The organism is Rheinheimera pleomorphica, assembly GCF_011634895.1.
Classification (GTDB): Bacteria; Pseudomonadota; Gammaproteobacteria; order Enterobacterales; family Alteromonadaceae; genus Alishewanella; species Alishewanella pleomorphica.
Genome location: NZ_SIRR01000007.1, coordinates 173,015 through 288,357, shown reverse-complemented (window position 1 = coordinate 288,357; position 115,343 = coordinate 173,015). Strand labels below are relative to the sequence as shown.

Genomic DNA, 115,343 nt, shown 5'->3' with positions numbered 1-115,343 from the left:
TGCGCTTATATTCACACTCGGCGCTGCGGCGCAGGTTGCCGATTAAGTCAGTCGCGTTAATTTCAACACAGCTGTAGTCACGCCATTTATCCGGGTAGCCAATTTTGGTGTTAAATTTGGCCAGCTTAATTTGTGCCTGCTTTTTCGTGACCGGGCTCATCCACTCCAGCTCATCAATCGACTGGCGAAACGCGCCGCGCAGGTTTTCAATCATCTGATCCATCCGCGCCTTGGCTTCAGGTTTAAAGTATTGTTCAACAAACTTTTTACCGACCATAAAGCCGAGGTTATTATCCACCAGGCTGACCGCGCGTTTCTCGCGGCTGCGCTGCTCCTGCAAGCCATTTAGCGTTTTGCCGTAAAAGTCGAAGCTGGCATCGACAAAGGCTTTATTCAGGTTATTGGCATTGCTGCGCAATAAATGAAACTTCAAATATTGCTGCCACTGCTTAACCGGCGTTTGTGCCTGCAGCTTAGCAAAAGCGGTAAAATAGGTCGGTTGACGCACCACTAACTGCTCAATGTCAGCCAGGTCTGCTGCCGCTAAAAACGCCTGCCAGTCAAAGCCCGGCGCCAGTTTATTTAACTCAGCTAATGTCAGCTTGTTGTAGGTAGCGTTACGGTCGCGGTTTTGTACCCGGCTCCAGTGCGCAGCGGCAATCTGCTTTTCCAGCGCAACGATATCGGCCGCCACCTGCTCGGCGTTGTCAAAACCGGCCAACGTCCACAGCTGGGCGATAAAGGCCTGGTATTGTTGCAGCAGCTCTTTGGAACGGGCATCGTCTTTTAAGTAATAATCACGGTCTGGCAAACCTAAGCCACTTTGCGAAGCACCGGTAATGTATTGATCAGACTGTTTCTGATCCTGACCAACATAAACCACTACCGGCGTGCCCATCCGGTAGCGCTGCCAGTTGCCCCAGAGGGTGGTTAAATCGGCATGGCTTTTCAGGTTATCAATCGCCGCCAGCTCGCCGCGCAGTGGGTTTAAACCCAGCACCTCGGCCAGTTGCTCATCCAGAAACGAGTTATACAGATCAGCAATCTTCTGGCCATCACTGCCTTTGGCATGTTGCTCTGCCGCCAGCTGCTGCACTATCGCCAGCACCTGCTTTTCGGCGTTTTCGCGCAGTTCATCAAAGCTGCCCCAGCGCGCTTTATCCGCTGGGATCTCGGTATTGTCCAGCCAGCTGCCGTTAACATAGCGGAAAAAATCCTGTTGCGGCGCTACGCTGGTATCCATATTGCCCAGTGTAATGCCTGAGCTTAAGCCCGCGCTTGCTACTGCCACGGTTTGCTTTGTGTTGTGGTCGGTATTGGCTGTGCTGTTTGAGCAGCCGGCCACCCCCAGTGCCAGCGCTATACTCAGCGCCACTGTCGTCATTTTTTTCATCATCGGTTCCTGGTTGAAAGTCATTTTGTTGTACTTTTCATGGTTAGTGTTACAGCGCCAGTGTAGGTATCAGATCACGGCTGTCCAGCGGTTAACCGTTAAGTGCGGTGCTATCTGCGATAAATAACTGCCGCACCACAGCGGATTTAACTTGAACTGAGCGCTAATTTTACGCAGGATCAGCGCCAGACGATTTAACCGAAGGATATTCCATGTTAGATACTGCCTTAACTTCATTGGCTGGCCTGCCCGCTTTTGCGGCTTATTTTGCAATGGCTATAGCCCTGTTATTGCTGTTTGTCCGGCTATATACCTGGGTAACACCGCATGATGAGTTTGGCCTGATCCGCGCCAATAACCCGGCCGCTGCCGTGGCCTTTGCCGGCGCCATTATTGGCTTCGCCTGGCCGCTGGCCAGCGCCATTACCCACTCTATGTCATTACTCGATTGCGCCATCTGGGGCGGCGTGGCCCTGCTAGTGCAGGTGCTGACTTTCCTGCTCAGCAGCGCTGCGCTAAAACAGCTGCCACAACGTATTACGCAGGGTGAGCTGGCGGCCGGTATTTTCTCTGCCGCCTGCTCCGTAACAGTAGGTATGTTAAACGCCGCCTGTATGAGCTACTAGGGAGTAAGGCATGAACAAACAATTTAAACGCAGCAAAACCGCGCGTCTGATTATGATGGTGCCTGCCGCAGGCCTGGTGCTGGCCGGTTGCGGCGAAAAACCGGTTGAAGTGCAGGTATTTAACACGCCGGACGAATGCGCCGCTTACTACAACCCACCAGCCGAATGTAAAGCCGCCTTTGCCGAAGCTAAAGCCTTGCATCCGCAAGTGGCACCGCGTTATGCCAATAAGCAGGAATGTGAAACCGATTTCGGCATCGGCCAGTGCGAAAGCGCGCCGGTTTTAGCCGCGAACAACACTGAAACAGCCCCACAACAAAGCCAGCAAAGCAGCGGCTTTTTTATGCCAATGATGATGGGCTTTATGGCCGGGCAAATGTTAAACCGCGGCGGCATGGCCAGTGCACCGCAACAGCAAACTGCCAGTGCCGCGCGCAGCCCGGTGCCAAACCAGCCGCTGTATAAATCACGCGATGATCGCAGCACTTTTCGTACCGCGACCAACACCGCTGTCGCATCGCAACCCGGCACCACCAGTATCCGCCCGTCGGCTGTGCAACCTAAAGCTGGCAGCCTGGCACGCCGTGGCGGCTTTGGTGCGCAGGCAGCAAGGCGCAGCAGCAGTAGCTTTGGTGGTTAACTTAGCATGAAGCGCATTAACTGCAATCCACGCCCCGGCTGGAAAGCCTTTGCTGAAAGTGTTGGTTTTAACTTTCATACCTTTGACGGCGAGCCGTACTGGGATGAAACAGCATATTACCAATTCAGCCTGGCGCAAATTGAACAGGATTTGGAAGACCCAACCGAACAGCTGCATCAGATGGCACTGGATCTGGTTGATGATATTGTCACCAGCGAGCAAAAGCTGACGCAGCTGGCGATCCCCGAGCCCTTCTGGGATGCAGTGCTGGCCAGTTGGCGCGCGAAAGAGCCGCATTTATACGGCAGAATGGACTTTAGCTATAACGGCAAAGGCCCGGCCAAGCTGTTAGAGCTGAATTACGACACCCCCACCTCACTGTTCGAAACCGGCTTTTTCCAATGGGTCTGGCTGGAAGATATGCTGATGCGCGGCACCCTGCCGCAGGGGGCTGATCAGTTCAACTCACTGCAGGATAAACTGCAGCAAGCCTTTAGCGAACTTAATCTGCCACAGCCATTTTACTTTGCCAGCGTGACACAAAGCATTGAGGACAAAGGCACAGTAGACTACCTGATGGATATCGCACTGCAAGCCGGTGTCAATTGCCGCTATATTCAACTGGAACAATTAGGCGATATTGACGGCCAGCTGGTCGACTTAGACGGTTTCCCCATTCAGGGGTTATTTAAGTTATACCCGTGGGAATTTATGCTGCAGGAAGACTTTGCCAGCACCATTTTAACCAGTCAGACCCAGTTTATAGAGCCGCTATGGAAATGCCTGTTATCTAACAAAGGTATACTGCCGTTGCTATGGCAAAAATACCAGGGACACCCCAACCTGTTGCCGGCGTTTTTTGATGATGGCAGCAGCTTACAACCTGGCTGGCTGCGCAAACCGCTGTTATCACGCGAAGGTGCCAATATTGAGCTGTTGACCACCGAGGGCAAACGGCTGACACAGGACGGCCCCTATAACGACAATGGTTATATCCGCCAGCAACTGGCACCATTACCTAAGTTTGACAACAACTACACGCTGATTGGCAGCTGGGTTGTAGGCGACAGCGCGGCTGGCATTGGTATCCGTGAAGATAACAGCCTGATCACCAAAGACAGTTCACGTTTTGTGCCACATATTATTCTCGACTAAAACAGCTTACCGGCGCTGACACAGCGCCGGCCCATCCGTTAACATCCTTTTCTAAAAACGCCTTTTTGGCCCGAAAATATGTAAACTTTTCTGACAGTTCACTGTAATTATTTTACATATAAATTCAAATGCTTAGCTTAAAATCAGAAAAATATCACTAAAATCCCGCTGCAAAATTTTGACAACGCTGTCATTTTTGCCATAGTCAATACCGCTTATTTTCTACACAGCTAACGGCAAAAAGCTGCCGTTCATACAAAGGAAAAAGCCATCGTCAGTGGCTGACAAACGCTGGCCGTCTGACGATTATGCCATGAAATAGCGTCATAAAAATTATAAAACCTAAGCAACACCATTGGAGGAAGTTATGTTTAAACAAGCAGTTAAAGGCAGCAGCAGTCTCTCACTACTGCTGCTGGCCGCCAGTATTCAGGCCGCCACACCCAATGCCCCGGTGATCAGCTGGATGCCCACCGATTATGCCCTGCAAAACGGCAGTGTCCAGGTACCGCTACGCTGGGATATGTGGTGGGGTAGCAACGGTAACAAGTGGTACTTACATAAAAATGACAGCGTTGTCTATGAGGCCGCACTAACACCAGACGGCCAGAATGCACAAAACGGCAGCACCAGTTTAACCTTTACCCAGCCTGGCAGTTACCAGCTGCAAGTGAGCTTGTGTGATGTCAGTGGCAGCACTGAACAATGCGCGCAAAGCGGTATTACCACTGTGACTATTACCGGCACAGGCGGCAGCGAACCGGATCCGGTAGAACCCGATCCAGTTGACCCTGACCCGGTCGACCCTGATCCTGTTGACCCCGACCCGGTAGAACCGGTTAACCCGGCTGCACCGGCTAAGCCAGCCTTTGCCTGGAGCGAAAACAGCGTTACCCTGAATGGCGGCAGCGCCAATTTAAACCTGGCCTGGAATATGTGGTGGGGTAATAACGGCAACCTGTGGCAGTTAAAACAAAACGGCACTGTCGTGCACAGCGCCAGCCTCAGTAGCGCCACACCGTCGGCACAAAGTGGCAGCACCAATGTCAGCTTTACCAGTACCGGCAGCTATAACTTTGTCGTCAGCCTGTGCCAGCAAAGCAGCGATACCTTGCTATGTACCGACAGTGATGTGAAAACCGTTAGCGTGGTTGCCGGCTCAGGTGGCGACGGCGGTGATGGTGGTGATGGCGGCGATAACGGCAGCTTTGACCCCTGGACCGATTTGGATATGACGGCCTGGCCGCACCCGCTTAAGCAAAACAATGTCGCCTTTAACAATACAACAGGCAAAAAAGTCGGTGCCTACTTTGTGGAATGGGGTATTTATGGCCGCTCCTTTCACGCTGCTGATATACCAGCACAAAACCTGACCCACATTTACTATGGCTTTATCCCGGTGTGTGGCCCCAATGAGGGCTTACGCCAGGCTAACCCGGAAGGCTATGCGGCGCTGAACAGCCAGTGTAGTGGTAAGCCGGATTACTCGGTAGTCGTGCACGATAAGTTTGCCGCACTGGAAAAAGGCTATCCGGGCGATGTTTGGGACCAACCGATCCGTGGCATTTTTGCCGAGCTGTACCGGTTAAAGCAGGCACATCCGCATATTAAAATACTGCCATCCGTCGGAGGCTGGACCCTATCCGACCCGCTATACGATGTCGGCACTAACGCCGCCGCCCGCGCGGTGTTTATCGACTCTATTATCGACTTTATCCGCACCTACGATTTCTTCGACGGTATAGATATCGACTGGGAATTCCCCGGCGGCGGTGGTGCTAACCCGGCGTTAGGTTCTGCTCAGGACGGTGCCGGCTTTGCCACCTTGATGCAGGAGCTGCGTGCTGCGCTGGACGCGCTGGAAGCGGAAACCGGTCGCGACTATGAGCTGGCCGCGGCAATGTCCGGTGGCGTAGAGAAACTTAGCGTTGTCGACTGGGAAGATGCACACCCGTACATGGATTACATCAACCTGATGACCTACGACTATTACGGTGCCTGGAATGGCGTATTAGGCCATCAAACCGGTTTGTATCCGTCACCCAATTCACCGATATCTGGCTTTAGCGCTGATGAAGCAGTGCAGTATCTGCTAAACCGTGGTGTACCGGCGGGCAAAATTGCGTTGGGCGCCGCTATGTACGGTCGCGGCTGGCAAAATGTGTCGGGCACCACTGGCGGCAATCCGTTTACTGGCACCGGCGGTGATGGCATTACCGGCGGCTGGGAGCGTGGCATTATGGACTACAAAAAAATCGAAGCCGACTTTATGGGCGGACCAGAGGCAAGCGGCGTGAACGGCTTTACTGTTGGCTGGGATGATACCGCCAAGGCCAGCTATGTCTGGAACCCGGCTACCAATACGCTGATCAGTATCGATACCAAGCGGTCGGTACGCGAGAAAGGCGCTTACATTTTGCAGCATCAGCTGGGCGGTATTTTTGCCTGGGAAATCGATGCCGACAATGGCCATATTTTAAACGCGATGCATGAAGGCTTAGGCCATACGCAGCAATAACCACTATTGCCGGCCGGTTCTCGCTATCTCGCATAAAGAGAATCGGCCAGTGTTTGCAGGAAACCCATTATGAAACTTACAACAACCTTGTCGCTGCTGGCATTAGCCAGTACAGCGGCCTTTTCGGCCCGAGCGGTCGATTGCACTAATCTGCCATTGTGGCAAAACGATGCTGCTTATGGCGGCGGCAGTCAGGTACAACAGCAACAACAGGCTTTTCAGGCTAACTGGTGGACACAAGGCAATGACCCTGTAAGCCACTCGGCACCGTATCAGGAGTGGACCCTGCTGGGCAGCTGCGATGGGGCTGAGCCGGAACCGGATCCAGAACCCGAGCCAGACCCGGAACCCGAGCCGGAACCGGAGCCTGATCCTCAACCCGATCCAGACCCGGAACCTGAGCCTGATCCCGGCGTACCCGGCGACAGCAGCTGCCGGCCCGATGGCCTGTATCAAACCCCCGGTATTAACGTGCCGTACTGCACTGTGTATGACACCGACGGGCGCGAGATTATCAGCCCGGATCATCCACGGCGTATCATTGGTTACTTTACCAGTTGGCGTCATGGCAAAAACGGCCAGCCGGCCTATTTAGCCTCAGATATCCCATGGGATAAAATTACCCATATTAACTACGCCTTTGCCCATGTAAATGCGGCAAATCAGATTTCAGTCGGTGACACCAGCGATCCAACCAATGCCTCTACCGGTATGGAATGGCCTGGCATCGCCGGTGCTGAGCTTGACCCCAACCTGCCGTACAAGGGCCACTTTAACCTGCTGCAAAAATACAAACAGCAGCACCCGCATGTGAAAACCTTGATTTCAGTCGGTGGCTGGGCTGAAACCGGCGGCTATTTTGACAGCGACGGTAATCGGGTGGCGAGCGGCGGTTTTTATACCATGACCACCAACAGCGACCTCAGCATTAACCAGCAGGGTATTAATACCTTTGCCGACTCGGCCGTAGCCTTTATCCGCCAGTATGGCTTTGATGGTGTGGATATTGACTATGAGTACCCGACCAGCATGAACGATGCCGGCAACCCGGATGACTTTGCGCTGGCCAACAGCTTGCGCGGTGGTTTAATGCGCTCTTATGTTGAGCTGATGAAAGTGCTGCGGCAAAAACTGGATGCCGCCGGCGCCGCAGACGGTAAGCATTATTTGCTGACGATTGCCTCGCCGTCCTCGGGCTACCTGCTGCGTGGCATGGAAGCGTTTCAGGTAACCCAGTATCTGGATTACGTCAACATTATGAGCTACGACCTGCACGGTGCCTGGAACCAGTTTGTCGGCCACAACGCCGCGCTGTACGACACCGGTGAAGACGCCGAGCTAAAAGCCTGGAACTACTACAACACCGCGCAATACCAGCAAATTGGTTACCTGAATACCGACTGGGCGTACCGTTATTTTCGCGGCACTATGCCAGCCGGCCGCATTAACATAGGTATCCCGTACTACAGCCGTGGCTGGAAAGATGTGCAGGGCGGCAGCTTCGGTTTATGGGGCAGCGCAGCCTTACCTAACCAGAGTGAGTGCCCACCGGGCACCGGTGGCAGCACAGTCAGCAAATGCGGCAATGGCGCTGTGGGCATTGACAACCTGTGGCACGACAAAGATGTGAACGGTAACGAGATGCCGGCCGGCTCTAACCCGCTGTGGCATACCATGAACCTGGCCGAAGGCATTAGCGCCAGCTATTTTGGCTTGTATGGCCTTAACCCGGCTAACCCTGAGCATCAGCTAACCGGCAGCTACAACCGCCATTATGATGCCACTGCCGTCGCGCCCTGGTTATGGAATGCGCAGAAACAGGTGTTTTTATCGGTCGAAACCGAGCAAAGCATTGCCGCCAAAGCCCAGTACGTGATTGATAACGGCATCGGCGGTGTAATGTTCTGGGAGCTGGCCGGCGACTACGGCTGGGATGCCACCAAAGGTGAGTATTTTATCGGCAATACGCTGACCACGCAGTTTTACAACAGCTTTAACGGCGCCACACCTTATGGTGCAGTAAAAGCTGAGCGCACTATGCCAGCGCAGGCCGTCGATGTGCGCCTGAGCATCAGTGATTTTAAACTGGGCGATCAGAACTTCCCGATCAACCCTAAGCTAACACTGACTAACCACAGCGGCAGCACTATCCCAGGTGGCAGCAGCGTCAGCTTTGATGTGCCAACAGCGATACCGGATAGCATTAGCGATCAAAGCGGCTTTGGTTTAACCGTGGTTGAAAGCGGCCGTAACGCCAGTGGTAATAATATTGGCGGCCTTGAAAATAACTTCCACCGCGTTGCCTTTACCCTGCCGGCTTATTTGAGCGTGGCCAGCGGCGACAGCGTTACCGTAACGCTGAATTATCAGCTGCCCATGCCGATGCCATCAAACTGGGTACTTACTGCTAACGGTAATGAATATGCCTTTGCTGAAGAGTATCCGCAGTTACCGGTAGTCAGTATTGGCGCCGGTGATGGCGGTGACGGTGGCGACGGTGGTGATGGTGGCGACAGCTGCGGCGGTATCAGCGCACCCATCTACCCCTACCCGCAGTGGCCGCAAACCGACTGGGCCGGTAACCCCAGCCATGCCAATGGCGGTGACCATTTGTCTTATCAGGGCGGTGTATATAAAGCCAACTGGTGGACTAACTCGGTGCCGGGCAGTGATGGCAGCTGGAGTTTTATCTGTAATTTATAACCTGCTACAGAGTGCAAGGCGGTAAGCTGCAAACTCACCGCTTTTCCTTGCGAGGGTCGATGCCTTATCAGGGCGCCACAGAGTGTCTGAGTCCGCACGCCAGTGCGGGCGAGTTGCTGTGGCGAGCCTGAGAAGGTCTTCGACCCGGAGCGCCAAGCCCGACAACCAAGAGAAACCACTATGCGAGCCAAACATTTAATCCCTGCAGTGCTGACAACCAGCCTGCTATTTATCAGCCTACAGGCCAGCAGCCATGGCTATGTCGACTACCCCAAAGCCCGGCAGCAAATATGTAAAGACGACGGCGGCTACTGGTGGCCAGCCGATGGCAGCGGTGTTCCGAATGCGGCCTGCCGGGCTGCTTACCAGGAGTCCGGCGGCTATATGCTGACCCAACACCATGAATTTTCGGCCAATGTCGCCGATTACCGCAATATGGCGGCGGTACAAAACGTCGTTAGCGACGGCAGCCTGTGCGCCGCCGGCGACAGCCGTAAAAGCGGTATCGATATCCCATCAGCACACTGGCAGCGCACCACTATCGATCTGGCACAAAGCAGTGAGTTAACGCTGCGCTTTCGCGCCACCACGCCACATAACCCCAGCTTCTGGCAAATTTATTTAAGTAAACCCGGCTTTGATATTGCCAGCGAGCCACTCAGCTGGAATCAGCTGCAGCTGATTCACCAGCAAAGCGATGTGCCGGCCGATGCCGGCTATTACACGCTGCAGGTACCGCTACCGACTGATCGCAACGGCCCGGCGGTGCTGTACACGCGCTGGCAACGGGTTGATGTGGTCGGCGAAGGCTTTTATAACTGCTCCGACATAGAGCTGGTAAATGGCAATAGCGACACCCCGCCGCCGCTATGGTTTGATAAAGGTGCTTACGTCAACCTGCAAACGCCGGCTGAAGTCGGCGGTTATGCCCAGTTAAGGCTATTCGATAGTAATGGTCAGGAGCTGATAGATGAAAGCTGGCAGATCACTACCAGTAATATTGCCAACGCACTGTGGGCGACAGAACTGGCGGCGCAGGTAAATACCCAGTACAGCAACCTGCTACAAATTGGGCGGTTAAACGGCGATAACGTGGAATTTAGCAGCGATATAGCAGCAAACCGTGCTTATGTGAGGGATAACAACCACTTTTATAACCTGGATCTGCGCCCGGCAGCAGACGATGGTGGCGGTGATGATGGTGGCCCTGATAATGGCAACAGCCCGCCGGGTAACTGCCCGGGTTATGACTTAAGCCAGATAAACACTTATCCGAACTGGCCACAGTTAGACTGGCAAGGCCAACCCAGCCACGCCGCCGCAAGCGATAAGCTGATTTATCAAAACGCGCTGTATCAGGCTAATTGGTGGACGCAGTCAATCCCTGGTAGCGACAGCAGCTGGACCGAACTCTGCAGCTGGTAATTGCTCACGTTGTAAAGCGAATAACGCAGAAACAATACAGGCCGCAACTGCGGCCTGTGCTTTTTGTAACAATTAACGCAGCAAGGCCTCAACCACTTGCTGCTTTAACGCCTCTGCCGCATCGCGGCCTATTATGCCTTCGGCCAGTACCAGCGTTTTGCCATCGGCTTTGGCTTGCAGGCAGTAATACTCGGTGCGTTCGCCTTCGCCGTTGGTAGATACCATAGTTTGTTTAATCTGCAGCTGATCCGCATTACTCAGGGCCGCCTGGCGCTGATACAGCGCAATGCCGAACATAGTACGCTGCATCCACACTTTGCCGGGCGCTACACTGGCGTTAAGGCTGCGGCCAAGCCAGAACAGACCAAACAGTAAAATCAGCACGCCTATCGGTGTAAACACCAGCGCCATTAGCCAGAGCATGCCACCCTGACTGAGGGCTTCGATAGTGAGAAATAGGCCAGAGGCGGTAAAAATACTACCGAATAACAACATCGATAAAGCGGCAACCCTGTGGCGGCCGGCTTTGCTGGTTAAATACAGTGTATTGCCCTGTACCTGCTGTTGGATCTGGCTGGCGGCAGCGTCAAAGGCTGCAACCTGGCGCTGCTGTTGCTGTAACTCACGCTCTGCGGCACTGGGCTGCCAGACACAACGCGCATGACCTGCGATCACCGGCAACGTCCATTGCCGGCTGAATTCAAGCTGCTCCGGCCCTTGCTGCAGTGTCCCCTTGCAGCTTAGCTGCCATTCTATCCGGCCTTTATAACGCGGATCTTTACCCGTTGCCGGTAGCTCAGCCGGTACATCCAGCACCAGCCAGTGTTTGCCATCTACCGTACGGGACACCATGCTCTGGCCGTGCCACATTGGCTGGCGATGGGTAGTGCGGTTTTTGCCACTGCCACTTTGATACACGTGCAAACACGTCAGCTCCGCCTGAGGCAGCTGCGCAAAACGGCCATGCTGCAGGGTAAAATAGCCCCCCACCTGGCCGCCGGCATTACCGGGGAAAGGCTGCGCAAAAAACGGCGTTTTGCCAATTTTTTGCCAGTGCTGTAACTTGCTGCGGCCCTGCCACAACAACAGCGCGCCAACCAGCGGAAACAGCAGTACCAACAATACCGCATAATTGGCTTTAGGTAGCTCTTCAGTCAGTGCCGGATAGCTAATGAGCGCACCGATAACAAAGAAAACCGCGCCGATACCCAGCATTCCCTTGTAGCCGGTTTTATTGTTGCTGGCGATCCCTTCGACCGGCGCCGAGCCTTGCAACATGGCCTGCTCTGCCCGCGACTTCTTGTGGCCTTGCAATAATAAGTACATCATCAATCCGGATATGCCGCAAAACATGCTGCTGAACATTAACCCGGCACCCATCTGGCCAGCGCTGAAAAAGGCAATGCCCCCGCCAATACCGGCCAGCATAAACACACTGAGAAAGCCCAGAGCAAACCAGGGCAGTCCCGCAGTTTTACTGCTGTTATTGTCTGGCTGCTGCATTTGATGTTCCTGTCGGGCTGTCGCACTAACCGGCGTTAAGCTGGGTGAATGGTGTTACCTTAGGCAGTTGTAAGCGTCATTTCAAGCGACAGGCGGCACACCATCAAATAAAGAATAAATATGCTTAAAAAGTAGATATAAAATCACTTTTCACCTAAAATGCCGGCTTTAACGCAGCTTAAGTTGGCATTTTGTCATACAGCTGCCATCTTTATGTCCTATATAGCTAGTGTCTTATCAGAAGGAAGCCCAACGCCCGTGCGTACTACTGAACTTGTTTCCGGTTTTCGTCAATCTGCCCCTTATGTTAATGCTCACCGCGGCAAAACCTTTGTCGTGATGCTGGGCGGCGAAGCCATTATGCAAAGCGGTTTTCGCAGCATTATCAATGACGTGGCCCTGCTTAACAGCCTGGGCATTAAAGTGGTACTGGTGTATGGTGCCCGGCCACAAATTAATGCGGCACTGCAGCAGGCGGGGTTAGAGCCGACTTATCATAACCGGGTGCGGGTAACCGATGATGATTCGTTTCAGCTAATTAAACAGGTGGCCGGTGCGCTGCAGCTGGATATTACCGCCCGGCTGTCGATGAGTTTAAGCAATACGCCAATGCAGGGCGCACAGATTAACGTGGTCAGTGGCAACTTTGTCATTGCCCAGCCGCTGGGTGTCGATGAAGGCGTCGATTACCACCACAGTGGCCGGGTGCGCCGCATTGATGCCGCCGGTATCCGCCGGCAGTTGGATAACAACGGCATCGTCCTGATGGGGCCAATCGCCGCCTCCGTAACCGGCGAGAGCTTTAATTTAACGGCTGAGGATATTGCTACTCAGGTAGCCATTAAACTAAAAGCCGACAAAATGATCGGCTTTAACGAAATTGGCGGCATTGTCGGCGAAGATGAGGAGATTATTGCTGAACTCATGCCTAACGCCGCTGAACAGATCATGCTGCAACTGGAGCAGCGGGATGATGCCTGCACTGGCACTATTGCGTTTTTACATGCCGCCATCAGCGCCTGCCGCGCCGGTGTGCCGCGTTGCCACTTAGTCAGTTATGACGAAGACGGTGCCCTGCTGCAGGAGCTGTTCTCCCGCGATGGTATCGGTACTCAGATTGTAACCGAATCGGCAGAGAAACTGCGTCAGGCCACGATATCGGATATCGGCGGCATTCTGGACTTAATCCGGCCGCTGGAGCAACAGGGGCTGCTAGTGCGGCGCTCGCGTGAGCAGCTGGAAATGGAAATTAACCAGTTCACCTTAATTGAACGCGATGGCCTGGTGATTGGCTGCGCCGCCTTGTATCCGTTTCCGGATGACAATGTCGGCGAATTTGCCTGCCTGGCCGTACACCCCGATTACCGCGACGCCGACCGCGGCAGCATCTTGCTTAAAGCCGTGATCCAACAAGCGCGGCAACGCAAATACAGCAAACTGTTTGCCTTAACCACCCGCAGTATTCACTGGTTTTTAGAGCATGGTTTTGAGCTGCTGACGGTAGAGGACTTACCGGCGCAGAAAAAGCAGCTGTATAACTACCAGCGCCGCTCAAAAATTCTTGCCATTACGTTATAAAGTAATAGCCTGTTGTCAGTCGCAGCAGGCTATTTTTTATCCCCACTTCACGCGCACTGACTAAACTTAAACCAGGTTACCACAGCAAAAACACGGCATGCGTATCTTAGGTTTAACACTATTTGCCTTACTGCTGGTGCTACTACTGCTGACACAATGCAGCAGCGCACCGGGGCAGCGCTGGCGCGAGCCTAACCCGGTACAGGGCATAGCACCAGCGCAGCCAGGCCCGCTATTACAGGTCAGCGGCCATATCCGCTATACGCCCAGGCCAAACGATCCCTACCCTTACCCCATTCCGCTGGGTAAGCCTGGCCCGCTGATGCCACTGTATAGTGGCGGCCTGCACTACCCACTGTATTGCGACTTTAGCGCCCAGGCTCTGGATGCTCCTTTGATTGACAACCAGCAAGGCTATGGCGTGGCAGTGCGGCAAAACGGCCAGCCAGCCGGCTACAGCAAAGACTGCCAGCAGCCAGCACAGCTGCAATTTTACCTGCTGCAGGCAAATGGCGACATTAGCCGTTTTAACGGCGGTAGTATAACCGCTGACCAGCAGCTACTGCGGCTGGAGCTGGGTACCATTAACCGGTTTTTTTATTACCTGTTAATGCCAATAACGCCGGCAGAATATGGCCAGCGCAACGCCGCAGCGCAGTGGAACCATAAGCTAATTTATCAGTTTCACGGCGGTGTCGGCATTGGCTATCGGCAGGGCTACCTTAAACCCGAACGCTTAATTCGCGACCGTCAGCACGAGCTGCGCCAAGGGTTCGCCGTCATTAGCGCCAGCATAAATAAAACCAGCTATGGCTATAACTTTTTACTGGCCGAAGACACGGCCAGCCGGGTAAAACGCCACTTTATCAGTTTGTTTGGTCAGCCGCATTATACCTTAGGTATTGGCGGTTCAGGCGGCGGCATCGCGCAATATCTGCTGCTGCAAAACCACCCCGACTTACTCGATGGCGGCATAGCGCTGTACAGCTACCCGGATATGCTAAGCCAGACGCTGTATGCGCTCGACTGCGATCTGCTGCATAACTATTACTATTTTACTGCTGAAGACAAAGGCCGCTGGCAATCATTGGCGCAGCGCCAGCTGCTGGAGGGCTTAAGCGTATCGCCTGAGCATAGCCTGAAATTCTCTGCGCAGGTCGCGCTGGCACAACTCACCGAAGGTATCTGGCCGACGCTGCCACAGGGTGCAACCCAATGCCACAATGCCTGGCTGGGGCTATCGTCATTAGTGCATAACCCGCGGCAGGGCAAATTAAAGCGGCTGGTCGATGATAAACTACTGGCGGAGGTAAACTGGAGTTACTGGGGCGATTTAGCCAGTATTTATGGCGTTGACGAGCAGGGCTTTGGCCACAGTTTGTGGGACAACAACGGTGTGCAGTATGGCTTGCAGGCACTAAAAGAGGGGGCGCTGAGCGCGCAAGATTTTGTCGCGCTAAATCGTGCCATCGGCAGCTGGCGGCCACAGGTGCAAATGCAGCCAGAGCATATTCGCTACCTGCCCTTTGTTGATGCGCCGCTGTGGCTAAGCGCCTTTGGCCGGCAAAACATGGCTCAGTCAGGCTCAGCGCAGCCAGCGCCGCGTTACAGCGCAAACCGCCAGGCCATTACGCAGGCTTATCGTTATGGCCAGCTGTTTTTAGGTCTGACCGATAAACCTATTTTGGACTTACGGCATTATCTGGACCCGGCACTGGATATGCATCATTTGCAGCCGTCTTTTGCCGCCCGTGAGCGCTTGCTAAAACGCCATGGCCATGCCAATAACCAGCTGATTTGGGTAAGCCACCCGCAGCATACGCCTATCGCTGCCGCCATAGCGGTCATGGATCAATGGCTAATTACAAAACAAAAGCCCACTACGGCGCAGGATCAGTGCTTTGCCGCCGATGGCACTGTGATTGCTGCCGGCAACGGCGTCTGGCAAGCGGACGGCCACTGCACTGCCAGCTACCCGCCGTACAGCAACAGCCGGCTCCGGGCCGGTGCGCCACAACACGGCTTAATGTTCAACTGTGCGCTTATAAGCGTGGCACAGGCGATAGCGCGTGGCGATTATAAGCCGGTAGAGATGCAGCCGTTTCAGGCTGCGCTGACGGCGGTTTTCCCGCACGGCGTTTGTGATTATCAGCAGCCGGATCGGGCGCTGCCGGCCGACTTAGCCTTTGCTTACTGATTGCGTCACCTGTACAGCGACATTTTTACCCAGCGCCCTGGCGGTAGTCCATTTACCGCCGGATACCGTCAGCAGCCGGCCTTGCCAATTCAGCTGATACTCGCGGCTGGCCTTACTGGCATTACTACTGCCGCCGAGTAAAGGCCGCACACCGGCAAAATCACCCAGTATACTATCGGCGGTGGCGGCAGGGTTAAAATAATGGTTATACACATCAAGCAGATAACGCCGTTCAGCATCTGAGCATTGAATGGGCTGCTGCAGTTGCTGCCGTACTTCAGTAGTGCCAAGCAGGGTGTTGCCCTGATACGGCAGCACAAACACAATGCGCGCTTCGCCCGGCACCTCCAGCATATGACCATAGCGACACAGCGGCGGTAACAACAAGTGGCTTCCGCGCACCAGATCCAGTGGCTGCGTTGGCAAGGCCGACTGCTGCAGCAATTGCTGGCTCCAGGGCCCGGCGACGTTCACCACCCGGTCAAACTGCTGCCAGCCCGAGCTTAGTAATACCCGGCCATCAGCCGTTAGCTGCTGTACCGGCGTGTGTTCCAATAGGGTGGCACCGGCTTTACGGCACTGCTGTGCCATCCACAGGCCGAGTTTCTGATCATCCATCTGGCCATCAAAAAATAAATAAGCGCCCAGCAAACCATCGGGCTTTAACCGCGGCGAACAGCGCAGCGCCTGCTGCGGCGTTAACCAGCGGTGCCGGCCAATGCCTTTGCGGCCGGCGAAGGTATCATACAGCCAGAGGCCTATTTTCAGCTGCCAGCGGGCACGGCGCGAGTGGGTGTATAGCGGATATAAAATCGGCAGGCGCCGGGTTAGCTGCGGTGCTTTTTTCAGCCACCAGCGCCGCTCCTGCAGCGCTTCACGCACCAGACGGAATTCGCCCTGTTCCAGATAACGCAGGCCGCCATGCAGCAATTTAGACGAGGCGCTACTGGTAGCCTGCATCAGCGCATCACGCTCAAACAAGGTTACCTGATGGCCGGCCAGCGCCAGTTGCCAGGCACTGCTTAAACCATTAATGCCACCGCCTACTACTGCTATTTTCATCCGCCACCTGCCGTTAGGTTGTCAGTGCGATATCATCCCGGTGTACCACTTCTTCGCTGGGGCAAAAGCCCAGTGTCTGGGCAATTTGGGTACTGTGCAAGCCTTTGATCAGGTGTAGCTCGGTGGCGCTGTACTGGCAAATACCTTTGCCCAGTTGTTTGCCGCTATCATCGCACAGCCAGATGGCGTCGCCTTTATCAAACTGGCCGCTCACGCCGACAATACCCTTTGCCAGTAACGAGGCACCTTTATGTAACAGTGCCTGCACAGCACCGCTGTCGAGGCTGATACTGCCCTGGCTTTTTAAGCTGTTAAGCAGCCAGTGCTTTTTGGCACTTAGCCTGTCCTGCTGACGGACAAATAAGGTGCCGGCCGGCTCGCCCGCTAGCAGAGCATCAAAACTGGCCGCTTTCTGGCCGTTAATAATCAGCGTATCCACGCCCAGTTTAGTCGCTTTGTCTGCTGCCTGAATTTTAGTGACCATACCGCCGGTGCCAATAGCATGGTGGCTGCCACCGGCCATGGCATAAATCTCGGCGGTTATTTTTTCCACCCGCGGAATAAAACGCGCATCCGGCACAGTGCGCGGGTTGGCGCTGTAAAGACCATCTATATCAGAGCAGATAATCAGCGCATCAGCATCGACTAAAATGGCCACCATGGCTGCCAGATTATCATTATCGCCGACCTTTAATTCGGCGGTGGCAACACTGTCGTTTTCATTAACAATAGGCAGCACCTGATTGGCCAATAACGTGCGCAGGGTATTGTCGATATTCAGATAGCGGCGCCGGTCGGCCAGATCATCATGCGTCAGTAAAATTTGCGCACAGCGAAAATCAAATAAATGGCTCCAGGTCGCCATCATCTGGGTTTGGCCCACCGCCGCCATCGCTTGTTTAATATTGATCGGTAGCGGCTGATGAGCAAAAGCAATAGCCGTGCGGCCCGCGGCAACACTGCCGGACGACACCAGCACCACCTCAATGCCTTGCTGGCGACACTCGCTGATAAAGCGGGCAATCGCCAGTAAGTAACGGGTAGAACAGCCTTTGGCATCAGGAGAGATCAGCGCACTGCCAACTTTAATTACAATGCGCCGCCAGACAGAACTTAACATAGCCACACCTTTACACTGCGTTGTTGTCAGCAGCTTAAAGTTTGGGCATCTATATGTCTATTTAATTCTTAGTGCTCGCCATGGCAATTTCACAGTTGCCGGCGGATAAATGGGTAAAACCGCCATAAGCCGCCAGCACCAGGCGGTCTTCGGTCAGCTTTTTCACCTGCCAGCTTACCTGTCCGCTACCAAAGGCCGGATGGTCGATAACAAAAGAACCGGGTGATTGGCGGATCGGATACTTAAAGGTATCCCGCCGTTGTTCCTGACTAATATGCTGCACCATCTGGCGTTCGCTAAAAATCCAGGTTTTACGCAGCGCGTTATCCTGCTGCACAGTACCGTCCGGCAGATTAGAAGTGCCAATTTCACACCAACTGCCCGAAATCAGGTTGCTGACCGCCTGCTGTGGCTGCTCGGCAAAACGGATATCCAGTTTTACTTCATCACCACCGCGGCAAGGCTCGCCCTGAAACACCACTTCATTGTTGGCATCGGTACATTTATATACTTCTGCAACAACAGCTTGCATCATGCAGATACTGCTAAGCAGTATGCAAAAGCGCACCATTCTTTTCATTATTAAATCCTTTTTATCTGCTACAGTACAACTGCTCAGCGTTTAAACCCGCCTACAATACTGAAAAAATGTACTGAAGTGAATAAACCGGATAAAAATAAACATAATTTAAACAAAACGGCAAAATTTCAGCCGTTATAGTTCAGCACAAATTCAGTTAAAAACACTAAGCTGACATCAATATATTATTGGGAGTTTATTATGCGTCGTTCTGTTTTATTAGTGTCATTGCTATCGGCCAGTCTGGTGATGGCTGGCTGTGCCTCAACAGAATATTCAAATACCACTAAAGGTGCCGCCATTGGTGCTGTCGTTGGTGCTGTTGCGGGCAAAGCCACCGGTAATCATAAAGACAAACGCCTGGTGATTGGCGCTGCTGTGGGCGCCTTAGCCGGTGCTGCCGTTGGCAGCTACATGGACAAGCAGGAAAAAGCACTGAATGAAGAGCTCAGTGGCAGTGGCGTGAAAGTGGTACGCGAAGGCGACAAACTACGCTTAGATATACCGGCGCAATTAACCTTTGAGGTGAACCGCTCTGATATCCGCGCTAACCTGTACCCGGTGTTTAATGATATTGCCAAGGTACTGCGTGACTACGAAAAAACTATGCTGGTGGTCGCTGGCCATACTGATGACACCGGTCCCTACCAATACAATATGAACCTGTCTCAGCAGCGCTCTGACAGTGTAAAGCAGTATCTGGTGGCGCAAAACGTACAGGCAATCCGGATTGAAACCCAGGGCTATGGGCCGAATTATCCGATAGTGCCAAATAACTCAGACGCTAACCGTGCGCAAAACCGCCGGGTAGAGATCCATATCGAGCCGATAGTGGAGTGATAGCTTAGGCTATAAAAAAACAGCGCCGACCGGCGCTGTTTTCGTTACTAGCTTAAATTAAAAGCGATAGCTGACTTTAGCATAAATGTACTGGCCGCGAGGATTGTGCACCTTAGATGCATAACCATAGAGATCACCATCACCATCACCGATAGCAAATGGCGGATCTTCATCCAGCGCATTATTCATACCCAGTACCAATTGCGTTTTGTCATTCAGGTTATAACGTGCCTGAATATCCAGCAGCATCTGCGCATCAATGGAGCGGGTTTTAGTACGCTCAACATCACTCGGTGCCGCATAGTCCTCAAACTGGCCAATATAGCTCAAGCTGGTAACTATACCCCAGTCGCCATGGCTCCAATCTGCCGCAGCCAGCCAGCGATGCTGTGGATAGTTATATTCACCCGCATAGTCGATACCATTTTTCTCAAATTTGCTGATATAAGACCAATCCAGGCTAAACCTTACCTGCCCCATATCCTGTAATGCCAAACGATACGACGTCGACAAATCCAGACCGGTCGCCTCTTGTGAACTTACGTTAACATAGCTATTGAACAAGCGGGATAACTCGCCCAATGTCTGGCCTGGTAATGGTGCCAAGCGCACGCACACCGTGCTGTTCTGGTTGTTACATTCGGCTGCATAGACATTTTCATAATCATTCTTGTCTATTTTATTGTCTTGCGTAATGCTCCACATATCCGCCGTTACATCAAATTCGTCGTTAACCTGCCAGACAAAACCCAGGTTATAGGTTTCAGACTCTTCTGGCTGTAAACCTTCGCCACCGACAAATACTATAGTGTAATCCGTTGACGCACAGGCAGGGTTAGCAGCATCTGGCGTTGGGCAACGGTAAGTATCGGTAAAGAACACCGATTCTTGTGACGGGCCTAAGCCAATTTGTGCTAACGACGGTGCACGGAAACCCTGGCCGAATGAAGCCCGTACAGTAAAGTTATCACGAGGGCGCCATTTCATCGTTAATTGCGGGTTTGTCGTTGAACCAAAATCGCTGTAGTGGTCATAGCGGCCTGCTACCGTGAACTCCAAGGTATCATCGATTGGAATTAACAATTCAACATAAGCGGCATATTGGTCACGCTGCGCCTGAGCCGATACCGATTCCGTGCCAAAAATCAGCCCACGCTGGAACTGATCATCCGGCTGATCGAAAGCGTCCTCTTCACGGTACTCAACACCCGCCGCTAGCGATACCATCTGATCGCCCAGCGCAAAGGCTTCACCGCTAATACTGGCGTCATAAGCAGTAATATGTGATTCACCGCGGCGCACCAGCGAGGTGGTAATGGCGTCTATCACCTCAGGTGAATTAATTGTGCCGCCAAACGGGTTGTAATTGCCTAGATTAATCTGCTCTTGCAGGAAGTCTGTACGCACCCAACCTTGCTGCTTGCTGCCGGTCTGCATTGACTCACTGCGACCTTTTTGCGCAGAGATATCCCAGTCCCAATTCTTTAGCTGCCCACGTAAACCCACTACCATACGTAATGAGTCTGACTCTATGTCCCACACCCTTGGCCCCGCATCAACAGTACGGAAACGGTTAATAGCAATGTCCTCGCCAAAAGGATTATTTGGATGAGTACCGGGCACGGTCAGGCCAGCATCACCGTCTAAAGGTGTCGCAGCACCCGACGCTTGCGAGCGGTTATGCTGGACTGACAATTCAACATAGCCTTGCATACTATCGGTGAAGTTTTGACTCGCCTGGAAAATGGCGCCCACTCGCTCTGCCGCCGGGATCACCATGCCAAAAGGGCCATAGTCAAATACACAGGTCTGGCCAAAAGCCTGATCGGCCGGACAGCCCGGATCAATGCGGGTTTCGCCATCAACAATAAAATTGCCAGGGAAGCCGCGTGATGAACGCAGATCCAAGCCGCCGTAGGGTTCCTGGTTAGCCGTGCCAAAGCGGCCCATTTCCGCACCGGTTATCACGGTATTTTTGAAATAATCCAGAATTAAGGTAGCGTTTGCATCATCTGACTCGGTACCCCAGACCAAACTGGCTGAGGTTTCATCGTAAGACGGGCCTGTAGTGCCACCATGACTGACGCTCAATTCAGCGCCATCAAAATCTTTGCGCAAAATAATATTCACTACGCCGGCTACGGCGTCTGAACCATAAACGGCTGAGGCGCCGTCTTTTAGAATTTCAACCCGTTCAATGGCAGCCACTGGGATCGAGTTAATATCAACGAATGAGTTAGCGATATTCTCAGCAAAAGCACTGACGGCAACCCGACGACCGTTGATTAACACCAGCGTGGCATCAGAACCGAAGCCACGTAAACTGATGGCAGCGCCACCGTTGGCTGTAGAGTCCTGGTTATTACCGCGGGTAGAGAAAGTACCGGTACCGGCGACTGGCGTACGCTCTAACAATTGCTGCAGGTTAGAAAAACCCGATTTAGCAATCTCATCGCGATTAATAATATCAATTGGCGCCGCGCCTTCTAAATCGTTGCGTTTAATCCGCGAGCCGGTAACTTCAATGCGCTCAACTTGTTGCGCGCCTGGCGCCTCTTCACTTTGTTGCGCTAAAGCAATATTGCCATAACACAATGAACTTACTGCCAGCGCACATAGGGAGTACTTAAATGATGTTTTCATATGCATCCTTTTTGTTATTTGTTTTGTCATCAACTGCTTACGCAGCGATAAAGGTGTAGCACAAAACACAAAAATTAACATTAGATGCCTATGTTATATTTATGATAATTCGTTACAGAACGTAACAAAACGCAGACAACAAAAAGCCCCGCGTGTAGCGAGGCCCGGTCTGTAGATAAGGTTTACTACAACTAGTTTTGCGCGTACTGCCGTTCCAGATTTACCGCTTTTGACTTCAGGCTAGCCAGGTTAGAGCGCTCAGCACTGATCTGCTCGTCATAAAGCTGCGCGGTGCGGTCAATTTTTTGCTGCAGGGTTGTCAGTTCTTCTGCCTTAGGAAAGCTGCGGCGTAACTTATACAGATCAGCTTTTAGCTCATTTAGCTTTTGCTGTTTTTCCTGCTCGAGTTTGCTGATCTGAAACTCAACAAAACGCCCCTGACGCTTAATGGCATCCACTTGTTGTTTAAATTCACTACGGGTGCCAATCATGGCAGTACCGAGCGGACGCATATCAACTTGCTCGGCTTCAGCAGCACAAGGAAACTGACTAAACTCCACCACACCATTCTGCTCACACTTGTAAACAGAGGCTTGCGCTGAAAATACGCCTAAAAACAATAAGTAACTATATTTCTTCATTTGCCACCCCACACATGAACAATAAATGTACAGAAAGCTTGCCAAATACGCAAGCAAGCTTAGCAATTTATTTTTCTGTTCAGCCTGGTTTAAGTCTGTTTGTTAATCCAGCAATGCACGCCGCATAAAGTTAGGCCAGGCTGATGCCGCTTTGTGTACCTCAACATTGTAGTATTCTGTGTTAAAGCGTGCTGCTGCCGCGTCGGCTTCACGGAAACCATCAAACGCCATGCCTTTGCGCGCCATAGTGCAGGTCCACCAACCGGACGGATACACCATTTGCGGGAACAACAACGTTTGCAAGGCCGCAAAACCGGCATCCTGCATTGCGCTACGCATGTCTTTTAACAGTGGCATATGAATAAGCGGTGATTCACTTTGCTGCACTAAAATGCCGCCATGACGCAGTGCTTTGCGACAGCTGTCGTAAAAGGCGCGGTTAAACAGCCCCTCGCCCGGGCCAATAGGATCGGTTGAATCAACAATAATGACGTCGATTGATTCTGGCTGCGCCTCGCGCATAAATTTAATACCATCATCAAATTTCAGTGTCGCACGCGGGTCATTATTTGACGCGCACAGCTCCGGAAAGTACTTTTCTGCCATCCGGGTAACCTGCTCATCGATATCAATTTGTGTGACCGATTCAACGCCCGGGTGCTTTAACACTTCACGCAGGGTGCCGCAGTCACCACCGCCGATAATCACCACGTTTTTCGGGTTGGCATGACTAAACAGCACCGGGTGGCTCAGCATTTCGTGATACAGGAAGTTATCGCGGCTGCTAAGCATAATAACGTCGTCAATCACCATTAAATTGCCAAAATGCGTTGTCTCAAACATTTCAATCTTCTGAAATGGCGACTGCACTTCGTCCAGCTTTTTTGTGACCTGCAGGCCAAAAGCGCTGCCACTGGCGGCGAATATTTCGGTGTACCAATTGTTGTTAAAACCAGACATAGTTATCCCCTTGCTGTAACAGGGCGCGTATTGTGCCTTTTAGCGCCGTTACACTCAAATTTTTTCGGTTTTTCGTGTTTTTTGCTGCAGCGTCGTCGTATAAGCCTTAAACTATAGCCAACTTAATTTTAAAGGAACGACAATGGCCGACTGGGGTACTGAAAAAGCACGCTCTATCTACAACGTAGCTGTATGGAGTGAAGGGTATTTTGATGTAAACGCTGAGGGCGATCTGGTGGCTTATCCGGATCAGGACCACAGTAAAAAAGGCATCAGTTTTCCTGAGCTTACAGCCCGCTTTAAAGAAGAAGGCTTAACGCTGCCGGTACTGGTGCGTTTTACCGATATTCTGCAGCACCGGGTAGATACGCTGATTAAATCCTTCCAGCGCGCCAAAGCGGAAAAAGACTACCAGGGCCAGTACACTGCGGTGTACCCAATTAAAGTAAACCAGCAATTCTCGGTAGTAAAACGCCTGATTAGCCACGACAGCGGCAAGGTAGGCCTGGAAGCCGGCAGTAAGCCCGAGTTAATGGCGATTTTGGGTGTTACCGAGCAACCACTGCAAATCGTCTGTAACGGCTATAAAGACAGCGAGTTTTTACGCTTAGCCACTATCGGCGACATGATGGGCCATACCGTATACGTGGTGGTAGAGAAACTGTCTGAGCTGAAGACCCTGCTGCGCGAAATTGATAACTTAGGCGCCGCGCCACGCATTGGTATCCGCATCCGGTTAAATTCGGTCGGTAAAGGCAAATGGCAAAACACCGGTGGCGAAAAAGGCAAATTCGGCTTAACCGCCACCCAGGTACTGCAGGCGATTGATATATTGCGTGATGCCGGCAAGCTGGATTTACTGCAGCTGGTGCATTTTCATATCGGCTCACAAATTGCCAATATCCGCGATATTCATAATGCTATTCGCGAATGCGCCCGCCACTATGCTGAACTGCGCACCTTAGGCGTGCCTATTACTACCGTCGACGTGGGTGGTGGTTTAGGCGTGGACTACGAAGGCTCGAAGTCGCGCTCGGCTTGCTCCATGAACTACACCATGTACGAGTATGCCCGTAACGTGGTCAACGGCTTAAAAGAAGTATGTGACGAGTACGATTTGCCGCACCCGAACATTATTACCGAGTCTGGCCGGGCGATGACCGCGCACCATGCAGTACTGGTGACCGATGCGATTGATATCGAGCGTGCACCGGGTTTGGTTAACCTGCCAGAGCCAAGTGAAGACTCGCCTACAGTGATTTTGGGGCTGTGGGAAGCCTACCAGAACGTGACACCGCGCACCGCGATAGAAGCCTACCACGATGCCGTGCACTATTTTACCGATGCCCATGCTCAGTATGTGCATGGCTTATTAACGCTGAAAGACTGGTCGCTGCTGGAGCAAATTTACTTTGCCACCATCAACCGGGTAAAAGCCAATCTGGATATGACAGCACGTTCGCACCGCGCCATTCATGATGAGCTAAACGAAAAGCTGGCTGATAAGTTATTTGTTAACTTCTCCTTGTTCCAGTCAATGCCGGATGCCTGGGGTATCGACCAGCTGTTCCCGGTAATGCCACTGGAGCGGATGAACGAGCCGCTAAACCACCGCGCTATTATTCAGGATATTACCTGTGACTCCGACGGCCAGCTAAAAAGCTATGCCGATGGCAATGGTATTGAATCCAGCCTGCCACTACCGCTATACAAAGAGGACGAGCAATATCTGCTGGGTATGTTTATGGTTGGCGCCTATCAGGAAATCCTTGGCGACTTACACAATTTGTTCGGTGATACCGACTCCGTACATGTAGAACTGAATGAAGACGGCAGCTATAAGCTAACCAATATCATCAAAGGCGATACGGTAGCCGATGTGCTGCGCTATGTGCAGTTTGATGCCAAGAAGCTGATTGCCTCATACACCAAACAACTGGCGAAGCTGGAAATGCTCGATGGTCGCAAAGATGAGTTGTTGGATGAGCTAAAAGCCGGCGTTTACGGTTACACCTACTTTGAAGATTAAGGTAAACTAGCTACTGATCCGATGTGTTAACAGCAGGCTCGCCTGCTGTTATTATTTTTAGCCGGCGCCAACTGCCGGCCATTGCTATCAGGTGCTGCTATGTTACATTTTTTACCGCGTCCTATTACCGGTACGCTATCGCTGTTGTTATACATTCTGAACACCCTGTTCTGGTTTGTACCGGTATTGCTGTTAGCGCTGCTAAAACTGCCACCGATAACCCGCTGGCAAAGCTGGATGACGTACCTGCTGGACGCCTGCGCCGTGGCCTGGATCAGCGTAAATAACTTTACTACCCGCCTGTTTACCCGTATCCGCTGGCATGTCAGCGGGTTGGAAAAGCTGTCGCGCAAAGACTGGTATCTGGTGCTGGCCAACCATCAGTCCTGGGCCGATATTCTGGTGCTGCAAAAGGTGTTTAACCGCAAGATCCCGTTTATTAAGTTTTTCCTGAAAAAAGAGCTGATTTACGTGCCCTTTTTAGGCATTTGTTGGTGGGCGCTGGATTTCCCTTTTATGAAGCGCTACAGCAAGGCTTTTTTGCAACGCAACCCGCATCTGCAGGGCAAAGACATTGAAACCACCCGTAAAGCCTGCCGTAAATTCCGCTTTAAGCCAGCTGCCATTATGAATTTTGTTGAAGGCACCCGCTTTACCCACGACAAGCATGATAAACAGCAATCGCCCTATCACAACCTGCTAAAACCCAAAGCCGGTGGTGCAGCCTTTGTATTGGGCGCTATGGGCGAGCAGCTGCATAAAATTCTCGATATCACCATTTATTACCCGAAAGGTATTCCAACGTTCTGGGATTATATCTCCGGCAAAGTTCGTGATATAACGGTGCAGATTAAAGTGTTGCCAATAACCCCTGAGCTACTGGGTGATTACAACGATAACCAATACCGCGAGCGCTTCCAGCAGTGGATTAACCAGTTATGGCAGCAAAAAGATTTGCAGCTGAGTAAGCTGAAACAAGGAGTTAAGCAGTAATGTTAAGTTTTCTACCCGGCTGGTTGTTATTGCCGTTTAGTTTTAGCGGCTTTGCGCTAAACCTGGCGTTTTGGGGTCTGGTGGTCACGCCGCTGGGGATTATTAAGCTGTTGCTGCCGTTTAAAACGGTGCACCGGCTAACCGGTTATGCCGGTAAAGGTTGTTACCGCGGTTGGACAGCAGTAAACACTGCGCTGATAAACCTGTTTAACCAGGTCGACTGGCAGGTAACCGGCGCGCAGACGCTGGACAAACAAAGTTGGTATTTGCTGATCTCGAACCATAAAAGCTGGCTGGATATTCCGGTGGTCAGCACTGTGGCGCATAGCCGCATTCCGGAGCCGAAATTCTTTTTAAAAGATGAGCTAAAATGGCTGCCGTTTTTAGGCACCGGCTGTTGGGCGCTGGATATGCCGTTTATGAAACGCTACAGCGCAGCCCAGCTAGCTAAGCGGCCCGAGCTAAAAGGCAAGGACATTGCCACCACGCGCGCCTCGTGCCAGAAATTTCAAACCGTGCCTACCACCATTATCAACTTTGTCGAAGGCACCCGCTTTACTGAGCAAAAAAAGGCAGATAAACGTAGCCCGTTTCAGTATCTGCTACCGCCCAAAGCCGGCGGTATTGCCTTTACGCTGGCCAGCATGGGCGAGCAGTTTAATGCCATTTTAGACTTTACCCTGCTGTATCCGGACAATCCGCAGCATGTGGCAATGGACATGTTAATGGGCAAATTAAAACGGGTGGTGGTGCAGGTAGAGGTATTGCCGGTAGACCAGCAGGTGATTGGCGATTACTTTAACGACGAGCAGTTCCGGCAGCGCTTTCAGCTGTGGCTGAATCAGCGTTGGCAACATAAAGACCAGTTAATCATGCAATATCACCAATGCCAGAGCCTGAGCAGCAGTAGCGAGCAGCTGGCGTGCTAAAACGCCGCCTGCCGTTTAGTGGCGCTTAATAGCACATTACGCGGTGTAACCTCAGCCGGGCACAACTCAGTCAGCTGAACCTGATAACCGTGCTGTTGTAAATATAAGGCCTTATCCAGCGCCAGCCACAACTCCAATGGCCGGCGAAACAGGTGCCGCACCAGTTCAATACGTTGCACCAGCGCCATACGTTTGCTGGCGCGCTGCAAATAGGCTTGCCAATCTAATGCAGCAGGTAAACTTAGCTGATGCTGCTGCGCTGCCCACTGGGCAAAAGCGGCAAAGTCACCACTAAACCAATGTTTGCTTACTGACGCCAGCGGCCGGTAGTGTGGCTGGCCGCTTAGCTCAGCGCGCAGCTCATCGTAGGCTAAACGCCACAATACTTCGGTGCTGCGTAATTTTTCAATCCGCTCACCGCCGGTGACCTGGCCCTGCACCACCAGTTTTAAATCATCTTTATTAAGCTGCAGATCGACGGCCTTAGCCTGTGCCGACAATGGCTGATATTGCGTTTGCGGGATCAGATGATAACAGCACGGCACCAGTTGCAATTGCTGGCAGCCAGCCTGTACCGCCTGTTGCAGCAGGGTAATATGCAGTTGACCGCAGGCGTGCAGCGCGACGATATGCTGCTGTGGTTGCAACACCGTACTGAGGGGCCCAGCCAGCACGTCAGCACAAACAAATTGCTGTTTAATCTGGTATTTCTCGGCCAGTGCTGTGCCTTGGCGGCACAAGTCAGGCTGCCATTCAACACTGGTCACCGCCTGCTTAAAGCGATGGCTTAGAATCCGCCCCAGATGCCCTTTACCCGCGCACCACTCAACTACCGGGGCCGCGCTGTCAGGCCATTGCTGGCACAAGGCATCTATTTGCTGCAATTTACGCCCGGCAATACCGTTTTCCAGCCAAAAGGGCAAGGCCGCCGTTGTGCGCTGCGCCGCCGCTGCCGTGAGCCCAGGCAGGGAAAACAGCACCGGGAAAAATTCAGCAAAGTACTGCTGTTGCAGCCTACTACTTTGGTCAATCAGCCTTATTTGCGTCTCGTCCAGCGCCAGCAAGCAGCGCTGTAGCGGCGCGTTCTGCCACGGCAGTTGCGGGCAGCTAAAAGGTAATAGCTGCCAGTACTGACGATATTGTTGTAATACGGTGCTAAGTTGTTGAAACTGCTGTTGCAGACTGACCGGCATCGGTTAGTACAGCAGGCTGTATAGCTTGCGCCGATATTGACTGGCGACACTATCGCCTTTCGGTAAAGCAGCCAGAATATCCAGATACAGCTTTTTGCTGCCACCAAAATTCAGATCCTGCTGCAAAATTGTCAATAACAATGCCAGCGCCTCTTCACTGCGCTGCACCGCCTGATACTGAATGGCTAACTGCTCTTTCAGTTGATTGTTGGCGCTATCTTTGGCCAACGCTGCCTCCAGCGCCTGAATTTCCGGCGTATCAGCCGCTTCTTTGGCCAGCTGTAATTTGGCCTGTACCGTTTTATACAGCGCATCCTGCTCAGCCAGTTTAATCTCAGCCAGTAAGGCTTCGGCTTGCGGCAACTGGCCTAAACTGACGGCCGCATCGGCCAGCCACACCTTAATGTCGCTACGCTCAGGTGCCAGCGCCATCGCATCTTTTAACAACGGGTAAGCGCCGGCGTAATCCTGCGCAGCCAATAAAGCCTCAGCCTGCGCCAGCAAATCATCTTCCGGCTTGGGTAAATAAGCGGCCAGCTTCGCCAGTATCGCCTGTTCGGTTTCCACTCCGGCAAAACCGTCCACCGGCCGGCCCTGTTTTATCATCATTACCGTCGGCAGTGATTGCACTCCAAACTGCATCGCCAGATCAGGCTCGTTATCACAATCTACCCGAGCCAGCAGCAATTGGTTGGGGTACTGGCGGACAATTTTCTCCAGTACCGGGCTTAGCTGGGTGCAGCCTTCGCTGCGCGCCGACCAGAACTGAAACAGCACCAGTTTTTGCATAGAGGCATCGAGCACCTCACGGGCATTATTAATTGATACGTCCACTATTGGCTGTTGCATAACGGCTTAAATCCTGTGCTGGTGGTCTGAATTCACTAAGTTGCTACTATGTGGGCGGCGTTGTGGCTTTGCAAGCCTTGTAACTGCGGATTAAAGCAGCAAAAGCCGGCGAAAAAGCATCGACATCTGGCCGTCCATCACGTAAATTATTCAGGCGCACTAAAAAAATGACTGCTCAGCAGCAAATAACCATAGCGCCATAGTTTGAGTTTAACAGCTTATCCTGTTTAACCAGTCCACGTAGCACAGCATAAAGCAGGTGTAACACTGCTTTGAAATATTCACCCACGCTTTGCCTGCAAAGCCGTGGCGTGTTGTCTTTGCCACAGCAAACTATGAGAAACCAACATGACCAGCCAGACCAAGTCAGTCGACACCACTAAAGCTCCCGAGATGTTGTCCGGTGCCGCTATGGTGATCCGTGCCCTTGCCGATGAAGGGGTGGAATACCTGTACGGCTATCCGGGCGGCGCGGTATTACATATTTACGATGCCCTGTTCCAGCAAAATAAAGTCAAACATGTACTGGTGCGCCATGAACAGGCCGCCACCCATATGGCCGACGCCTATGCCCGCGCCAGCGGCAAAGCCGGCGTGGTGCTGGTGACTTCCGGCCCGGGCGCCACTAACGCTGTTACCGGCATCGCCACTGCCTATATGGATTCGATACCTATGGTAGTGCTCACCGGCCAGGTAATGAGCCACTTAATTGGCGATGATGCCTTTCAGGAAACCGATATGCTCGGTATTTCCCGGCCGATTTGTAAGCACAATATGTCGGTACGGCGGCCGGAGGATATCCCCTATTTAATTAAAAAGGCCTTTCATATCGCCCAAACCGGCCGGCCAGGCCCGGTGGTGCTGGATATCCCGAAAGATATGACGATGCCGAACCAGAAGTTTGCTTACCATTATCCGAGCGAAATTAACCTGCGCTCGTACCAGCCGAAACAGCAGGGCCATGCCGGCCAGATTAAAAAGGCCGTCACCGCGTTATTAGCGGCGAAAAAGCCCATTTTATATGCCGGTGGTGGCGTCATTATGGGTCAGGCAGCCGAAGAGTTAACCGAGCTGGCACAGCTGCTAAACCTGCCAGTCACCAACACACTCATGGGGCTGGGTGCTTATCCGGCCGGCGATAAGCAGTTTATTGGTATGCTGGGCATGCACGGCAGCTATGAAGCGAACCAGACGATGCACCATGCCGATCTTATTCTGGCCGTCGGTGCCCGCTTTGATGACCGGGTAACCAACAACACGAAAAAATTCTGCCCCGATGCCACTATTATTCACATCGACATCGACCCGGCCAGTATCAGTAAAACCATCAATGCCCATATTCCGATTGTCGGCCTGGTTAAGCCGGTGCTGACAGAGATGCTGGCAGTACTTAAGCAGAAAAAGAAAAAGCTCGATACTACCGCGCTGCAAAGCTGGTGGCAGCAGATAGCGCAGTGGCGTGCCGTGCACGGCGGCCGCTATGATAGCGCTACGCCGCTGTTAAAACCGCAATATGTGATTGAGCAGGTCAGCAAAATTACCAAAGGCGATGCCTATGTCTGCAGTGATGTCGGCCAGCACCAGATGTTTGCCGCCCAGTACTATCAGTTCAATAAACCTAACCGCTGGATCAACTCCGGCGGCCTTGGCACCATGGGCTTTGGCCTGCCAGCGGCGATGGGAGTAAAACTGAACTACCCCGATGCCGATGTCGTCTGCGTTACCGGTGAGGGCTCTATTCAGATGAATATTCAGGAGCTGTCTACCTGCAAGCAGTACGGCCTGGGGGTGAAAATTATTAACCTGAACAATGGCTATCTGGGCATGGTAAAGCAGTGGCAGGACATGAACTATGAGTCGCGTTATGCCAGCTCTTACATGGATTCACTGCCCGACTTTGTCAAACTGGCCGAGGCCTATGGCCATGTTGGTATTCGCGTGACTAAACCGGAAGAGCTGCAGCCAGCTCTGGAGCGCGCTTTTGCGCTTAAAGATCAGCTGGTGTTTTTAGATATTCATGTCGACCCGAAAGAGCACGTCTATCCGATGCAAGTGCCGGGTGGCGCCATGAACGAGATGTTTTTAAGCAAAACAGAGAGGACTTAACATGCGACATATTATTTCTGTTCTGCTGGAAAACGAATCCGGCGCTTTGGCCCGTTTAGTTGGCTTGTTTGCCCAACGTGGCTATAACATCGACTCATTAAACGTAGCCCCGACTGACGATCCGACGCTATCACGGCTAACACTGGTGACGCAGGGTAACGATCAGGTGATTGAGCAAATCAGCAAGCAACTGCATAAGCTGATTGAGGTGGTGAAAGTATCAGACATCAGTGAAGCGGCGCATATTGAACGCGAGCTGATGCTGGTGAAAGTAAAAGCCAATGGCAACCAGCGCGAAGAGGTAAAACGCTGTGCCGATATTTTCCGTGGCCAAATCATCGACGTCACACCGACCACTTACACCATTCAGCTAGTGGGTACCAGTGATAAACTGGACGCCTTTATTCAGGCGTTAGGCGCGACACCCATTCTGGAAGTGGTGCGCAGCGGAGCTTCAGGCATAGCACGCGGCGAGAAAACGCTGGCGTTGTAACAAGTCATGCTTTTAGTTGTAATAAACCGGGCTGCCATACTCCCCCCGGCCCGCCACAGCAGCTACTGCTGGCATCCTGCCCTGCGCAAGCCAGCTAAAGCTGTTCAAATTCGTTCCCGACGAATTTGCCGTACACGCCTGCGCGTGTGCTCAAACACTCTGTGGCGACCGGGTCGAGTTTCCAGCCCTATTCCAATATCACACTGCCCCGCTAAACCACACCAAAAACAACAACGCAAAGCCAATCAAATAGCTTAAACCCAGCCAACTTAACCATTTCAGCGGCTTGCTTAGCACTATGCCGCCATCGCCCCGCATCAGGCTGTAATTAAGCCAGGCAAATACCGGCGTGGTTAAAAATGCCAGTGTCATGGCAAAGGTCAGCATTGGCGACAAGGCGGCTTTGAAAAATAAAATCAGCGCCATGCCAGCACCGGCCTGCGCCAACAGCCAGTAATTTAATGCGGCTTTATGTGTTACCCAGCCTAATTGGGCAAAGGACGCATGCAGCGTGCGGGCATAACCATCCAGCACCGTGATGGTAGTGCCAAACATACATAGAAAGGCAATTAATGCCACTAGTGGCCGGGCCCAATCGCCGATGGTACTGGCATACATTTGCATCAATTGCTGGGCAAAGGCGCTGCCGGCTAATGCTATTGGCTGTTCGCTACCGTATTGTACTAAGGCACCAAGTGACAAAAACACCAGCGCCAGCGCGGCGGTTAACCAATAACCCAGATTAAAGTCAAACAAGCCCTGCGCCCGGCTAATATGCGTATGCCGCTGTTTGGCTTTTAGCCACAAGGAGCTGATGGCCGAAATTTCTATCGGTGCCGGCATCCAGCCCATGAGCGCCACTAAAAACCCTAAGCTGGCGAGTGTCCAGGGTGAAGGACCAACATAATCTGCCGCTGCCTGAGCGCCATTTTGCCAGGCAATCACCGCAGCAATTACCGTGGTGATGGTCAGCAATACCATGATCACCTTGGCGACGTTGTCCAGCGCCTTGTAATGGCCCAGTAACAAGATCAGCAAACAGGCGGCCAGAATTAACCAGCACAATAAGGTAACCGATAAATTACCCGGCAGCGCATACTGCAGCAGGCTGGCGGTCAACAGCAATACACCGGCGGTATTCACCACGGCGGCAATGATATTCAGCACGATAAAGCTGTAAAAATAACCGCGACCTTTGCGCTGGTAGCCCATTAACAGGCTTTCTTTGCGGGTTAGGGTGTATTCAACACCAAAGCGGAAAAACGGATACTTCAGCACATTAACCAGTAAAATCAGCCAGGCCAGCTGCCAGCCAAATAAAGCACCGGCCTGCGTGGAGGCCACCAGATGTGAACCGCCAATAGCGGCTGTTGCCATTAAGACACCGGGGCCCAGCGCTTGCAAGCGGCCGCGCCAAACACTAAGTGGTTGTTGCATAGTTATTATTCTACCCTGTTGCCAAGCGCTCCAGCTTAGCCAAACCATCGGCGAAATACTATTAGCCGCTGCTTTTTTCTATCACGGATTGGCAACTGCGATGAATTCTTCCATACTGGCGCTTGCGTAAAACGATCCTGAGGCCCTTATGAGCGATGAACTGCTCGATCAGGCCATGCTGTTTGAAGTGGTAGAAAACCAGCTGGCCGACAATTACCCGAAACAAGTCACCGAGACCTTAATGCGATTGCGCATGACCGGCCACAGCCGTGAAGATGCGATTGAGCTTATCGCCTGCGCCTTAGCGCCGGAAATGATCGACGTGATAGAGCATCAGCAAAGCTTTAATTTAGAGCGCTATGCCGCGCATCTGGCACAATTACCCGACACATCCTGGTTGGAAGAAGATGCATGACCGAGCCAGTTATTCAGCACCAGAGTGAGCTGCAGCGCTTTGTGCTGCAATTGGATGGCGCTGAAGCCGTGTTGGATTATGCTCTCAGCGGCGACAGCATCAATTTTCACCATACCTTTGTGCCACCGGCCTTTCGCGGTAAAGGCCTGGCCGAAAAGTTAGTCCGCCACGGTCTGGCCTGGGCCAGGCAGCAGCAGTATCAAATCAGTGCCAGCTGCTGGTATGTGCAGAAGTTTCTGCGCTAAACATATCTACATCATATTAACCTTCAGTTATAGTAAGCGGCAGTCGACACACCAACAGGAGTCCGGTGTTGCAAACCAGTCAGTTACTTATTCAGTTAATGTTGTATGTATTTTTGCCACTTTGGGGGATTGCCGGTTTTGTTGACTGGTGCTGCCACCGTGCTACCAGGATAGAACATACTTCCGGTTTAAAAGAGTCACTTATTCACTCGTTGATGGGTATACAAATGGCGGTACCCATTCTGTTGTGCCTGCTATTTAAAGTGAATGTGCTGATTATGCTGATTTGCTTCGCCGCCTGGCTGGCACATGAAGCTGTGGCGCATTACGACGTGCACTATGCGGCGCCCAAGCGCCATATCAGTGTGTGGGAGATGCATGCGCACAATTATCTGGCTACCCTGCCGCTGTATATGCTGCTGCTCATCATCGTCATTAACTACCCGGTGTTTATTAAGCTGGTGAGCTTTAACTGGCAGGGCGAGTTTTACTTGCAGCGCATGCCCTATGCCCACGGTGGCGAGGGGTATCTGCCGTATTATCTTGGCTTTATGGCGGTAGTCTGTGTGCTGCCGTATATGGAAGAAAACCTGCGCTGTATTATTGTTGCGTTGAAACAGCCTAAGGTGAGCGCATGAGCGTTTACATCACCAGTAGCGGCCACTTTTTACCCGGCCCGCCAATAAGTAACGATGAGATAGAACCGCTGTTGGGATTAGTGCATGGCAAACCCAGTCGCTTAAAGCGGCGCATTTTGCAGTCAAATGGCATTCAGACTCGGCATTATGCAATTGATGCCAAGCACAACACCACCATATCGAATGCCGGCATGGCGGCCAAAGCCGCCGAGCACTGCCTGAGCAGCAGCTTTTTAGGCAAACGGCAGATTAAAATGCTCAGCGCCGCCACCAGCCAGGGCGATATAGTGCTGCCGGGCTTTGGCTCTATGTTGCAGGCCGAACTGGGGTTAAGCGACATTGAACTGCATAGCAGCCACGGTATTTGCTCCAGCAGCCTGATGGCATTAAAAGCCGCCTTTACGAACCTAAAAGCTGGCGAGCAGCCCAATGCGCTGGTGGTAGCCAGTGAGCTAACGTCACGGTTATTTAAAGCCAGCCGCTATGAAGCCGCGGGCTCTGAGCTGGATTTTAACGCCGAGTTTCTCCGTTGGATGCTATCCGACGGCGCCGGCGCCTTGCTGCTGGAAACCCAGCCACGCGGCAAATGTTTTCGTATCGACTGGATCCGCAGTTTTTCGCATGCCGATGCGTACCCGGTGTGCATGAGCGTGGGTTACCCCGGCAACAACCAGCACACCAGCTGGCAGGACTATGCCAGCTATGCCGAGGCTGAAGCAGATGGTGCCCTGTTAATTCGTCAGGATGTGCGTTTGCTGGAAAATATCGTCAAACTCGGGGTGGACGGCTACCTGCGGTTAATCAGCGAAGGCCGGGTGCAGCCAGACAAGATAGACCATGTTCTATGTCATTACTCGTCGCATTATTTTAAAGGCAAAATCTTCGATATGCTGCAGCGCGCCGGTGTCGGCATTGCCGGACATAAGTGGTACTCCAACCTGTACAGCCGCGGTAATACCGGCTGCGCCTCTATTTTTATTATGCTGGATGAGTTTCGTCGCAGCCAGCCGCATCAGGTTGGCGATACCATTTTGTGCATGGTGCCCGAGAGTGGCCGCTTTAATAATGCCTATATGCAATTAACCGTGGTGGAACCATGACAGAGCAGCTATTAAGCCCACAGGGCCAACAATGTTTACAAGCTTTGATGCGGGTATGGTTTGACTTTGAGCGCCAGCTGGGCCGGGTGCCGCTGCTGCAGCGTTTAGAGCGTGGCCAGTTTAGTAAAGCCGATTATTGCCAACTGCTGCTAAATTGGCGCCAACAGGTAATAGAGGGCTCGCGTTGGATCAGCCGCTGTGCGTCCAGCTTTGACCGTGATTACAGTGATGTACGCTCGGTTATTATTGGCCATGCCCGTGAAGAGCACCGCGACTACGAAATGCTCGAACGCGACTATGTTGCTGCCGGCGGCAACTTAGCTGATATTCAAACTGCGCCGCGCAATATTGGCACCGAAGCCTTGCACGGTTTTTTAATGTACCGTGCCAGCCAGCCGAACCCGGTCGATTTAGTCGGCGCCATGTGGATAATTGAAGGGCTGGGGCAAAAAATGGCTGACAACTGGGCAGTGCAGATCGACCAGGCCACTGGCGGCGATGGCAGCTATACCCGCTTTATGCACTACCACGGCGCTAATGATGATAACCATATGCAAAAGCTGTATCAGCTGCTGAACCGGCTATGCCAAAGCCCGGCGCAGCTTAGTGACATAGTGCGTACCGCCCGCGTAACCGCCAGGCTGTATTGCCTGCAATTGGAAGAGACCGACCATGACTACTGCTAATAAAGCCGGTTACAGCGCCTATCTGCGCGCTATCGCTAAAGACAACTCGCTACCGATAGAACAAGCGGCGCTGGATCTCTGGCTGAAAGATTTACAAAACCCACTGCGCTGGAGTGTACGGCCGCTGCTACAGCTGCTATTTGCCGTGTTGTTGCACCTGATTTGGCTGTTTAAACGCCTGCCGCTGCCGCAGTTTAGCGCACACACCACACTGCAACGGCTAATTTGCTGGTTTTGCACACATTTTGTCAGTAAAGAAGCCAATTTACTGATTTTGCGCCACTATGCCACCGAGTCTAATGTGCTCAATTTTCTCGCCGCCAACAGCCCCAATGTGCAATTTACCCCGGTGCAGCTCTACCCGAACAAGATAGCCGATATGCTCAGCGCCAGCTTTGTTGAGCATGACCAGCAGCTGTTTCGTTTATTTGCTGAGCTGGGCAGCTGGCAGCCTCCGGCACAACCGCTTAGCCGCAGTGAGCTAAACTGGCAGCATTGGCAAAGTATTGATATGCAAAAATTCGAAATAACCGAAAAGCCTACCCAATGGCTCGATTTTGAAACCTCGCATGCGTTGTTTATGTGTTTGTTTTGTCTATTGTTAACCCGTGAAGAGTACCGCGATGCGATTAACGGCTTTAACCTCGACCAATCTATCGCCATCCGTATTGGCGATCTGGTGGGCGATAAAAGCCTGCGCGAACTGGCCTATAACAAGTATCCACACTACCTAGTCGGCCCGTGGAATTTAGGCCAGCGCTTTTTAATGCATGGTTTCTTTACCGAGCATTTGTACGCTTATTTGCAGCAACATAAAGCTGACTGAAAACGGATAAATTACACATAAATTACACAATATATTTATATTAATCTGGCAAAATAACCACACTAATCGCATAATCTGCCATGCTTCCCTGCAGTATCCGGGACAATTTTTCAAGGAGAGAAACAGATGCTGCGATTACTCGCTCTATTGGTTGCCGTTTTTAATCTGGCAGCCTGCAAAGACAAAGTTGAAATCCGCTACACCGAATTTAATGTGCCTCATATTACCGCCAGCTCTTATTTTGGTTTAGGTTATGGCAGTGGCTATGCCCAGGCTGAAGAAAATCTCTGCACCCTGGCCGAGCAAATCGTCAAATTGAAAGGTGAAAAGTCACGTTATTTTGGCCCCGGCCAGCAGCACACGAATGTGTTGTCTGACTTTGGCTACAAGATCCTTGATTATCCCAGCCAGGCGGCTCACTATTACCCGCAGTTGCCAACCGACAGCAGTGACTTATTGCACGGCTATGTAGCCGGCTTTAATGCCCGGCTGGCTGAACTTAACCCGGCCAGCTATCCCAGCCCTTGTCAGGATGCGGCCTGGGTTGGCCCACTAAGTGTGACTGATTTATTGGCATATCATCTGGATCTGGCTGCACTGGCCAGCAGTCGAAATTTATTGCTGCCGATGGCACTGGCTCAGCCGCCACAGGCAGCCAATAGCCAGCAGCTTGCCCCCACGCTGAATGCCGAACAGATCCTGACCAAGCGCGGCCTTGGCAGCAATGGCTGGGCCCTGGGGGCCGATAAGACCGCCGCCGGGCGCGGGGCCTTGCTGGCCAACCCGCATTTCCCGTGGGATGGTGAGCTGCGTTTCTTCCAGCAACAACTAACGATCCCGGGCGAGCTGGACGTTACCGGCGTAACCCTGATAGGCCTGCCGGCAGTATTAATTGGCTTTAATCAGCACCTGGGCTGGACCCACACAGTGTCACAGTCCAAGCAGTTTACCTTCTACCAACTGGAACTGGATCCAGACAACCCGCTGCGTTACCGCTACGGCAATGAGCATCGCGATTTAAGCAGCCAGCAACTTGCTGTTGATGTCCGCCTGCCCGATGGCAGTTTGCAGAGGGTAGAACGCACTTTTTATCGCAGCCACTACGGTCCTATGCTGGATTTAAGCCTGTTAGCTGAAGGCCTGGGCTGGACGGCGCAGTCAGCCATCAGCTACCGCGATGCTAACGCCGGCAACTTCAGGATGCTGCAGCAATGGCTGGCAATTGGCAAAGCAAGCAATAGCAGCGAACTGTTTGATGCCCTGGCACAACATCAGGGCATTCCCTGGGTTAACACACTCGTCACGGAAAACAACGGCGATGTGCATTACATTGATGCCAGCCAGGTACCACGGTTACACCCGGCAGCAGAGGCGTACTGGCAGCAGGCCAGCCAGTCACCGGCGTTGGCCGCGCTTTGGTTAGGTGGTGATGGAGCCGTGTTATTACCCGGTAGCGAACCGGTATTTGAATGGCAGGACAGTGGCCAAACCCTTGACTACGGCTTAGTGCCGTTGCAGGACGCACCGCAACTTAGCCGTCGTGACTATGTATTTAACGCCAACAGCAGTCACTGGCTGGTAAACCCAGCACAGCCATTGCAAGGCTACAGCCTGCTGTACGGGCCGGAGCGCAGCGAACTGAGCCCCCGTAGCCGCTATAACGGCCAGCTTATTAACAGCCCTCAGCTGATGGGGGCTGATCAGCGCTTTAGCGCCGCTGAGCTGCGACAAGTGTTTAACCGTAACGAAAGCTTGTTCTCCGGTGATATGCGCCAGCAGCTGGTTCAGCATTGCCAGGCTAACCCGGTCTATGTTGATGCCGCCAGTGGCCAAAGCACCAACTTACAGGGCGTGTGTCAGGCGCTGGCTAACTGGGATGGCCGTTACAACCTTAATAGCCGGGGCGCTCATGTTATGCGTGAGTTTCTGGCCGCATTTCGCAGTGCTGATCATGCCGCCTTAATACCACAGCTATATGCTGAGCCCTTTAGCGCCGAAGATCCGTTGAATACCCCTGCTGGCCTGGCCATAACAGCAGACCCTCAGCAAGACAGAGCATTGTTGGCATTAAGCCAGGCTGCACGGCGTCTGCAAGCCGCCGCTATAGCACCAGATACTCAGCTGAGCGATATTCAGTATCTGATCAAGGCAGAGGGGCAAGCCCCTATTGCCATGCCAGGCGGTTATTCATTTGAAGGGCTATTTAATATGGCAGAGGGAGGCCAGCTATCGCGCAGCAGCTCTGACCTGGCAAACAATGTTACCGGCATCGCCCGGCCTGACTCCCCGCTGTTAATGCATCTGCTGGATGGCCAGCCACGCGAAGCCTATACGCTGAACTCCGGTTCCAGCTTCGTTATGGTACTGGAATTTACCGAGCACGGGCCCGACGCTAAGATGTTGCATGCCTATAGCCAGGCACATGATCCGGCCTCGGTGCATTTTAGCGATCAAACGCGGTTATTTAGCCAGCAGCGCTGGCAACCCATGCACTTTACTAAGACCGACGTGCAACAGCATACTCAGCGCGTGCTGCGCTTTAGCCTGCAACGGCCAGAGCAGGCCAATTAACCAGCACCCTATTATCATAGAAGCAAGGACTACAGGAGCGAGTAATGAACAGCGTGGCACTGCTAAGTATACATGGCATGGGTGAAACCCAACCAGATTACGCTGACGCACTGTTTAGCACCTTGCGCCAGCAGTTAGGCCCACAAGCAGCTAAGGTATTTTTTCATAGCGTGTATTATCAGGACCTGCTGCAATACAACGAGCAACGGGTCTGGCAGGCAGTGGCATCACGTTTGCGCTGGAGTAAGCTGCGCCGTTTTATGCTGTATGGCTTTGCCGATGCCGCAGCACTGGAACACCGTAAAGAGCAGCCCCACAGCTTGTACCATTACAGCCAGCTGAAAATTGCCCGCGCACTTTATCTGGCCAAACAGCAACTCAGTGCCAAGGGCAAGCTGGTACTGCTGGCGCACTCGCTCGGCGGCCATGTGTTGTCTTGTTATTTATGGGATGCACAACAGGCTAAAGCCGGTAGCAAACCGGCGGCCGGGATCTGGCGGGATATTAAACGCTATCAGGCCGGCATTAGCGGCGATAAACTATTAACAGAGGACGATATCGCGTTTTTACGCGGCGATCAGCTGGCCGCGCTGATGACGACAGGTTGTAATATTCCCATTTTTGTCGCAGCCCATGCGATGGAGCAAATAGTGCCGTTTACCAAACCGAACTCTGGCTTTATCTGGCACAACTATTACGATAAAGATGATGTGTTAGGCTGGCCACTGGCCGATTTGTCACCGCCTTATGCTGCCTTAGTCAAGGACATTACCATAAACGCCGGCGGCGGCTTTTTTGGCTGGCTGGCAGCCAGTTGGAACCCGCTGTCGCATAACCAGTACTGGCGGGATAAAAGCGTACAACAAGCGCTGCTGACACTGTTGCATAAGCTGACATAAACGCACTATATCAGCATACTTTTGCCTTGCTTCAAACGTAAAAAAGCAGAGCACTGCGGCTCTGCTTTTTACTTGGTGTCGTCCTTAATTATGCACGTCTGCGGCGTAACAACAGTAAAGGTAACGCCAGCAAGCTGAACCAGCCTAAACTGCCGCCACTACTTTCTTTCATTACGGTTACTGAAGTTGTGGCGCTATCCGTCAACTTACCATCGCTTACCGTAACTTCAAATGTCAGCACTTCTTGTCTTGCCAGCCGCGGTGCAACAAAGCTGGCGGTAGCAGAAGTGGCATTGCGCAAGGAAACAGAAGGACCAGCGGTTTGTTTCCAGCTATAACTTAACGTATCACCATCTGCATCCTGGCTACCAGTGGCACTTAAGGTGACCGTTGCCACTGCACTCGCTTTAGCTGGTGTACCAGAAGCGGCCGCTGCCGGTGCCGTATTTGGCTCCTCTACTGCAATAACCACGGTTGCCTCGGAAGACGTCCCGCCAGCTTCATCTTCTACCAAATAACTGAAAGTATCAGACGTAAAAGGCTCGGCATTTTCTGCAACAGCTCCTGGCGTATAAACCAGCTTTAACAGTGATGCCGTTTCGTTACCGTCTGCGTCCGTTACCGGTGCCAGCGTAACAGTACCATGCAAAGGCTGCTTCACAACTTTTGCCGTAAAGACTTCCCCCACTGCACTTACCGTAAGCGGCTGAGTGGCCTGATAGGTTTGCGCAGAGGTTCGGGTTGTCACATGAGATAACATATTGGTTTGCTTGGCAAACCGCTCTGATACGTCAATCTCAACAGACTCACCGCGTACGACGGTAGCGTCTACTGCTTCTGCCTGACCAAAGGGAGCAACCAGCTCATAGTCCAGGGTGACCGATGCCGGCTGAGCAGGGGTTAACAATGCCTGCAGCGCCTGACCGGCTACCGGTGCTGTACCCTGACCATCGAAGTAGCGTGTGGCGCCTAAGGTGCCGCTGATATCTTCAATACCTACTGTTGACTGTACGATGGTTGAAGGTACGTCGATATAGTTCAGATACACTTCATCGGTGCCTAGTTTAATCCAGACAGCAAAAGTGTAGCGGTCACCGGTTGAGGAGTCATATTCCTGAATATCATTCCACTCCCAAACAAACCAGTCATCTGCACCATCATTGACGATATTAAACAGAATACGCCCACCATCAGCGCCGCCAATGGCATAGTCCGCCCAAAGTGGTGCTATAACCGCATTTGGTGTAGCGGCATTTGGCAACTCCTGATTAGACCAGGAACCATTGGTCGACTGCACTGCAGCGGTAAGAAAACCGTTATCCGAAATAGTGATGGAATTTACTTGCTGGCCATTCCAGATGAAACCGCCATAGTTACCAATCGGATAAGTGAAGGAATCTTCGTCACAACCTTCATCGCAAGGTAATGAGTAATCGTCCATGGCCAGGTCCACCAGGCTTAATCCCGCCCATGGGAACGCTGCCACCGTCAAACTGGCGCTGGCCTCAATACCTGTCATTTCACCCGCCCAGCTCATGCTACGACCATTGGGATCGATGCTAAAGCCATGCCGAGTAGCCCGGGTTTCGTTAATAGCCACTGATTCGGTGTTTAACACGGCGCCTTGCGGAATACGCACGGTAAAATCGACTATCTCTGCCTCACCCAGATGACCGCCGGCTGAACGCATTGTAAAAGGCTCTCCGGCACTAATGGCGTCAGACATCAGCATGGTAGATGCCAATTGTGAATCATCCGAACGTTTTGCCATCACTGCCACAGGTAAGTGCGCTGTCGCATATTTGCCAGAGGTATCCGTCCAAACCACCTGACCAAATTGCCAGCCAGCATCAGCATAAGAGGTATTCACGTTCAAACTAAAGCTGGCCGTACCATTTGCCTCCAGCGTCAGCTCTTCAACTGACAGTTCAGCACTGATAGCGTCGTTAGCAAACTCTACGTGTCCCTGCCAGCTGCCGTCTTCCGCTAACAGGTTGGTGACAACGCGGTCAAAACTGCAGCTTAGCGCACAACCATTGGAAACCAGCGACGCCTTATCAAAAGCGATGGCAGTATTTGCAGCAGCTGCGATATCTAAACGTCCGGCACCGCGGTCAAACGGCGTGGCCTCTGTTGCTAAATCTTCCAGTTTTACCGCAGGGTTGCTGGATGTCATCAGTACCGATTTTACCTGGAACGCGTCCAGCTCAGGCCGTTGTTGTAATAACAGCGCAGCGGCGCCAGCAACATGTGGACTGGCCATTGATGTGCCGGAATTAATGGCAAAGGTTTGATCCGACGCTACAGCTGCCGACAAAATGTCCGAACCCGGTGCTGCAATATCCGGCTTCAGGAAGCTTGAATCACCATTGGGGCCACGAGAGCTAAAATCAGACATCGCATCTACCGCTGCGGCATCGAACAACTTTTGCGCTTTGGAGATGGTTGCATTGTCACCAACTTGCCAGGCAGCTAAAATTGCCTCGCCATCTTCCTGCAAAATAGATACGCTCGGCAAAGTAACACCCGGCATAGACATACTGATAACACCAGGCTGGTTGTTATACAAAATCATGCCTGCCGCACCGGCAGCTTGTGCATTAGCGGCCTTTTCAGTAAAGGCGCAGCTTCCGCGCGGCAGCAGCACAATCTTGTCGGTTAACGAATCGGCGGCAAAGGCATTACAACCTTCAATATTGTCAGCATCCAGCTCTGCACTGGGTACTAACGGCTTCTCGATATCGGCCGTGATTGAAAACTCGCCTGCACCTGGCAGCGCTTTAATATCGGTAATACCTGAAGCTTCAACCAGGTGACCGAAAGTACGGCCAGTTTGTGTCGAGGCTACCGTTATTCCCGGCTCTGCGCAGCCTGGGCAACCAATGGTCATCGCGCCTGAGCCATCATTGCCCGCTGCGGTTACAATAACTACACCAGCAGCTTCTGCTGCTTCAAAAATAGGGGTGTATACGCTGTTGGCAGGGTTGCCACCGGCACCACCGCCCCAGGAGTTGTTGATCACGTCCGCACCGTCAGCAATGGCATCTTCTAAAGCAGCAACCAACATCACATTGGAGCCCGACCCACGGCCTTCCGGATTTTGAAACAAGGCCTTATACACCATTAAGGTAGCACCAGGCGCAACACCAGACACATCAAGCTCTACGTTCTCATACACTCCTGATACCGGGTTACCTACCGCTGTGCCCGCAACATGAGTACCGTGGCCACCCATATCACGTGGGCTGATATATTCATTTACGTTAACTTCGAAAGTCGGGGTGTAATAGCGCGCCAGCACTAACTTATCATTACAAAAACTGGTATCTACCGTGGCGCAATAATCGTCATTTGGCAAACCTTCCGGGCGAACATGACCATTACTCGCAAACATAGGGTGCTCAGGGCGAATACCTCCATCAATGATAGCAACCTTAACGCCTTCCCCGGCTTTATCCTGACCGCCCAGCTTCGCCCATACTGCTGGCGAGTTAATCAGCGTGTTGGAGCTATCCATTTGCGTGTAGAACATTTCATGTTCAAACACTTTTTTAACGCCAGGGGTGGCCTCTAATTGAGCTTTAATATCCTGGTTGTCCGGCGCTGACACTATTAACCCATTCATCGCCAATTGCAGCTTTCGCTCTACTTGTAACTGTGGGATCTTGGCTTGCAGTGTCGATACAACAGCCTGCTGATGAGAAGTTAAGTACTGCTGATAAGCTTGGGCCTGCACACTTTGCAACTCTAGTTTATCTTTACCATAGGCACTGCGCACTGTCGGGGCATAGCCTTTTACACCCCCCGCGTAGGTGGATACTGGCGCATCTTCCAACTGTACGATGTAATAGGCAGGAAACTGCTTTTTCGCTAAGGTTTTATACTTGTTATGTTTGTCATACTGCTTGGCCAGGCCAGGACCTACATCCATGGGCACCGCAGTAAAAGAATGTGCATTGACACCGAAGGTGAGTGCAGAAGCAACTAAAGTTGCAACAACACTTACACGAGGCAGGACTTTGTGAGTATGTCTCATCTCTCAGATTTTCCTATTATTTTTATTAATACTTTTCAACACCAACAGAGCGCAACTGTTAGTGTCTTCCTGGATACAATGTGCAATTTCTGATGTAAAAACGTGAACCAGAACTACAAACATTTTTGGTAAACGACGTGACGTCATTACTCAATGCTTAACAATAACGAGACAGATCTCTGATTGGATTTACATGTCTGATTAAATACCAAGCACCGGCCGACATTCATATCACATGTGTAAAGAAATGTAACTAATCAGAGTAAAATTAAATGACAACAGGTATAAAAAAGATTGCTAGAAAGCTTACTTCAACGGCAAATAAACCGTCACCACCAATCCACCAAAGGCATGATTATGTAACGTAATATCACCATGGTGCATATCAACAATCTTTTTAATAATCGCCAGGCCCAAACCTGAGCCACCGCTGCCGCGGGCGATATCCCCCTGCGTAAAGGGCTCAAACATGGCTTTCATCTGGTGTTCCGGAATACCCGGGCCATGATCGCGGATTTGCAGATACACCCGCTTGCGGTTGCGCTCGAAGCCGGTAGAGATATCAATATCACCCTCGCTATAGCGCAGGGCATTTTCCAGCAGATTATTGAGTAAGCGCTTGATAGCAATTCGCCTTAACGTGATATCGGGCAAATCTTCGGCTAAATGGGTAACGATGTGCCGTTGCTGCAAATGCTCGGCTTGCACCAGCTCGCGTACCAACGTATTAAGATTCTCTTTTTGGCCGGGCTCTTCTTTATGATGACGCAGGTAATCAATAAATTGGTCGATAATAGCATTCATATCTTCAATATCATTGATGATGCCATCACGGATCCAGCTGTCTTGTTCGTGCATCATTTCTGACGCCAGCCGGATGCGGGTCAGTGGGGTGCGTAAATCATGTGACACGCCAGCCATCAGCAGCGCCCGGTCTTGTTCTAACTGGCGGATACCACGCGCCATATAATTAAACGCCTTGGTTACCGCGATAATTTCGGTCGAGCCTTTGTGCTCAGCCAGCGGCGCCGGAAACTCGCCGCGGCCAACCTGCAGTGCCGCCTGTTGCAGGCTCTTTAACGGCCGGTTTAACTGCCGGGCAAATAACCAACCACCGCCAACACTGAGCACCCCGATCATAAGCAAATAGAAGGTCAGCGGCGAAAAGTCAGTCTCATCCAGCCCGGTTAACGGTACCTTAACCCAGTACTGCGGTGCCTGCGGCGGCCTTACCCAAAAAGCATAAGTATCGCCCTGGGCCACCCGTACTTCGGCCGGGCCGCCTAATTCACGCGACATTAAATCAGAAAAATAGCCATAATAACTGGCTTGTGTCAGCCCTTGCTGCATGGCTTGTTGCTCGGTATACACTTCAATACCGGTCGCCTGCTGAAAACGCGCGGTCAGCTCGGCTGATAGCACCGATTGATCGTGGCCAACGTCGATAAACACCACCTTAATTTGTTTCGCGATAAGGTGATTTATTTGCTGGGTGGTCGGCTTGATCACATAAAACGCCACCGACAAATACGACACCAGCTGATTGATCAGCAGCAATAAACCAATCAAAAATACCGTCTGACCAAAAGCACTGCGCGGCAATAAACGCATTTAGGTTACGCTGCCATCCGGCACAAACACGTAACCCAGGCCCCATACGGTTTGAATATAACGCGGATTAGCCGCATCATCTTCCAGCATGCGGCGCAGACGCGATACCTGCACGTCTATGCTGCGCTCCATTGCTGAGTAATCGCGGCCACGGGCCTGGTTCATCAGTTTATCGCGTGACAGCGGCTCGCGCGGATGGCTTACCAGCACTTTAAGTACCGCATATTCGCCGCTGGTCAGCGGCAGTAATTCATCGCCTTTGCGCATTTCGCGGGTGGCCAGATTAAACTTAAACGGGCCAAACTCCACTGTGCCCTCAGCCTGACTGGGTGCCCCCGGCAATTCCTTAGTTTTGCGCCGCATCACAGCCCGGATGCGGGCCAGCAGCTCGCGCGGGTTAAACGGCTTGGGCAGATAATCATCCGCGCCCATTTCCAGGCCAATGATCCGATCAACCTCATCACCTTTGGCGGTCAGCATAATAATCGGGATTTCGTTCTCCTGCTGGCGCAGGCGGCGGCAGATCGATAAGCCATCTTCGCCTGGTAGCATTAAGTCCAGCACCAACAGATGAAAGTTTTCCCGTTCCATCAGACGCTGCATTTGCTCGTAATTTGCTACGCTGCGCACTATATACCCCTGCTCAACCAGATAGCGCTCCAGCAAAGCACGCAGGCGCATATCATCGTCAACCACAAGAATTTTTGGCGTTTCTGAACTGGCCATAACAGTGAAGCCTCCACAATATTTGCTCCACTATAAACGAAAAAACCGCCCAAGCGTAAAGCTCAGACGGTTGTTTATGTTACAAAGTTTGTCAGCCGTTTTAACCAGGGTTAGGGCTGCTCACTTACCGGTACCCGCTTCATTGGCGGGTTAAGCCATACCACATGGCCGGTATGGGCACTGGTACGGGTCAGGTTATCGGCTTGTTCGGTTAAATTAGGGTCTACGACGTAAGTATATTTTGCCGGCGCAGTAGAACAGCCCGCCAGGCCAACGACCAATACAGTTGCTATTAAGCTGAATACTTTTGCTTTCATGCGCAGTTACCTCTTTTTATCTTGTAAACCAACTATAGCCAAGGCCGGTTTTGCTGGCTAGCATATTTTTGTGACATCTAAATGACACCAACAAATAAATTGACAATAAATTCTAACCATATGTATATTAACAACTTATTTTTCATCCCTTACTATTGCGGTCGTTCTCATCGTCAATTTAATGACGGAAAATGGTCGTATCAGCCGAAAACTGCTACCATCCTGCCAACCTAATTGTTCAGCGTTATACTGCTATGCGCACTGACTTAATTACCCGTGAGGGCTTTAATGCCCTGCAGCAAGAACTTGATTACCTGTGGCGTGAAAAACGCCCTGACGTTACGGCCAAGGTAGCCTGGGCCGCCAGCCTGGGCGATCGCAGCGAAAATGCCGATTACCAATACAATAAGAAGCTACTGCGCGAAACTGACCGCCGCATTCGCTTTTTGCGCAAGCGGCTGGAGGTGCTGAAAATTGTCGATTACTCGCCACAGCAGGACGGCCGGGTGTTTTTTGGCGCTTGGGTAGAAATTGAAAACGAGCAGGGCGAACAACTCACTTTCCGCATTGTCGGCCCCGATGAGATCTATGGCCGCAAAGATTACATCTCTATTGATTCACCGATGGCACGGGCGCTGCTAAAAAAAGCCGTCGATGACGAGGTTAGCGTAACCACGCCGGCCGGCAATAAACTGTGGTTTGTTAACGCCATTCGCTATCAAAGCGCCAGCTAACGCAGTTTATTGGATTTTTTGCCGTACAAAGGTGACAATCGCCTTACTCTCAGCTCTTAAATTTGCCCTGTGGGCAGTGTTAAACCAGGAATTGTTGTTTTATGTCTATCATTGTTAAGCAAATCGCTACTGAAATTGCTGCCCGGCCCGAGCAGGTTGCTGCTACGATCGCACTGCTGGAAGAAGGCGCCACTGTGCCCTTTATTGCCCGTTACCGTAAAGAAGTGACCGGCGGCCTGGACGATACCCAGCTGCGCCATTTAGAACAGCGTTTAACCTATTTACGCGAACTGGAAGAACGCCGTCAGGTGATCTTAAAAACCATTGATGAGCAGGGTAAGTTAACACCCGAACTGAAAAGCGACATTCTGGCAGCTGACAATAAAACCCGCTTAGAAGATTTATACCTGCCTTACAAAGCCAAACGCCGCACTAAAGGCCAAATTGCCATTGAGGCTGGCATACTGCCACTGGCTGACGCCCTGCAACACAACCCAAGCCTTAACCCGCAAGCTGAAGCGACGGCCTATATTAATGCCGATGCTGGCTTTGCCGATGAAAAAGCGGTGCTGGATGGCGCCAAGTATATTTTAATGGAGCGCTTTGCCGAAGACGCCAACCTGCTGGCCCGGTTGCGTCAGCATTTAGCGCAGCATGCCGTAGTAAAAAGCACTGTTGTTGCCGGTAAAGAGCAGGAAGGCGCAAAATTCCGCGATTATTTTGCCCATACCGAAAGCTGGAAAACCACGCCGTCGCATCGGGCACTGGCGATGTTACGCGGCCGTAATGAAGGCATATTACAACTGCAACTGGTACCGGACGCCAATGAAGAAACCGCCCATAGCCTGTGCGAGCAAATGATTGCCAGCCACTTTAACATTAAAGACGAAGGCCGAGCGGCTGATGCGTTTTTGCGCACGGCGGTGCAGTGGACCTGGAAGGTAAAACTGCACCTGAGCCTGGAAAATGACTTGCTCGGTGAGCTGCGCGAAAAAGCCGAAGAAGAAGCCATTAAAGTATTTGCCCGCAACTTAAAAGACTTACTGATGGCCGCACCGGCCGGCATGCGCACTACGCTGGCACTCGACCCCGGCCTGCGCACCGGTGTAAAAGTCACCGTCATTGATGAAACCGGTAAACTGCTAAACCAAACCACCATTTTCCCGCATGCGCCACAAAATATGTGGGATAAATCTGTGCGCACCCTGGCCGCCCTGTGTCAGCAACATAAAGTAGAGCTGATCGCCGTCGGTAACGGCACAGCCTCGCGTGAAACCGATAAATTAGCCGGCGAAGTAATTAAAGCGGTAACAGGGCTGAACATACAAAAAGTGATGGTATCAGAAGCCGGGGCTTCGGTGTATTCGGCGTCAGAGCTGGCCGCACAGGAGTTTCCGGATCTGGACGTATCGCTGCGCGGTGCCGTATCTATTGGCCGCCGCTTACAGGATCCGCTGGCCGAGCTGGTAAAAATTGAACCCAAAGCCATAGGCGTTGGCCAGTATCAGCATGATGTTAACCAGAGCCTGCTAACCAAGTCGCTCGATGGCGTGGTAGAAGACTGCGTAAATGCGGTCGGTGTTGATTTAAACACCGCCTCAGTGCCACTGCTGGCGCGGGTAGCCGGTCTGAACAAAACCCTGGCGCAAAATATTGTGTTTTACCGTGACAGCAACGGCCGCTTTAATGAGCGTAAAGAGTTATTAAAGGTACCGCGTTTAGGGCCTAAAGCGTTTGAACAGGCCGCCGGCTTTTTGCGCATTAACAACGGCAAAAACCCGCTGGACGCATCCGCTGTGCACCCGGAAGCCTACCCGTTGGTAGAAAAAATTCTCAGTGCTCACCAAAAATCGGTAGAGCAAATTATCGGTAACAGCAGCTTTTTAAAAGCCGTCGATGCCAACGCCTTTGCCGATGCGCATTTTGGTGTGCCTACCATTACCGATATCTTAAAAGAGCTGGATAAACCCGGCCGCGACCCAAGGCCGGAATTTAAAACGGCCAGCTTTAAAGACGGTGTTGAAACCTTAAAAGATCTGAAAACCGGGATGCAATTAGAAGGTGTGGTGACTAACGTCACTAACTTCGGCGCCTTTGTTGATATCGGCGTGCATCAGGATGGTCTGGTACATATCTCGTCGCTGACCGATAAATTTGTCAGCGATCCGCATCAGGTAGTCAAAGCCGGTGATGTGGTCAAAGTAAAAGTACTGGATGTCGATATTGAGCGTAAACGCATCGCGCTCACCATGCGAATGGACGAACAGCCCACGCCGAAAACGTCTGACAAAGCCGCGCCGCGTAGCAATAACGCTAAAGCGCCTCGGCCGGCTAAACCGGCAGACAGCAACGCAGCAATGGGTAATGCCTTTGCCGAAGCTTTTGCTAAGCTGAAAAAGTAGCCTAATCTGAAACGCTGTTAATGGTCAGATAATGCCGGTTTAGCCGGCGTCAGGCTTGCTGTAGGGATTGTTTGAACTGCGGCTCGGTGGCGCGCTGGTAAAAACCGGCGATCACGTTGCGGCGCAGTTCCATCTGCGCCGTTATCGCCAGCGTATCGCGCTGTGGTACCACTATAGCGCTGCTGGCGGCATCCTCTGATACGTTATAGCTAATATCGGTTTGAACCTGTTGCTCAGAAAACGGCTGGCCAGCGCTTGCGCTCTGCTCAGCACCGCGGCTTGCTTTACTGGCGGACGCAGCAGTTGCTGTGGCTGCCTGCTGCTGCACGAGTTCGGCTTGCGCCTGCATTTGCCGTTGCATCGCCTCGGCAGCAATACGCCGATCTGCCGACGACGGCTCTGCCGGGGCCAAAGCCGCAGAGCGTACCTGCTGCATTTTTTGCACCGTGCCTTGCGGGTCGCCCGGTATTGGCGCTATGTCAATTTGCACTTCGCCCGCAACGGCGTACTGATTTCCGTCCGGCCCGCGTTCATAAGAATAACTGGGGGCACCGGCATAGCGGCCACCGATAGCTGCATGGGCTTGCTCGTGGGTTTTCACTTCCTGATCCCGGCTTTTTAACTCCTGGATCTGCTGTTGTTCTTGTTGTTCAACCTGCTGCTGCCTGGCTTCTTGCTGCTTAGCCTGCTGTTGGCTATCCTGCTGCTCGCTATTGCCGTCTTGCTGTTGACCATTCTGCCGCTGTTCACGGCCTGCTACCGCTTGTTGGGTTTCGGTTTCTTTGCCGTTGGCATCATATAAATTAACGCTGGCCTGATTACCCGCAGGACGGGCGCGTTCATCTGTAACAACGGGCTTTTCTGCGGCAGATTTTTCCGCTTCAGCAACCGGCACAAACAAATCCCGCCGCACTGCATCGCGCCGGGCCAGTTCGGTCGGCGGATTTGCAGTGTTAATACTGACATTAGGATAGTTTGAGACCAGCATCAGCTTTATACCCGGATATCGATCACGGTACCGAGCACTTCATCAGCGGTTTGAATGCTGCGGACATTGGCCTGCGCATTACGTTCTTCCTGGCCCAGCTGCACCAAACTGTCGGTTAATGATGCAGGCTCGCGCGGCGCGACACTGGCCTGTTGCGGCGCAGCTGCTTGCGCTACTGCCTGCTCAGTTTCATTTTGCCGGTTCTGCTGGCTTTGCCGGTTAATCTCCAGAGTGGCATCGGTAACACCGGCGCTGGCACGGGCAAAGCCCTGCATACCAGAATACAACGCAGATTGGATATCCATGATACAACTCCCGCAACGTTAGCAAATACTGTTCAATTATTAACCATATCTACGCAAAAGGAAAGAACAACGATCAGACCATTGCAACTAAAGGTCGCTGTTGCCTCAGATAGCGCCGGCTAACCAGTCCTGCAGCCAGTGCCTAAATGCTTGTGGGTGCGAGATAAAGGGGGCATGAGAGGCGTGCGCTGCCACGGTAAAACGGGCCTGCGGCTGCATTTGCTGCAACTGTTCTACCACGGCTACCGGCACCAAAGAGTCAAGCCGGCCATAAAAACCGGCAATCGGTAGCTTAAGTGCTGCAAAATCAGAGCGTAAATCAGCATGCAGCAACTGCAGTGCGCCTTCAATCGCCGCAGCTTGTGGCATTGGGTAGGCCATAATAGCCTGTTTTAACGTTTTAATATCATTACGGGCACTGCTGCTGCCCAGCGCCTGGATGGCCAGAAAACGCTCTATCGTCAGAGGCAGGTTCTGGCTTAACGCGGCGGCAAATTGTTGTAACACCGCCTGCTGCATGCCGGGCCAGTTATCCGCAGCAACAAAGCAGGGGGAGGCGCCAATTAAGCCTAACTGTTGCACTTTGTCCGGATAACGGCTGGCCAGTGCTATCGCCAGTAAGCCACCCAAAGACCAGCCACACAAATAGCTATTGTCGGGTATCTGTTTGGCCAGCTGTGCCACCACGGCATCCAGGCTATACGGCAGCGGATAATCGGATTGGCTACCAAAACCCGGCAGATCCGGAGTGATCAGCGTAACGGAATCGGCCAGCTGAGCGCGAATGCCTTGCCATACGCCCTGGTTTACACCCCAGCCATGCAACAATACTAAACCGGGTTTGTCAGTTGTCATTTGCCCTGCCATAGTTATCAAAATGTAAATTGAATAGGATTGGATTTGCTGATTGCTTTGCTCAACCACTTCGCCAGACTCTGGCACTGCCTGCTGCCGGCCAGTTGCTTGTGGTGCAGTTTACCGGTGCAGCGTTATGACCGCCAGCTTTGTGATGCTTGTCAGCAGGCACTGCCAGTCTTACCTTATGCGCTGTGTCACTACAACCTGATGTGGTTGCCGCAGGTAAGCCGCGGCCTGAAAAAACCGCGCTTTGACCAGCTACTCAGCCTGGCTTACTACCAACAGCCTTACCGGCATTGGTTGCAGCGCTGGAAATTTGCGGCTGATGCGCCGGCCGGCGACTTACTACAACAGCAGTTTGGTCACTTGTTGCGCCAGTATCAGCAGCAGGGGCACGCGCTGCCTCAGGCTATTGTTTACGCCCCTATGCATCCACGGCGCCAACGTCAGCGCGGTTTTAACCAGGCACAGTTACTGGCCCGGGTGGCGGCCAGCACACTGAATATTCCTCTACTGGATGTGTTTAGCAGACCGCAGGCGCTACCGCCACAGGTCGGCCTAAACCGCAAACAGCGGCAGCGTAACCTGCGCCAGGCTTTTGCCCTGCAGGCTAACGCCACCCTGCCAGCGACGGTGGCGCTGGTAGACGATGTGATTACCACCGGCGCAACCGCCAATGAACTGTGCCGTTTGCTGCGCCGCGCCGGTGTAAGCCATATCAGCTTGTGGACCCTTGCCGTGACACTTGATGTTTAACCGGCATCGGCGCTAAAGCTATGGCCAAGGTATAGCGCATTCACCAGCAAACGGCTGGAACCATAAAAATAGCCGCGAAATACCGGGTTGTCCGTCATTGCAATCACCCGGCCCCTGCCGGCATTGTGCGCCAGCAATACCGCACTTTGGCTGATGCGTGGCAGATACTCTGCAGCGGTATAGCCTGCCAGTTGCGGCGCCGTACTGTACAGTGCCACATTCACAAAAGGTGTGTTAGATGGCTGTAATAACAGTGTGCTGTTTTTAAACACCGGCAAAGTGGCACGGGTAAAGCCAAACGTCAGTGGATGCGTTAAGTCCAGTTCAGCCTGGTAAATTGCGCCGGCGATCCGCTGCTTACCGGCCAGTAGCTCTTTATCCTGATAAGACAGGTTATCGCGTGGGATCAGGCTAGTCATTTCTTCGCCTTGCCATACGCCCGCTTTTAACAAACCCGCTTTAGCCAGCCAGGCTGCGCCGCGCTTATGCCCCCACACGACGCCGCCTTGGTTCAACCAGTGTTGCAGCTGCTTAACCTCTGCCTCTTGCCAGCTGTGGTAATTGCCGTCGGGCAAAATCAGGTGGCTATAGTGGCTAAGATCGAGCTGCTTTAACTGCTGTGGATCGGCCATTGACGGCGACAGGCCAGCCAGCCGCTCCAGGTTGTACCAGGCTTCGCCTGCTTCAGTAGAGTTAATGCCCGGGCCTGCCATTAACAGGACTTTCGGTAGCTGAACCACGGCAAATTTATGGCTGCCCAAATCACTGCCATTGGGCGTTAAACCCGAACGGATGCCATGCAGCGGCACAGCAAACTGCTGCGCTATCCGCTGTAAACGGCTAAACCAATCAGCTTGCTGTTGCAAACCGGCGGCCAGCACCATGCTGCCTGCTGGCAGCGTGACCTCGCCATGAGCTGTCTGGGCACTAAACGCTGCCAGCGCAGCCCTTACCACCAGCTTTTCGGCCAGTAATGCCTGCAGCAACAGCGGCGCTTGCTGATCTTGCCAACTGAAGGCATAAGCATATTGACCAGGCTGCAGTGATGGTGCTGCCAACGGCTGGCTCTGCCAATCGGTGGTCAGCTCGGCAGAGGCCGGCTCTCGCCGTACGGCAGCAAACTGAATATTGTAGGCGTACGGCAAAGTCCAGGCAGAGACATCATAAAAGGTATTGTCCGGAAAGGTTTTTTCCGTGCTGAACATCGCTTTAATCAAACGATATTGCGGCTGCTGGAGCGGCACATAATAGCTGCTCAGCGCCGGATAGCTTTGGCCGTTATCATCCTGCCAGTCGTTGTTGTTGCGATACACCTGTACATGATGACGCTGCAGTACATCTAATAATGCTGCCAGCCGGGTGCTATCGGCACTCTCGGTCAACATATAGCCTTTAATTTTGCTATTACGTGCCTGCTGTAACGCCGTTTTATAAAACTCCTGCTGATAGGCCAACAGCTCGCTGCGCTTGGCCACTGCACCACGAATGGTCGACAGTGACGCCGTCAGCTGGTTTTGGATGGTCGCACCAAAGCTTAGCGGGCCATTAATACTGTCCTGTAAGTGACCACGGCTGCTGGCCTGCTCGAACAGTATGCCGACACTGCCCTGCACATCCGGGTAGGTTGAACCTTTACCAACATAAAAGTCATCGAAGCTCTCTTCGGTGTAATACAGCTGGTTGGCCTGATCAAAGGCGGCCGCATGATACTGGGCAATGGCACTGGTTAGCTCAAAATTGCGTTTTGGCGTCAGTGGATAATTACGGCTGGGAATACCCGGCTGGAAAAAGTAGCTGCTGTTAGTGCCCATTTCGTGGTAATCACCGACAACATTAGGCAGCCATTGCTGATACTGCGCTATACGGGCCCGGCTTTCCGGGTGCTGTAGTAACAGCCAGTCACGGTTTAAATCAAACCAGTAGTGGTTCGGCCGGCCATTCGGCCAGGGCTCGTTGTGTTCGCGGTGCTGCGGATCGGCCACTGCGCGGGCACCTTTGTGCATATTGGCCCACAACGCAAAACGGTCATGGCCGTCAGGGTTTAATACCGGCTGCAGTAAAATAACCGCATTGTCCAGCCAGTGTTTTACTTCATCGTTATCCGCCGCGGCAAGATACTGCGCCACTAACAAAGCGGCATTAGCGCCACTGGGCTCATTGCCATGCACACTGTAACCTAACCAGATAACCACTGGGGCATCGGCGGCTCTGGCCTCACCCCGGCGCGCAGCTGCAATATGCTGCTGCCGAATTTGCTCCAGCCGTTCCAGATTACGCTCTGAAGATAACACTAACTGCAGTAGGGGCCGCTGTTCGTGGCTGTAACCAATTACCTCCAGCTGGGCCCGCGGTGAGGCGGCGTCGAGCTGCTCAAAATAACGCTGGATTTGATCGTGCCGCACATGCCAGTCACCAACGGCAAAACCCAACGCCTGTTGTGGTGTCGGCAGCGTTGTCTGCTTTGGTGCCGGTACATAGTCTGTTGCCGCAACACTGCTAAAACTCAGCAGCAGTAGTATCAACCAGGTGGTGTTTTTCATAAATTAATGTCCTCTAAGCTGCGGCTACGTTAGCCAGATTGGGGGCAAAACTCAAGTGGGGCTGGCATCGCCGAAACAGGAGGAGTATCATAGCCATTAACCTAGTAATTTAGTCAGGTACTATTATGATTACGATTTCTGAACAGGCACAGCAGCACTTTGCCAAGCTGTTAGCGAAACAGCCAGAGGGCACCCATATTCGGGTGTTCGTGGTTAACCCGGGCACGGCACAAGCGGAGTGTGGCGTATCTTACTGCCCGCCGGATGCGGTAGAAGACACCGACTTAACCCTCAACTTCAGTGGCTTTGACGCCGTGGTCGATAGCGAAAGCCAGCCGTTTCTGGTAGACGCTGAGATCGACTTTGTCACCGATCAGATGGGTTCGCAGCTGACACTAAAAGCGCCGAATGCCAAAGTACGCAAGGTGAGTGACAATGCGCCATTACTAGAGCGGGTGCAGTACGTAATTGATAGCGAAATTAACCCACAGTTGGCCAACCACGGTGGCCGTGTCAGCGTGATGGAGCTCACCGCCGATGGCGTGGCAGTATTGCAATTTGGTGGCGGTTGTAACGGCTGTTCACAAGTGGATTTGACGCTAAAAGAAGGTATTGAAAAAGAGCTGCTAAACCGCTTTAGCGGCGAGCTCAGTGGCGTACGTGATATTACCGAGCATCAGCGCGGCGAACACTCGTACTACTAAGCCTGCACCTGACCGCAGCTGCCTTTGTTTCCCGCTTGTGTTATAAAATGACCTGGTTTTATCACACTGGCGGGTTCTGCTTATGAAGTTATTGTCATTTTTCTGTCTCGTGCTTATCAGCCTGCTTTGGCCGGTGCAGGCCGCCGTAATGCTGATTTATCATCATGTCGCCAGTGATACGCCCCGTGTCAGCAGTGTCACGGCCGAAGAATTTCGCAGCCACCTGCAATACCTGAAAGCGCATCAGTTTCAGGTTATCGGTTTGGATGTATTGCTACAGCAATTGCGCCAGGGTAAACCGGTTGCCGACAATGCGGTGGTGATCACCTTTGATGACAGCTATGAGAATAACTTCACCACCGCCCACCCGCTACTGCAAGAGTTTGGTTATCCTTACACCATTTTTATCAGCCCTGGCAGCATCGACAAAGGCGATGGCCCATTACTGAACTGGCAACAGGTGAAACAGATGTCGGATGACGGTGTGCTGGTGGCCAACCATGCCATGTGGCACGAGCATATGGCCAGGCCCGAGGCCGGCGAAAGCCAGGCACAGTGGCGGCAGCGGATGAAGCAAAGCATATTGGCAGCCGAGGATAAAATTGAGCAGGTAACCGGGCAGCGCCATCAATGGCTGGCTTACCCTTACGGTGAGTACAGTGTAGCGCTGGAGCAATTGGTCAGTGAACTGGGCTTTATCGGTATAGGGCAGCACTCTGGTGCCATTGGCAATAGCAGTGTATTAACCCGTTTACCGCGCTTTCCCGCGGCTGGCCGCTATGCTGATCTGACAGACTTAGCACAAAAACTACGAACGCTGGCCTTTACCGTTACCGATGATCATGGCGTTAACCCTGTTATCGCTGACAGCAACCCGCCTCAGCTTAAGCTGTCGTTAACTATCGACGACTTTAACCGCCAGCAGCTGCAGTGCTTTGCCGGTACAAAAGTGCTTAAACCCGTCTGGTTAGATGATGATACCTTTAGCGTTAGTGCCACTAAGCCATTATCCGCTGGCCGCAGCCGCTATAACTGTACAGCGCCATCATTAAGCAAAAAGGGCTATTTCTACTGGTACTCTCAGCCCTGGCTGAATTAAACCTGCAATTTAGCCAGCACCAACGGAAAATCAGCCAGCAGCTGCTCAGCGTCAATCACCGGCAGCTCGCCAGCCTGCATCGGCGGTTTAAACATCGCCACCAACTGGCCCTGCGGGTTAATCAGCACCACTGAGGCGCTATGATCGACCAGATAGTTCTCGGCGGTGGTGCTGCTAAGCGCATACATCAGGCCTAGCTGACGCACGAACGGGAATAACTGATCGTGGCCAGCGGTCATGCCCAGTACATTCGCCTGTTCAAAATAACTGACATAATTATTCAGCTGCTCGGTGGTGTCGCGCTTGGGATCTACCGAAATAAACCAGACCCGTAATGGTTGTTCAACCAGCGCGGCAAGTTCAGGCTGTACCCCGGCCAGTTTCGCCAACGTCAACGGGCAAATATCAGGACAATAAGTGTAACCGACAAAAGCCAGCGTCCACTGGCCATACAAACGTTCGCGGTTAACCAATTCGCCGTGTTGATCGGTCAGGCTAAAATCGGCCAGCGCCCGGGGTTGTGGATACACCAGCGCCAGTTTTGGCTCAGCACGGGTGGCAGACAACTGATACAGCATAACACCCGCCGCTAAGGCAGCAGCGGCGAGCATAATATACGTCAGGTTACGGAACATAAATGGGCGATACCTTAAAATAGTGGTCCACGAGTAACAGCAAAAATAATACCATCAGGTGCACAATAGAAAACTTAAATGTTGCCATAGCAGTACCGGCATCCGGGTTAAACTTTAACTTCCAGGCATATTGCATAAAACGCAGATTCAGCAGAGCACTGCCCAGCAAATAAATAGCACCGCTCATACCAACCAAGTACGGCATCAGGCAGACAATAAACAACAGCACCGTATAAAGACAGATAACACTTTTGGTAAATTCTATACCGTGCGTCACCGGCAGCATCGGCATATTTACTTTGGCGTAATCGTCGCGCCGGTGAATAGCCAACGCCCAAAAGTGTGGTGGCGTCCAGGCAAAAATAATCATCACCAGCAGTAGCGCGTGGCCATGAATATCACCGGTAACCGCCGTCCAGCCCAGCAAAGGCGGCATGGCACCGGCCAAACCACCAATGACGATATTTTGCGGCGTAGCGCGTTTTAAAAACATGGTATACACCACAGCATAACCAAACAAGCTGGCCAGTGTCAGCCAGGCGGTTAGCGCATTGACCAGGCTATACAAAATAACGAAGCCGCTAAGCGCCAGCGCAAACGCAAAGCTGCTGGCCTGCCGCGTATTAATACGGCCTTTAGCCATCGGCCGGCTGTAGGTGCGCGCCATTTGCGCATCAATACGCTGGTCTACCACGTGATTCATTGCCGCCGCTGCTGCCGACAACAAACCAATGCCAACCGTCGCTACCAGCACTGTCGCTAAATCAGGCAAACCCGGCACTGCCAGCATCATGCCAACCCAGGCCGTTAGCACCAGCAGTGCCACCACTTTGGGTTTGGTCAGCTCCAGGTAGTCGTGTGCCCGGCTGACGCCGGTTTTCGCTCTGAGGGCTGCAGTCATATTGCCTCCTTGCCGGTTAGGGTATTAAGTGCCTTGCCATTGTGACTCAGCGTGTCGACGCTTGCCCGGTGTGCTTTGGCACCATAGCGCAGCTGCATATAAATAACGACCAACAACATCAACAGATTGGCGGCAACAAAATTATGCGCCACAGCATTGGCCAGCGGTAAATGCAGCACTACATTGAGCACACCCAGGCTAAACTGCAGCGTCAACAGGGCCCCTGCCGCCAGTACCAGCCGCCGTATTGCAGCGCTGCTGCTATGACGCCACAACTGCAGCAAAAATGCCGCTACGGTTAGCAGCGTCACTACAGCGCCCAAACGGTGGAAAACATGCACCGTTTGCCGGGCTTCAGCCGACATCACGCCGTACTCGTAATCGTCATGGCCTAAGTGCAAATCAAAAGCTTCGCTAATGTTTAAACGTTGCTGCCAACCGGCTTCGCAAATTGGCAAGTCAATACAGGCCAGGGCAGCATAATTGGCCGCGGTCCAGCCACCCAGCGCAATCTGAACCAGCAGCACCAGTATGGCCAGCACAGCAAAGGGGCGCAATGACGGCGGTTGTGGCTGGCGCAACTGGTACTGTGGGTGTAACCTCAGCCAATGTACCGCCAGCAGGCAAAGCAAGCTAAAACCGCCGAGTAAATGACCCATGACTACCAGTGGCAGCAAATTCAGCGTGACGGTCCACATGCCCAGTGCGGCCTGAAATACCACCAGCGCCAGCAATACTGAGGGCAGCTGCTTCGGACTTTGCCGGTTAAACATCGCCACAAAAAAGATTGCCGCAATCAGCAAGCCCAGGCTGCCGGCAAAGTAGCGATGCACCATTTCGTTCCAGGCTTTGTGCGGCTCTAGCGGCCGCTCGGGAAAGGCTTGTTGCGCCGCTGCGACATGGTGTTCCTGTACCGGTACTTTTAAAAAACCGTAACAGCCTGGCCAGTCCGGGCAACCCAGGCCAGCATCGGTTAGCCGGGTATAAGCGCCAAGTAAGATCACAGCCATGGTTAAAAAAATGGCGATAGTCGCCAGCCATTGTTGTTTTTTCATACGCTGGTCCGATCGTAATTAAGTAATTTTAGTAAATCCTGCCGGATAGCTTTCGCCGTTGGCGCCATATCCGTGTCGGCTGCAGGCAGCGGATAACTGAGTAACACCAGGCCTTGCTGGTCGATAAGTAAAATCTGCTGTTGCAAACTGGCCGGTATTGGCTGGCGGGCCTGCTGACGCACTATGCTGCTGTAATCCGCCGGTAGTACCTGTTCACCGAGCAATAGTGGCTGCACATGCTGTTGCTTGCGTCCCAACCCCAGATACAATTGCTGCACCGTAAACAAAGCCTGTAAACAGCGGGCATCGCAGCCGTCAGCAGAGGGCGCTACAGCCAGGCGCCAATGGGCTTTATTTGTGGTGGCCGGCAATAAAAACACTTCATTTTTCTGCCACTGGCCGTTACTGGATACGCCACCGTTAAACCAGCCCATTTCCAGTACCAGTTTAGCTGCCGCTAATGGCACCACACAGCACAGTACAAACAGCAGTAAAAACTTCTTCTTAGCCATGTTCCGCTCTCCCCTGATGACTGGCTGCCAGCGCCACCCCCAGCACGGCTACCGCCAGCAAAAACCACTGCAGCGCATAACCCCGGTGTTTTTCCGGCGGTAACACCACCGGCTGATAATGTGGAATAAACGGCGTGCCTTGCTGCTGATACAACACCGCTTCAAACAAGGACAAACCGCTGAGCTGCGACAGCTCAGCGTAAGCCAGCTGCTGGATCCGCATTGGCCATTGCCCGCTGTTTTCCACGTTTTGGCCCAGTAACATTAAGCCGTCAACATCCACCCGCAGCAAACCATTCAGGCTAAATTCTGCGGCAATGTCAGGCTGAGGCAATCTGTCGCGGCTACCGGTGCCGGCCAGCCAACCTAAGTTGACCAACAAAGGCCGGGCTAACCCTGCCGCCTGCACCGGCACAACAACGTCATAGCCAACCTTACCATCCACTATCTGGTTATCCAGCAACCAGATGTACGGCGCCAACCAACGCGCCTGTCCTTGCAGCGGCGCACCATCAATATCACTGGCTGTTAAAGCGGCCAATTGTGCCGGCTGCAAAGCGCCATCAGCCTGCAATTGCGCCAGCCGTTGCAGCTGCCCGGTTTTCTCACTGGCGCGGCTTAACTGCCACCAGGATAAGTTGATTAATATTAAAAAAGCGGTCAGAGTGAGGCAAAACCACAGGCCGTTGATAGCGAAAATATGCTGTACCAACTTAATGCGCATAACGACACACCAGGAGGCAGTAACCCATGTTGATTAAACTTATTATCATCGCACTACTACTTTTTATTATTGTTAATCTGGTACGCGCCGGCCTGGTGATGCTGAAACCGACCCAACCCGAGGTTAAAATGTCGCGTTTTCTCGGCCGCCGGGTCATGTTTTCTGCAATAGTCCTGCTGCTTATCTTTGTGGCACAGGCATTGGGGCTGATCGAAGCCAACCCCAGGCCCTATTAGCGCTTAAAGCACATAAACAAACACATACAGACACAACCACACCACATCAACAAAATGCCAGTACCAGGCCCCGGCCTGAAACGCGAAATGTTTTTCCGGCGTAAAGTGGCCTTTTAATACCCGCAAAAAGATAAACAGCAGGATAATGGCCCCCAACGTGACGTGCATACCGTGAAAACCGGTGAGCAGGAAGAAGGTATTACCATAAAAACCTGACGCCAGCGTTAAGCCAAGGTCGCGGTAAGCATGGATATATTCATATACCTGTAAGCTTAGAAAGGTTGCGCCTAACAGCAGCGTTAACAACAACATCAGTTTCAACTGCCCACGCTTATTCTGCTCCAGCCCGGTGTGAGCAAAGTGCAGCGTTATCGACGACACGACCAGAATCACAGTATTAATTAACGGCAAACCCGTAGCTGGCATTGCCTGGGTTTCAATACCGCCGGGCGTTTTTAACAGCGGCCACATCGCCTCGAAGTCAGGCCAAAGTATCGCGAAAGTCATTGCATTGTTACTGCCGCCACTGAGCCAATCCAGCGCAATAACGCGGCCGTAAAACAAAGCGCCAAAGAATGCCATGAAGAACATTACTTCAGACAGAATAAACCAGCTCATTCCCTGGCGGAATGACCGGTCCATTTGAGCGCTATATAAGCCATTCATCGACTCGTCAATCACGTTTTTGAACCAGCCAAACAGCATAAAAATCAGCACAACAAAACCGGCAGCCAGCATATAACCACCGAAACCCGGTTGTTGTTTTGTTACTTCGTTAACATAGTTACCCGCGCCAAAAGCAATTAAAAACAGCGCCACAGCGCCGACTATCGGCCATGGGCTTTGAGCGGGAACATAGTATTTTTCATAGGTTTTATTCATGTTATTCCCCAAGTTGGGATGGCTCTGCGCTATCACCGCGCCATGCGCTGGTCACATCGTATAATGTATATGACAGCGTAATGGTACTGAACTGGCTTGGCAGCGCCGGATCCACGTAAAACTGTAACGGCATCAGCATGTTCTTACCGCCCGCTAACTGCTGCTGGGTAAAGCAAAAACACTCTATTTTGTGAAAGTATAAAGCAGCCTGACCAGGCGACACTGACGGTACTGCCTGGCCAACGATCATGCGGCCGGTCGGATTTTCAGCCAGATAATTCATAATATGAATTTCCCCCGGGTGCACCGTCATGCGGGTGACTTCGGGCTTAAACACCCAGGGCATCTGTTTATTTGGCCTGGCGATAAACTCAATCACTACCTCACGGCTGGTATCAATTTGCGCAGCTTCTGCGGTTGCCGCAGTTACCGCCGTCTTGCCATTTAACCCGGTCAGGTCACAAAATACGTCATACAAGGGCACCAGGGCAAAACCAAAGCCGAACATCGCCAGCGCTGTAATGGCTAACTTAACGGTTAAAGGTTGATGTTTCAGTGCCATTGCCTGCTCCTACTTAATCACCGGTGGTGTGTCAAAGGTATGATAGGGCGCTGGTGAAGGCACTTCCCATTCTAAGCCCTCAGCCCCTTCCCATACCTGCGCCGTGGCTTTTTCGCCGCCACGGGCGCATTTCACCAGCACCCAGACGAAAATCAGTTGCGAGGCACCAAACAGGAAGCCACCAATACTGATAAAAGCATTAAAGTCGGCAAACTGCAGCGCGTAATCCGGAATGCGCCGCGGCATGCCAGCCAAGCCAACAAAGTGCATCGGGAAGAACAATAGGTTGACCGAGATCAGTGAGCACCAAAAATGCCACTGCCCCAGCTTCTCGTCATACATATTGCCGGTCCATTTCGGTAACCAGTAATAAGCTGCTGCAATAATAGAGAACACCGCGCCTGTTACTAATACGTAGTGGAAGTGCGCCACCACGAAATACGTATCATGATACTGAAAATCTGCTGGGGTAATCGCCAGCATCAAACCGGAAAAACCACCTATGGTAAACAGTACAATAAAGGCCAGCGCAAACATCATTGGCACTTCAAACGTCATCGCACCACGCCACATGGTTGCCACCCAGTTAAATACCTTAACCCCGGTCGGCACCGCGATCAGCATAGTGCAATACATAAAGAACAGCGCTCCCGCTACCGGCATACCGGTGGTAAACATATGGTGCGCCCAAACCAGGAAAGACAAAATGGCGATACTGGCGGTGGCATACACCATAGAGGCATAACCAAACAACGGCTTACGGGCAAAGGTAGGTACTATGCTGGATACGATACCAAAGGCCGGCAAAATCATGATGTAAACTTCCGGGTGACCAAAGAACCAGAAAATATGCTGGAACAACACCGGGTCGCCACCGCCGGCAGCATCAAAGAAACTGGTACCAAAATACTTGTCGGTCAGCACCATCGTCACCGCACCGGCCAGCACCGGCATCACCATAATCAATAAGAAAGCGGTAATTAGCCAGGTCCAGACAAACAGCGGCATTTTCATCCAGGTCATACCCGGAGCGCGCAGGTTAAAGATAGTCACGATAACGTTGATCGCGCCCATAATTGACGAGATACCCATGATATGCACCGAAAACACAAATAATGCTGTGCTGTCACCGCTATAGGTGGTCGATAACGGTGCATAGAAAGTCCAGCCGAAACTGGGGCCGCCACCTGGCATAAACAATGAAATCAGCAGGATCAGAAAAGCGAACGGCAGGATCCAGAAACTCCAGTTATTCATCCTTGGCAGCGCCATATCCGGCGCCCCTATCATCATCGGGATCATCCAGTTAGCCAGGCCGGTAAAGGCCGGCATTACCGCACCAAACACCATAATCAGGCCATGCACTGTGGTCATCTGGTTAAAAAAGTTTGGTTCAACAAACTGCATACCGGGCTGGAACAACTCTGCCCGGATCACCATCGCCATGGCGCCACCAATAAAGAACATGATCAGCGCAAACACCAGATACATGGTGCCGATATCTTTGTGGTTAGTGGTATAGAACCAGCGCTTTATGCCGCTGGGTTTATGGTCATGATGCTCGTGATCATGCTCATGATCTGTCACTACTGCACTCATCCGTTATTCCCCTTTACTTTGCATGACGGCATGCACATCAGCAGCCTGCACCAGTTCGCCGGTATTGTTACCCCAGGCATTTCGCTCATAGGTAATGACGGCGGCAATTTCTTTTAAGCTCAGCTGCTTGGCATAGGCCTGCATAGCAGTGCCGGCTTTACCGTTTAGTACGATATCAATATGGCCGGCCATATCATTTAACGCCATACTACTGCCTTTCAGCGCCGGGAAAATACCAGGCAAGCCTTCGCCATTGGGCTGGTGACAAGCCGCGCAATAAGCAACATAGGTGCGCTCCCCCACGCTCATCAGCTCATCCATGCTCATGTTCATTGCCAGCAGCTCCTGCTCTTCCGCTTTGGCTTTAGCGATACGCTCAGCTTCACCGTCTAACCATTGCTGATAATCGGCGGGCGCTTTCGCGATAACCACTATCGGCATATAGCCGTGATCTTTACCACACAGCTCGGCACACTGGCCGCGATAGGTACCGGGTTCTTCTACCCGGGTCCAGGCCTCATTAATAAAACCGGGGTTAGCATCTTTTTTCACCGCAAAAGCCGGTACCCACCAGGAGTGGATCACGTCATCAGAAGTCATCAGGAAGCGCACTTTCTTGCCGGTAGGGATCACCAGCGGACGGTCGACCTCAAGCAGATAGTTCTCGCCCTTGGCGAATTTATTCACTATTTGCTCTTTTGGTGTGGCCAGCAACGAGTAAAACTCAACATCGGTATTTAAATATTTGTAATGCCATTTCCACTGCGAACCGGTCACCAACACAGTGACGTCAGCCTCTGTGGTGTCTTCCATTGCAATCAGGGTTTTGGTGGCCGGAATGGCCATAACAATCAGAATAATTACCGGTATAGCGGTCCAGAGTATTTCTACTTTGGTACTTTCATGGAATTGGGCAGGCTGCACACCGCGCGCTTTTCGATGGCGTAAGATAGACCAGAACATGATCCCAAACACCACTGCACCAATAACACAACAGATCCAGAATATTGTCATATGCAGGTCGTACACCTGCTGACTAATTTCCGTTACGCCTTTAGTCATATTTAAAGGCATATCCGTTGCATTAGCTGTTGCAGCTAAAAGCAGGGTTGGCAGCGACCAACGAAGACAACGCGTTTTCGTCACTGGACTTCTCCTCTGTCATTTTGCAAAGCAAACTGCAGAAACTAAGTACACAGTACTACACGGTTCCTACTCACCCACACCGAACCTATGCCTGAAGTTTCATCAGTTTATTATTGTTATTGTAAGTGTCGGCTTCGGGGCTAGCGCTGAAGCCGGAACTGACCCTGTTGTTATTATTTAATCAGTTTCAGCCTAAGAATTATCCAAATCGTGGCCAGTGTAAACCCCTAAATAACAAAAGCGCCGGCAAACCTCAGTGGTCATACCAGCGCTTTTTAATAAATAACTTACTGAGCTTAGTACAAATTATAACCAACTGCCGTTGCGAATCACGCCTACAGCCAGGCCCTCAATAGCAAAATGCTGCGCCCGCAAGTCCACTTTAATCACATCAAACTCTTTATTTTCCGGCTGTAGTAGTACTGTATTCCCCTCACGCTGAAACCGTTTTACCGTTACATCCTCATCCACCCGCGCGACGACAACCTGGCCCGGCTGTGCCTGACTGGTTTTATGCACGGCTAATAAGTCGCCGTCCAGAATACCAATATCTTGCATACTCATGCCCTGTACCCGTAACAGAAAGTCAGCATGCGGTTTAAATAAATTGGCATCGACCTGGTAATAATCCTGCACGTGCTCGGTTGCCAGTATCGGCTGTCCGGCGGCCACTTTACCAATCAGCGGTAAGCCCAATTGTTCAGGCTCATCAGTGTCGACTAAGCGGATACCACGCGACGTGCCGGGCATCATTTCAATAACCCCTTTTTTTGCCAATGCTTTTAAATGTTCTTCCGCCGCGTTGGCCGATTTAAACCCCAACTGCTGTGCTATTTCAGCCCGGGTAGGTGGCATGCCGCTGTCCTGCTGATAATCTTTAATTAATTGCAGTATTTCTGCCTGACGTGGTGTAAGTGGTCTCATAGTGCTGGTTACCTGTACAGTGAATACTGTGAGTATATACAGGCGTGTTACAAATGCAAGTGTGTGTCACTAACCATAATTTTCCATAGTGCTGCGCCGTGCTATGCTACGCCACTTTGTTAACTGGGGGATGAGATACTTATGTTTCGGCCGGTAAAATTGTTTGCAGCCTTATTAAAATGGCCAATCTGGCCGCTGCTGAAGTACAAAATTGTGCCGGAGCACCCCGTGACGGAGCTGGCACTGGACCCGGGCAGGCCGTTATTTTATATCTGCGCTACCGAATCTGCCGCTGACTTCGCCGCTATCCGCCAGATATGTGCTAAATTGGGGTTGCCCGACCCGGCGGCTGACGTCAGCCTGCACGGCAGTCTGCACCCACGCACCTTGTTCCTCGAGAAACCGCACAGTTTACTGTTTAAACGTGGCCACACCCATGCTTTGGCACAGGGGCAAGCGTTATTGCAAGCACATCTGGCTGATCCGGCCTTGAATGCTCAGTTGGTACCGGTAGCCTTGCTATGGGGCCGGGCACCGGGTAAAGAAAACAGCATCAAGTGGCTACTCGGTGAAGCCCATGCGCCTAACTGGCTGGCAAAACTGCTGATCGTGCTGATCTCCGGCCGCCATACGCTGGTGCGTTTTAGCCGGGCCGTGTCGTTACAACAAATGGCAGCACAGTTTGGCGCCAGTGAAACCACAGCACACAAACTGCTGCGCATGTCGCGCTTTCACTTTTATCGCCAGCGTTTGGCGGCGACAGGCCCCAAGCTGGTGAACCGTGCCCAGCTGTTTAACGCCTTACTGGCCGCGCCAGCATTAAAAAAAGCCATTGACGATGAAGCCAAAAGCAAACGCATTACGGTCAAAGCCGCGCGACAGGAAGCGCGTAAATTGCTGTTGGAAATTGCAGCTGACTACCGCGCCTCTACCTTAAGGGTCGGCGACAGGGTGCTGCGCTGGCTGTGGAACAAGCTGTATAAAGGAATTAAAGTTAATAATGCCGACATGCTGCGTGAACTGGCGCAAAAAGGCCATGAAATTGTCTATGTGCCCTGCCATCGCAGCCATATGGATTATCTGCTACTAAGTTACGTGATCTATCAGCAAGGTTTAGCACCACCGCATATTGCTGCCGGTATTAACCTGAATTTCTGGCCAGCCGGGCCGATTTTCCGCCGCGGCGGCGCCTTTTTTATCCGGCGCAGCTTCAGTGGCAACAAGCTGTACTCGGCGGTATTTCGGGAATATCTGTGTCAGTTGTTCAGTAAAGGCTACTCGGTTAAGTATTACACCGAAGGTGGCCGCAGCCGCACCGGGCGCTTACTGCAACCGAAAACCGGTATGCTGGCGATGACGCTGCAGTCGATGTTACGTGGCATTGAGCGGCCGGTTACGCTGGTACCGGTGTATCTGGGCTACGAACATGTGATGGAAGTAAACACTTACCTGCGTGAATTAAAAGGCTCCGGCAAACAAAAAGAATCGGTGTGGGGCGTGTTAAAAGCCATCCGTAACCTGCGCGATTATGGCTATGGTTATGTTAACTTTGGTGAGCCCATTACCCTGAATACCTATTTAAGCCAACAGGTACCTGACTGGAAACACAGTATTCACCCACTGGAAGTACAAAAGCCACAGTGGTTAAATCCGCTGGTCGGGTCTTTGGCTGACCATATTATGCAACGCATTAATCAGGCGGCGGCGCTAAACAGTATTAACTTACTGGCGCTGTGTTTACTGGCCACCGAGCGCCATACCATGGCTCGCAGCGAACTAACACAACAACTGGCGTTTTATCTGCAGTTGCAGCGCGCTGTGCCTTATCATCAACAAGTTAGCGTGCCGGAAGAAAGCGCCAGCGAACTAATCGATCACGCATTAAGTCTGCAAAAGGTGCAACAGCACAATGATAGCTTTGGCGCCCTGATCAGCTTAAGTGACGATAACGCCATTCTGTTAAGTTACTACCGCAACAATATACTGCATCTGTTTATACTGCCGGCCATTATCGCCAGTGCTATCCTGCATCAGCGTAGTGTCAGCCAGCAGCAGCTGAATGCTGTGATGCAACAACTGTACCCAATACTGCAGCAAGAATTATTTATCGAGCTCAGCTCGCCAGAGCTGTACTGTAATGCTGTACTGCAGCATCTGGTTGACACCGGTCTGGCCGTGCAACAGCAAGGCGGTTACTGTGCACCACCACAACACAGCCAGGCTTTTTCGATGCTGAGCCTGCTGGCGCACAATGCCGAACACAGCCTGCAACGTTATGCCATGGTGCTGCAACTTATTCAAACCCAGGGCCCGCAAAGCCGTGCCGAGCTGGAAAAACACAGCCACCAGCTGGCGCAGCGTTTACTAAGCCTGCATGGTATTACCGCACCGGAGTATTATGACAAACAGCTGTTTGCCACGTTACTCAATGCGCTAAAAGACAAAGGTTACACCCAGACCGATGAGCACAGCCGGGTCAGTGCTACGCCGCGCTTAGCACAGCTGAATGACACTATCGCCGGATTACTGCGCAGCGAAGTGCTACAAAGCATTCACAGCATAGTGCCGGCAAGCGACGACTAACGGCTGCTGGGGTAAGCGCGGATCACGCCTTCCTGAATAGTCGATGCGACTAAAGTGCCGGCCCGGTTATAAAACTGGCCGCGCACTAAGCCCCGGCCGCCTGAAGCGCTGGGGCTGTCTACCGCGTACAGCAACCAGTCATCAAAACGAAAGTCCTGATGAAACCACATTGCATGATCAATAGTGGCGACCTGCATATTCGGCGCCATAAAAGACTTACCGTGCGGCTGCAATGCTGTAGGCAGAAAATTAAAATCTGAGGCATAAGCCAGCAAGTATTTGTGCACCCGCAAATCATCTGGCATAGCCCCATTAGCTTTAAACCAGACATAACGTTTAGCGGCGCTAATTTGAGGCTTGAACGGATTCTGAAAATCTACCGGTCGCATCTCGATCGGTTTTTCACAAATAAACTTACTGCGCAGGCTTTCCGGAATTAAGGCTGCATGTTGCTGATAAAATTCCAGATCAGAGACTAACTGCTCCGGTCCTGGCACCTGCGGCATGGTGTCCTGATGTTCAAAACCGCTTTCCTCGGCCTGAAATGAGGCTGTCAGGTAAAAAATCGGCTTGCCATATTGAATGGCGCTAACCCTACGGGTACTAAAACTTTTACCATCGCGGATATTCTCCACTTCATACACTATCGGCCTGGCGGCATCGCCGGGGCGTAAAAAGTACGAGTGAAATGAGTGCACCTTACGATCTTCGGCAATGGTTTCCTTAGCGGCAGACAACGCCTGGCCCATCACCTGGCCGCCAAATACCGCTTTAAAACCCAAATCCTGGCTCTGGCCGCGATACAGGCCCTGCTCTATGGTTTCCAGCTTTAACAATGCCAGTAAATTCTGTAATACCTGACTCATGGCTGCACCCTCAGTTCCGTTTAACTAATCTAAAGTGGTATTCTGCCGCAAACAACGGAGATCAGCAAAGATGGCTAACTGGTTATTTAAAACCGAACCTGACGAGTGCAGTATTGACGATTTTGCCAACGCCCCCGACACCCCAATCGTCTGGGAAGGCGTGCGCAATTATCAGGCACGTAATATGCTTCGTGATCAGGTACAAAAAGATGATCTGGTATTGATTTATCATTCCAGCTGCAAACTGATCGGAGTAGCTGGTATTGCCAGAGTCGTGCGGCCAGCTTATGCGGATCCGAGCCAATTTAATACTGCAAGTGTCTATTTTGACGCGAAATCTTCGCCAGATGCACCGCGCTGGGTGGCAGTAGACCTGGTATTTGTCGAAAAACTGCCGGCGCTTATCCCACTGGACAAAATAAAAAGCTCGGCTAAGCTCAATGGGCTGCCATTAGTACAAAAAGGCAGCAGACTGTCTGTTATGCCGGTAACAGCGGCCCAGTGGCAGCATATTTTGCAACTGGGTTAAGCGGCATAGCCGATGCCACCTGAAACCTGTTATCCCTGATGGTTGGAGCCTGCTATGTCTACTGAACGGCGCCAGATGGATAAGGATATACATTTTTTCTGGGACGATCTGAGTCTGGCACAGAAATTTTCTGTCGCGGAATTACAACGCTTTGGTTACGACTTATTGTTTGTCCGTCACCATACGAACGGCCGACTGGCCGTGCTGGCTGCGGGTACCAAAATGGCCGCTATTGATACAGACGGCCAAATTGATACTGAACCCCAGGTGGTGTTAAGACACTGACAGCAGGTTAAAGGCTGCTGACATTCGCGGCGGCCTCTTCACTGGCCAGCGCTGCAACTACACTGCACAGCTGAATAAACGCCATAACACTGTTGGCCTGCCACAAGCTGGTCAGGCGGCTGTGTTTTTTCATCATCTGCTCGAGTTGGCTGTTGTCGATATCGGCATGCTGACGCAGTTGGCTTTTTATCACCTGCTGCGGGGTCGCAGCTTTATCGCAACACTCTTTGACGACCAGCGGCAGGCTAAGGCACAGCATTCTGGCTAGCTGGGTTTCTCTGGCACTTAATACCGGTTTCACCGGCTGTAACAATAACTGCTGCTCCAGCACCATCTTTTGCTGCTCTGCCAGCTGATAAGCCGCTTGCTGCAACCGCAGTGATTCCTGCTCACGTAGCTGCAGTTTTTTTTGCAAAACCTTGTTGGTTTTTCCCATTTGCTCGGTTTGCCATAAGATATACAGCAACACCAGCGCCAATACCGCAACAACGAGTATCCACATCATGCGAAATCTTATCCCTGTTTACTAACCGGCACGATAAGCCTTTATCATGCCGCTGTAATGCCCTACGACTATGCTTTCACTGCTCTCACTGTGCTGATGCGCGCTGCTGCGCCGAGCTGATGTAACGACGCAGTTGTTGCTCCAGTATTGGTAACGGCAGGCTTCCGTTAACCAAAACCTGGTCATGAAACTCACGCACATCAAAGCGCTCGCCAAGTTGTTGTTCGGCTTCAGCACGCAAGCGCTTAATGGTAATTTCACCGAGTTTATAAGACAAGGCCTGCGCCGGCCAACTGATATAGCGGTCTATCTCAGTAGTAACATTATGCATCGACAGTGCAGTGTTGCCCGCCATAAAGTCAATGGCCTGCTGCCGGCTCCAGCCCATGCTGTGCATACCGGTATCTACCACCAAACGTGCGGCACGCCACATCTCATAAGTTAAGCGGCCAAAGTTACTGTAGGGGTCTTGATAAAAGCCCATTTCCAGGCCTAAATACTCAGAATATAAGCCCCAGCCTTCACCAAAGGCTGAGGTGTAAAAGCTGCGGCGATATTCGGGTAAATCGGCTTGCTCGCGCGCCAGCGCAACCTGCAGATGGTGACCGGGTACCGCTTCATGTAAGGTTAACGCTTCCATCTCATACAAGGGCCGCCGGTCCAGGCGGTAGGTATTAACCCAATAAAAACCGGCCTGATCATCGCGCGAAGGCCCGGAGTAGCGGCCAGTGGTGTATTTAGGCGCTATTTCGGCTGGCACCGGCACCACGCCATAAGGTGTGCGCGGCAGCGTTTTAAATAACTTAGGCAACTCGGCGTCGGCTTTTTTCGATAAAAAGGCCGCATAACGCATCAGCTCGTCCGCTGTTTTTGGGTAAAACTGCGGATCGGTGCGCAAGAAGCGGATAAAGTCAGCGAAACTGCCGTTAAAACCAAGTTCGCTGATCACTTGCTGCATCTCAGCACGGATCCGTTTTACTTCATCCAGTCCTATCTGATGCACTTCGGCCGGCGTCAGCGGTAACGTGGTGTAATGCTGCAGCCGGTTTTGGTAATAAGCCGCGCCATTGGGTAAAGCACTCGCCGCTATGGTATCACGGGCGCCGGGCAAATATTCGTCCAGCATAAACTGGTAAAACGCCTGATAGGCCGGGTTAACCGCTAACCGGATCTGCTGTTTGGCATCGGCCTGCAGTTGCAACCACTCTTGCTCGCTGATGTAAGCAGGCTGAGTGCGAAACGGCTGAAAAAACACGCTTTGTGTCGGATCTGCGGCGACATAAGAAATAATGCTCTGCTCAAACCCCGCCAACACCGCTTTAGGTTGGGTCATCCCCGTGGCCAACCCCTGACGCATCCAGTCGGTTTGCTGTTGCATGTAACGTGGTATCGCAGCTAACTGACGAATATAATTCTGGTAGTCCGTCAGGCTTCGCAAAGCACTGCGCTGTGCTAAAAAGCCCAGGCTGGAATGAAAGCCTGATTCAGACGTTAATGGCATCAGGTGAGCACCAAAGCGGTATTCATCAATTTTGTCTGCCAGCCGGTAACTGAGAATAGCGTGGTTAATCCGGTTTTGCTCCGATAACGCACTGACGTCAAACTGTTCCAGCTTACGCTGCCAGCCCAGTCGTTGTTGTTGCCGCTGTGCCAGCGCTTCGGCCGACATATCGGTCAGCTGCCCCGGCTCAGTTTGTTGCAAGCGTTGCTCAGCCTGCCATAACTGTTGTGCTAATTCAGTAAAGCGCTGATCAATACGCGGCGACGTCGCCGCACAGCCCGATAGCAATATAACCAGAGCAAACTTAAGCAGCGCTTTAGTGGTACAGGTAGCGTGCATGGTGATGATTCCCAATAAAATAGATCCCTCGATTGTAACTGCTTTGCCAACAGAAAACAGGCCGTTGGACGACGGCGAACCGCTTTTAATCTTATTTTATTGCGGTTATCGCCTGTCGGGTTGCAGAGAAATCCAGCAAGCTGATGTTATTTTCTTCAGCTGACAGCCCTGGCTCACAGAGCTGTTGCCAGTATTGAATATTCGCGTACTATGGCAGCAGTAGTTTATACGTTTACATCTGGCTGGTGCCTGCACCGCCGTGTTAACAAGCGGAGTTTTATGTGATCTTATGAAGTATCAGGATTCACTACAGCAAGCCAGTGAGAAAGCAGCTCAGGTTAAGATATTCTTACAACGCATCAAGCTTGCGGCACATCCGGTAAACTACGCCGTATGTTATGAGTATATTAGCGGTCAGAACGAGCAACTGTGTCATATCATCGAGCAAAAGCTGACAGCGCAAGCGCCGCTTGACGATTTTGTCATGGCCGACTTATACAGCCGTTTTTTAACCCGCGACAATCCCAAACAAGAACAACTTTTGCAAGACGCCACCGGCATGGTCAGCCGGGTTGCAGCTTATACCGACGTTGCAGCCGAACAACTGGATGACTATTTGCAGCAATTGGATACGGGTATCTTGCAGCTGCAGCAGCACCCAAGCCCGGATACAAAAATCAATACCACTGTGGCACAACTGCAGCAGGCCACCCGCGAGTTCCGCCTGAGCCAGCAACAAATGCAACAACAATTACTGCTGGCCAATCAACAAAGCCATCAGTTGCGCCATGAATTAGAGCAGTTAAAGCAACAACGATTACTCGATCCGCTAACCGGCTTGTACAACCGTCTGGCCATGCAAAATCAACTGGATGTCTGGTTTAGTGAGCAACCACAGCGCCGTGTCGCGGCGATCGCTGTTAATCTGGACCATTTCAGCCGCTTTAATCAGGATTACGGCAGTGCCATTGGCGATGTGATTCTGGCGAAAGTCGCGCGTAAAATCAGTAGCTATGTGCAAAGCAGCGGTTTACCGGTACGTTCCGGCGGGGAAGAATTTTTGATCCTGCTGCCCGATGTTGACCTACGCAGTGCCAGCGAAATTGCCGAGCAAGTACGCCGCGGCGTCGAAAAACTGCGTTTTGTGTCCTCACGCAGTAAGAAAACCCTGCCCAAAGTCACCATTTCGCTGGGGGTATCTTTGTACCAACACAGTGAAAACTGGTACCAGTTCCTTGGTCGTACTGCGGCAGTGCTATTGCTGGCCAAACAACGCGGCCGCAATCAGGTGGCAAATGAAGCGATGCTGGCAAGCTGACAGCCAGCTTAAAACCGGTGCAAAAAGCCAACAGATAAGTTGGCCTCTGCGCTGTTATCTTTTACACTAGCCGCATTTATCAGCCTACAGGCCCGCAGCATGACCGATCAGAATTCAACCACCCATTTTGGCTACAAAACCGTCGCCGCCGAGCAGAAGGTATCACTGGTGGCCAATGTGTTTCACTCCGTGGCGGCCAAATACGACCTGATGAACGATTTGATGTCGCTGGGTATTCACCGTTTATGGAAACGTTTTACCCTGGATTGCAGTGGTGTGCGTCCCGGCCAGCAGGTGCTGGACCTAGCTGGCGGCACCGGCGACATTAGCGCGCTGTTTTCAAAGCGGGTAGGCCCGACCGGTAAAGTGGTGCTGGCCGATATCAATGCGTCTATGTTAAAGGTAGGCCGTGATAAGCTGCGTGATCTTGGGCTGGTAAACAATATTGATTATGTGCAGGCCAATGCCGAAGCTCTGCCCTTTGCCGACAACAGTTTTGATATTATCAGCATAGGGTTTGGCCTGCGTAATGTGACCGATAAAGACGCTGCGCTGCGCTCGATGTTCCGCGTGCTAAAACCCGGTGGCCGGCTGCTGGTATTGGAGTTTTCCAAACCCGAGCAGGAGTGGCTGAGTAAAGTCTATGATCTGTACTCGTTTAAATTGTTACCGGCGATGGGCCAGTTAGTCGCCAATGACAAAGAAAGCTATCAATATCTGGCCGAGTCTATTCGTATGCATCCGGATCAGGACACCTTAAAAGCCATGATGCAGGATGCCGGTTTTGCCGAGGTTAGCTACCATAACCTGACCGGTGGTATCGTCGCGCTGCATCGGGGTTACAAGTTCTGATGCTACCGTTATTGCCTCAGTTGCTGTGTGCTGCAGCCGAAAAGGCGATAGCCCGGCTAATAACGATGGACCCGGACGCCCGGCCCAGATTAGCGCGCCTGGCCGGTAAGCAGTTGTCATTCCGGTTAAAAGAGTGGCCAATAACGCTGGTACTTAGCGCGACCAGCGACAGCATCTTATTCAACCAACACGACGAACCGGTAGATTGTGCCATTCAAACGGATATGGCCAGCTTGCGCCTGCTACGCGATCCCAGCCAGCTTACCCGACTGATTAAAGCCGACGCGCTGCAAATTGATGGCGATATTCAGGTGGCGCAGCAGTACAGCGGTTTTTTTCAGCAGTTAGACCCAGACTGGCAACAAAGTTTATCGCGTTATATTGGCGATGCCGGGGCGCATAAAGTCGGGCACAGCCTGGCACAACTGCAGCAGTATCTCAGCGCTAAAGGCCAGGCCCTGCAGCAGATGACCACCGAACTGGCACAAGACGAGCTGAAGCTCAGCCCGGGCAAAACCGAAATGGCGTTATTTAGTCAGGCTGTCAGCGAGCTGGCCGCACAGGTCGATGTGTTTCAGCAACAACTTCTCGCCGTCCAGGAGCTCTAGTGCGTATCAGCCGTTTTTATCAGATCCAAAAAACCCTGCTCCAATTCGGCCTGGACGAGCTGATCCCGCCACAATGGCAACCCTGGTATGCCCGTTTACTGCGCCGCAGCCTGTTTTGGCTACGTAACCGTTACCCGGATGAGCCAGTGGGTGTGCGGCTGCGTTTAGCCCTGCAAAGCCTGGGGCCGGTGTGGGTGAAGTTTGGCCAGATGCTGTCCACCCGGCGTGATCTTTTCCCGGCCCATCTGGCCGATGAGCTGGCCAAATTGCAAGATAAAGTGCCGCCGTTTGACGGTGCCAGGGCACAGCAGCTGATAGAACAAGCGCTGGAGCTGAACAACATTGCAGAATTATTCCATCAGTTTAACCAAACCCCTCTGGCGTCTGCGTCGATAGCCCAGGTGCATACGGCGCAGTTGCAACTTGCCGATGGCGCTATGGCCGATGTGGTGGTTAAAGTCATCAGGCCGGATATTAAACAGCAAATTATGGCAGATTTAGCCCTGATGGATACCCTGGCCGACGCCGCCGCACGCTTTTTACCGGATGGCAAACGGTTACGCCCGCGCGAAGTGGTGTCTGAGTACCGCAAAACCATTCTCGATGAGCTAGACCTACAGCGCGAAGCGGCCAACGCTATTCAGCTAAGGCGCAACTTTGATGGCTCAGACTCGCTGTATATCCCCTTTGTGTATAGCGATTACAGCCGCGCTAATGTGATGGTGATGGAACGCATTTACGGCATCCCGGTGTCGGATATCGGTGCCTTGCAACAACAAGGCACCGATATGGAGTTGCTGGCAAAACGTGGCGTGGAAGTGTTCTTTACTCAGGTGTTCCGCGACAGTTTCTTCCATGCTGATATGCACCCGGGTAATATTTTTGTTAGCCGTGAAACACCGGCGAATCCGAAATATATCGGCATTGACTGCGGCATTGTCGGCACGCTGAATGCTGAAGACAAACGCTATTTGGCGGAAAACTTTGTTGCCTTTTTTAACCGTGACTATAAAAAGGTCGCCCAATTACATGTCGATTCTGGCTGGGTGCCCGCCGATACCAAAGTAGAAGAATTTGAAAGTGCCATTCGCACCGTCTGCGAGCCGATTTTCCAAAAGCCGCTGGCCGAAATCTCTTTTGGTAACGTGCTGCTAAACCTGTTTAACACCGCGCGCCGCTTTGATATGCAGGTACAGCCACAACTGGTGTTACTGCAGAAAACCCTGCTGTACATAGAAGGCCTGGGTCGCCAGCTGTACCCGCAGCTGGATTTATGGAAAACCGCTAAACCCTTTTTAGAAAATTGGGTTAAACAACAGGTCGGCTTACCGGCAGTATGGCGTCAGGTAAAAGAAAACCTGCCGTTCTGGGCAGAAAAGTTGCCACAAATGCCGAACCTGTTGCATCAGTATCTGGAGCAGGGGCCGAAACAACAGCGTCAGCTACTGTTGCAGCTGCAACAACTGGCGCAGCAACAGCATAAGGCCAAAGCACAAATAGTTGCGGCTACCTTTGCCGCCGCCAGCCTGATCAGTGCTAGTATAGTGTTCAGTTTTGGCAGTGCGCTGCCGGCAGCGATATTGCTGGCCGTCAGCGCGGCTTTCGCGGCTAAAGCACTATTGCGATAATAACTTTGTCACAACAACGACATATACTGCCGCCATCCCGCTGTAAGCGGCAGTAAACCAGAGGAAAAACTATGTTTGGCAATATTAGTATTTGGCAGTTACTTATTGTGTTGGCGATTATTGTGTTGCTGTTTGGCACTAAAAAATTGCGCGGTATCGGCTCTGATCTCGGCTCAGCCGTAAAAGGCTTTCGTAATTCAATCAAAGATGCACCGAATGACGACGAACCTGAGCAGCCGCCAGCGCAGCAGCTGAACGAAAAAGCAAAGGCCGACACCGACAGCAGCAAGCAAACCAGCCACACTGATAAAGATAAAGTGTAAATGGGCTTTTGGGAACTGGTCGTTATCGGTGTGGTGGCTCTGCTGGTGCTGGGGCCGGAACGGCTGCCCGGCGCTATTCGCTCGGTGCACAAAACGGTACGCAGCATAAAGCAATTTGGCCAGCAAATGCAGGCCGAGTTGAACAACGACTTGCGTACCCATGAACTGCACCAAAAACTCAAAGATGCCGAAGCCAAAGGTCTGCTAAACCTGACCGAGCAGGAGCAAGCCGCCCTGGCCGAGTTAAAGCAGGCCGCCGCAGAGGTGAATACCCCTGTCAGTACAACCACAAAAGATCAGAAGCATGAGCCTGAACGCTAACCCCGACAGCCTGCTTGGCCATTTAGTTGAACTACGCAACCGCCTGCTGCGCTGCGTTATTGCCGTGATCCTGGTGTTTGCTGCGCTGGCAGCCTTTGCACAGGATATTTATCATTTGCTGGCCAAGCCGCTGATTGCCGTACTGCCGCAGAATAGCAGCATGATAGCAACCGACGTAGCCGCGCCTTTTTTTGCGCCGTTTAAGTTAACCTTTATCGTCGCCATCTGCCTGGCTATTCCGTATATTTTGCTGCAGGTCTGGCAGTTTATTGCTCCCGCCCTGTACAGTCGGGAAAAAAAGCTGATGGCCCCCTTGGTTATCAGCAGCACACTGTTATTTTACAGCGGCATTGCCTTTGCCTATTTTGTGGTGTTTCCGATTATTTTTGGCTTTTTTACCAGCGTTGCGCCTGAAGGCGTCACTGTGGCCACCGATATCAGCAATTACCTGGATTTTGTGCTGAAGCTGTTTTTCGCCTTTGGCTTATCCTTTGAAATCCCGATCGCCATTTTGTTAATGGTCTGGACTGGCGTCAGCACCCGCGATGCTCTGGCCGAAAAACGGCCTTACATTATTGTGGGGGCCTTTGTTCTCGGTATGCTGCTAACTCCGCCCGATGTGCTGTCGCAAACCTTGCTCGCGGTGCCGATGTGGCTACTGTTTGAGCTTGGCCTGGCCCTTAGCCGCTTTTACCAGCCCCGACCGTCAGAAGAAACAGAAAAACAGGAAGAACAGTTATGAAGAATCTAGTCGCCGTCGCAATTGCCCTGCTCAGCTTACCATTGAGCGCCAGCAGCATACCGCCGGAACAAGCGCTCGAACTATGTCGGGCTGAACAAAACGCGCTGCGCCGCCTGACATGCTACGACAGCATCCAAACTGAACTTGGTCAGGCAAACACTAGCCCCGCGCGAACATTGCCGGCACAAGCTGCTGCACAGGCTAAAGCAGCCGCCCCCGCTAAACCAGCGGATGCTTTTGGTATGGAACACAAGCAAAATATAGATAACAGCACGGAAGAGCTGGATGTAATGGTAAAATCGGTCAGCTATAGTCCACGTAAAGAACTGATTGTTGAGTTTGACAATGGCCAGCGCTGGCGCCAAATTGGTACCGATTATTACAGCATCAAAGAAGGACAGCAGCACCGTATTAAGCGCGGTGCATTAAACTCGTTTCTGTTGGCCAACGACAATAATAACCGCACTATCCGAATTCGCCGCGAGCAGTAATATGGCGCAGTGGTGTGACATCGGCGTTAATCTGTTTAGTGCACAGTTTGAAGCAGACAGAGCGGCTGTAGTGCAACGGGCTGCCTATGCGGGTGTCAGTGACTTGATCCTTATAGGCAGCGATTTGGCAGAGAGCCGGCAAAATATCGCATTTTGCCAGCAGCATGCTGGTTGCTTTACCACCGCAGGCATACACCCCCATCAAGCCGCTTCTGCCGCGGCGGGATGGCAGCAACAGCTACAGCAACTGTTATCACAGCCTGAAGTGGTAGCCGCAGGCGAGTGTGGTCTGGATTTTAATCGCGACTTCTCGCCCCGGCCGGTTCAGCAGCAAATATTTGCCGAGCAGCTACAGCTGGCCAAAGCCGCAGCCAAACCGCTGTATTTGCATGAGCGCGATGCCTTTGATACCCAACTGGCGATGTTAAAAGAGCAACAGGTAAACCTGGGCGTAGCGCATTGCTTTACCGGTGACTTACAGCAGTTGCAAGCTTATCTGGACCTGGGCCTGTACATAGGCATCACTGGCTGGGTATGCGATGAGCGCCGCGGTCAGGCCTTGCAACAGGCACTGCGTTATATACCGGCTGACAGATTATTGCTGGAAACCGACGCGCCCTATTTGCTGCCAAGAACCTTGCAAGCTAAACCGAAAAACCGCCGCAATGAACCGGCATTTTTGCCCGCGATAGCCCATGTCGTTGCTGGCTTAACCGCAACAGATATTACCACTTTAGCCGCGCAAACGCTGGCGAACAGCCGTCGCCTGTTCGCCCTGCCACCGTTAAGCGGCTCAGGAAACGCGGCCAATGACTAACGTATTGCCGTATTTTATCGCAGGCGTATTAGCTGGCGTGCTCTTCACCGGCTTCGCCGCAGCACTGTTACTGCTGCGCCGGCAAAAGGCGGCGGCAGAGCTGGAAAGTCAGCTGCGTAGCCACAGCTTTGAGCTACAAATAACACTGGACGAGCTGGCCGATAAAAACCAGCTCTTGCTGGCGCAAACCCAACTGGATGCCCTATCAGGCATTTATAATCGCAGCTACTTTGACCAGCAGATGCGCTCTGAACTAAAACGCAGCCGGCGGGAACAGCGCTCACTGGCGCTGGTACTACTGGACATTGATCATTTTAAGCATATTAATGATAAGCATGGCCACTTAGCTGGCGATCAGGCAATAAAATTTGTTGCCCAACTGATCCGACAGCAATTAAAACGCCCGGCAGACAAAGTGTGTCGCTATGGCGGCGAAGAATTTGCCCTGATTCTACCGAATACCGGCCTGCCCGGCGCTCAGCAACTGGCCGAGCAAATCCGCCAGCAACTAAGCCAGAGCACATTAACTGTTAGTGAGCACCACTTTAGCCTGAATATCAGCGCTGGTTGCTATGCCGCCGTTCCCGGCACACAAAGCGACAACGACGAATTTATTGCCTTAGCAGACCTGGCGCTATATCGCGCCAAAGCGGCCGGACGTAATCAGGTACACGGTTATCCGCCGAACTCTGCCAGCACAGCCGAAACAGTGACAGGAGAAGTTAATGAACACTAACCGTTATTTTCCCGCCAGCAGAATGCGCCGGATGCGCGAGCATGATTTCAGCCGCCGTTTAATGGCCGAGCATCAGCTAACGGTAAACGACTTAATTTACCCGATGTTTATTATCGAGGGAGAAAATAAGCGCGAGGCGATAGCATCAATGCCAGGCATAGAGCGCCTGAGCCTGGATTTACTGCTGACCGAAGCCAAAGAGCTAGCGGTCTTAGGTATTCCGGCGATTGCCTTATTTCCGGTCACGGCAAGCGACAAAAAATCGCTGCAGGCCGAAGAAGCCTGGAACCCGGATGCGTTAGCGCAGCGCGCCGTGCGCTTGCTAAAACAGCAGGTGCCAGAGCTGGGCATTATTACTGATGTGGCACTGGACCCGTTCACTACCCATGGCCAGGACGGCATTATCGATGATAACGGCTATGTGCTGAATGACATTACTACCGCCGCGCTGATTAAGCAGGCGTTATCGCATGCCGCAGCGGGCGCTGATGTCGTGGCACCGTCAGATATGATGGATGGTCGCATTGGCGCTATTCGCGAAGCGCTGGAAGACGCTGGCTTTGTCAATACCCGCATTATGGCGTACTCAGCCAAGTATGCGTCCAGCTACTATGGCCCGTTTCGTGATGCGGTAGGCTCGGCCGGCAATTTAAAAGGCGGCAATAAAAAAACCTACCAGATGGACCCGGCCAACAGCAACGAAGCCTTGCATGAAGTGGCGCAAGACTTAGAAGAAGGCGCTGATATGGTGATGGTAAAACCGGGCATGCCGTATTTGGATATCGTACGGCGGGTAAAAGATGAATTCGGTGTGCCGACTTTTGCCTATCAGGTCAGCGGCGAATATGCCATGCACATGGCAGCGATTCAAAACGGCTGGTTGGCCGAAAAGCCGGTGATTATGGAATCGCTACTGGCCTTTAAACGTGCCGGTGCCGATGGCATTCTGACGTACTTTGCCAAAAAGGTAGCGATGTGGTTAAAGCAAGATTTTTGAAACACAAAGCCCCGCAAAAGCGGGGGCATTGTATCTAAGTTATATTTATTAGCTCGTTAATATTTTAGACCTGAACAGCTTATCAAGCCTCAATATTTCCTCAGACAGCCACGAATCGAAATTTTCCCATTGAAATATAATTTTTCCATCACCTTTAACGCTAACACGTTCGACCGTTCCTTCACCATTTACTAAAGCGTAAGATCCGTCCTCTTTATAGAAGCCAACAATAAAATCTTCATCTCGCAGTCCTTTAAGTCTTGCCGACCAGTTTGGGATGTATGCATCAGAAGGATAGTTGTGAACATGAGAGTCATGTTTCCTATCTTTAGGAATGTACCCCAAAACCTTTAGACTCCCTGAATAACAAATGAGACCATTCGCTATGCCCAGAAAAGCTCTATATTGCTTTGGGATACTTAGCTGAACTCTAGATTCAAATTCTCTTATATCAGTTTCACTTAATGGGGAGTAAATAACATTTAGGAATGCTTTCGGAGCAATTTCTGGACGATGGCCAATAAGTCTGGTCCCAGCATCATTGATTAAATCATTTGACGTAGCCCAAGCATTCATTCTTCGTAAAACTTTTTCATCAAACTCATTCTTATTCATAAAATTCTTTCTATTACAAATTATTAGGACATACCAATTCGGCACATCCCATTGTTGAAATGACTGATGTTGGATCTGGAATTTCTGAAAGCAACTCTAACCCAGTTGCAAGTGCACCGACAACTGTTGCTGAAATTGGAACATTCGTTCCACCTAGCTCTGCATGAAGGGCCATATGATCTGCGCCTTCCATAAACGTAATATTATCGGGGTTTTCTGCGATAGCTATCTTTTCATCAAGCGTATTTCCTGAGCTAACCGAGGGCTCATGATGTCCATGCATATTCTTAAGCTTACCAGTTGTAGCTAGTTCCTGAGCTCGCGCATTACTCAAGTTTGATCTTGTCTCTCCTGTCTCTAATAAGGATTGACGCTCTTGTTTTAATGCTGCTCTTCTTCCTCTAGCCTTGGCATTATTTATCAACCGCTGCTCATATGACCTTAAAGTATTAATAGCAGGTTGAAGGAGTTTCTTTTTAGCAGATTCCCCACTAGGGTCGATCATATTGATTGGATCATTATGTACGTAAGCATAAAGATTCATTTGGTCTTCATAACCTATTGGATCTGTCTGCAAGAAGCGGCCTAACTTTGGCTGATAAATCCGTGCTTTGTAGTAATACAGCCCTAGCTCTTTAAGTGCTAGTTGCCCGGTGTATTGGAACCGGCCATTGTTACTGCTGGCTGGTACACCATAAGCATCATAGGTTAGCTTTTGGGTCATTGCGCCAAGGTGGTTGCTATGCGCAACAATACTGCCCTGATGATTTGAGTGCAGAAACGTAGCCGCTGTAATTGCAGTTCCCGTGCCAGAGAACTGCACCAATGGATCGTCTACATTTGAGCCATGCACATAGCGCTCTGTTAACGCTCCTGACGCGTTATATTCCGCCACCAGCTTGTCACCATGATACAGAAACTGCTTTTTCACGCCGTTTATCGTTGCTTGATATAAGCGCCCAAGCGGATCGTAGATAAAACTGGCATTTTTACTTGTTCCTGCGCTGGTAAGCAGGCGGTTCTCATTATCATAACCGTACGTTGTAGTATGCACGCCATCGGCTGTTAAATTGCCGTTGTCGTCATAATCTAACGCCTTACCAGCAACGTTAGTATACTGATTCAAATCATTTGAAACGTAGCTGCCCAATAGACTTCCTGTTTGCGCATGGCGGAACAGGTTGTTACTGACGCCCAAACTGGTTAACTGATTTACAGGGTTGTACGAGTAGCTGTAGGTAACATCATTCGTCGTGCCAGCAAAATTTGTATTTTGCGTAGCTAACCGACCTATAGCACCATACGAATAGCTGGTAGTGGCACCTGTACCGTTATTTCTGCTGATGCTTTTTACGTTACCATTATTTGCATAGGTATAGCGGAGCAACTGACTACCAGCACTATTTGTAATTGATAATTGTCGATCATTAGCATCAAATGCATAGTTGAAATACACATTATCGGGAAAGGTAATTCTGGAAAGATTGCTGTTTAAATCATAATTAAAACTTAGCTTTCTGGTGATTGCACTTGAAAGCGGGGTCCCCATCTTCGTGGTGGTCGTTTTTAAATTGCCGATAGCATCGAAAGTGTTTTCAATACTTTCACCTGAGTAATTGTATTTAGCGCTAAGCTGCAAGCCTCTAAAATCATAGGAATAGACTACCGGCTGACTACCAATTGGCGTTTTACTAATTAGTCTGTTATTTCTATCGTATGCATAAGTAAATATTGCACCACTTCGCTTACGTTCCCAGTTGATATTGCCGTAGTCGTCATAGTCAAACTGGCTATAACCACCGCCAGCGGGATAATGCACGTATTCCAACCGCGCGTAAGCATCATAGTCAAATTCTGTAGTATTACCATTAGCATCTGTAACAGACCTTAAAAGACCTTTGTTAACAGAATCATAGGTGTTTTCTTTATATACTTGCTGCAGTGACGTGCCGTAAGCCTTATACACCTTTTTTATCTGGCCAATATTGTCATATTCATATTTTTCAACCCTGTCATAGCCATATTGGCTATGGTAGGTTGGTGTGCAGGCATCGTAAGACAAATTGCCAAAGGTTGCTGAGTTTAATCGCCTTACCTTGCAATTAAGTCGCCCGTAACTGTCATAGTTTGATTGGGTGTAATTTGTAATGTTACCGGAAGCATCTTTTACGCCAATCGAATCAACCAAGCCACGTGAGTTATACGTATAGTTGGTTGAGCTAACAATTGTAAAAGAACTCCAATTGGCAGGCGCCACTGACTCGTTCTGCCATGTTGCCAGTTCGCCTTTCTCAACTCTTACAAGCTGTGAATTGGTATTATAAGTGTTTCGTACTGCCTGATATTTTAACGGTCCAGTACCATCAGGATCCGGGTATATCGTACCCGTTAATTTGCCTTGAATATTAAATCTATCTGCGATGGTATGAGGCCTCTCTGTCTGCACGGCTAATACACCGACCGAAGCCAGAAAAAGCGGGACAAACATTAAGGCTTTCAAAAGTTTAAATTTATTGTGCTGTTGAATCATTATTAATACTCCCGCCCAATATTACAGTCTGTAATTCCAGATTTTGGACTTGTGGAGCCTATCCGGTTGCCATAGCGATCATACTGATAGCAAGTTGTCCAAGTGGTTGTCTCATCTTGAGCACTAACTTTTTCGCCAAGAAGAAACAAGTTGTTCCCGCTGGTTCCCGAGCCGTATTCATACGTTATTGTAACTTTGTCGTTTCCAGTACAGTTTGTGCCGCTCGCATTTGAATTTTTACAATAAGACTTACTTGATACCAACCAAATAGGAACTGATGCTGTAATCATCGAGCCAGAGCTGTTTTTGTATCGGGCGTAATATTGTTGATACTGATAAAACTCTTTTCCAACTTTGTTTGCTGCGTGGGCGGGATAAGTAACAATGCTAACACCACCTGACTGCGGATGATATTGATACCCTGTGACACCACGTGTCGCGTTCAACATATGCAATTGGGTCACCGAAGCAGGTTTGTGACAAAATTTGTAATTAACACACTGGCCTGGATAATACATGTATGGATAAGTGTATTTCACTACCATGCCACCCGTATCTACGGTTTTTAAGCGGCCATAATCGTCGTAAATATACTCTGTTGTTTGGCCGTTTAGCTTGTTTTCTATCTTATTAACTTTATTGGAGAAATCTCTATCTAAGTAAATATTACTTTCCCAACTACCTACCTCATAAGGAACTGCCAACCTTGCTTGCGAGCTATAAAAGTATTGATTATTTGTAACGTTAACATAATTAATTGCTTTATAACCGCTAGCCCAAACTTGGCGCGCGGTGTAACCCCTATCAATATTTCTCCCTCCGTTCATGAAATTATATGTTGTGGTAACCCCATGGTTAATTGCTTTAGTTAACACCCGCGACTGCCATAACCAGTTGAATAAAAAGGAGGAATCATTATCAAAGTGAAGCCATTAGCATATGTATAACTAACATCAAGCCCAGTAGTATTTTTTACCTGTGTAATTCTAGGAAAGAAATATGTGCCCGGATTAACTGGGTATGGCCTGCCTTGTTCAATATCTATGGCTTTATGAATAAACTCGGTTGAAACCCCATTGGCGCTTTTAACTTTAAACGTGCTTTGGCCGATGTACACGGCTCTTGGCATACCGTCTGGCCAATAAAATTGAGCCTCTGGCCATAAACCATTAACACTACAGACATTACCGGTCGTCGTGCATACTTCTACTGCATTATTTAAAGCAATTATCTTTGAGGGGAATCGATCAGACCAGTTTAGGGAGTCAGCAGGTACGTTTGGATTTGACGTTGCACTTCGCTTTGCTGCTTCCAACGGGCGTGAATGAACATCATAAATATATTTCAGCTGCAAACCATTGTTGGTCGTTACGCTTGTTATTTTGTCTGAAATAGCCGTGCCTTGTTTATGAATGGTTATGGTAAAACCATTTGGCTCTTCAATTTTTACCATAGACGCATAAGCTGAATAATCCGGTGTTAATACACTGGGAATTACAGATCTCGAGTAAAAGTACACTCTTGTTCCATTTCGCTTCGTCAAAATAAAGTGACGACTGTCATCAGCAACCGTCAGGGTATCAAGCCCTCCAGCAAGCCCTTCAAAAGCGCCATCCTGATTGATGATAAAATCATAACTACCTTCATGATCGGCTACTTGTATAACCTCAAAAAATTTACGTTGATTATTTTCACTATATTCATCTGTATGAACGGTTCTTCTAACCCCGCCCCTGTATTTGTCTTTATAGCCGGATATATATGCGTCTAAATTAACCGCATCACTCGAATTAATAGTTATGTGGTGAGAGAGCGTTAATGGTCCGGAGCCGATAGAAACGGTGTTCAAATTATAGTACAACAGCCCGGATGCCATATTTACATTATTGCCATCTACGATACTGTAGTGCGGTTCGCCGAACTCGACGATGGGGGCGCTAGCTTTGGCCCCGGTACTTATAATAATTCCTGCGGCGCTAAGCAAAAGAATTACTTTCTTTAAAAAGGTCATATAAATATCCTAATCAATCACAAGCAGCTGTAGAAACGTTGGTTCGGTTACCAGCATCGTCGTAAACAAACTTGCGATTACCTGCTACAGCGTCTTGAACACAGACAAGTCTGCCCAATGCATCATATTTGTAAATAATATTTGGGCTGGTAGCGGCAGTTGACTGAAAGCTAACTTCGGCTTCAACCCTCTCAACGAGCTGTGTGCTCGCTTCAACCTCTGATTGCTTTTGTTCCGCTTCAACTTTTGGGGCCATGAACGGATTGTTAATTTTTGCGGATATAAAGCTCGGGCTTACCGCGATAACAAATAGTAAAAATCGCATCATCTTATATAAATCCCACCAAATGTAAAAAAATATATTTTAAGTAAAAAATTTTTCAATTTAAATGGTTCTATGGTTTTTATTATGAGACAACTAGATAACTATGAGAAATGTGGGGTTAAATTCTGACTTTATGCTGGAGTGAAAAATTAAAGTTAACAATCATAAAAATTTTGTCTGCATGATTTACAAACAAAAACCTGCTGGGTCTACATATTGCAATTAGATAAGTAAATGAAATTCTTCCAAATAGAAGAAATACGTAAATAGGAGAGCTTATCTACTTAATCAGCAGCTCCCAGCCGGCTTGCTGCTGATACTGTACTTCCTGCTCCAGCTCGGCCCGCATCAACGGGTGTTGCTCTAACCAGCCGGCCGGCATGGTTAACACTAACTGCTCGCCTTTGCTGCTAATAGCAACCTGCGGCAGCACTTCATGTCGGCGACGCATCGACAAAATCACCGCCAGGCGTAAAATGCGCGTTAAACGCACCGTTAACAGCACCGAGGTCATGGTTTGGCGGGCAATAATTTCGCGGCTGATGTCGGCTCTGTGGTTATGCACCAACGCCATCACCAGCTGTTGCTGCGCCCGGGTAAAGCCGGGTAAGTCCGAGTGGTTAATAATGTAGGCACCATGGTGATGGTGGTTTTTGTATTCTATCAATAAGCCCAGCTCGTGCAGCAATGCACTGCATTTGAGCATGCTGTGGCCTTCAAATTTGTTTAGATCCCAGCGGCTTTGCAGCTGATTAGCCAGCTCTGCGGCCATTTCGGCCACACGCTCAGCATGGCGTTGGTCTATAAAGTAGCGCACCATCAGGCTGCTTACCGTGCGGCTGCGCACATCGCTATGCTGTAGCTGCGGCAGCATGCTGTACAGCACCCCCTCACGCAGCGCACCGCCGGACAACGTCATACCACCAATATTTAATGTACGAAACAGCGCTATAAGAATAGCCAGACCAGATGGAAATACTTGTTTGCGCTCTTGCGCCAGCCCAGTAATGCTCAGCTGCTCCATCCGGCCGCAAGCGAGCGCTTGCTGCATAATATCTTCCAGCCGGCTTAGGGTGATCACTTCATCTTTACCCTGCGCCACTAATATTTCCTGCATCGCCTGCACGGTACCAGACGCGCCCACCGCCAGTTGCCAGCCCGTTTGCTGATATTGACTGGCAATGGTCTGCACTTGCTGTTCAGCAGCTGCAATAGCCTGGCTGAAGTTATCTTCGCTTAGTTCATCATCGGCAAAGTAGCGCTCAAGATAGGTAACACAGCCCATATTCAGGCTGGACAACAACAACGGGTTAAAACCAGCGCCAATCACCACTTCAGTACTGGCACCGCCAATATCGATTACCAGCCGGTTCGTATCGCTGTTAGAGGTATGCGCCACACCCAGATAAATAATGCGTGCTTCATCCTCGCCACTGATCACCGTGACTTTCTGGCCCAGAATCGTTTCAGCTTCTTTCAGAAAGGTTTTAACATTTTTGGCAAGCCTTAGCGTGGCCGTGCCGACAATGCGGATGTTCTGTGGCGGGATGTCTTGCAAACGTTCGGCAAACAAGGCTAAGCATTCCCAGCCACGTTTCATCGCTTTGCGGCTTAATACCAGGTTTTCGTTTAAACCGGCAGCTAAGCGCACTTTGCGTTTTACCCGGCCAATAACCTGTACCGAGCCGCCGACCACTTTAACCATCAGCATATGGAAGCTGTTGGAGCCAAGATCAATCACCGCATAGATATCCTGATGCGGTGACTGATCGGCAGTAAGGGCCGGATTAACGAGGACGGTTGCGAGGAGCTCTTGCGCCATTACTGCTGCGTCCACCTGAGCCGGAACGGCTACCGGTTCTGGCCTGACCGGCGCGGCGGCGAACCCGCGGCTTCGGTGCTTTAATATCATCCAGCAAGGCGCTGGCGTCATACTGGGTAACCGGGATCGGGTGACGGATATAGTCTTCAATCGCGGTAAGGTTTAGCGCATAACGCTCACAGGCAAAACTAATGGCTTTACCGCTTTCACCGGCGCGGCCGGTACGGCCAATGCGGTGCACGTAATCTTCGCAGTCATCCGGTAAGTCATAGTTAAATACATGGCTTACCTTGGGAATATGCAAGCCACGCGCCGCTACATCAGTCGCGACCAGGATATCCAGCTTACCGCTGGTAAAATCTTCTAAAATACGCAGGCGTTTTTTCTGGATTACATCACCAGTCAGCAAACCGACACGGTGGCCGTCTGCTTCCAGCCAGGCATGTACTTCTTCACACCAGTGTTTGGTGTTAGCAAATACGATGGCTTTATCCGGCCACTCTTCCTCCATCAGCGTTAGCAGTAGCGGTATTTTGTGCTCATCTGACGGATAAAACAGCTCTTCGCTGATGCGGCTGCCGGTCATTTCTTCCGGCGCAACATGAATATGCACAGGCTGATTCATTTTTTCAAATGCCAGCTCCTGCACCTTGTACGACAAGGTTGCAGAGAACAACAGGCTTAAACGCTCGGTAGCCGGTGGCATACGGTTAAACATAAAGCGGATGTCTTTAATAAAGCCCAGATCAAACATCCGATCTGCTTCATCCAGCACCACTACTTGAATTTGTGATAAGTCATACAGGCCTTGCTTTAAATAGTCGATTAAGCGGCCGGTGGTGCCAATTAAAATATCTACGCCATTTTCTAACAGCTGCCGTTGAGTATCATAGCCTTCGCCCCCATAGATTAGGCCAAGGCGCAGGCCGGCTTTTTCTGCCAGCAATTTAGCGTCCTGATGGATCTGAACCGCCAACTCCCGCGTAGGTGCCATAATAATGGCCCGCGGCTGACCAGAGCCTTTTGGCTCATGGGTTAGCAAGTGGTGGAATGTGGCCGTTAAGAACGCCAGTGTTTTACCCGTGCCCGTTTGGGCCTGGCCGGCAATATCTTTACCGGCTAATGCCAGTGGTAAACATTGGGCCTGAATGGGCGTACAATAGCCGAAACCTTGCGCGTTTAATGCGTCAAGAACCTGTGGCGCCAATGCGAAATCGGCGAATTTATGTGAAGTTAAGTGTGTTTTATTCATACGGCGCTAAGCATAACCGTTACGCTTGCAATAAGGAACAGCCACGTTTAAATTGATAACACTTTTTTGCAGCAATCCTGCATAGCACTAGCGGAGACATAAATGAGCGAACATATTTTACAGGTTTCAGATGACAGTTTTGAAACCGATGTACTAAAAGCCGACACCCCGGTTTTAGTCGATTTCTGGGCAGAGTGGTGTGGTCCTTGTAAAATGATCGCTCCTATTCTGGATGACGTGGCGCAGGAATACGCTGGCAAGGTAACCGTGGCCAAAGTGAACATTGACCACAACCCGAATACGCCACCAAAATTTGGTATTCGCGGCATTCCAACCCTGCTGTTATTTAAAAATGGTCAGGTCGCTGCCACTAAGGTTGGCGCGCTGTCAAAAACCCAGTTAAAAGAGTTTCTCGATGGCAACATCTGAGTAAACTGAAAAAAGGCGTATTTTTATACGCCTTTTTCTGTTTCAACGCTGGACGCACCAGTAGCCAGCTGCTATTGTGTAGCCAATAAAACGTTCTAAACCACGCTTGTCTGTCGAAAAACCACTTCCAAACCTTATTTTATCGAACCGATAAGCATTACGCTGTTTTTATATCAACAAGAAACCCATCAATATGCATTTAACAGAACTGAAACTAAAGCCAATTAGCGAGCTGGTTGAATTGGCTGAGTCTATGGGCCTGGAAAATATGGCCCGCCTGCGCAAACAGGATATTATTTTCGCCATCTTAAAATCACATGCCAAAAACGGCGAAGAAATTTTCGGTGACGGTGTGCTGGAAATCCTGCAGGACGGTTTTGGTTTTCTGCGCTCCGGCGACAGCTCTTACTTAGCCGGGCCGGATGATATCTACGTATCACCGAGCCAAATTCGCCGCTTTAACCTGCGCACCGGTGATAGCATTTCCGGCCTTATCCGGCCACCCAAAGAAGGCGAGCGTTATTTTGCCCTGTTAAAGGTAAACGAAGTCAACTTTGGCCGCCCGGAGCAGGCACGTAACAAAATTTTATTTGAAAACTTAACGCCACTGCACGCTAACTCACGCCTGCGGATGGAACGTGGTAACGGCAGCCGTGAAGATATTACCGCCCGGGTACTGGATTTAGCCTCGCCTATCGGTAAAGGTCAGCGGGGCTTAATCGTGGCACCGCCAAAAGCCGGTAAAACCATTTTGCTGCAAAATATCGCTCAGTCTATCGCCGCTAACCACCCGGATTGCGTGCTTATGGTACTGCTGATAGACGAACGTCCGGAAGAAGTAACCGAGATGCAGCGTCTGGTTAAAGGCGAAGTAATTGCCTCTACCTTCGACGAGCCAGCCAGCCGCCACGTACAAGTAGCTGAGATGGTTATCGAAAAAGCCAAGCGCCTGGTTGAGCATAAAAAAGACGTTATTATTTTGCTGGACTCTATTACCCGTTTAGCCCGTGCGTATAACACCGTGATCCCAAGCTCCGGCAAGGTATTAACCGGTGGTGTCGACGCCAACGCCCTGCATAAGCCAAAGCGTTTCTTTGGTGCTGCGCGTAACGTAGAAGAAGGCGGCAGCTTAACCATTATCGCTACCGCTCTGGTGGATACCGGCTCGAAGATGGACGAAGTGATTTACGAAGAGTTTAAAGGTACCGGCAATATGGAGCTGCACCTGTCGCGTAAAATCGCCGAGCGCCGAGTGTTCCCTGCTATCGACTTTAACCGCTCGGGTACCCGCCGTGAAGAGTTACTGGCGTCGCCGGAAGAGCTGCAAAAAATGTGGATCCTGCGCAAAATTCTCAACCCAATGGACGAGACCGAGTGCATGGAGTTTTTAATAGACCGGTTGTTGATGACCAAAACCAACGACGAGTTCTTCGATGCCATGAAGCGGCAAAAAAGCTAACTGAGTTAACGTTTCAAAAGCCGGCCTTAGAGCCGGTTTTTTCTTGCCGAAAGCTTAGTATTAACTACCAAGATGGTTGGCCATTAATGCAGGTCATCATCTTAGTGGCGCGTTTTAACCGTATCGTGCGGCGCCGGCTTAAACTGCATTAACGCTTGCTGTTGTAACCTCTGCATATCAGTGCCCAGCCGGCGCCGGGCACTGTCATCCAGCCAACGTTGCATGGCTTCCAAATACTCCACTTGCTGCCACAACGCTGGCAAAGCCTGATTAACAGCGGCAATAGCCGCTGTGCCAACCTCATCCATACTGCAGCTAACATAAGACACACTGGCAATATTTGCGCCAACGATGGCGCGATGCTCCAGCGCGGCAGGCTCAGGCAATAGCTGATTGTAATACTGCATGCGCTCTGGGTATTCCACCACATAGTTCACCCGACCACTTACCAACAAAGCAGCAGCGTTTACCTCGCTGCTAAAAGTGTAGCGACTTAAATTGCTGTTTGGCTGAGCCAGCGCAGCGGCAACCACAGGCGGATAATAGCGGTTCGGTTGATAAGCGCCGGTAAGTGCAGAGTCTAGCACCAGCGCACTGAGTTCTGCCCCTTCAGCCTGCATGGCCGGGTGCTGTGTCAGTGTAAGGCTCAGGTAGCCCACCGCCAGCGCCGGACCTACCGCCATAGGAACAGAGAACAGCCGGTTTTGTGCGCGTTCATCAGAATACAGAGCACCCAACACACAGATAGCCGTTTCTTGCTGCACAAAGGCCTGTTCCAGCCGTGGCAGGCTAACCAGACGGCTTTGGTGCACAAACTGCGGCATACCCGCCATTAAGTGCTGCTGTACTAAGTCAAAGGTACCCTGGCCCTGGAAGGGCCCGCTGACAATCTGGTGTGGCGGCCAGTCTGTTTGCAGCCAGGTAAGCTGTGGCTTAGCCTGGACGCTGGCGGCAAAGACTAACAACATCAGACTACGTCTTAACATAAGATGATTCCGCAGATAACTGCATTTACTGTAGCCACTAACCTGCCGTCCTGCCACTTCGCGAGCAGGGTGCTGCCATCAACCGATACTGTGATGCAACAATGGCATAGCCGCCGGAGCCTGGTCGGTTATCGTCAGTGCAGCCAGATACTCAGCGGTCGCTATTGCCGCAGCGTCAGCGTTGGCGGCATGAACCCGGGCGAGCCGATCTCCGTGCTGCACTTTGCTTTGCGCAGGCAGTATATGGCTAAAGCCAACAGCCGGGTCAATTTGCTGGCTGGGGTGCGAGCGGCCACCGCCTAAGCGCACCACCGCCATACCCAGGCCTACCGTATCAGTGTAACTAACATAACCTGACTGCGTTGCCACTATGTCCTGCACCACGGGCGCACTGGCTAAATAGTGTTGTGGCTTTTCCAGCAGATCAGTCGGGCCGCCCAGTGCCGACACCATATTAGCGAATATCTCTGCCGCCTTGCCTGAGTTTAAGCTGTGCTCCAGCGCCGCTATAGCACTGGCTTTATCCTGGTGTAAACCGCCCAGTATTAGCATATTAGCGCCCAACTCCAGCGTTACCTGATGCAATCGCGGCTCGCGGTATTTACCGGTTAAATAATCCAATGTTTCTATTACTTCCAGCGCATTACCGGCTGTAGCACCCAATATCTGGTTCATGTCGGTCAGTAAGGCGCGAGTACGTACCCCAGCGCCATTAGCGACATTGACAATACTATTGGCCAGCGCCGAGGCATCATCGACGGTGCGCATAATGGCGCCATTACCAATTTTGACGTCCATTACCAGGGCATCTAAACCTTCAGACAGCTTTTTCGACAAAATAGACGCCGTGATAAGCGGTATCGATTCTACCGTAGCGGTAACATCGCGAATGGCATACAAGCGCCGATCAGCCGGTGCCAGCTCACTGCTCTGGCCAACAATCACGCAACCAAGCGTGGGCAATAGCTGCTGAATTTTACTCAGGCTTTGGGTGCAGCTATAGCCGGGGATCGTTTCCAGCTTATCGACAGTGCCGCCGGTGTGGCCTAAGCCACGGCCGGCGATGCTGGGCATATAAGCGCCACAGGCAGCCACCATCGGTGCCAGCATCAGGGTCACTTTGTCACCGACGCCGCCGGTGCTGTGTTTATCCACCACCGGGCCATTTAGCGTACCCTGCCAGTTCAATACGGTGCCGCTGTCACGCATGGCCAGCGTTAAAGTGACGATTTCATCGACACTCATGCCGTTTAAATAAATCGCCATTGCCAGCGCCGCCACCTGGCCTTCACTAAAACTGTCGTCAGTTAAGCCGCGGACAAATTGCTGGATCTCAGCCTGGCTTAAGGCCTTGCCATTGCGTTTGGTTTTAATGATTTCCTGTGGGATCATCTATCAGGCTCCAACTTTAGTGCTGTTGGCTAAATAAGTAGGGGTAAAAGCCGCTGGCAATAACTCGCCCAGCGTCCACTGTTGTTGTTGCTGTAAATGGTTGCAGCTGGCTACCGGCGCGTCCGGGTTAAAAAACTCGGCAATTACCTGGCGGCAAATACCGCACGGCGGCGTTAACATAGCTTGCGGGGTATACACCAGCAGCGCAGTGAATTGTCGCTCGCCAGCCACCACGGCAGCGGCTATCGCATTACGCTCGGCGCAGACTGTGCCACCGTATGAGGCGTTTTCGACATTGCAACCGCTGTAAATCTTGCCACTGTCGGCTAGTACCGCTACACCTACCGGAAATTTGCTGTAAGGCGCATAAGCCTGCGCCGCGGCCTGTTGTGCTGCGCTTTGTAGCGCCGCCCAGTTAATCTCGCTCACTGGTTAAACTCATGTTAGTAATGGGCATACAGTGTTACTGCGAAAAGCGGCAACGTCAAGCCTGTCGCGGCTGACGTAGCGACTAACTCGGCGTATAATGGCGCCGGTTTCAGTTTGGGAAAACAATTTGCAAACAATTAACTATCTGGCGGGCTACCCGCAAAACATCCAGCAGCAGGCCGCTGAATTGCTCAGCAGCGGCAAGCTGGCGCAGTACCTTGACGCTAAATACCCACAGCCGCACCAGGTGCAAAGTGATAAAGCACTGTACAGCTATGTGAATGAGCTGAAAAATGCCTATATGCGCAATAGCCCACCGCTAAGCCAGGTACGCTTTGACAGCAAGCTGAATATCATTAAGCAGGCACTGGGTATGCACACCTTTGCCTCGCGCGTGCAAGGCAGCAAACTCAAAGCCCATAACAGCATCAGCATAGCGGCACTGTTTAAACAGGCACCGGCCGAGTTTTTACGCATGATAGTGGTGCATGAACTGGCGCACTTTAAACAGAAAGAGCACAACAAAGCCTTTTACCAGCTATGTCAGCATATGGAGCCGCAATATCATCAGCTGGAGCTGGATACCCGGCTTTGGTTGTTGTGGCGGGATCTGAGTAAAACCGAGGTATCGACCTGATACAGTTCGCTCACATCAACACGCCATAAATCATCCCTGAGGCTCGATCTACAAACTTCATCCTTGAAGTTTTCCCCTTGCGGGGCCAGCAAAGCTGTTCAAATTCGTTCCTTACGAATTTGTCGGCCATCCATGGCCTCCAACGGTTGATTTAGAGCAAACTGTATCATGCTATGTGCTATAGCAAAGAAAACTCATCAGCATCCAGATAAGCCGGAAATTGCTGCCGGTACTGCCTCAGCGCGGTTAAATCCAGCGTGTCGGTTAACACACCAGCTTGATTAGGTGCCAGATCTGCCAAGGGCTGGCCAAGATAATCGACAATTAAGCTATCGCCGCGATATGCCACGCCATTGCCATCGCTGCCTACCCGGTTACAACCCAGTATATAAGCCTGGTTTTCTATGGCCCGCGCCTGCAATAAGGTACGCCAGGCGTGGCTACGCGCCGCCGGCCAGTTGGCTACGTACAGCGCAATATCGTAGTCATTACGGCTGCGGCTAAATACCGGGAAGCGCAGGTCGTAGCATACCTGCAGCAAAATGCGCCAGCCGCGATACTGCACCACCACCCGCTGGTTGCCTGCACTATACGCCTGATGCTCGCCGGCCATACGGAACAAATGTTTTTTGTCGTAGTAGCTGACCTTACCCTCTGGCGTAACAAAATAACAACGGTTAACGCAGCCGCTAGCAATACGGGTGGCAACCGAGCCGCAGAGTGCCGCATTAAGCTGCTTCGCCTGCCGCTGCAACCAGTTTAAGGTGTCAGCTTCCGGCTCGGCAATTTGCTCACTTTGCATTGAAAAACCGCTGCTAAACATCTCCGGCAATACGATTACATCAGCACTGATAGCTTGCAGTTGCTCCGCCAGTTGCTGGCGGTTAGCCGGTGCATCCTGCCATACCAGTGCCGTTTGCAGCAGCGCCACCTTAAGTTCGGTTACAGCTGACATAACACCTCCGCTGCAGCGTTAAGTGTGGCGGGCTGTTTGGCAAAACAAAAGCGGATAATACGGCTGTCCGGCGCTGTTTGGTAAAACACCGACAGCGGAATCGCCGCCACTTTATGCTCAATGGTGAGCCAGCGGCAAAAGGCCACATCGTCCAAGTCACTGATAGCACTGTAATCAGCCAGCTGAAAATACGTGCCCTGACAGGGCAATAAGCGAAAGCGGCTATTGGCCAGCAGCGTGGAAAAGCTATCGCGCTTTTGCTGATAAAAAGCGGCAAGCCGATGCACCTGTTCGCTATGCTGTGCCAGCATATCAGCTAGCGCATATTGTGCCGGGGTAAAGCTGGAAAAGGTTACGTACTGATGAATTTTACGAAATTCATCGCTAAGCGCCGCTGGCGCTACACAATAGCCCAGCTTCCAGCCGGTAACATGAAAGGTTTTACCAAAGGATGACACAATAAAGCTGCGCTGTGCCAACTCAGCAAAACGGTTGGCACTGAGCTTAGCGGCACCATCAAATACCATATGCTCGTACACTTCGTCGCTAATACAGTACAAATGATATTTAACCACCAGGCTCTGCAATGCCTGCCAGTCTTGCTGGCTGAACACCATACCGCTTGGATTATGCGGGCTGTTGACAATAATCAGCTTAGTGCGTGCCGTTATCGCCTGCGCCACCTGCTGCCAGTCTACCCGGTAATCCGGCGCTGTAAGTGCGATATGCACGGCTTTGCCGCCGTTTAAAGCAATGGCCGGGGCATAGCTGTCATAGGCAGGGTCAAAGATAATCACCTCATCACCGGCATTGACTACGGCGCTTATCGCCACCAGCAACGCCTCAGTGGCGCCACTGGTCACCGTTACTTCCTGCTGTGGACAAACGCTGCGGCCATAGCAGTGCTGCAGCAGCGCCGCGATTTGCTCGCGCAATGGCAAAATACCCGGCATCGGCGCGTATTGGTTAAAGCCCTGGCTGGCATAGTGCGCCAGCTTGCTAATTAGCACGTCGCTGGCGGCAAAATCCGGAAAACCTTGCGATAAATTAATGGCTTGCTGCTGGGCAGCCAGTTGTGACATCTGGCTGAAAATCGTCGTGCCAACCGCCGGTAGTTTGCTTGTAAATGACATAAGGCAATAAAAAGTTGCGAAAACCGGCTTGAATGCTATCATTTAGCCCGTTTTATGTATAGACATCTAAACGTTTGAACGTATAGCAACCAGGTTAACTTAATTATGAACAATACCGCCCAATTGCATCAGCTTAATCCCAATGCCATCGCCTTATGTGCGCTGGGCCGCTGGATCGCCAGCCGGCATTGGGTGCCCGCTACCGGCGGTAATTTTTCTATCCGAAGCTCAGAGCACAGTGCCCTGGTAACGGCGTCCGGCAAAGATAAGGGCGAGCTGAGCCCGCAGGATCTGTTGCCGGTCAGCTGGCAACAGGGTGAGCTTAGCTGCCCGGGCAAGCCGTCGGCAGAAACGGCTTTGCACGCCCGGCTGTATCAGTTGGATCCAAACATCAAGGCCGTATTACATACCCACTCAGTGCAGGCCACGGTGTTCTCCCGCTTGATCACTGACGACAGCTATCTGTTCAGCGGTTATGAGATGCAAAAAGCCATCAGTGGCCACAGCAGCCACGATACGCCCTGCGAGCTGGCGCTATTTGATAATACGCAGGATATACCGGCACTGGCCGCCCGGGTGAGCCAGCGCTGGCAACAGCAGCCGTTAAACTGGGGCCTGCTGGTACGCGGCCATGGCCTTTATGTTTGGGGCCGCAGCCTGGACGAGGCAAAAAGGCATTTAGAAGGCTGGGAATTTCTTATAAACTGCGAGCTTGAGAGATTAAAACTAGCAAGGTAAGCCGTGAAGTACTCCGCCATTATCACCGACATTGAAGGCACCACCAGCCGCATCAGCTTTGTCACCGAGGTATTGTTTCCCTATGCTACAGCTGAGTTACCGGCCTTTATCCGGGCGAATGCGGCGCAATCTGCTGTTGCTGAGCAACTGACAGCGTGCCGCAGTCTTATGCAACAACCCGCTGCCACTGTCGATGCCATCATCGCTCAGCTGCTTGAGTGGATAGCCAAAGATCAGAAAATTACCCCGTTAAAGGCGCTGCAGGGTATGGTATGGCAACAGGGCTACGAAAGTGGTGCTTTTCGCGGCCATGTTTATGCCGACGCGTATGCCGCGTTAACCCGCTGGCAGCAGCAAGGCATTAAACTGTATGTCTACAGCTCCGGCTCAGTACAGGCCCAGCAATTATTATTTAAATACAGTGACTTTGGCGATATGACGCCGCTATTTAGCGGCTACTTTGACACCCGCATAGGTGCCAAGCGCGACATCTCCTCTTATGCCGCCATCTTGCAGCAACTGCAGCTACCGCCGAAGCAAGTGCTGTTTTTATCAGATGTGGTGGCCGAGTTGGACGCCGCACAGCCGCTGGGTATTGACACCATACAACTGATCCGCGAAGGCCAGACTGGCGGCAGTCACACCCTGGCGCCGAGCTTTAGCGAAATTGAGGAGCACATTAAATGAGCCAACTCACGGTCTTTGCCGCCGACAATCCGGCACAGCCATTGCTACACAGCAGCGACAGCAAGCTGATCCAGCGCGAGCTGAACAGTGCCGGCGTGCGCTTTGAGCAATGGCAGGCAACGGCAGCCATTACCGCTGACAGCAGCGCTGAGCAGATCCAGGCAGCCTATGCCGCCGATATCGCCAAACTGCAAGCCGAAGGCGGCTATATTACTGTGGATGTGATCTCATTAAGCGCCAGTCACCCGGATAAGCAGGCGCTTAGGCAAAAGTTTCTGGCTGAACACACCCACAGTGAAGACGAAGTACGGTTTTTTGTCCGTGGCCAAGGCCTATTTTGTCTGCATATCGCCGGCAGGGTGTATCAGGTACTGTGCCAGCAAAATGATCTTATCAGCGTGCCAGCAGGCACCACGCACTGGTTTGATATGGGCAGCGAGCCGGAATTTACCGCCATTCGTTTATTTAATAATGCAGATGGCTGGGTGGCAAATTTTACCGGCAGCGATATTGCCAGCCGCTTTCCACTGCTGCCCTGATGCGACAACACCGCACCATTAGCGTGCGCAGCAGGCAGATTTAGCCCTGCGGCGTAAACTAAAGTAAATAATTATCAATAAATTAGTACCGGTGCTTGCGCTGGTACTGCTTTTGCTTATCCTTGTCATATTGCGTTGCCATACTGTGGCAGCACAGCGTTCACAACCAAGCGGATTAACTATGTTACCACTGCACACACCGATGCGCGGCCTGCGTTGTTTTTGCGTCGCCGCCGAGTGTTTAAGTTTTAAAGAAACGGCCAAAAAGCTGTACTTAACCCCGTCTGCGGTTAGCCATCAAATTAAGCAGTTGGAAGAAAACCTGAACTTAACCCTGTTTGAACGCAAAACCCGGGCGGTGGTATTAACCGAAGCGGGCAAACGCTTTTATCAGGCGATAGCACCGCAGATGGAACAACTGGCGGCTACCATTGCTGAGTTCAGCCAGGCCCAGCGCATGCTGGAAGTCAGTATTTCGATGCCAGAATTCTTTGCCAGCGAGTTATTTGTGCCACGCCTGATTGGCTGGTCAGAACAATACCCGAATATTAACCTGACGCTGGAAACGGTAAAGTCACGCCGTGACAGCCCAAAATACACCGATTTATCCATTATTTTGTCCGGAAAAAGGCCGGAGCAAAAGCAAGTGTATGACTTATTTCCGATTAGCTATATCCCGGCCTGTAACCCACAGCAGTATCAGAAATGGCACAGTAAAGGTTATCGTATTCTGGAGCAGGTACCACTTATTTTACATCAGGCCCGGCCCCACGCCTGGCACCAGTGGGCTGAGCATGTTGGCTATCATAACTTTGCACCAAAACAAATTATCCAGCTCGACAGTATGTTCAGTGTCGCCCGTGCCGCCCAGCAGGGTTTAGGCGTGGCCTTAATTCCATTGCCCATCAGCGCCGGCTGGTTTAGTAGTGGTAGCCTGCAGCGCCTGTTCGAGCAAGAGCTGTTAAGCCGCGATCGCTACTATCTGGTGCGCCATGACGACGACCCAAACCGGCAGGAAATCCAACTGCTGATCGACTGGGTGCTGCAAAGTTTTCATCTGGAGCGCTAACGCACTGTTCAGCTTAATCAAGCTGTATTGACCTTACCCTAGGGGCAAGCTTTAACCTTGTGTTACGCTTATTGCAGTAACCGGAGTGAATGTTATGCCAAACAGCCAGCAGTTACAGATTAAGGGTATGAGTTGCGCCTCCTGCGCCAGCCGTATTCGCACCGCCTTGCGCCAGTTGGATGATGTGACGGACGTCAGTGTTAACCTGGCCAGCGACACCGCCACCGTCAGTGGTTCAGCACCCACTTCTGTCCTGGCCGAAGCCATCACCGCAGCAGGGTACCAGCTTGACAGCATCGAAACGCAGTATGCCGTCAGCGGCATGAGTTGCGCCTCCTGCGCCAGCCGCATCGAAAAAACCCTGATGACACTGCCCGGCGTGATCAGCGCTAACGTTAATCTGGCGACAGAGCAGCTACACCTTAGCCTGAGCCAGCCATTATCGTTATCCCAGCTGCAGCAGGCGCTGGCTGGCAGCCGTTATCAACTCAGTGAGTTGACTGCGCATAAGGCGGCAGAGCACGGTGCCAGCCAAGCCGCAACGCGCTTTTACCAGGCTGAAAGCTGGCCGGTGCTGGGGGCAGCCCTGCTGACGCTGCCATTGGTTTTGCCGATGGTCGGCCTGTTGTTTGGTGCAGACTGGATGTTGCCCGCACTGTGGCAGTGGCTGTTGGCAACACCGGTACAGTTTTACTTTGGTGCCCGCTTTTACAAAGCGGCCTGGCAGGCGCTAAAAGCCAAAACCGGCAACATGGATTTACTGGTCGCCATCGGCACCAGTGCGGCCTACGGTTTATCGCTTTATCTGTGGTATAGCTTTGATGGCCATCATGGCGGCCCGCACCTGTACTTTGAAAGCAGTGCCGCAGTACTGACACTGGTGTTACTGGGCAAGTTGCTGGAAAAGCGCGCCAAACAGCGCACCACAGCGGCGCTTAACGCACTGGAAAACTTAAAACCTACTACTGCCACTGTCTGGCGCAACAACAGCTGGCAGCAAATTAGCGCTGCTGAGCTAAAACAGGGCGATACGGTAAAAGTATTGCCAGGCGAGCGCATTGCAGCTGATGGCGTGGTAGTTAAAGGCGACAGCCATGTCGATGAAGCGCTGATCAGCGGTGAGAGTATTCCGCTACATAAAACTGCGGCGGACAAGGTTACCGGCGGCGCAGTAAACCTGGATGGCGTGTTGGAATTTGAAGCCTGCGCCGTTGGCGCCGAGTCGACACTGGCTAAAATAATTCGTTTAGTCGAACAGGCACAGGGCGCTAAAGCACCGGTGCAGGCGCTGGTAGATAAAATAAGTGCGATATTTGTGCCAGTGGTGCTGCTGATAGCCTTAGTAACGTTATTGGGTTGGGGTTTTACCAGTGGTAACTGGCAGCAAGCTATTCTAAATGCCGTAGCGGTACTGGTGATTGCCTGCCCTTGTGCTTTGGGTTTAGCGACACCGGCGGCCATTATGGCCGGCACCGGCACCGCAGCCCGTCACGGCATTCTGGTTAAAGATGCGCAGGCGCTGGAGCAGGCAACCGCAATCAATTATGTTGTGTTTGATAAAACCGGCACCCTGACCGAGGGCAAGCCCGAGCTGATGCAAGTCACCGCACTACAAAGCAGCGACGCTGAACTTGTCGCGCTGGCGTATGCCCTCAGTAGCAACAGCGAACACCCGCTGGCAAAAGCGGTAGTAAAGTATGCCCAAGCACAGCAGATAGCGCTTCCTGAAACCAGCGGCTTTAGCGTGGTGGCCGGCAAAGGCGTAAAAGCCAGCGTTGAACAGCGGCAACTGCTGCTGGGTTCAGGCAACTGGATGCGCGAACTGGGGCTGACGCTGCCAACGACACACATCCGCATTCAGGGCGCATCAGTCTCATGGCTGGCAGAAAAAACCGCTCAGGGCCCCCAATTACTTGGCTTACTGTGCTTTGCCGATAAAGCCAAGCCCCAGGCGAAAGACGCCGTGCATAAGCTGCAGCAGAGCGGTATCAAAGTGGCGATGCTCACCGGGGATTCACAAGACAGCGCCAACTATATTGCCGAGCAGCTGGGCTTGGATAATGTGCAGGCCGAAGTGCTGCCACAAGGTAAAGCCGAGGCCGTAGCGGCTTACCAGCAGCAAGGCTATAAAGTCGCCATGGTTGGCGATGGCATCAATGACGCGCCCGCCCTGGCGCAGGCTGATCTGGGCATCGCGATGGCCAGCGGTACAGACGTGGCAGTAAGTGCCTCAGCGTTTACTTTAATGCACAGCAACCCCGAACTGGTCGGTGCAGCGCTGCAATTGGCTAAAGCGACTTACCGCAATATTCAGCAAAATCTGTTCTGGGCCTTTGCCTTTAACACCATCGGTATTCCATTGGCGGCACTGGGCTTGCTTAACCCGATTATCGCTGGCGGCGCCATGGCGTTTAGCAGTGTGCTGGTGGTCACTAACGCCCTGCGCCTGCAGCGACAACGCTTTTAGGAGTGTGCAAATGCCCCATTTATTAACCATCGGCGAGGCCGCTACTGCCAGCGGCCTGTCAGCGAAAATGATCCGTAACTATGAGCAAAGCGGCTTACTGCAAAAACCAGCGCGCACCGACGCCGGTTACCGCTTATACAACCAACAGCAGTTGCAGCAACTAAAGTTTATTCAGCAAGCGCGCAAACTGGGGTTTTCGCTAAACGAAATTCGCTCACTGCTACAGCTATGGCAAAACCCCGAGCGTGAAAGCCGCGCCGTAAAACAACTCGCCGAGCAGCATCTGGCTAATATTGCGGAAAAAATTGCCGAATTGCAGAACATGCAGCAGTTGTTACAGCAACTCGCCAATAGCTGCAACGCCGACAGCTCACCAGATTGCGCTATTTTGGCGGCATTAGCACCACAAGCCGGCACAAAATAAAACACCCCGCAGTGCGGGGTGTTGTATCTTAAAACGTTGTACATTTTAAGAACGGTAATCCTAGAACGGAATATCGTCATCAAAATCGATTGGTGGTTCCATTGGCGCCCGCTGCTGTGGCTGCGCCGGTTGCTGATAACCACCTTGTGGTTGCGCGGCCGGGCGTTGTTGATAGCCGCCTTGTTGTTGTGGTGCAGCTTGCTGGTAACCGCCTTGCGCCGGCGCCTGATAAGCCTGCTGTTGCGGTGCCGCCTGCTGCGCTTGTTGCTGATAGCCACCTTGTTGCTGGGCCGGTTTCTGGTAACCGCCCTGCTGGCCGCCACCCATGCCGCCTTGCTGGTTATCACCGCGGCCATCTAACATTTGCAGCTCGTTAGCGATAATTTCAGTGGTGTAACGCTCTACGCCGTCTTTATCCTGCCATTTACGCGTTTTCAGCTTACCTTCAATGTACACTTTGCTGCCTTTACGCAGGTATTCACCGGCAATTTCGGCTAAACGCTGGTAAATCACCACGCGATGCCATTCGGTTTGCTCTTTTTTCTCGTTAGTGGCTTTGTCAGTCCAGCTTTCCGAGGTGGCCACGGTTAAATTAGCCACAGCGCCGCCTTGCGGCATATAGCGTACTTCCGGGTCGGTGCCCAGGTTACCAATTAAGATGACTTTATTAATGCCACGCGCCATGCGAATTCTCCTAAAAAATGTTAAGCCCCGGCTGCGGCGATCATCGCCTGTGCCTGCGCGGTGTCAAACTGTGCTGAGCTGACTTTCAGATAACAGCGCTGCTCTGCCAGAACAATGGTTACTTCCTGCACCCCTTGCAGCGCGGTCAGCTGCGCTGCAAGCGCCTTGGCTTGGTCAGCCGTTAATATTGCGACACTAAGTGATAAACGCTGAGCGCGTGGTGGCAGCTGCAGGGTGCTGGCAACTGCCAGCCATATTAAACCAATAACGGCCAGTGCGGCAAATAAAGCCTGGTAGCCAGAATGTTGCATTATGGCGCCACCGAGCACACCGCCTAAAAAGGCACCGAAAAACTGGCTGCTGGAATAAATACCCATGGCACTGCCACGCTGGCCGGCCGGCGCAATGCGCGACACCAGCGCTGGCAGGCTGGCTTCTAAAAAATTAAAGCCGATAAAAAACAGCAATAGCGCCAGCGTTAACGGCCAAAAACCCGGCCACAGTAATGCCAACAACATGGCACTACTTAACAACGCAATCGCCAGCAGAAAAAAGGCTTTTTCCTGCGCTTTGCGCATAGCAATCATCATCATTGGCAGCATTAATACAAAAGAGCCCAACAACAACGGCAGATAAAACTGCCAGTGTTGTGTTGAAACTAAACCGTATTGTTGTAGCAACTTGGGCAATACAACAAACATCGCGGTTAGCATTAAATGCAATAGCAATACGCCAAGGTCCAGCTGCAATAACTGGCGATGTTTTAGCATAGCGCCCAGGCTTTGTGGCAGCGCCAGGGTTTCCGCCATCGGTGCTTTGCTGACGCTGTGAGGTAATAAAAACGCCACCAGCAGCATGGCGCAACCGGCCAACAGTGCGGTAAACCAGAACACGCCGCTTAGCCCGGCTGCTTTCGCCAGCAGCGGGCCCAGCACCATAGCTGCAGCAAAGCTTAGGCCAATACTGGCGCCAATGATCGCCATCACCTTTGGCCGCTGCTCTTCGCGGGTCACATCGGCAGCAAATGCCAGAATAGCCCCGGCAATAGCGCCAGCGCCCTGCAACACCCGGCCAACAGTAACCAGATAAACAGAATCGGCCAGCGCGGCCACGACTGAACCCAGCGCAAACAAAGTCAGCCCACCCAACATCACCGGGCGGCGACCAATGCGGTCTGACAACCACCCCAGCGGAATTTGCAGTATCGCCTGGGTTAAGCCATAAGCACCAATGGCCAGGCCAATCCACAGTGGTGAGAAGCCAGCCAGCTCAGTGCCATACAGCGCAAACACTGGCAGCAGCATAAACAAGCCCAGCATCCGGCTGGAAAATACCAGCGCTAATGCCAGGGCAGCACGTTTTTCAAGGGAATTTAACTGATGCATTAACTGACAGTAAACCGTTTAAATAAGCGCGCCAGTGTAGCACAGAACCGGCACGCTTTAAGCAGATTTAACCGCAGTTTACTGCGCTTAGTCCGCTAACTGCTCAGGCTGCTGCCGGCTTACTCTCGCGGTGAAACAGCCCTACCGACAGCAACAACAGGCTAAGCGGCAACAGGCTTAAGTAAAACGCGGTCTGGCCATCAAAGTTGGCAAAGGTGTAACCGGTTACCATAGAACCGGTCGTGCCGCCCAGCGCCGAGAACACCACGATCAGCCCGGTCATTGGCGCATGCTGGATTTTAGGCAACGCACTTAGCATCACTGAATTAATCACCGGATAAATGGGGGCCATAAACAGGCCGATCAGCGGGAACAGGTAGGCCGCCAGCGGTGCCGTAAATAAGCTGACATCGGCATTCAGCGCTATGTTACGGGTTAACGGCAAGGTCAGCAGGATCAGCAGCGCCATAGCAATAAGACAGCTGTTCAGCAGCAAATACCAGGACAGTTTTTTTAATACCACGCCGGCTAAAATACGTCCCAGCGCCAGGCTGGCCGCAAAAATACTGGTCAGTTGCACGCTCAGCTGATTCGGTAGTTGCAGCACCTCATTGTTAAAGGTTGGCAACCAGCTGCCTATGCCCTGTTCAATTAATACATATAGAAATGCGGATAATACAAACACAAATACCAGCGGCTTATATACCAGCTGCAGCATAGCTATAAAGTCGTGTTTTAGCGGTTGGGTTGGCGGCAACACCAGCTTCGGAAACGGCGTGCTGCTTAGCAGCGCCAAATTGGCCGCACATAGCAGCGCCAGCAACCAGTACACCTGCAGCCAGCCGCCGGACTCTGGCGCTGTCGGGTCCATAAAAGCGGAAAACAACCAATAGCCGGAAAGTACGCCCAGCATAAAGCCACCTTCGATAAAATTTAGCAAGGAAGCATGCTCAGCTTTGGTTTCGGTTACCACGCCGATACTGGCATACACCGATACCTTTACCAGTGCAAAGCTGGCACCAACGGTGAAAAACAGTAATTTAGTGGTCCAGAACGCGGGAATTAGCGGCATCATAATACAGGCCAGTGTCACCAGCAGCAGTGCAATTTGCAACGCGGCTTTATAGCCCAGCCGTGGCAGGTAAGACGCGATAATAAAAGACACCACAGCGATAGGGATATCTTTAAAACCTTCCAGCACACTGGCCGCGGCTTTGGTAATTTGATAGGTGTGGATCACCTGCAAAATCACCGTGCCGACACTGTTTAACAAAATGGCAAACACAAAATAGGTCAGTAGCAGCGACAAGCGGATACGCAAAGTGGCCATAATCTGGTTCTCATTTTTTATGCTGCTTTTCACAGCTGTTGTTATTTAACCCTGTTGCCAGTCTTTTGCTGACATTTTGCACTATACACTGGTTTTATTGCATATTGCAATCGATTGCAAAAGCTGTATATTAAGCTTATTTACTGTAATTGAATCAGGTACCCGCTATGTCGTTACATCCCCATGCTGCTGTGCGGCCACTTACCACTGAGCCCTGGGCTTTAACCGACAGCCACTATCAGCCGCAGCACCTGCTGCTGCAGGAAACCCTGCTTAGCCTGGCCAATGGTTATATTGGCACACGCGGCACCTTAGAAGAAGGCGCACCGGCGGCTGTCGCCAGCTGCGAAGGGACCTATTTAAACGGCGTCTACAGCAGCGAACCAATTCATTATGGCGAAGCGGCCTATGGCTTTGCCAAACACAACCATAAAATGCTGCAGGTGGCTAACGGCAAAGTGCTTAAGCTGAATGTCGATGGCGAAGCCTTCTGTGTTGACAGTGCCAGCAGCCACAGCCGCACGCTGGATCTGCAGCAGGGCGTATTAAGCCGACACAGTGAATGGCAAAGCAGCAACGGCAAGCAGTTACGTATTGCCAGCCGGCGTTTTGTCTCCCAGGCTAACCCGCATTTACTGGCGATAGAGCTCAGCATTACCGCTCTGAATTTTTCCGGCGAAGTGATACTGAGCAGCGGCCTGGACGCAGCCTACCCCGGTTTTTATAAAAAAGACGACCCGCGGGTAGGTGAAATGTCGATCGCCGACAGCTTAACTTTGCTGCGCCAGCAATTCGATGGCGAACACAGCCTGATGTTGCACCGCGCCAAAGGCGCTGATTTTATTGTTGCCGCAGCCTGCGGCCATCTGTTGCCGGCCTGCGCCACCTTGCTGACGCAGGACGATAGCCAAACCAACATCCTGAACCAGCAATTTGCCTTGCACCTAACACAGGGCGAAACCCAAACGCTGCATAAGTTGGTGATCTACTGCCATAGCGCCAGTGTTGACCAGAGCGACAGCCTGGGCCAACAGGCGCTGCAATTGCTGAATAACGCACAGCAGCAGGGCTTTAGCGGCCTGCTAAGCGAACATCAACAGTGGTGGCAGCAATACTGGCGGCAGGCCGACGTTTCAATAGATGGCGATGTCGCGCTGCAGCAGGCGATGCGCTTTAACCTGTTTAGCCTGGCACAATCGGCCGGCCGTAACGGCCACAGCAATATCGGCGCCAAAGGCTTAACCGGCCCGGGCTATGATGGTCACTATTTCTGGGATACCGAAATTTACGTCGTGCCGGTAATGAGCCTGACCCAGCCCGAGATTGCCCGTCAGTTATTAACCCAGCGCTACAGCCAACTCGATGCCGCACGTGAGCGGGCCAGGCAGATGTCGCACAGCCGCGGTGCGCTGTACCCGTGGCGCACCATTGGCGGTGAAGAGTGCTCGGCGTATTTTCCGGCCGGCACCGCGCAGTACCACATTAATGCCGCCATTGCTTATGCTATCCGCAGCTATTATCTGGCCACTGAAGATTGGGCCTTTATGCAGCAAATGGGCGCAGAAATGCTGGTTGAAACCGCGCGGTTATGGCTGCAACTGGGCTTTTTCTCTGCGCGCAGCGGTAAGTTTGAAATACATATGGTCACCGGACCAGATGAATACTCGGCGCTGGTAAACAATAACTTCTACACCAATGCGATGGTGCAATTACAGCTGCGCTTTACGCTGCAAATAGTGCAGCAACTGCAGACGGAGCAAAGCCCGCTGCTGGCGCAGCTTGGCGTAACTGATACCGAAATGCAGCAATGGCAGCAAGCCGCTAACAGCATGTATCTGCCGTTTGACGCTCAGCTGCAGGTGCACCCGCAGGACGACAGCTTTTTAAGCCGTCAGCCGTGGGATTTTGCCAACACCCCAGCCGAAAAATATCCATTGCTGCTGCATTATCACCCGCTGGTGATTTACCGCCATCAGGTATTAAAACAGGCCGACGTGGTGCTGGCGCTGCTGTTGCTGGACGATGCGATACCGCAGGCGCAAAAGCAGCGTGATTTGGCCTATTACGAACCACTGACCACGCATGACTCCAGCTTATCCAGCTGTATTCACAGCATTTTATTTGCTGAAACCGGCGACACCGGCCGTGCGCATGAGTTTTTTGGCGACAGCGCCCGGATGGACCTGGATAACCACCATGCTAACACCGAGTTTGGCGTGCATATCGCCTGTATGGCCGGCAGCTGGATGTCGCTGGTGATGGGCTTTGCCGGCGTGCGCTCGCGCCCTGATGGCCTGCATTTTAAGCCGCAGTTACCGGCACAACTGCCTCGCTTAAGTTTCCGTTTAAGCTACCGCGGCCGGGTGTTGCAATTTAGCGCTGACCAGCAACAAGCCAGTTATCAGCTTATCAGCGGTGAGCCGTTAACGTTATTTCATAATGGTGAAGCACTGACGCTTAGCGGTAGTGAAACCGTAACCCGGGCAATAGGAGACAACGGATGAACTGCCGCGCAGTAATTTTTGACCTCGATGGCGTGTTAACTGACACCGCCATCTACCATTTTTATGCCTGGAAGGCGTTAGCTGACGAGCTGGGTATTGCCTTTACCGAGCACGACAACGAGCAACTGAAAGGCGTGGATCGCTTAGGCTCGCTACGCTGGATTTTACATCAAGGCGGTTTAACGCTAAGCGCCGCCGAAGAAACACGGCTGATGCAGCAAAAAAATGCGCATTATCTGGCGCTTATCGACCATATCACAGCGGATAATCTCTACCCCGGCGTACAGCCGTTATTTGCGCAGTTAAATCACAGTGGTATTAAAATTGGCTTGGCCTCAGCCAGCAAAAACGCGGCTTTTGTGGTTGAGCGTTTAGGTATAGCAGCGCAGTTTGACTATATTGCCGATGCCAACAACGTCGTAAACAGCAAACCCGATCCGGAAGTGTTTTTACTCGCCGCTAAAGGTCTGGGTGTACCGCCAGAGCATTGTATTGGTGTCGAAGACGCACTGGCCGGCATAGAAGCGATTAACCGTGCTGGTATGAAAGCCATCGGTATTGGTGATGCCAAGGTGCTAAGCGGGGCGTTAAAGGTGTATCCGGACGTAGCCGCAGTTACACTGACAGATTTGCTGAATTTGTAGTTTCCTCTTCAGCAGTGGCGGTTAGCATTGCTGGCGGGGCGACACAGAGTGTCTGAGCCCTGCCGTAGGCATAAGGGCGAGTTGCTGTGGCGAGCCCGACAGCAATGGTAACGCAAGCCACGACAAAATTAAGCAGCCCATCTGGTATCACAGCCTGTGAGGACAAGCAGACGTTTCGTCATCAGAATCGATTGCCGATAACGCAAGCCACGACAAAGTTTAACCGTGCTAATTTCTCCGCAAACTCGATTGGCGTTCTATTAACTTTACCGGCAGCAGCTGTGATGCCGCTTTACCGCCGTTAATACGGCTTAGCAATTGCGCTACCAGCAATTTACCGCCGGCATGGGTGTCCTGTTTTACTGTGGTTAGCGACGGTGTGCAGTAGGCCGACATCGCGATATCATCAAAACCGACCAGCGCGACCTGCTGTGGCACCTTGATCTGGTGCTCCAACAGCGCTTTCATCGCGCCCATGGCAATGGCATCACTGGCGGCGAAAATACCATCCAGGCTGCCAAGCTCGGCAAACAGCGCCTGCTGTGTCTGCAAATAACCATCCTGGGCGGTAAAATCGGTATTCAGCTGCAATGCCGGTTCAGCTTTAATGCCGGCCGCCTGCAACGCGTCCTGATAGCCCAGATAGCGCATTTCAATTTCGCTATGGCGGATATCGCCTAAAAAAGCGATGCGCTTGCAGCCCTGGGCAATTAAATGCGTCACGGCTAACTGTGCGCCCTGACGGTTATCACTGCCGATGACCGGAAAGTGCTCTGTGCCGCTGGCAGCGCCCCACACCACAAAAGGCACGCCGGCATGGCTTAATTGTTCAACCCGCTCGTCATGTTCACCCTGACCGATAACAATCAGGCCGTCGGCACGTTTAGAATCAAAGTAGTAACTGCGCCAGTCTTTGTCGGTGGTTTTGCTGGTGCTTAGCAGCATATCGTAGCCCTGGCGGGTCAGCTCATCGGCAATTACGCCGAGAATATCCAGCAAAAACGGATCGGTAATGGCCTGCTGGGTTTTGGCATCAAACAGAATAATCACCGCTATGGTATGGCTTTTTTGGGTACGCAGGCTACGCGCAGTTGCATTCACCTTAAACTGGTGATCAGCGGCAATTTGCTGCACTTTCTGCCGCGTTTGTGCATTAATCACCGGGTTATCACGCAAGGCACGTGACGCAGTCGACTCTGACACGCCAGCCAGGCGGGCAATATCAGATAAAGTCAGGGTTTTTGCCGGTTTTATTCCCACAATAGCTACTTTTACTCAGGTTTTTACTCACAGTGATAGCAATAATGCCTTAATGGGCACAGGGTGGCAACGGCACTGTCAGCCATACTGCACAATTAAGCCGCAAAATTCTTCTGCAATCGTATGCAAAAACAGCATTAACCCTATTGCAATCGATTGCAATATCACCTATGTTTAAGTCCGCCCGGCACTGTAGCGAGCAAAACAGGGTAAAAAAACACCCACTAATAACCGCCGGCTTTATAATCGACAGGATAGCAGGAGAACAACAGATGGTAGCCCGACTCAATAAGATCAGTGCCGCACTGGCACTGCTTTGCAGCATGCCCCTTTTCGCCCAAACCAGTGCCGAAGCCACAACTGACACCGAAAGCAAAGGTGACATCGAACAAATTGTTGTTACCGGTAAAGCCAGTGGCATGTCCGGCTTTAAAGTAGACACCAGTTACGCCATTACCAATGTGTCAGCCGAAAATATTGGCCGCCTGGCACCAAAAAGCACGGCAGAGTTATTTACTGTAGTGCCTGGCGTCTGGGCAGAAAGCTCGGGCGGTGTGGCCGGCGCCAACGTGTTTGTGCGCGGCTTTCCCAGCACCGGTGACGCGCCGTTTTTAACCATTCAGCTTAACGGTGCGCCAATTTTTCCGCCGCCGACTTTATCGTTTTTAGAAAACTCCTCCATTTTCCGTCTTGATGAAACCGTGCATTTTATGGAAGCACTGCGTGGCGGTTCCACGCCGGTGTTATCCAATGGCCAGCCAGGTTTAACCACTAACTTTTTGTTAAAAGAAGGCAGTGAAGTCACCGAAGGTCTGGTGAAATTTTCTACCTCCAGCTATGGCCTGCGCCGGGTAGACGGCGTGGTTAGCGGTGAAATTGCCGATCGCTTATACGTGATGGCCGGCGGTTATATCAGCAGCTCTGAAGGCCCGCGTGAAACCGGTTTTAACTCAGAAAAAGGCCATCAGTTTACCGTTAACGTAACGAAAGAGCTGGATAACGGCACCATCAATGTGTACACACGCCAGACCGACGATCACGGTGTCTGGCATTTGCCGGTTCCGCTGAATGTGGCCGGGGTCGATAACAGCTACAGCCAGATTGGCCCGAATAACCGCCTCGGTAAAATTGCCTATGGTCCGGATGGCGAAGAGCAAAGCTATGACTTTGGTGATGGCCGCGGCTGGGACGGCGGCATTACCGGCGGTACTGTTGATTTAGACTTAACCGACAGCTGGCGCTTGATGTACCGCTTTAGCCATATTGCCGGTGAAGCCAATACTTTTGGCCTGGTGCCGGAAGGCGGTGCCACTACGCTTAGCAATGTCGCCGGGGTAAATGGTCCGGTCACCGGCGTTGCAACCGGCGCCAGTTATGACGACGATACCGTGGTGCAGCAAATTGGTCGCTGGGTGGTACTGAAAGACATCGAAGCCTTTACCAATGATATCGCGCTGAGCAAAACCACTGACAATGCCGTATTTACGCTGGGTTACTACGCGACCAACTTCTCGGTGCAGGACTGGTGGTCTATCGGCAATCAGCTGTGGCATGTCGTTGAAAAGGGCGGCGAAGCGCTAGCAGGTATCGATTGTAACGACAACCTGCAAAGCTGCAGCTGGAACTACGATATCGACGCCACCGGCGATGGCGACACCAGTGCTTTTTATGGCGCGGTGGAATATCAGTTAAACGAACAGTGGCGGGTGGATGCCGGCCTGCGCCGTGAGAACCACAAAATTAGCTATGTGGTGGATGAAGGCTTAACCGGCGATATCAGCAAAGCGGTGGATTACGACGAAAGCAAAACTGCCTGGACCGCCGGGGTAAACTGGATGTGGCAGCGTAATATGGGAGTGTTTGCCCGTATCAATAAAGGCAACAAGATGCCGTTTTTTGACGATTTCCGCGATAACTACGGCGCCTTTACAAGCGGCGACAAGCTGATTAAAGAAGTCACTCAGTACGAGTTGGGCTACAAATGGGCCGAACAAAATTACAGCATGTACCTGACGGCGTTTTATAACGAAGTTGATGGCGAACTGTTTGTCGCCCGCCCCGGCGCGCCGGCCGAAGTGTTAACCACCGAAGCCATGGGTATCGAGTTTGATGCCAACTACCGCGCCGACAACGGTTTCGCCGTTAACCTGAACGCTACGGTGCAGGATACCGAAATTACTAACCATCCGGACCCGTTAGTGGTAGGCAACCAGGCTATTCGCCAGCCAGACTGGATGCTGCGGGTTACCCCCAGCTATGGTTTCGACGTCAGTGATATGTACGCTACGGTGTACGGTACTTTATCGTCAGTCGCCGACCGCTTTGGTGACAATGGCAACAGCGTCACGCTGGACGGCTACAGCAAAATCGATTTAGGTGTGCAGCTGGAGATCACCCAGCAGTTAAAAGCCCAGCTATCGGTGGCCAACCTGACTGACAAAGACGGCATTACTGAAGGCGATCCACGCAGCGCCGGCAGCCCGAACGGCCGCTATATCATGCCACGCAGTATCGATTTCAGTATTAGCTACAGCTTCTAAGATCCTCTCCCTCGCTTCACCCGTATTGCCTCCGCTTAGTGCGGAGGCTTTTTTTGCTCACGATCAGTGTTAGCCACGAACTACAACGCCCGCCCCGGCTCGCCACAGCAACTCGCCTTTTGCCTTCGGCAAGGCTCAGACACTCTGTGGCGACCGAAACGGGGTTCTAATTCGCCGCTGCCTAAGCAGCTAAGATAACTCTGCTGGTTTTTTCTTAACCTTATGTAGTGTATATTTGTACAGCTTAAGTGTATTTACTGCCTAACCGGAAACCAAAATGGATAAAATCGATATTCGCGGCGCCCGCACCCACAACCTGAAAAACATCTCGTTGACCATACCGCGCGATAAACTGATTGTGATTACCGGCTTGTCCGGCTCGGGCAAGTCGTCACTGGCGTTTGATACACT

General features: G+C 51.8%; 103 protein-coding genes (2 of these 103 running past the window's edge). 55 read left to right on the top strand and 48 right to left on the bottom strand.

Annotated features, from left to right (window positions below; genetic code table 11):
- On the bottom strand, positions 1-1,396 hold the 5' portion of the coding sequence (locus tag EYB30_RS08355) for a M13 family metallopeptidase (protein ID WP_323601817.1). It extends 680 nt beyond the left edge of the window; 1,396 of the gene's 2,076 nt are visible here — the first part of the coding sequence; it begins with the start codon at positions 1,394-1,396; its stop codon lies off the left edge, out of view.
- A 209-nt stretch (positions 1,397-1,605) separates the two neighbouring features.
- On the opposite strand from EYB30_RS08355, the gene EYB30_RS08350 reads away from it, so the two are divergent.
- The 6 genes from EYB30_RS08350 (at position 1,606) to EYB30_RS08325 (ending at position 10,460) form a co-directional block, all read left to right on the top strand.
- Positions 1,606-2,019 carry a DUF350 domain-containing protein gene (locus EYB30_RS08350; protein ID WP_166838461.1) on the top strand — a complete coding sequence of 138 codons (414 nt, stop codon included), beginning with the start codon at positions 1,606-1,608 and terminating at the stop codon, positions 2,017-2,019.
- Positions 2,020-2,029: 10 nt separating this feature from the next.
- On the top strand, positions 2,030-2,659 hold the full coding sequence (locus EYB30_RS08345; protein ID WP_166838460.1) for a DUF1190 domain-containing protein: 630 nt from the start codon (positions 2,030-2,032) through the stop codon (positions 2,657-2,659).
- 6 nt (positions 2,660-2,665) lie between these two features.
- Entirely contained in the window at positions 2,666-3,814 is a 1,149-nt protein-coding gene (locus tag EYB30_RS08340; RefSeq protein WP_166838459.1) for a glutathionylspermidine synthase family protein, read from the top strand.
- A 367-nt stretch (positions 3,815-4,181) separates the two neighbouring features.
- On the top strand, positions 4,182-6,332 hold the full coding sequence (locus tag EYB30_RS08335) for a glycosyl hydrolase family 18 protein (protein WP_166838458.1): 2,151 nt from the start codon (positions 4,182-4,184) through the stop codon (positions 6,330-6,332).
- A gap of 69 nt (positions 6,333-6,401) precedes the next feature.
- Positions 6,402-9,035, top strand: a complete 2,634-nt coding sequence (locus EYB30_RS08330; RefSeq protein ID WP_166838457.1) for a glycosyl hydrolase family 18 protein — start codon at positions 6,402-6,404, stop codon at positions 9,033-9,035.
- Between the two features lie 180 nt (positions 9,036-9,215).
- Positions 9,216-10,460 (top strand): lytic polysaccharide monooxygenase, encoded by a 1,245-nt coding sequence (locus EYB30_RS08325; protein WP_166838456.1) that lies wholly within the window; start codon positions 9,216-9,218, stop codon positions 10,458-10,460.
- A gap of 72 nt (positions 10,461-10,532) precedes the next feature.
- Here EYB30_RS08325 and EYB30_RS08320 read toward each other — a convergent pair whose 3' ends face one another.
- On the bottom strand, positions 10,533-11,963 hold the full coding sequence (locus tag EYB30_RS08320; protein ID WP_166838455.1) for a hypothetical protein: 1,431 nt from the start codon (positions 11,961-11,963) through the stop codon (positions 10,533-10,535).
- A gap of 258 nt (positions 11,964-12,221) precedes the next feature.
- On the opposite strand from EYB30_RS08320, the gene argA reads away from it, so the two are divergent.
- Positions 12,222-13,541, top strand: coding sequence for an amino-acid N-acetyltransferase (argA, locus tag EYB30_RS08315; protein WP_166838454.1), 1,320 nt, complete (start codon positions 12,222-12,224; stop codon positions 13,539-13,541).
- Positions 13,542-13,638: 97 nt separating this feature from the next.
- Entirely contained in the window at positions 13,639-15,738 is a 2,100-nt protein-coding gene (locus EYB30_RS08310) for a DUF6351 family protein (protein WP_166838453.1), read from the top strand.
- Here EYB30_RS08310 and EYB30_RS08305 read toward each other — a convergent pair.
- The 3 genes from EYB30_RS08305 to EYB30_RS08295 all read right to left on the bottom strand — a co-directional run bounded on the left by EYB30_RS08305 (position 15,721) and on the right by EYB30_RS08295 (position 18,500).
- A complete protein-coding gene (locus tag EYB30_RS08305) occupies positions 15,721-16,800 on the bottom strand; it encodes a glycerol-3-phosphate dehydrogenase/oxidase (protein WP_166838452.1) in 1,080 nt (359 codons plus the stop codon). The two genes, EYB30_RS08310 and EYB30_RS08305, sit on opposite strands and share 18 nt — an antisense overlap.
- A 13-nt stretch (positions 16,801-16,813) precedes the next feature.
- The gene (gene proB / locus EYB30_RS08300; RefSeq protein ID WP_166838451.1) at positions 16,814-17,920 is read right to left on the bottom strand and encodes a glutamate 5-kinase; all 1,107 of its coding nucleotides are present in this window, start codon (positions 17,918-17,920) and stop codon (positions 16,814-16,816) included.
- A gap of 61 nt (positions 17,921-17,981) precedes the next feature.
- Entirely contained in the window at positions 17,982-18,500 is a 519-nt protein-coding gene (locus EYB30_RS08295) for a DUF4124 domain-containing protein (RefSeq protein WP_166838450.1), read from the bottom strand.
- A 201-nt stretch (positions 18,501-18,701) separates the two neighbouring features.
- Here EYB30_RS08295 and EYB30_RS08290 point away from each other — a divergent pair, with 201 nt between their 5' ends.
- On the top strand, positions 18,702-19,340 hold the full coding sequence (locus tag EYB30_RS08290; RefSeq protein ID WP_166838449.1) for a YiaD family glycine zipper/OmpA-like lipoprotein: 639 nt from the start codon (positions 18,702-18,704) through the stop codon (positions 19,338-19,340).
- Between the two features lie 57 nt (positions 19,341-19,397).
- Here the strand turns inward: EYB30_RS08290 and EYB30_RS08285 are convergent, their stop codons facing one another.
- From EYB30_RS08285 to speE, 3 genes are all read right to left on the bottom strand, one after another.
- Positions 19,398-21,983, bottom strand: coding sequence for a TonB-dependent receptor (locus EYB30_RS08285; protein ID WP_166838448.1), 2,586 nt, complete (start codon positions 21,981-21,983; stop codon positions 19,398-19,400).
- A gap of 191 nt (positions 21,984-22,174) precedes the next feature.
- Positions 22,175-22,624 carry a DUF4124 domain-containing protein gene (locus EYB30_RS08280; protein ID WP_166838447.1) on the bottom strand — a complete coding sequence of 150 codons (450 nt, stop codon included), beginning with the start codon at positions 22,622-22,624 and terminating at the stop codon, positions 22,175-22,177.
- 102 nt (positions 22,625-22,726) lie between these two features.
- Positions 22,727-23,584, bottom strand: coding sequence for a polyamine aminopropyltransferase (gene speE / locus EYB30_RS08275; protein WP_166838446.1), 858 nt, complete (start codon positions 23,582-23,584; stop codon positions 22,727-22,729).
- A 142-nt stretch (positions 23,585-23,726) separates the two neighbouring features.
- Between speE and speA the strand changes: the two genes are divergently transcribed.
- The 3 genes from speA to EYB30_RS08260 all read left to right on the top strand — a co-directional run bounded on the left by speA (position 23,727) and on the right by EYB30_RS08260 (position 27,535).
- Positions 23,727-25,613, top strand: coding sequence for a biosynthetic arginine decarboxylase (gene speA, locus EYB30_RS08270; protein ID WP_166838445.1), 1,887 nt, complete (start codon positions 23,727-23,729; stop codon positions 25,611-25,613).
- 99 nt (positions 25,614-25,712) lie between these two features.
- A complete protein-coding gene (locus EYB30_RS08265; RefSeq protein WP_166838444.1) occupies positions 25,713-26,606 on the top strand; it encodes an acyltransferase in 894 nt (297 codons plus the stop codon).
- Entirely contained in the window at positions 26,606-27,535 is a 930-nt protein-coding gene (locus EYB30_RS08260; RefSeq protein WP_166838443.1) for an acyltransferase, read from the top strand. Before EYB30_RS08265 ends, EYB30_RS08260 begins: the two co-directional genes overlap by 1 nt.
- On the opposite strand, the gene EYB30_RS08255 is transcribed toward EYB30_RS08260, so the two are convergent.
- Positions 27,532-28,728 (bottom strand): methyltransferase, encoded by a 1,197-nt coding sequence (locus EYB30_RS08255; RefSeq protein WP_166838442.1) that lies wholly within the window; start codon positions 28,726-28,728, stop codon positions 27,532-27,534. The genes EYB30_RS08260 and EYB30_RS08255 overlap by 4 nt on opposite strands.
- A 3-nt stretch (positions 28,729-28,731) precedes the next feature.
- On the bottom strand, positions 28,732-29,577 hold the full coding sequence (locus EYB30_RS08250; RefSeq protein WP_166838441.1) for a co-chaperone YbbN: 846 nt from the start codon (positions 29,575-29,577) through the stop codon (positions 28,732-28,734).
- Between the two features lie 348 nt (positions 29,578-29,925).
- Here EYB30_RS08250 and EYB30_RS08245 point away from each other — a divergent pair, with 348 nt between their 5' ends.
- A complete protein-coding gene (locus EYB30_RS08245; RefSeq protein WP_166838440.1) occupies positions 29,926-31,683 on the top strand; it encodes an acetolactate synthase 3 large subunit in 1,758 nt (585 codons plus the stop codon).
- 1 nt (position 31,684) lies between these two features.
- Complete coding sequence (gene ilvN, locus EYB30_RS08240) at positions 31,685-32,176, top strand: acetolactate synthase small subunit (protein ID WP_166838439.1); 492 nt, start codon at positions 31,685-31,687, stop codon at positions 32,174-32,176.
- A 198-nt stretch (positions 32,177-32,374) separates the two neighbouring features.
- Here the strand turns inward: ilvN and EYB30_RS08235 are convergent, their stop codons facing one another.
- The gene (locus EYB30_RS08235) at positions 32,375-33,613 is read right to left on the bottom strand and encodes an NRAMP family divalent metal transporter (protein ID WP_166838438.1); all 1,239 of its coding nucleotides are present in this window, start codon (positions 33,611-33,613) and stop codon (positions 32,375-32,377) included.
- A gap of 148 nt (positions 33,614-33,761) precedes the next feature.
- Between EYB30_RS08235 and EYB30_RS08230 the strand changes: the two genes are divergently transcribed.
- The 8 genes from EYB30_RS08230 to EYB30_RS08195 all read left to right on the top strand — a co-directional run bounded on the left by EYB30_RS08230 (position 33,762) and on the right by EYB30_RS08195 (position 40,993).
- Positions 33,762-34,028: a hypothetical protein gene (locus tag EYB30_RS08230; protein ID WP_166838437.1), complete on the top strand. Its 267-nt coding sequence runs from the start codon at positions 33,762-33,764 to the stop codon at positions 34,026-34,028.
- Positions 34,025-34,273, top strand: a complete 249-nt coding sequence (locus tag EYB30_RS08225) for a GNAT family N-acetyltransferase (RefSeq protein WP_166838436.1) — start codon at positions 34,025-34,027, stop codon at positions 34,271-34,273. The genes EYB30_RS08230 and EYB30_RS08225 overlap by 4 nt, the downstream gene beginning before the upstream one ends.
- 65 nt (positions 34,274-34,338) lie before the next feature.
- On the top strand, positions 34,339-34,911 hold the full coding sequence (locus tag EYB30_RS08220) for a diguanylate cyclase (protein ID WP_206674596.1): 573 nt from the start codon (positions 34,339-34,341) through the stop codon (positions 34,909-34,911).
- Positions 34,908-36,011, top strand: a complete 1,104-nt coding sequence (locus EYB30_RS08215) for a beta-ketoacyl-ACP synthase III (protein WP_166838435.1) — start codon at positions 34,908-34,910, stop codon at positions 36,009-36,011. Before EYB30_RS08220 ends, EYB30_RS08215 begins: the two co-directional genes overlap by 4 nt.
- Entirely contained in the window at positions 36,008-36,697 is a 690-nt protein-coding gene (locus EYB30_RS08210) for an iron-containing redox enzyme family protein (protein ID WP_166838434.1), read from the top strand. Before EYB30_RS08215 ends, EYB30_RS08210 begins: the two co-directional genes overlap by 4 nt.
- The gene (locus EYB30_RS08205; protein WP_166838433.1) at positions 36,684-37,523 is read left to right on the top strand and encodes a DUF6999 family protein; all 840 of its coding nucleotides are present in this window, start codon (positions 36,684-36,686) and stop codon (positions 37,521-37,523) included. Before EYB30_RS08210 ends, EYB30_RS08205 begins: the two co-directional genes overlap by 14 nt.
- A 126-nt stretch (positions 37,524-37,649) precedes the next feature.
- On the top strand, positions 37,650-40,094 hold the full coding sequence (locus tag EYB30_RS08200) for a penicillin acylase family protein (protein ID WP_166838432.1): 2,445 nt from the start codon (positions 37,650-37,652) through the stop codon (positions 40,092-40,094).
- Positions 40,095-40,138: 44 nt separating this feature from the next.
- The gene (locus EYB30_RS08195) at positions 40,139-40,993 is read left to right on the top strand and encodes a hypothetical protein (RefSeq protein ID WP_166838431.1); all 855 of its coding nucleotides are present in this window, start codon (positions 40,139-40,141) and stop codon (positions 40,991-40,993) included.
- A gap of 88 nt (positions 40,994-41,081) precedes the next feature.
- Here EYB30_RS08195 and EYB30_RS08190 read toward each other — a convergent pair whose 3' ends face one another.
- The 4 genes from EYB30_RS08190 to EYB30_RS08175 all read right to left on the bottom strand — a co-directional run bounded on the left by EYB30_RS08190 (position 41,082) and on the right by EYB30_RS08175 (position 47,683).
- Positions 41,082-44,924: a S8 family serine peptidase gene (locus tag EYB30_RS08190; protein ID WP_166838430.1), complete on the bottom strand. Its 3,843-nt coding sequence runs from the start codon at positions 44,922-44,924 to the stop codon at positions 41,082-41,084.
- Between the two features lie 411 nt (positions 44,925-45,335).
- A complete protein-coding gene (envZ, locus tag EYB30_RS08185; protein WP_166838429.1) occupies positions 45,336-46,640 on the bottom strand; it encodes a two-component system sensor histidine kinase EnvZ in 1,305 nt (434 codons plus the stop codon).
- Positions 46,641-47,366, bottom strand: a complete 726-nt coding sequence (ompR, locus tag EYB30_RS08180; protein WP_166838428.1) for an osmolarity response regulator transcription factor OmpR — start codon at positions 47,364-47,366, stop codon at positions 46,641-46,643.
- 110 nt (positions 47,367-47,476) lie between these two features.
- The gene (locus EYB30_RS08175; RefSeq protein WP_166838427.1) at positions 47,477-47,683 is read right to left on the bottom strand and encodes a hypothetical protein; all 207 of its coding nucleotides are present in this window, start codon (positions 47,681-47,683) and stop codon (positions 47,477-47,479) included.
- Between the two features lie 254 nt (positions 47,684-47,937).
- Between EYB30_RS08175 and greB the strand changes: the two genes are divergently transcribed.
- Both greB and EYB30_RS08165 read left to right on the top strand, forming a co-directional pair.
- Positions 47,938-48,417 carry a transcription elongation factor GreB gene (gene greB / locus EYB30_RS08170; RefSeq protein ID WP_166838426.1) on the top strand — a complete coding sequence of 160 codons (480 nt, stop codon included), beginning with the start codon at positions 47,938-47,940 and terminating at the stop codon, positions 48,415-48,417.
- 101 nt (positions 48,418-48,518) lie between these two features.
- Positions 48,519-50,819 (top strand): Tex family protein, encoded by a 2,301-nt coding sequence (locus EYB30_RS08165; RefSeq protein WP_166838425.1) that lies wholly within the window; start codon positions 48,519-48,521, stop codon positions 50,817-50,819.
- Positions 50,820-50,868: 49 nt separating this feature from the next.
- Here the strand turns inward: EYB30_RS08165 and EYB30_RS08160 are convergent, their stop codons facing one another.
- The 3 genes from EYB30_RS08160 to bioH all read right to left on the bottom strand — a co-directional run bounded on the left by EYB30_RS08160 (position 50,869) and on the right by bioH (position 52,967).
- Positions 50,869-51,807: a putative metalloprotease CJM1_0395 family protein gene (locus tag EYB30_RS08160; protein WP_206674595.1), complete on the bottom strand. Its 939-nt coding sequence runs from the start codon at positions 51,805-51,807 to the stop codon at positions 50,869-50,871.
- Between the two features lie 5 nt (positions 51,808-51,812).
- A complete protein-coding gene (locus EYB30_RS08155) occupies positions 51,813-52,112 on the bottom strand; it encodes an excinuclease ATPase subunit (protein ID WP_166838424.1) in 300 nt (99 codons plus the stop codon).
- A 105-nt stretch (positions 52,113-52,217) separates the two neighbouring features.
- Positions 52,218-52,967, bottom strand: coding sequence for a pimeloyl-ACP methyl ester esterase BioH (bioH, locus tag EYB30_RS08150; RefSeq protein WP_241697999.1), 750 nt, complete (start codon positions 52,965-52,967; stop codon positions 52,218-52,220).
- Positions 52,968-53,012: 45 nt separating this feature from the next.
- Here bioH and EYB30_RS08145 point away from each other — a divergent pair, with 45 nt between their 5' ends.
- Positions 53,013-53,726, top strand: a complete 714-nt coding sequence (locus EYB30_RS08145) for a ComF family protein (RefSeq protein WP_241697998.1) — start codon at positions 53,013-53,015, stop codon at positions 53,724-53,726.
- Here the strand turns inward: EYB30_RS08145 and EYB30_RS08140 are convergent.
- A complete protein-coding gene (locus tag EYB30_RS08140) occupies positions 53,723-56,266 on the bottom strand; it encodes a M14 metallopeptidase family protein (protein ID WP_166838422.1) in 2,544 nt (847 codons plus the stop codon). The two genes, EYB30_RS08145 and EYB30_RS08140, sit on opposite strands and share 4 nt — an antisense overlap.
- A gap of 125 nt (positions 56,267-56,391) precedes the next feature.
- Between EYB30_RS08140 and nfuA the strand changes: the two genes are divergently transcribed.
- On the top strand, positions 56,392-56,970 hold the full coding sequence (gene nfuA / locus EYB30_RS08135) for a Fe-S biogenesis protein NfuA (RefSeq protein ID WP_166838421.1): 579 nt from the start codon (positions 56,392-56,394) through the stop codon (positions 56,968-56,970).
- Positions 56,971-57,052: 82 nt separating this feature from the next.
- On the top strand, positions 57,053-58,069 hold the full coding sequence (locus EYB30_RS08130; RefSeq protein ID WP_166838420.1) for a polysaccharide deacetylase family protein: 1,017 nt from the start codon (positions 57,053-57,055) through the stop codon (positions 58,067-58,069).
- On the opposite strand, the gene EYB30_RS08125 is transcribed toward EYB30_RS08130, so the two are convergent.
- The 5 genes from EYB30_RS08125 to EYB30_RS08105 are packed head-to-tail and all read right to left on the bottom strand — an operon-like array spanning position 58,066 to position 61,896.
- Positions 58,066-58,704 (bottom strand): SCO family protein, encoded by a 639-nt coding sequence (locus tag EYB30_RS08125; protein ID WP_166838419.1) that lies wholly within the window; start codon positions 58,702-58,704, stop codon positions 58,066-58,068. The two genes, EYB30_RS08130 and EYB30_RS08125, sit on opposite strands and share 4 nt — an antisense overlap.
- Entirely contained in the window at positions 58,694-59,605 is a 912-nt protein-coding gene (cyoE, locus tag EYB30_RS08120) for a heme o synthase (RefSeq protein ID WP_166838418.1), read from the bottom strand. Before cyoE ends, EYB30_RS08125 begins: the two co-directional genes overlap by 11 nt.
- A complete protein-coding gene (locus EYB30_RS08115; RefSeq protein ID WP_166838417.1) occupies positions 59,602-60,660 on the bottom strand; it encodes a COX15/CtaA family protein in 1,059 nt (352 codons plus the stop codon). The genes cyoE and EYB30_RS08115 overlap by 4 nt, the downstream gene beginning before the upstream one ends.
- Positions 60,657-61,172, bottom strand: coding sequence for a hypothetical protein (locus EYB30_RS08110; RefSeq protein WP_166838416.1), 516 nt, complete (start codon positions 61,170-61,172; stop codon positions 60,657-60,659). The genes EYB30_RS08115 and EYB30_RS08110 overlap by 4 nt, the downstream gene beginning before the upstream one ends.
- Positions 61,165-61,896 (bottom strand): SURF1 family protein, encoded by a 732-nt coding sequence (locus EYB30_RS08105; protein WP_166838415.1) that lies wholly within the window; start codon positions 61,894-61,896, stop codon positions 61,165-61,167. Before EYB30_RS08105 ends, EYB30_RS08110 begins: the two co-directional genes overlap by 8 nt.
- A 26-nt stretch (positions 61,897-61,922) precedes the next feature.
- On the opposite strand from EYB30_RS08105, the gene EYB30_RS08100 reads away from it, so the two are divergent.
- The gene (locus tag EYB30_RS08100) at positions 61,923-62,132 is read left to right on the top strand and encodes a DUF2909 family protein (RefSeq protein ID WP_166838414.1); all 210 of its coding nucleotides are present in this window, start codon (positions 61,923-61,925) and stop codon (positions 62,130-62,132) included.
- 3 nt (positions 62,133-62,135) lie between these two features.
- Here EYB30_RS08100 and EYB30_RS08095 read toward each other — a convergent pair whose 3' ends face one another.
- The 5 genes from EYB30_RS08095 to lexA all read right to left on the bottom strand — a co-directional run bounded on the left by EYB30_RS08095 (position 62,136) and on the right by lexA (position 67,245).
- Positions 62,136-63,014, bottom strand: coding sequence for a cytochrome c oxidase subunit 3 (locus EYB30_RS08095; RefSeq protein WP_166838413.1), 879 nt, complete (start codon positions 63,012-63,014; stop codon positions 62,136-62,138).
- Between the two features lies 1 nt (position 63,015).
- Complete coding sequence (locus tag EYB30_RS08090; RefSeq protein ID WP_166838412.1) at positions 63,016-63,576, bottom strand: cytochrome c oxidase assembly protein; 561 nt, start codon at positions 63,574-63,576, stop codon at positions 63,016-63,018.
- A 9-nt stretch (positions 63,577-63,585) separates the two neighbouring features.
- Positions 63,586-65,175 (bottom strand): cytochrome c oxidase subunit I, encoded by a 1,590-nt coding sequence (gene ctaD, locus EYB30_RS08085; protein WP_166838411.1) that lies wholly within the window; start codon positions 65,173-65,175, stop codon positions 63,586-63,588.
- 3 nt (positions 65,176-65,178) lie between these two features.
- Positions 65,179-66,249 (bottom strand): cytochrome c oxidase subunit II, encoded by a 1,071-nt coding sequence (gene coxB / locus EYB30_RS08080; protein ID WP_166838410.1) that lies wholly within the window; start codon positions 66,247-66,249, stop codon positions 65,179-65,181.
- A 378-nt stretch (positions 66,250-66,627) separates the two neighbouring features.
- Entirely contained in the window at positions 66,628-67,245 is a 618-nt protein-coding gene (gene lexA / locus EYB30_RS08075) for a transcriptional repressor LexA (protein WP_166838409.1), read from the bottom strand.
- A gap of 141 nt (positions 67,246-67,386) precedes the next feature.
- Between lexA and plsB the strand changes: the two genes are divergently transcribed.
- Positions 67,387-69,828, top strand: coding sequence for a glycerol-3-phosphate 1-O-acyltransferase PlsB (plsB, locus tag EYB30_RS08070; protein ID WP_166838408.1), 2,442 nt, complete (start codon positions 67,387-67,389; stop codon positions 69,826-69,828).
- Here plsB and tesB read toward each other — a convergent pair.
- Complete coding sequence (tesB, locus tag EYB30_RS08065) at positions 69,825-70,694, bottom strand: acyl-CoA thioesterase II (protein ID WP_166838407.1); 870 nt, start codon at positions 70,692-70,694, stop codon at positions 69,825-69,827. The two genes, plsB and tesB, sit on opposite strands and share 4 nt — an antisense overlap.
- Before the next feature lie 70 nt (positions 70,695-70,764).
- On the opposite strand from tesB, the gene EYB30_RS08060 reads away from it, so the two are divergent.
- Both EYB30_RS08060 and EYB30_RS08055 read left to right on the top strand, forming a co-directional pair.
- Positions 70,765-71,223 carry an EVE domain-containing protein gene (locus tag EYB30_RS08060; protein ID WP_166838406.1) on the top strand — a complete coding sequence of 153 codons (459 nt, stop codon included), beginning with the start codon at positions 70,765-70,767 and terminating at the stop codon, positions 71,221-71,223.
- Positions 71,224-71,277: 54 nt separating this feature from the next.
- A complete protein-coding gene (locus EYB30_RS08055) occupies positions 71,278-71,508 on the top strand; it encodes a hypothetical protein (protein ID WP_166838405.1) in 231 nt (76 codons plus the stop codon).
- Positions 71,509-71,515: 7 nt separating this feature from the next.
- Here the strand turns inward: EYB30_RS08055 and EYB30_RS08050 are convergent, their stop codons facing one another.
- Together EYB30_RS08050 and EYB30_RS08045 are read right to left on the bottom strand one after the other, a co-directional pair.
- A complete protein-coding gene (locus EYB30_RS08050) occupies positions 71,516-72,013 on the bottom strand; it encodes a hypothetical protein (protein WP_166838404.1) in 498 nt (165 codons plus the stop codon).
- An 85-nt stretch (positions 72,014-72,098) separates the two neighbouring features.
- Complete coding sequence (locus tag EYB30_RS08045) at positions 72,099-73,853, bottom strand: DUF885 domain-containing protein (protein WP_166838403.1); 1,755 nt, start codon at positions 73,851-73,853, stop codon at positions 72,099-72,101.
- 289 nt (positions 73,854-74,142) lie between these two features.
- On the opposite strand from EYB30_RS08045, the gene EYB30_RS08040 reads away from it, so the two are divergent.
- The 11 genes from EYB30_RS08040 to hemB all read left to right on the top strand — a co-directional run bounded on the left by EYB30_RS08040 (position 74,143) and on the right by hemB (position 82,686).
- Positions 74,143-75,171 carry a GGDEF domain-containing protein gene (locus EYB30_RS08040; protein WP_166838402.1) on the top strand — a complete coding sequence of 343 codons (1,029 nt, stop codon included), beginning with the start codon at positions 74,143-74,145 and terminating at the stop codon, positions 75,169-75,171.
- Between the two features lie 99 nt (positions 75,172-75,270).
- Complete coding sequence (gene ubiE / locus EYB30_RS08035; protein ID WP_166838401.1) at positions 75,271-76,023, top strand: bifunctional demethylmenaquinone methyltransferase/2-methoxy-6-polyprenyl-1,4-benzoquinol methylase UbiE; 753 nt, start codon at positions 75,271-75,273, stop codon at positions 76,021-76,023.
- Complete coding sequence (locus EYB30_RS08030; protein ID WP_166838400.1) at positions 76,023-76,631, top strand: ubiquinone biosynthesis accessory factor UbiJ; 609 nt, start codon at positions 76,023-76,025, stop codon at positions 76,629-76,631. Before ubiE ends, EYB30_RS08030 begins: the two co-directional genes overlap by 1 nt.
- On the top strand, positions 76,631-78,259 hold the full coding sequence (ubiB, locus tag EYB30_RS08025) for a ubiquinone biosynthesis regulatory protein kinase UbiB (protein WP_166838399.1): 1,629 nt from the start codon (positions 76,631-76,633) through the stop codon (positions 78,257-78,259). The genes EYB30_RS08030 and ubiB overlap by 1 nt, the downstream gene beginning before the upstream one ends.
- Before the next feature lie 71 nt (positions 78,260-78,330).
- The gene (gene tatA / locus EYB30_RS08020) at positions 78,331-78,582 is read left to right on the top strand and encodes a Sec-independent protein translocase subunit TatA (protein ID WP_166838398.1); all 252 of its coding nucleotides are present in this window, start codon (positions 78,331-78,333) and stop codon (positions 78,580-78,582) included.
- The gene (tatB, locus tag EYB30_RS08015; protein ID WP_166838397.1) at positions 78,583-78,903 is read left to right on the top strand and encodes a Sec-independent protein translocase protein TatB; all 321 of its coding nucleotides are present in this window, start codon (positions 78,583-78,585) and stop codon (positions 78,901-78,903) included.
- Positions 78,887-79,645 (top strand): twin-arginine translocase subunit TatC, encoded by a 759-nt coding sequence (gene tatC / locus EYB30_RS08010; protein ID WP_166838396.1) that lies wholly within the window; start codon positions 78,887-78,889, stop codon positions 79,643-79,645. Before tatB ends, tatC begins: the two co-directional genes overlap by 17 nt.
- Positions 79,642-80,136 (top strand): hypothetical protein, encoded by a 495-nt coding sequence (locus EYB30_RS08005; RefSeq protein WP_166838395.1) that lies wholly within the window; start codon positions 79,642-79,644, stop codon positions 80,134-80,136. Before tatC ends, EYB30_RS08005 begins: the two co-directional genes overlap by 4 nt.
- 1 nt (position 80,137) lies before the next feature.
- Positions 80,138-80,953: a TatD family hydrolase gene (locus EYB30_RS08000; protein WP_166838394.1), complete on the top strand. Its 816-nt coding sequence runs from the start codon at positions 80,138-80,140 to the stop codon at positions 80,951-80,953.
- Positions 80,946-81,689, top strand: coding sequence for a GGDEF domain-containing protein (locus EYB30_RS07995; RefSeq protein ID WP_166838393.1), 744 nt, complete (start codon positions 80,946-80,948; stop codon positions 81,687-81,689). Before EYB30_RS08000 ends, EYB30_RS07995 begins: the two co-directional genes overlap by 8 nt.
- The gene (gene hemB / locus EYB30_RS07990; protein ID WP_166838392.1) at positions 81,679-82,686 is read left to right on the top strand and encodes a porphobilinogen synthase; all 1,008 of its coding nucleotides are present in this window, start codon (positions 81,679-81,681) and stop codon (positions 82,684-82,686) included. Before EYB30_RS07995 ends, hemB begins: the two co-directional genes overlap by 11 nt.
- A gap of 48 nt (positions 82,687-82,734) precedes the next feature.
- Here the strand turns inward: hemB and EYB30_RS07985 are convergent, their stop codons facing one another.
- The 7 genes from EYB30_RS07985 to rhlB form a co-directional block, all read right to left on the bottom strand.
- The gene (locus EYB30_RS07985) at positions 82,735-83,301 is read right to left on the bottom strand and encodes an SMI1/KNR4 family protein (protein WP_206674594.1); all 567 of its coding nucleotides are present in this window, start codon (positions 83,299-83,301) and stop codon (positions 82,735-82,737) included.
- A gap of 13 nt (positions 83,302-83,314) precedes the next feature.
- Entirely contained in the window at positions 83,315-85,831 is a 2,517-nt protein-coding gene (locus EYB30_RS07980) for an RHS repeat-associated core domain-containing protein (protein ID WP_166838391.1), read from the bottom strand.
- A 2-nt stretch (positions 85,832-85,833) separates the two neighbouring features.
- Positions 85,834-86,706 (bottom strand): hypothetical protein, encoded by an 873-nt coding sequence (locus EYB30_RS07975; RefSeq protein ID WP_166838390.1) that lies wholly within the window; start codon positions 86,704-86,706, stop codon positions 85,834-85,836.
- Entirely contained in the window at positions 86,700-87,842 is a 1,143-nt protein-coding gene (locus EYB30_RS07970) for a hypothetical protein (protein WP_166838389.1), read from the bottom strand. Before EYB30_RS07970 ends, EYB30_RS07975 begins: the two co-directional genes overlap by 7 nt.
- Before the next feature lie 13 nt (positions 87,843-87,855).
- Positions 87,856-88,170: an RHS repeat domain-containing protein gene (locus tag EYB30_RS07965; protein ID WP_166838388.1), complete on the bottom strand. Its 315-nt coding sequence runs from the start codon at positions 88,168-88,170 to the stop codon at positions 87,856-87,858.
- A gap of 277 nt (positions 88,171-88,447) precedes the next feature.
- A complete protein-coding gene (gene gppA / locus EYB30_RS07960; protein ID WP_166838387.1) occupies positions 88,448-89,989 on the bottom strand; it encodes a guanosine-5'-triphosphate,3'-diphosphate diphosphatase in 1,542 nt (513 codons plus the stop codon).
- On the bottom strand, positions 89,955-91,241 hold the full coding sequence (rhlB, locus tag EYB30_RS07955; protein ID WP_166838386.1) for an ATP-dependent RNA helicase RhlB: 1,287 nt from the start codon (positions 91,239-91,241) through the stop codon (positions 89,955-89,957). The genes gppA and rhlB overlap by 35 nt, the downstream gene beginning before the upstream one ends.
- 102 nt (positions 91,242-91,343) lie before the next feature.
- Between rhlB and trxA the strand changes: the two genes are divergently transcribed.
- Both trxA and rho read left to right on the top strand, forming a co-directional pair.
- Entirely contained in the window at positions 91,344-91,670 is a 327-nt protein-coding gene (gene trxA / locus EYB30_RS07950; protein WP_166838385.1) for a thioredoxin TrxA, read from the top strand.
- A 193-nt stretch (positions 91,671-91,863) separates the two neighbouring features.
- Entirely contained in the window at positions 91,864-93,129 is a 1,266-nt protein-coding gene (rho, locus tag EYB30_RS07945; RefSeq protein WP_166838384.1) for a transcription termination factor Rho, read from the top strand.
- A gap of 101 nt (positions 93,130-93,230) precedes the next feature.
- On the opposite strand, the gene EYB30_RS07940 is transcribed toward rho, so the two are convergent.
- The 3 genes from EYB30_RS07940 to EYB30_RS07930 form a co-directional block, all read right to left on the bottom strand.
- Entirely contained in the window at positions 93,231-94,115 is an 885-nt protein-coding gene (locus EYB30_RS07940) for a hypothetical protein (protein WP_166838383.1), read from the bottom strand.
- A 78-nt stretch (positions 94,116-94,193) separates the two neighbouring features.
- The gene (gene deoA / locus EYB30_RS07935; RefSeq protein ID WP_166838382.1) at positions 94,194-95,507 is read right to left on the bottom strand and encodes a thymidine phosphorylase; all 1,314 of its coding nucleotides are present in this window, start codon (positions 95,505-95,507) and stop codon (positions 94,194-94,196) included.
- Positions 95,508-95,510: 3 nt separating this feature from the next.
- The gene (locus tag EYB30_RS07930; RefSeq protein WP_166838381.1) at positions 95,511-95,936 is read right to left on the bottom strand and encodes a cytidine deaminase; all 426 of its coding nucleotides are present in this window, start codon (positions 95,934-95,936) and stop codon (positions 95,511-95,513) included.
- A 127-nt stretch (positions 95,937-96,063) separates the two neighbouring features.
- Between EYB30_RS07930 and EYB30_RS07925 the strand changes: the two genes are divergently transcribed.
- Complete coding sequence (locus EYB30_RS07925; RefSeq protein WP_166838380.1) at positions 96,064-96,573, top strand: M48 metallopeptidase family protein; 510 nt, start codon at positions 96,064-96,066, stop codon at positions 96,571-96,573.
- Positions 96,574-96,751: 178 nt separating this feature from the next.
- On the opposite strand, the gene EYB30_RS07920 is transcribed toward EYB30_RS07925, so the two are convergent.
- The gene (locus EYB30_RS07920; RefSeq protein WP_166838379.1) at positions 96,752-97,528 is read right to left on the bottom strand and encodes an amidohydrolase; all 777 of its coding nucleotides are present in this window, start codon (positions 97,526-97,528) and stop codon (positions 96,752-96,754) included.
- Positions 97,516-98,661, bottom strand: coding sequence for a pyridoxal phosphate-dependent aminotransferase (locus EYB30_RS07915; RefSeq protein WP_166838378.1), 1,146 nt, complete (start codon positions 98,659-98,661; stop codon positions 97,516-97,518). Before EYB30_RS07915 ends, EYB30_RS07920 begins: the two co-directional genes overlap by 13 nt.
- A 105-nt stretch (positions 98,662-98,766) precedes the next feature.
- On the opposite strand from EYB30_RS07915, the gene EYB30_RS07910 reads away from it, so the two are divergent.
- The 6 genes from EYB30_RS07910 to cueR all read left to right on the top strand — a co-directional run bounded on the left by EYB30_RS07910 (position 98,767) and on the right by cueR (position 104,585).
- A complete protein-coding gene (locus EYB30_RS07910; RefSeq protein ID WP_166838377.1) occupies positions 98,767-99,399 on the top strand; it encodes a methylthioribulose 1-phosphate dehydratase in 633 nt (210 codons plus the stop codon).
- Between the two features lie 3 nt (positions 99,400-99,402).
- Positions 99,403-100,086 (top strand): acireductone synthase, encoded by a 684-nt coding sequence (mtnC, locus tag EYB30_RS07905; protein WP_166838376.1) that lies wholly within the window; start codon positions 99,403-99,405, stop codon positions 100,084-100,086.
- On the top strand, positions 100,083-100,625 hold the full coding sequence (locus EYB30_RS07900; RefSeq protein WP_166838375.1) for a 1,2-dihydroxy-3-keto-5-methylthiopentene dioxygenase: 543 nt from the start codon (positions 100,083-100,085) through the stop codon (positions 100,623-100,625). The genes mtnC and EYB30_RS07900 overlap by 4 nt, the downstream gene beginning before the upstream one ends.
- Before the next feature lie 181 nt (positions 100,626-100,806).
- Positions 100,807-101,694, top strand: coding sequence for a LysR family transcriptional regulator (locus EYB30_RS07895; RefSeq protein WP_166838374.1), 888 nt, complete (start codon positions 100,807-100,809; stop codon positions 101,692-101,694).
- Positions 101,695-101,788: 94 nt separating this feature from the next.
- The gene (locus tag EYB30_RS07890) at positions 101,789-104,161 is read left to right on the top strand and encodes a heavy metal translocating P-type ATPase (RefSeq protein WP_166838373.1); all 2,373 of its coding nucleotides are present in this window, start codon (positions 101,789-101,791) and stop codon (positions 104,159-104,161) included.
- Positions 104,162-104,171: 10 nt separating this feature from the next.
- Positions 104,172-104,585, top strand: a complete 414-nt coding sequence (gene cueR / locus EYB30_RS07885; protein WP_166838372.1) for a Cu(I)-responsive transcriptional regulator — start codon at positions 104,172-104,174, stop codon at positions 104,583-104,585.
- A gap of 60 nt (positions 104,586-104,645) precedes the next feature.
- Here cueR and ssb read toward each other — a convergent pair whose 3' ends face one another.
- From ssb to EYB30_RS07870, 3 genes are all read right to left on the bottom strand, one after another.
- Positions 104,646-105,269, bottom strand: a complete 624-nt coding sequence (gene ssb / locus EYB30_RS07880; RefSeq protein WP_166838371.1) for a single-stranded DNA-binding protein — start codon at positions 105,267-105,269, stop codon at positions 104,646-104,648.
- A gap of 20 nt (positions 105,270-105,289) precedes the next feature.
- Entirely contained in the window at positions 105,290-106,654 is a 1,365-nt protein-coding gene (locus EYB30_RS07875) for an MFS transporter (protein ID WP_166838370.1), read from the bottom strand.
- A 103-nt stretch (positions 106,655-106,757) separates the two neighbouring features.
- Entirely contained in the window at positions 106,758-107,984 is a 1,227-nt protein-coding gene (locus EYB30_RS07870; protein ID WP_166838369.1) for an MFS transporter, read from the bottom strand.
- Positions 107,985-108,151: 167 nt separating this feature from the next.
- On the opposite strand from EYB30_RS07870, the gene EYB30_RS07865 reads away from it, so the two are divergent.
- Complete coding sequence (locus tag EYB30_RS07865; RefSeq protein ID WP_166838368.1) at positions 108,152-110,488, top strand: glycoside hydrolase family 65 protein; 2,337 nt, start codon at positions 108,152-108,154, stop codon at positions 110,486-110,488.
- Complete coding sequence (gene pgmB, locus EYB30_RS07860; RefSeq protein WP_166838367.1) at positions 110,485-111,132, top strand: beta-phosphoglucomutase; 648 nt, start codon at positions 110,485-110,487, stop codon at positions 111,130-111,132. The genes EYB30_RS07865 and pgmB overlap by 4 nt, the downstream gene beginning before the upstream one ends.
- A 228-nt stretch (positions 111,133-111,360) precedes the next feature.
- On the opposite strand, the gene EYB30_RS07855 is transcribed toward pgmB, so the two are convergent.
- The gene (locus EYB30_RS07855) at positions 111,361-112,392 is read right to left on the bottom strand and encodes a LacI family DNA-binding transcriptional regulator (protein ID WP_166838366.1); all 1,032 of its coding nucleotides are present in this window, start codon (positions 112,390-112,392) and stop codon (positions 111,361-111,363) included.
- 272 nt (positions 112,393-112,664) lie between these two features.
- Here EYB30_RS07855 and EYB30_RS07850 point away from each other — a divergent pair, with 272 nt between their 5' ends.
- Complete coding sequence (locus EYB30_RS07850; protein ID WP_166838365.1) at positions 112,665-114,932, top strand: TonB-dependent receptor; 2,268 nt, start codon at positions 112,665-112,667, stop codon at positions 114,930-114,932.
- 277 nt (positions 114,933-115,209) lie between these two features.
- A protein-coding gene (uvrA, locus tag EYB30_RS07845; RefSeq protein WP_166838364.1) for an excinuclease ABC subunit UvrA crosses the window boundary here: on the top strand, positions 115,210-115,343 show its start. It continues 2,692 nt past the right edge of the window; 134 of the gene's 2,826 nt are visible here — the first part of the coding sequence; its start codon is at positions 115,210-115,212; its stop codon lies off the right edge, out of view.

Bases quoted from the DNA above. Each gene is read 5' to 3' on its own strand.
- EYB30_RS08225 (WP_166838436.1), top strand. From the start codon at position 34,025: ATGACCGAGCCAGTTATTCAGCACCAGAGTGAGCTGCAGCGCTTTGTG.
- EYB30_RS08205 (WP_166838433.1), top strand. From the start codon at position 36,684: ATGACTACTGCTAATAAAGCCGGTTACAGCGCCTATCTGCGCGCTATC.
- cyoE (WP_166838418.1), bottom strand. From the start codon at position 59,605: ATGACTGCAGCCCTCAGAGCGAAAACCGGCGTCAGCCGGGCACACGAC.
- EYB30_RS08230 (WP_166838437.1), top strand. From the start codon at position 33,762: ATGAGCGATGAACTGCTCGATCAGGCCATGCTGTTTGAAGTGGTAGAA.
- EYB30_RS08235 (WP_166838438.1), bottom strand. From the start codon at position 33,613: ATGCAACAACCACTTAGTGTTTGGCGCGGCCGCTTGCAAGCGCTGGGC.
- deoA (WP_166838382.1), bottom strand. From the start codon at position 95,507: ATGATCCCACAGGAAATCATTAAAACCAAACGCAATGGCAAGGCCTTA.
- rho (WP_166838384.1), top strand. From the start codon at position 91,864: ATGCATTTAACAGAACTGAAACTAAAGCCAATTAGCGAGCTGGTTGAA.
- EYB30_RS07890 (WP_166838373.1), top strand. From the start codon at position 101,789: ATGCCAAACAGCCAGCAGTTACAGATTAAGGGTATGAGTTGCGCCTCC.
- EYB30_RS07915 (WP_166838378.1), bottom strand. From the start codon at position 98,661: ATGTCATTTACAAGCAAACTACCGGCGGTTGGCACGACGATTTTCAGC.
- EYB30_RS08350 (WP_166838461.1), top strand. From the start codon at position 1,606: ATGTTAGATACTGCCTTAACTTCATTGGCTGGCCTGCCCGCTTTTGCG.
- EYB30_RS07970 (WP_166838389.1), bottom strand. From the start codon at position 87,842: ATGACCTTTTTAAAGAAAGTAATTCTTTTGCTTAGCGCCGCAGGAATT.
- greB (WP_166838426.1), top strand. From the start codon at position 47,938: ATGCGCACTGACTTAATTACCCGTGAGGGCTTTAATGCCCTGCAGCAA.
- EYB30_RS08130 (WP_166838420.1), top strand. From the start codon at position 57,053: ATGAAGTTATTGTCATTTTTCTGTCTCGTGCTTATCAGCCTGCTTTGG.
- EYB30_RS08115 (WP_166838417.1), bottom strand. From the start codon at position 60,660: ATGAAAAAACAACAATGGCTGGCGACTATCGCCATTTTTTTAACCATG.
- EYB30_RS08265 (WP_166838444.1), top strand. From the start codon at position 25,713: ATGTTACATTTTTTACCGCGTCCTATTACCGGTACGCTATCGCTGTTG.
- EYB30_RS08005 (WP_166838395.1), top strand. From the start codon at position 79,642: ATGAAGAATCTAGTCGCCGTCGCAATTGCCCTGCTCAGCTTACCATTG.
- EYB30_RS08140 (WP_166838422.1), bottom strand. From the start codon at position 56,266: ATGAAAAACACCACCTGGTTGATACTACTGCTGCTGAGTTTTAGCAGT.
- EYB30_RS07985 (WP_206674594.1), bottom strand. From the start codon at position 83,301: ATGAATAAGAATGAGTTTGATGAAAAAGTTTTACGAAGAATGAATGCT.
- ubiE (WP_166838401.1), top strand. From the start codon at position 75,271: ATGACCGATCAGAATTCAACCACCCATTTTGGCTACAAAACCGTCGCC.
- speA (WP_166838445.1), top strand. From the start codon at position 23,727: ATGGCCGACTGGGGTACTGAAAAAGCACGCTCTATCTACAACGTAGCT.
- EYB30_RS08125 (WP_166838419.1), bottom strand. From the start codon at position 58,704: ATGTTCCGTAACCTGACGTATATTATGCTCGCCGCTGCTGCCTTAGCG.
- coxB (WP_166838410.1), bottom strand. From the start codon at position 66,249: ATGCCTTTAAATATGACTAAAGGCGTAACGGAAATTAGTCAGCAGGTG.
- EYB30_RS08165 (WP_166838425.1), top strand. From the start codon at position 48,519: ATGTCTATCATTGTTAAGCAAATCGCTACTGAAATTGCTGCCCGGCCC.
- EYB30_RS08040 (WP_166838402.1), top strand. From the start codon at position 74,143: ATGAAGTATCAGGATTCACTACAGCAAGCCAGTGAGAAAGCAGCTCAG.
- EYB30_RS08095 (WP_166838413.1), bottom strand. From the start codon at position 63,014: ATGAATAAAACCTATGAAAAATACTATGTTCCCGCTCAAAGCCCATGG.
- EYB30_RS08345 (WP_166838460.1), top strand. From the start codon at position 2,030: ATGAACAAACAATTTAAACGCAGCAAAACCGCGCGTCTGATTATGATG.
- EYB30_RS07965 (WP_166838388.1), bottom strand. From the start codon at position 88,170: ATGATGCGATTTTTACTATTTGTTATCGCGGTAAGCCCGAGCTTTATA.
- plsB (WP_166838408.1), top strand. From the start codon at position 67,387: ATGTTTCGGCCGGTAAAATTGTTTGCAGCCTTATTAAAATGGCCAATC.
- proB (WP_166838451.1), bottom strand. From the start codon at position 17,920: ATGTTAAGTTCTGTCTGGCGGCGCATTGTAATTAAAGTTGGCAGTGCG.
- EYB30_RS08060 (WP_166838406.1), top strand. From the start codon at position 70,765: ATGGCTAACTGGTTATTTAAAACCGAACCTGACGAGTGCAGTATTGAC.
- rhlB (WP_166838386.1), bottom strand. From the start codon at position 91,241: ATGAATAAAACACACTTAACTTCACATAAATTCGCCGATTTCGCATTG.
- EYB30_RS07940 (WP_166838383.1), bottom strand. From the start codon at position 94,115: ATGTTAAGACGTAGTCTGATGTTGTTAGTCTTTGCCGCCAGCGTCCAG.
- EYB30_RS08310 (WP_166838453.1), top strand. From the start codon at position 13,639: ATGCGTATCTTAGGTTTAACACTATTTGCCTTACTGCTGGTGCTACTA.
- cueR (WP_166838372.1), top strand. From the start codon at position 104,172: ATGCCCCATTTATTAACCATCGGCGAGGCCGCTACTGCCAGCGGCCTG.
- gppA (WP_166838387.1), bottom strand. From the start codon at position 89,989: ATGGCGCAAGAGCTCCTCGCAACCGTCCTCGTTAATCCGGCCCTTACT.
- EYB30_RS08000 (WP_166838394.1), top strand. From the start codon at position 80,138: ATGGCGCAGTGGTGTGACATCGGCGTTAATCTGTTTAGTGCACAGTTT.
- EYB30_RS08330 (WP_166838457.1), top strand. From the start codon at position 6,402: ATGAAACTTACAACAACCTTGTCGCTGCTGGCATTAGCCAGTACAGCG.
- tatB (WP_166838397.1), top strand. From the start codon at position 78,583: ATGGGCTTTTGGGAACTGGTCGTTATCGGTGTGGTGGCTCTGCTGGTG.
- EYB30_RS08250 (WP_166838441.1), bottom strand. From the start codon at position 29,577: ATGCAACAGCCAATAGTGGACGTATCAATTAATAATGCCCGTGAGGTG.
- hemB (WP_166838392.1), top strand. From the start codon at position 81,679: ATGAACACTAACCGTTATTTTCCCGCCAGCAGAATGCGCCGGATGCGC.
- EYB30_RS07910 (WP_166838377.1), top strand. From the start codon at position 98,767: ATGAACAATACCGCCCAATTGCATCAGCTTAATCCCAATGCCATCGCC.
- lexA (WP_166838409.1), bottom strand. From the start codon at position 67,245: ATGAGACCACTTACACCACGTCAGGCAGAAATACTGCAATTAATTAAA.
- EYB30_RS08175 (WP_166838427.1), bottom strand. From the start codon at position 47,683: ATGAAAGCAAAAGTATTCAGCTTAATAGCAACTGTATTGGTCGTTGGC.
- EYB30_RS08285 (WP_166838448.1), bottom strand. From the start codon at position 21,983: ATGAAAACATCATTTAAGTACTCCCTATGTGCGCTGGCAGTAAGTTCA.
- EYB30_RS08295 (WP_166838450.1), bottom strand. From the start codon at position 18,500: ATGAAAAGAATGGTGCGCTTTTGCATACTGCTTAGCAGTATCTGCATG.
- EYB30_RS07865 (WP_166838368.1), top strand. From the start codon at position 108,152: ATGTCGTTACATCCCCATGCTGCTGTGCGGCCACTTACCACTGAGCCC.
- EYB30_RS07870 (WP_166838369.1), bottom strand. From the start codon at position 107,984: ATGGCCACTTTGCGTATCCGCTTGTCGCTGCTACTGACCTATTTTGTG.
- bioH (WP_241697999.1), bottom strand. From the start codon at position 52,967: ATGACAACTGACAAACCCGGTTTAGTATTGTTGCATGGCTGGGGTGTA.
- EYB30_RS08155 (WP_166838424.1), bottom strand. From the start codon at position 52,112: ATGGATATCCAATCTGCGTTGTATTCTGGTATGCAGGGCTTTGCCCGT.
- EYB30_RS08160 (WP_206674595.1), bottom strand. From the start codon at position 51,807: ATGCTGGTCTCAAACTATCCTAATGTCAGTATTAACACTGCAAATCCG.
- EYB30_RS08030 (WP_166838400.1), top strand. From the start codon at position 76,023: ATGCTACCGTTATTGCCTCAGTTGCTGTGTGCTGCAGCCGAAAAGGCG.
- EYB30_RS07995 (WP_166838393.1), top strand. From the start codon at position 80,946: ATGACTAACGTATTGCCGTATTTTATCGCAGGCGTATTAGCTGGCGTG.
- EYB30_RS08320 (WP_166838455.1), bottom strand. From the start codon at position 11,963: ATGCAGCAGCCAGACAATAACAGCAGTAAAACTGCGGGACTGCCCTGG.
- ctaD (WP_166838411.1), bottom strand. From the start codon at position 65,175: ATGAGTGCAGTAGTGACAGATCATGAGCATGATCACGAGCATCATGAC.
- EYB30_RS08290 (WP_166838449.1), top strand. From the start codon at position 18,702: ATGCGTCGTTCTGTTTTATTAGTGTCATTGCTATCGGCCAGTCTGGTG.
- EYB30_RS08110 (WP_166838416.1), bottom strand. From the start codon at position 61,172: ATGGCTAAGAAGAAGTTTTTACTGCTGTTTGTACTGTGCTGTGTGGTG.
- tesB (WP_166838407.1), bottom strand. From the start codon at position 70,694: ATGAGTCAGGTATTACAGAATTTACTGGCATTGTTAAAGCTGGAAACC.
- envZ (WP_166838429.1), bottom strand. From the start codon at position 46,640: ATGCGTTTATTGCCGCGCAGTGCTTTTGGTCAGACGGTATTTTTGATT.
- ssb (WP_166838371.1), bottom strand. From the start codon at position 105,269: ATGGCGCGTGGCATTAATAAAGTCATCTTAATTGGTAACCTGGGCACC.
- EYB30_RS08055 (WP_166838405.1), top strand. From the start codon at position 71,278: ATGTCTACTGAACGGCGCCAGATGGATAAGGATATACATTTTTTCTGG.
- EYB30_RS07900 (WP_166838375.1), top strand. From the start codon at position 100,083: ATGAGCCAACTCACGGTCTTTGCCGCCGACAATCCGGCACAGCCATTG.
- EYB30_RS08200 (WP_166838432.1), top strand. From the start codon at position 37,650: ATGCTGCGATTACTCGCTCTATTGGTTGCCGTTTTTAATCTGGCAGCC.
- tatA (WP_166838398.1), top strand. From the start codon at position 78,331: ATGTTTGGCAATATTAGTATTTGGCAGTTACTTATTGTGTTGGCGATT.
- EYB30_RS08100 (WP_166838414.1), top strand. From the start codon at position 61,923: ATGTTGATTAAACTTATTATCATCGCACTACTACTTTTTATTATTGTT.
- EYB30_RS08215 (WP_166838435.1), top strand. From the start codon at position 34,908: ATGAGCGTTTACATCACCAGTAGCGGCCACTTTTTACCCGGCCCGCCA.
- EYB30_RS07850 (WP_166838365.1), top strand. From the start codon at position 112,665: ATGGTAGCCCGACTCAATAAGATCAGTGCCGCACTGGCACTGCTTTGC.
- EYB30_RS07980 (WP_166838391.1), bottom strand. From the start codon at position 85,831: ATGATTCAACAGCACAATAAATTTAAACTTTTGAAAGCCTTAATGTTT.
- EYB30_RS07895 (WP_166838374.1), top strand. From the start codon at position 100,807: ATGTTACCACTGCACACACCGATGCGCGGCCTGCGTTGTTTTTGCGTC.
- EYB30_RS08325 (WP_166838456.1), top strand. From the start codon at position 9,216: ATGCGAGCCAAACATTTAATCCCTGCAGTGCTGACAACCAGCCTGCTA.
- EYB30_RS07875 (WP_166838370.1), bottom strand. From the start codon at position 106,654: ATGCATCAGTTAAATTCCCTTGAAAAACGTGCTGCCCTGGCATTAGCG.
- EYB30_RS08245 (WP_166838440.1), top strand. From the start codon at position 29,926: ATGACCAGCCAGACCAAGTCAGTCGACACCACTAAAGCTCCCGAGATG.
- EYB30_RS08340 (WP_166838459.1), top strand. From the start codon at position 2,666: ATGAAGCGCATTAACTGCAATCCACGCCCCGGCTGGAAAGCCTTTGCT.
- EYB30_RS08210 (WP_166838434.1), top strand. From the start codon at position 36,008: ATGACAGAGCAGCTATTAAGCCCACAGGGCCAACAATGTTTACAAGCT.
- EYB30_RS07920 (WP_166838379.1), bottom strand. From the start codon at position 97,528: ATGTCAGCTGTAACCGAACTTAAGGTGGCGCTGCTGCAAACGGCACTG.
- EYB30_RS08255 (WP_166838442.1), bottom strand. From the start codon at position 28,728: ATGCCGGTCAGTCTGCAACAGCAGTTTCAACAACTTAGCACCGTATTA.
- EYB30_RS08260 (WP_166838443.1), top strand. From the start codon at position 26,606: ATGTTAAGTTTTCTACCCGGCTGGTTGTTATTGCCGTTTAGTTTTAGC.
- EYB30_RS08190 (WP_166838430.1), bottom strand. From the start codon at position 44,924: ATGGATGTAGGTCCTGGCCTGGCCAAGCAGTATGACAAACATAACAAG.
- EYB30_RS08305 (WP_166838452.1), bottom strand. From the start codon at position 16,800: ATGAAAATAGCAGTAGTAGGCGGTGGCATTAATGGTTTAAGCAGTGCC.
- ilvN (WP_166838439.1), top strand. From the start codon at position 31,685: ATGCGACATATTATTTCTGTTCTGCTGGAAAACGAATCCGGCGCTTTG.
- EYB30_RS08195 (WP_166838431.1), top strand. From the start codon at position 40,139: ATGAACAGCGTGGCACTGCTAAGTATACATGGCATGGGTGAAACCCAA.
- EYB30_RS08050 (WP_166838404.1), bottom strand. From the start codon at position 72,013: ATGATGTGGATACTCGTTGTTGCGGTATTGGCGCTGGTGTTGCTGTAT.
- tatC (WP_166838396.1), top strand. From the start codon at position 78,887: ATGAGCCTGAACGCTAACCCCGACAGCCTGCTTGGCCATTTAGTTGAA.
- speE (WP_166838446.1), bottom strand. From the start codon at position 23,584: ATGTCTGGTTTTAACAACAATTGGTACACCGAAATATTCGCCGCCAGT.
- ompR (WP_166838428.1), bottom strand. From the start codon at position 47,366: ATGGCCAGTTCAGAAACGCCAAAAATTCTTGTGGTTGACGATGATATG.
- nfuA (WP_166838421.1), top strand. From the start codon at position 56,392: ATGATTACGATTTCTGAACAGGCACAGCAGCACTTTGCCAAGCTGTTA.
- EYB30_RS08335 (WP_166838458.1), top strand. From the start codon at position 4,182: ATGTTTAAACAAGCAGTTAAAGGCAGCAGCAGTCTCTCACTACTGCTG.
- EYB30_RS08280 (WP_166838447.1), bottom strand. From the start codon at position 22,624: ATGAAGAAATATAGTTACTTATTGTTTTTAGGCGTATTTTCAGCGCAA.
- trxA (WP_166838385.1), top strand. From the start codon at position 91,344: ATGAGCGAACATATTTTACAGGTTTCAGATGACAGTTTTGAAACCGAT.
- pgmB (WP_166838367.1), top strand. From the start codon at position 110,485: ATGAACTGCCGCGCAGTAATTTTTGACCTCGATGGCGTGTTAACTGAC.
- EYB30_RS08090 (WP_166838412.1), bottom strand. From the start codon at position 63,576: ATGGCACTGAAACATCAACCTTTAACCGTTAAGTTAGCCATTACAGCG.
- EYB30_RS08045 (WP_166838403.1), bottom strand. From the start codon at position 73,853: ATGCACGCTACCTGTACCACTAAAGCGCTGCTTAAGTTTGCTCTGGTT.
- EYB30_RS08105 (WP_166838415.1), bottom strand. From the start codon at position 61,896: ATGCGCATTAAGTTGGTACAGCATATTTTCGCTATCAACGGCCTGTGG.